This window comes from Pseudomonas sp. FH4 (assembly GCF_000510915.2).
GTDB classification, from domain to species: domain Bacteria; phylum Pseudomonadota; class Gammaproteobacteria; order Pseudomonadales; family Pseudomonadaceae; genus Aquipseudomonas; species Aquipseudomonas brenneri.
In genome coordinates this window covers 114,650-228,407 of sequence record NZ_AOHN01000028.1, presented here as the reverse complement: position 1 = coordinate 228,407, position 113,758 = coordinate 114,650, and the positions used below count along the sequence as shown (strand labels likewise).

Annotated in this window: 115 protein-coding genes, 1 tRNA gene and 2 pseudogenes (2 of these 118 cut by a window edge); 64 read left to right on the top strand and 54 right to left on the bottom strand. The window is 60.2% G+C overall.

What is annotated here, in order from left to right; genetic code table 11:
- Positions 1-160, bottom strand: partial view of an MBL fold metallo-hydrolase gene (locus tag H097_RS22755; protein ID WP_032862612.1) — the beginning only. Its footprint begins 896 nt before the window's first position; 160 of the gene's 1,056 nt are visible here — the first part of the coding sequence; it begins with the start codon at positions 158-160; its stop codon lies off the left edge, out of view.
- Positions 161-294: 134 nt separating this feature from the next.
- On the opposite strand from H097_RS22755, the gene H097_RS22750 reads away from it, so the two are divergent.
- From H097_RS22750 to H097_RS29050, 3 genes are all read left to right on the top strand, one after another.
- Positions 295-918 (top strand): TetR/AcrR family transcriptional regulator, encoded by a 624-nt coding sequence (locus H097_RS22750; RefSeq protein WP_032862611.1) that lies wholly within the window; start codon positions 295-297, stop codon positions 916-918.
- A 197-nt stretch (positions 919-1,115) separates the two neighbouring features.
- Positions 1,116-2,174: a diguanylate cyclase gene (locus H097_RS22745; RefSeq protein WP_032862610.1), complete on the top strand. Its 1,059-nt coding sequence runs from the start codon at positions 1,116-1,118 to the stop codon at positions 2,172-2,174.
- A 298-nt stretch (positions 2,175-2,472) separates the two neighbouring features.
- The gene (locus tag H097_RS29050) at positions 2,473-3,792 is read left to right on the top strand and encodes a PAS domain-containing methyl-accepting chemotaxis protein (protein ID WP_032862608.1); all 1,320 of its coding nucleotides are present in this window, start codon (positions 2,473-2,475) and stop codon (positions 3,790-3,792) included.
- 18 nt (positions 3,793-3,810) lie between these two features.
- Here the strand turns inward: H097_RS29050 and H097_RS22735 are convergent, their stop codons facing one another.
- Entirely contained in the window at positions 3,811-4,698 is an 888-nt protein-coding gene (locus H097_RS22735; RefSeq protein WP_032862607.1) for a LysR family transcriptional regulator, read from the bottom strand.
- Positions 4,699-4,778: 80 nt separating this feature from the next.
- Here H097_RS22735 and H097_RS22730 point away from each other — a divergent pair, with 80 nt between their 5' ends.
- Positions 4,779-5,486: a CTP synthase gene (locus tag H097_RS22730; RefSeq protein WP_032862606.1), complete on the top strand. Its 708-nt coding sequence runs from the start codon at positions 4,779-4,781 to the stop codon at positions 5,484-5,486.
- A complete protein-coding gene (locus tag H097_RS22725) occupies positions 5,483-5,809 on the top strand; it encodes an antibiotic biosynthesis monooxygenase (RefSeq protein WP_032862605.1) in 327 nt (108 codons plus the stop codon). Before H097_RS22730 ends, H097_RS22725 begins: the two co-directional genes overlap by 4 nt.
- 29 nt (positions 5,810-5,838) lie before the next feature.
- On the opposite strand, the gene H097_RS22720 is transcribed toward H097_RS22725, so the two are convergent.
- Positions 5,839-6,162 carry a DUF2025 family protein gene (locus tag H097_RS22720; RefSeq protein ID WP_032862604.1) on the bottom strand — a complete coding sequence of 108 codons (324 nt, stop codon included), beginning with the start codon at positions 6,160-6,162 and terminating at the stop codon, positions 5,839-5,841.
- A 246-nt stretch (positions 6,163-6,408) separates the two neighbouring features.
- Between H097_RS22720 and H097_RS22715 the strand changes: the two genes are divergently transcribed.
- Entirely contained in the window at positions 6,409-7,536 is a 1,128-nt protein-coding gene (locus H097_RS22715) for a glycerophosphodiester phosphodiesterase (protein WP_032862603.1), read from the top strand.
- Positions 7,537-8,217, top strand: a complete 681-nt coding sequence (locus tag H097_RS22710; protein WP_032862602.1) for an AraC family transcriptional regulator — start codon at positions 7,537-7,539, stop codon at positions 8,215-8,217.
- A gap of 57 nt (positions 8,218-8,274) precedes the next feature.
- Here the strand turns inward: H097_RS22710 and H097_RS22705 are convergent, their stop codons facing one another.
- Positions 8,275-9,156 (bottom strand): sterol desaturase family protein, encoded by an 882-nt coding sequence (locus tag H097_RS22705; protein ID WP_032862601.1) that lies wholly within the window; start codon positions 9,154-9,156, stop codon positions 8,275-8,277.
- 151 nt (positions 9,157-9,307) lie between these two features.
- On the opposite strand from H097_RS22705, the gene H097_RS22700 reads away from it, so the two are divergent.
- From H097_RS22700 to H097_RS22690, 3 genes are all read left to right on the top strand, one after another.
- Positions 9,308-9,613, top strand: a complete 306-nt coding sequence (locus tag H097_RS22700) for a PepSY domain-containing protein (RefSeq protein WP_032862600.1) — start codon at positions 9,308-9,310, stop codon at positions 9,611-9,613.
- 152 nt (positions 9,614-9,765) lie between these two features.
- Positions 9,766-10,788 carry a transporter gene (locus H097_RS22695; RefSeq protein ID WP_032862599.1) on the top strand — a complete coding sequence of 341 codons (1,023 nt, stop codon included), beginning with the start codon at positions 9,766-9,768 and terminating at the stop codon, positions 10,786-10,788.
- A gap of 146 nt (positions 10,789-10,934) precedes the next feature.
- Complete coding sequence (locus H097_RS22690) at positions 10,935-12,551, top strand: inorganic phosphate transporter (RefSeq protein ID WP_032862598.1); 1,617 nt, start codon at positions 10,935-10,937, stop codon at positions 12,549-12,551.
- Between the two features lie 125 nt (positions 12,552-12,676).
- Here H097_RS22690 and H097_RS22685 read toward each other — a convergent pair whose 3' ends face one another.
- From H097_RS22685 to H097_RS22675, 3 genes are all read right to left on the bottom strand, one after another.
- Complete coding sequence (locus H097_RS22685) at positions 12,677-13,651, bottom strand: biotin-dependent carboxyltransferase family protein (RefSeq protein ID WP_032862597.1); 975 nt, start codon at positions 13,649-13,651, stop codon at positions 12,677-12,679.
- A complete protein-coding gene (locus H097_RS22680; protein WP_032862596.1) occupies positions 13,648-14,526 on the bottom strand; it encodes an allophanate hydrolase subunit 1 in 879 nt (292 codons plus the stop codon). The genes H097_RS22685 and H097_RS22680 overlap by 4 nt, the downstream gene beginning before the upstream one ends.
- A 75-nt stretch (positions 14,527-14,601) precedes the next feature.
- Entirely contained in the window at positions 14,602-15,360 is a 759-nt protein-coding gene (locus H097_RS22675) for a 5-oxoprolinase subunit PxpA (protein ID WP_032862595.1), read from the bottom strand.
- Between the two features lie 119 nt (positions 15,361-15,479).
- Here H097_RS22675 and H097_RS22670 point away from each other — a divergent pair, with 119 nt between their 5' ends.
- Entirely contained in the window at positions 15,480-16,397 is a 918-nt protein-coding gene (locus H097_RS22670) for a LysR family transcriptional regulator (RefSeq protein WP_032862594.1), read from the top strand.
- Here the strand turns inward: H097_RS22670 and H097_RS22665 are convergent.
- Positions 16,394-17,290, bottom strand: a complete 897-nt coding sequence (locus H097_RS22665) for a LysR family transcriptional regulator (RefSeq protein WP_032862593.1) — start codon at positions 17,288-17,290, stop codon at positions 16,394-16,396. The two genes, H097_RS22670 and H097_RS22665, sit on opposite strands and share 4 nt — an antisense overlap.
- Before the next feature lie 123 nt (positions 17,291-17,413).
- Between H097_RS22665 and H097_RS22660 the strand changes: the two genes are divergently transcribed.
- On the top strand, positions 17,414-18,172 hold the full coding sequence (locus H097_RS22660) for an SDR family oxidoreductase (RefSeq protein WP_032862592.1): 759 nt from the start codon (positions 17,414-17,416) through the stop codon (positions 18,170-18,172).
- Between the two features lie 79 nt (positions 18,173-18,251).
- Here the strand turns inward: H097_RS22660 and H097_RS22655 are convergent, their stop codons facing one another.
- A complete protein-coding gene (locus tag H097_RS22655) occupies positions 18,252-18,698 on the bottom strand; it encodes a multidrug/biocide efflux PACE transporter (protein WP_032862591.1) in 447 nt (148 codons plus the stop codon).
- 90 nt (positions 18,699-18,788) lie between these two features.
- Here H097_RS22655 and H097_RS22650 point away from each other — a divergent pair, with 90 nt between their 5' ends.
- Positions 18,789-19,643: a LysR family transcriptional regulator gene (locus H097_RS22650; RefSeq protein WP_032862590.1), complete on the top strand. Its 855-nt coding sequence runs from the start codon at positions 18,789-18,791 to the stop codon at positions 19,641-19,643.
- Between the two features lie 119 nt (positions 19,644-19,762).
- On the opposite strand, the gene H097_RS22645 is transcribed toward H097_RS22650, so the two are convergent.
- The 4 genes from H097_RS22645 to H097_RS22630 form a co-directional block, all read right to left on the bottom strand.
- Positions 19,763-20,983, bottom strand: coding sequence for an RNA polymerase sigma factor (locus tag H097_RS22645; protein ID WP_032862589.1), 1,221 nt, complete (start codon positions 20,981-20,983; stop codon positions 19,763-19,765).
- On the bottom strand, positions 20,980-21,456 hold the full coding sequence (locus H097_RS22640) for an SRPBCC family protein (protein ID WP_032862588.1): 477 nt from the start codon (positions 21,454-21,456) through the stop codon (positions 20,980-20,982). Before H097_RS22640 ends, H097_RS22645 begins: the two co-directional genes overlap by 4 nt.
- Before the next feature lie 34 nt (positions 21,457-21,490).
- Entirely contained in the window at positions 21,491-21,835 is a 345-nt protein-coding gene (locus H097_RS22635) for a YciI family protein (RefSeq protein WP_032862587.1), read from the bottom strand.
- Between the two features lie 66 nt (positions 21,836-21,901).
- On the bottom strand, positions 21,902-22,321 hold the full coding sequence (locus tag H097_RS22630; protein WP_090293194.1) for a nuclear transport factor 2 family protein: 420 nt from the start codon (positions 22,319-22,321) through the stop codon (positions 21,902-21,904).
- A 160-nt stretch (positions 22,322-22,481) separates the two neighbouring features.
- Here H097_RS22630 and H097_RS22625 point away from each other — a divergent pair, with 160 nt between their 5' ends.
- The 4 genes from H097_RS22625 to H097_RS22610 all read left to right on the top strand — a co-directional run bounded on the left by H097_RS22625 (position 22,482) and on the right by H097_RS22610 (position 25,124).
- Positions 22,482-22,970: a GNAT family N-acetyltransferase gene (locus H097_RS22625; protein WP_032862585.1), complete on the top strand. Its 489-nt coding sequence runs from the start codon at positions 22,482-22,484 to the stop codon at positions 22,968-22,970.
- A 70-nt stretch (positions 22,971-23,040) separates the two neighbouring features.
- A complete protein-coding gene (locus H097_RS22620) occupies positions 23,041-23,295 on the top strand; it encodes a helix-turn-helix domain-containing protein (protein ID WP_032862584.1) in 255 nt (84 codons plus the stop codon).
- Entirely contained in the window at positions 23,288-24,487 is a 1,200-nt protein-coding gene (locus H097_RS22615) for a type II toxin-antitoxin system HipA family toxin (RefSeq protein ID WP_032862583.1), read from the top strand. The genes H097_RS22620 and H097_RS22615 overlap by 8 nt, the downstream gene beginning before the upstream one ends.
- A 31-nt stretch (positions 24,488-24,518) precedes the next feature.
- On the top strand, positions 24,519-25,124 hold the full coding sequence (locus H097_RS22610) for a pyridoxamine 5'-phosphate oxidase family protein (RefSeq protein WP_032862582.1): 606 nt from the start codon (positions 24,519-24,521) through the stop codon (positions 25,122-25,124).
- A gap of 60 nt (positions 25,125-25,184) precedes the next feature.
- On the opposite strand, the gene H097_RS22605 is transcribed toward H097_RS22610, so the two are convergent.
- Positions 25,185-25,667, bottom strand: coding sequence for a GyrI-like domain-containing protein (locus H097_RS22605; protein ID WP_032862581.1), 483 nt, complete (start codon positions 25,665-25,667; stop codon positions 25,185-25,187).
- A 195-nt stretch (positions 25,668-25,862) separates the two neighbouring features.
- Between H097_RS22605 and alaC the strand changes: the two genes are divergently transcribed.
- Positions 25,863-27,074, top strand: coding sequence for an alanine transaminase (gene alaC, locus H097_RS22600; protein WP_032862580.1), 1,212 nt, complete (start codon positions 25,863-25,865; stop codon positions 27,072-27,074).
- Positions 27,075-27,120: 46 nt separating this feature from the next.
- Here alaC and H097_RS22595 read toward each other — a convergent pair whose 3' ends face one another.
- On the bottom strand, positions 27,121-28,473 hold the full coding sequence (locus H097_RS22595) for a GntP family permease (RefSeq protein ID WP_032862579.1): 1,353 nt from the start codon (positions 28,471-28,473) through the stop codon (positions 27,121-27,123).
- Between the two features lie 82 nt (positions 28,474-28,555).
- Complete coding sequence (locus H097_RS22590; protein WP_032862578.1) at positions 28,556-29,089, bottom strand: gluconokinase; 534 nt, start codon at positions 29,087-29,089, stop codon at positions 28,556-28,558.
- Positions 29,090-29,301: 212 nt separating this feature from the next.
- On the opposite strand from H097_RS22590, the gene H097_RS22585 reads away from it, so the two are divergent.
- The 5 genes and pseudogenes from H097_RS22585 to H097_RS28910 all read left to right on the top strand — a co-directional run.
- Positions 29,302-30,333: a LacI family DNA-binding transcriptional regulator gene (locus H097_RS22585; RefSeq protein ID WP_162237656.1), complete on the top strand. Its 1,032-nt coding sequence runs from the start codon at positions 29,302-29,304 to the stop codon at positions 30,331-30,333.
- A 105-nt stretch (positions 30,334-30,438) separates the two neighbouring features.
- Complete coding sequence (locus H097_RS22580; protein ID WP_032862577.1) at positions 30,439-31,071, top strand: glutathione S-transferase; 633 nt, start codon at positions 30,439-30,441, stop codon at positions 31,069-31,071.
- A gap of 10 nt (positions 31,072-31,081) precedes the next feature.
- On the top strand, positions 31,082-31,819 hold the full coding sequence (locus H097_RS22575) for an NAD(P)-dependent oxidoreductase (RefSeq protein WP_032862576.1): 738 nt from the start codon (positions 31,082-31,084) through the stop codon (positions 31,817-31,819).
- Positions 31,820-31,968: 149 nt separating this feature from the next.
- The gene (locus tag H097_RS22570; RefSeq protein WP_032862575.1) at positions 31,969-32,469 is read left to right on the top strand and encodes a hypothetical protein; all 501 of its coding nucleotides are present in this window, start codon (positions 31,969-31,971) and stop codon (positions 32,467-32,469) included.
- A 30-nt stretch (positions 32,470-32,499) separates the two neighbouring features.
- Positions 32,500-32,586 (top strand): annotated as a pseudogene (locus H097_RS28910) (outer membrane lipoprotein carrier protein LolA); the annotation flags it as partial.
- 8 nt (positions 32,587-32,594) lie between these two features.
- On the opposite strand, the gene H097_RS22565 reads toward H097_RS28910, so the two are convergent.
- A complete protein-coding gene (locus tag H097_RS22565; RefSeq protein ID WP_032862574.1) occupies positions 32,595-33,914 on the bottom strand; it encodes a PAS domain-containing methyl-accepting chemotaxis protein in 1,320 nt (439 codons plus the stop codon).
- Between the two features lie 805 nt (positions 33,915-34,719).
- Between H097_RS22565 and H097_RS22560 the strand changes: the two genes are divergently transcribed.
- Complete coding sequence (locus H097_RS22560; RefSeq protein ID WP_032862573.1) at positions 34,720-35,136, top strand: GNAT family N-acetyltransferase; 417 nt, start codon at positions 34,720-34,722, stop codon at positions 35,134-35,136.
- Here H097_RS22560 and def read toward each other — a convergent pair.
- The 3 genes from def to H097_RS22545 form a co-directional block, all read right to left on the bottom strand.
- Positions 35,133-35,672 (bottom strand): peptide deformylase, encoded by a 540-nt coding sequence (gene def / locus H097_RS22555; protein WP_032862572.1) that lies wholly within the window; start codon positions 35,670-35,672, stop codon positions 35,133-35,135. The genes H097_RS22560 and def overlap by 4 nt on opposite strands.
- 3 nt (positions 35,673-35,675) lie before the next feature.
- Positions 35,676-36,629, bottom strand: a complete 954-nt coding sequence (locus H097_RS22550; protein WP_032862571.1) for a YihY/virulence factor BrkB family protein — start codon at positions 36,627-36,629, stop codon at positions 35,676-35,678.
- A 175-nt stretch (positions 36,630-36,804) separates the two neighbouring features.
- Positions 36,805-36,996 (bottom strand): CsbD family protein, encoded by a 192-nt coding sequence (locus H097_RS22545; protein ID WP_032862570.1) that lies wholly within the window; start codon positions 36,994-36,996, stop codon positions 36,805-36,807.
- Positions 36,997-37,195: 199 nt separating this feature from the next.
- On the opposite strand from H097_RS22545, the gene H097_RS22540 reads away from it, so the two are divergent.
- A complete protein-coding gene (locus tag H097_RS22540; protein WP_032862569.1) occupies positions 37,196-37,573 on the top strand; it encodes a hypothetical protein in 378 nt (125 codons plus the stop codon).
- Positions 37,574-37,635: 62 nt separating this feature from the next.
- Here the strand turns inward: H097_RS22540 and fadD1 are convergent, their stop codons facing one another.
- Together fadD1 and fadD2 are read right to left on the bottom strand one after the other, a co-directional pair.
- Positions 37,636-39,327 (bottom strand): long-chain-fatty-acid--CoA ligase FadD1, encoded by a 1,692-nt coding sequence (gene fadD1, locus H097_RS22535; RefSeq protein ID WP_032862568.1) that lies wholly within the window; start codon positions 39,325-39,327, stop codon positions 37,636-37,638.
- A gap of 380 nt (positions 39,328-39,707) precedes the next feature.
- Positions 39,708-41,396, bottom strand: a complete 1,689-nt coding sequence (gene fadD2, locus H097_RS22530) for a long-chain-fatty-acid--CoA ligase FadD2 (RefSeq protein ID WP_032862567.1) — start codon at positions 41,394-41,396, stop codon at positions 39,708-39,710.
- Positions 41,397-41,606: 210 nt separating this feature from the next.
- Between fadD2 and H097_RS22525 the strand changes: the two genes are divergently transcribed.
- Together H097_RS22525 and H097_RS22520 are read left to right on the top strand one after the other, a co-directional pair.
- Positions 41,607-42,551 (top strand): alpha/beta hydrolase, encoded by a 945-nt coding sequence (locus H097_RS22525; protein WP_032862566.1) that lies wholly within the window; start codon positions 41,607-41,609, stop codon positions 42,549-42,551.
- A gap of 68 nt (positions 42,552-42,619) precedes the next feature.
- Positions 42,620-43,090, top strand: coding sequence for a MaoC family dehydratase (locus H097_RS22520; RefSeq protein ID WP_032862565.1), 471 nt, complete (start codon positions 42,620-42,622; stop codon positions 43,088-43,090).
- 146 nt (positions 43,091-43,236) lie between these two features.
- Here H097_RS22520 and H097_RS22515 read toward each other — a convergent pair whose 3' ends face one another.
- Positions 43,237-43,704 carry a PA2169 family four-helix-bundle protein gene (locus tag H097_RS22515; RefSeq protein WP_032862564.1) on the bottom strand — a complete coding sequence of 156 codons (468 nt, stop codon included), beginning with the start codon at positions 43,702-43,704 and terminating at the stop codon, positions 43,237-43,239.
- A gap of 206 nt (positions 43,705-43,910) precedes the next feature.
- Here H097_RS22515 and H097_RS22510 point away from each other — a divergent pair, with 206 nt between their 5' ends.
- Together H097_RS22510 and H097_RS22505 are read left to right on the top strand one after the other, a co-directional pair.
- Entirely contained in the window at positions 43,911-44,147 is a 237-nt protein-coding gene (locus H097_RS22510) for a DUF3820 family protein (RefSeq protein WP_003213031.1), read from the top strand.
- Between the two features lie 12 nt (positions 44,148-44,159).
- Positions 44,160-45,332: an aminotransferase class V-fold PLP-dependent enzyme gene (locus H097_RS22505; RefSeq protein WP_032862563.1), complete on the top strand. Its 1,173-nt coding sequence runs from the start codon at positions 44,160-44,162 to the stop codon at positions 45,330-45,332.
- A gap of 203 nt (positions 45,333-45,535) precedes the next feature.
- On the opposite strand, the gene H097_RS22500 is transcribed toward H097_RS22505, so the two are convergent.
- Genes H097_RS22500 through zwf form a run of 3 tightly spaced genes read right to left on the bottom strand, consistent with a single transcriptional unit; the run spans position 45,536 to position 48,385 of the window.
- Positions 45,536-46,201, bottom strand: a complete 666-nt coding sequence (locus H097_RS22500) for a bifunctional 4-hydroxy-2-oxoglutarate aldolase/2-dehydro-3-deoxy-phosphogluconate aldolase (RefSeq protein ID WP_032862562.1) — start codon at positions 46,199-46,201, stop codon at positions 45,536-45,538.
- 17 nt (positions 46,202-46,218) lie between these two features.
- Positions 46,219-46,932, bottom strand: a complete 714-nt coding sequence (gene pgl / locus H097_RS22495; protein ID WP_032862561.1) for a 6-phosphogluconolactonase — start codon at positions 46,930-46,932, stop codon at positions 46,219-46,221.
- A complete protein-coding gene (zwf, locus tag H097_RS22490) occupies positions 46,919-48,385 on the bottom strand; it encodes a glucose-6-phosphate dehydrogenase (RefSeq protein ID WP_032862560.1) in 1,467 nt (488 codons plus the stop codon). Before zwf ends, pgl begins: the two co-directional genes overlap by 14 nt.
- A gap of 219 nt (positions 48,386-48,604) precedes the next feature.
- Here zwf and H097_RS22485 point away from each other — a divergent pair, with 219 nt between their 5' ends.
- A complete protein-coding gene (locus H097_RS22485; protein WP_169850571.1) occupies positions 48,605-49,465 on the top strand; it encodes a MurR/RpiR family transcriptional regulator in 861 nt (286 codons plus the stop codon).
- Between the two features lie 123 nt (positions 49,466-49,588).
- Here the strand turns inward: H097_RS22485 and H097_RS22480 are convergent, their stop codons facing one another.
- Both H097_RS22480 and H097_RS22475 read right to left on the bottom strand, forming a co-directional pair.
- Positions 49,589-50,434: a D-hexose-6-phosphate mutarotase gene (locus tag H097_RS22480; RefSeq protein WP_032862559.1), complete on the bottom strand. Its 846-nt coding sequence runs from the start codon at positions 50,432-50,434 to the stop codon at positions 49,589-49,591.
- Positions 50,435-50,647: 213 nt separating this feature from the next.
- Positions 50,648-51,994, bottom strand: coding sequence for a carbohydrate porin (locus H097_RS22475; RefSeq protein ID WP_032862557.1), 1,347 nt, complete (start codon positions 51,992-51,994; stop codon positions 50,648-50,650).
- A gap of 76 nt (positions 51,995-52,070) precedes the next feature.
- Between H097_RS22475 and H097_RS28905 the strand changes: the two are divergent.
- A pseudogene (locus tag H097_RS28905) lies at positions 52,071-52,178 on the top strand (outer membrane lipoprotein carrier protein LolA); the annotation flags it as partial.
- Between the two features lie 8 nt (positions 52,179-52,186).
- Here H097_RS28905 and H097_RS22470 read toward each other — a convergent pair.
- The 8 genes from H097_RS22470 to H097_RS22435 form a co-directional block, all read right to left on the bottom strand.
- Positions 52,187-53,344, bottom strand: a complete 1,158-nt coding sequence (locus H097_RS22470; protein WP_032862556.1) for an ABC transporter ATP-binding protein — start codon at positions 53,342-53,344, stop codon at positions 52,187-52,189.
- 2 nt (positions 53,345-53,346) lie between these two features.
- On the bottom strand, positions 53,347-54,189 hold the full coding sequence (locus H097_RS22465) for a carbohydrate ABC transporter permease (protein WP_029296393.1): 843 nt from the start codon (positions 54,187-54,189) through the stop codon (positions 53,347-53,349).
- Positions 54,182-55,090, bottom strand: a complete 909-nt coding sequence (locus tag H097_RS22460) for a sugar ABC transporter permease (protein WP_029296391.1) — start codon at positions 55,088-55,090, stop codon at positions 54,182-54,184. Before H097_RS22460 ends, H097_RS22465 begins: the two co-directional genes overlap by 8 nt.
- Positions 55,091-55,246: 156 nt before the next feature.
- Positions 55,247-56,533 carry an ABC transporter substrate-binding protein gene (locus H097_RS22455; protein WP_032862555.1) on the bottom strand — a complete coding sequence of 429 codons (1,287 nt, stop codon included), beginning with the start codon at positions 56,531-56,533 and terminating at the stop codon, positions 55,247-55,249.
- A 106-nt stretch (positions 56,534-56,639) separates the two neighbouring features.
- Complete coding sequence (locus tag H097_RS22450; RefSeq protein WP_032862554.1) at positions 56,640-57,899, bottom strand: AGE family epimerase/isomerase; 1,260 nt, start codon at positions 57,897-57,899, stop codon at positions 56,640-56,642.
- 141 nt (positions 57,900-58,040) lie between these two features.
- Positions 58,041-58,883: an ATPase gene (locus tag H097_RS22445; RefSeq protein WP_032862553.1), complete on the bottom strand. Its 843-nt coding sequence runs from the start codon at positions 58,881-58,883 to the stop codon at positions 58,041-58,043.
- Positions 58,884-58,995: 112 nt separating this feature from the next.
- Positions 58,996-59,994 carry an NAD(P)-dependent oxidoreductase gene (locus H097_RS22440; protein WP_032862552.1) on the bottom strand — a complete coding sequence of 333 codons (999 nt, stop codon included), beginning with the start codon at positions 59,992-59,994 and terminating at the stop codon, positions 58,996-58,998.
- A 52-nt stretch (positions 59,995-60,046) separates the two neighbouring features.
- Complete coding sequence (locus H097_RS22435; RefSeq protein ID WP_032862551.1) at positions 60,047-60,940, bottom strand: LysR family transcriptional regulator ArgP; 894 nt, start codon at positions 60,938-60,940, stop codon at positions 60,047-60,049.
- A gap of 102 nt (positions 60,941-61,042) precedes the next feature.
- Between H097_RS22435 and H097_RS22430 the strand changes: the two genes are divergently transcribed.
- The 7 genes from H097_RS22430 to H097_RS22400 all read left to right on the top strand — a co-directional run bounded on the left by H097_RS22430 (position 61,043) and on the right by H097_RS22400 (position 68,641).
- Positions 61,043-61,441, top strand: coding sequence for an ACT domain-containing protein (locus H097_RS22430; RefSeq protein WP_032862550.1), 399 nt, complete (start codon positions 61,043-61,045; stop codon positions 61,439-61,441).
- 5 nt (positions 61,442-61,446) lie between these two features.
- Entirely contained in the window at positions 61,447-62,046 is a 600-nt protein-coding gene (locus H097_RS22425) for a LysE/ArgO family amino acid transporter (RefSeq protein WP_032862549.1), read from the top strand.
- Positions 62,047-62,224: 178 nt separating this feature from the next.
- Entirely contained in the window at positions 62,225-62,821 is a 597-nt protein-coding gene (locus H097_RS22420) for a Fe-Mn family superoxide dismutase (protein WP_032862548.1), read from the top strand.
- A gap of 146 nt (positions 62,822-62,967) precedes the next feature.
- Positions 62,968-63,147: a hypothetical protein gene (locus H097_RS22415; protein ID WP_032862547.1), complete on the top strand. Its 180-nt coding sequence runs from the start codon at positions 62,968-62,970 to the stop codon at positions 63,145-63,147.
- A gap of 300 nt (positions 63,148-63,447) precedes the next feature.
- A complete protein-coding gene (locus H097_RS22410; protein ID WP_032862546.1) occupies positions 63,448-65,499 on the top strand; it encodes a GGDEF domain-containing phosphodiesterase in 2,052 nt (683 codons plus the stop codon).
- A 162-nt stretch (positions 65,500-65,661) separates the two neighbouring features.
- Positions 65,662-67,005 carry an imelysin family protein gene (locus H097_RS22405; protein ID WP_032862545.1) on the top strand — a complete coding sequence of 448 codons (1,344 nt, stop codon included), beginning with the start codon at positions 65,662-65,664 and terminating at the stop codon, positions 67,003-67,005.
- A gap of 181 nt (positions 67,006-67,186) precedes the next feature.
- Positions 67,187-68,641: a TrkH family potassium uptake protein gene (locus H097_RS22400; RefSeq protein ID WP_032862544.1), complete on the top strand. Its 1,455-nt coding sequence runs from the start codon at positions 67,187-67,189 to the stop codon at positions 68,639-68,641.
- Here the strand turns inward: H097_RS22400 and H097_RS22395 are convergent.
- Positions 68,598-69,659 carry an AraC family transcriptional regulator gene (locus H097_RS22395; protein WP_082445657.1) on the bottom strand — a complete coding sequence of 354 codons (1,062 nt, stop codon included), beginning with the start codon at positions 69,657-69,659 and terminating at the stop codon, positions 68,598-68,600. The two genes, H097_RS22400 and H097_RS22395, sit on opposite strands and share 44 nt — an antisense overlap.
- A gap of 172 nt (positions 69,660-69,831) precedes the next feature.
- On the opposite strand from H097_RS22395, the gene H097_RS22390 reads away from it, so the two are divergent.
- From H097_RS22390 to H097_RS22375, 5 genes are all read left to right on the top strand, one after another.
- Entirely contained in the window at positions 69,832-70,143 is a 312-nt protein-coding gene (locus tag H097_RS22390) for a DUF962 domain-containing protein (protein WP_032862542.1), read from the top strand.
- A 29-nt stretch (positions 70,144-70,172) separates the two neighbouring features.
- A complete protein-coding gene (locus H097_RS22385; protein ID WP_032862541.1) occupies positions 70,173-70,763 on the top strand; it encodes a phosphohydrolase in 591 nt (196 codons plus the stop codon).
- 151 nt (positions 70,764-70,914) lie between these two features.
- A complete protein-coding gene (locus H097_RS29045; RefSeq protein WP_262975313.1) occupies positions 70,915-71,043 on the top strand; it encodes a hypothetical protein in 129 nt (42 codons plus the stop codon).
- A gap of 74 nt (positions 71,044-71,117) precedes the next feature.
- A complete protein-coding gene (locus H097_RS22380; protein WP_032862540.1) occupies positions 71,118-71,297 on the top strand; it encodes a hypothetical protein in 180 nt (59 codons plus the stop codon).
- A 106-nt stretch (positions 71,298-71,403) separates the two neighbouring features.
- Positions 71,404-72,603: an MFS transporter gene (locus tag H097_RS22375; RefSeq protein ID WP_032862539.1), complete on the top strand. Its 1,200-nt coding sequence runs from the start codon at positions 71,404-71,406 to the stop codon at positions 72,601-72,603.
- Here H097_RS22375 and arfB read toward each other — a convergent pair.
- The 8 genes from arfB to H097_RS22335 all read right to left on the bottom strand — a co-directional run bounded on the left by arfB (position 72,600) and on the right by H097_RS22335 (position 80,056).
- On the bottom strand, positions 72,600-73,013 hold the full coding sequence (arfB, locus tag H097_RS22370) for an alternative ribosome rescue aminoacyl-tRNA hydrolase ArfB (protein ID WP_032862538.1): 414 nt from the start codon (positions 73,011-73,013) through the stop codon (positions 72,600-72,602). The two genes, H097_RS22375 and arfB, sit on opposite strands and share 4 nt — an antisense overlap.
- A gap of 57 nt (positions 73,014-73,070) precedes the next feature.
- On the bottom strand, positions 73,071-74,492 hold the full coding sequence (locus tag H097_RS22365) for an amino acid permease (protein ID WP_032862537.1): 1,422 nt from the start codon (positions 74,490-74,492) through the stop codon (positions 73,071-73,073).
- 598 nt (positions 74,493-75,090) lie between these two features.
- On the bottom strand, positions 75,091-76,329 hold the full coding sequence (gene rluB / locus H097_RS22360; protein WP_029296351.1) for a 23S rRNA pseudouridine(2605) synthase RluB: 1,239 nt from the start codon (positions 76,327-76,329) through the stop codon (positions 75,091-75,093).
- A gap of 144 nt (positions 76,330-76,473) precedes the next feature.
- Positions 76,474-76,665, bottom strand: a complete 192-nt coding sequence (locus H097_RS22355; protein ID WP_032862536.1) for a DUF1289 domain-containing protein — start codon at positions 76,663-76,665, stop codon at positions 76,474-76,476.
- Between the two features lie 126 nt (positions 76,666-76,791).
- Positions 76,792-77,718, bottom strand: coding sequence for an SMC-Scp complex subunit ScpB (scpB, locus tag H097_RS22350; protein ID WP_032862535.1), 927 nt, complete (start codon positions 77,716-77,718; stop codon positions 76,792-76,794).
- A 12-nt stretch (positions 77,719-77,730) separates the two neighbouring features.
- The gene (locus H097_RS22345) at positions 77,731-78,429 is read right to left on the bottom strand and encodes a ScpA family protein (protein ID WP_169851199.1); all 699 of its coding nucleotides are present in this window, start codon (positions 78,427-78,429) and stop codon (positions 77,731-77,733) included.
- A 120-nt stretch (positions 78,430-78,549) separates the two neighbouring features.
- On the bottom strand, positions 78,550-79,179 hold the full coding sequence (locus tag H097_RS22340) for an L-threonylcarbamoyladenylate synthase (protein ID WP_032862533.1): 630 nt from the start codon (positions 79,177-79,179) through the stop codon (positions 78,550-78,552).
- A gap of 13 nt (positions 79,180-79,192) precedes the next feature.
- The gene (locus H097_RS22335) at positions 79,193-80,056 is read right to left on the bottom strand and encodes a PHP domain-containing protein (protein ID WP_032862532.1); all 864 of its coding nucleotides are present in this window, start codon (positions 80,054-80,056) and stop codon (positions 79,193-79,195) included.
- 87 nt (positions 80,057-80,143) lie between these two features.
- Here H097_RS22335 and H097_RS22330 point away from each other — a divergent pair, with 87 nt between their 5' ends.
- The 7 genes from H097_RS22330 (at position 80,144) to H097_RS22300 (ending at position 85,662) form a co-directional block, all read left to right on the top strand.
- The gene (locus H097_RS22330) at positions 80,144-80,740 is read left to right on the top strand and encodes a septation protein A (RefSeq protein ID WP_032862531.1); all 597 of its coding nucleotides are present in this window, start codon (positions 80,144-80,146) and stop codon (positions 80,738-80,740) included.
- A gap of 1 nt (position 80,741) precedes the next feature.
- Positions 80,742-81,041 carry a YciI family protein gene (locus H097_RS22325; RefSeq protein WP_032862530.1) on the top strand — a complete coding sequence of 100 codons (300 nt, stop codon included), beginning with the start codon at positions 80,742-80,744 and terminating at the stop codon, positions 81,039-81,041.
- A gap of 106 nt (positions 81,042-81,147) precedes the next feature.
- Entirely contained in the window at positions 81,148-81,555 is a 408-nt protein-coding gene (locus H097_RS22320) for a translation initiation factor 2 (protein ID WP_032862529.1), read from the top strand.
- 7 nt (positions 81,556-81,562) lie between these two features.
- A complete protein-coding gene (locus tag H097_RS22315) occupies positions 81,563-82,240 on the top strand; it encodes a response regulator transcription factor (RefSeq protein ID WP_032862528.1) in 678 nt (225 codons plus the stop codon).
- Between the two features lie 162 nt (positions 82,241-82,402).
- On the top strand, positions 82,403-82,864 hold the full coding sequence (locus H097_RS22310; protein ID WP_032862527.1) for an LTXXQ domain protein: 462 nt from the start codon (positions 82,403-82,405) through the stop codon (positions 82,862-82,864).
- Positions 82,865-82,928: 64 nt separating this feature from the next.
- Complete coding sequence (locus tag H097_RS22305; protein WP_032862526.1) at positions 82,929-84,272, top strand: HAMP domain-containing sensor histidine kinase; 1,344 nt, start codon at positions 82,929-82,931, stop codon at positions 84,270-84,272.
- A 40-nt stretch (positions 84,273-84,312) separates the two neighbouring features.
- Positions 84,313-85,662, top strand: coding sequence for a CoA transferase (locus H097_RS22300; RefSeq protein WP_032862525.1), 1,350 nt, complete (start codon positions 84,313-84,315; stop codon positions 85,660-85,662).
- Between the two features lie 69 nt (positions 85,663-85,731).
- Here the strand turns inward: H097_RS22300 and arcD (H097_RS22295) are convergent, their stop codons facing one another.
- Positions 85,732-87,159, bottom strand: a complete 1,428-nt coding sequence (gene arcD / locus H097_RS22295; protein WP_032862524.1) for an arginine-ornithine antiporter — start codon at positions 87,157-87,159, stop codon at positions 85,732-85,734.
- Between the two features lie 449 nt (positions 87,160-87,608).
- On the opposite strand from arcD (H097_RS22295), the gene arcD (H097_RS22290) reads away from it, so the two are divergent.
- The 6 genes from arcD (H097_RS22290) to H097_RS22265 all read left to right on the top strand — a co-directional run bounded on the left by arcD (H097_RS22290) (position 87,609) and on the right by H097_RS22265 (position 94,683).
- Entirely contained in the window at positions 87,609-89,036 is a 1,428-nt protein-coding gene (gene arcD / locus H097_RS22290) for an arginine-ornithine antiporter (RefSeq protein WP_029296320.1), read from the top strand.
- A 35-nt stretch (positions 89,037-89,071) separates the two neighbouring features.
- Complete coding sequence (gene arcA / locus H097_RS22285) at positions 89,072-90,328, top strand: arginine deiminase (protein ID WP_032862523.1); 1,257 nt, start codon at positions 89,072-89,074, stop codon at positions 90,326-90,328.
- Positions 90,329-90,397: 69 nt separating this feature from the next.
- Complete coding sequence (locus tag H097_RS22280; RefSeq protein ID WP_032862522.1) at positions 90,398-91,408, top strand: ornithine carbamoyltransferase; 1,011 nt, start codon at positions 90,398-90,400, stop codon at positions 91,406-91,408.
- A gap of 189 nt (positions 91,409-91,597) precedes the next feature.
- Positions 91,598-92,527, top strand: a complete 930-nt coding sequence (gene arcC / locus H097_RS22275; RefSeq protein WP_032862521.1) for a carbamate kinase — start codon at positions 91,598-91,600, stop codon at positions 92,525-92,527.
- Between the two features lie 61 nt (positions 92,528-92,588).
- Positions 92,589-92,951, top strand: a complete 363-nt coding sequence (locus tag H097_RS22270; protein WP_032862520.1) for a DUF5064 family protein — start codon at positions 92,589-92,591, stop codon at positions 92,949-92,951.
- Positions 92,952-93,174: 223 nt separating this feature from the next.
- The gene (locus H097_RS22265) at positions 93,175-94,683 is read left to right on the top strand and encodes a sigma-54-dependent transcriptional regulator (RefSeq protein ID WP_032862519.1); all 1,509 of its coding nucleotides are present in this window, start codon (positions 93,175-93,177) and stop codon (positions 94,681-94,683) included.
- A gap of 9 nt (positions 94,684-94,692) precedes the next feature.
- Here H097_RS22265 and H097_RS22260 read toward each other — a convergent pair whose 3' ends face one another.
- On the bottom strand, positions 94,693-99,123 hold the full coding sequence (locus tag H097_RS22260; RefSeq protein WP_032862518.1) for a DUF6543 domain-containing protein: 4,431 nt from the start codon (positions 99,121-99,123) through the stop codon (positions 94,693-94,695).
- 634 nt (positions 99,124-99,757) lie between these two features.
- Here H097_RS22260 and gcvH point away from each other — a divergent pair.
- The 6 genes from gcvH to H097_RS22230 all read left to right on the top strand — a co-directional run bounded on the left by gcvH (position 99,758) and on the right by H097_RS22230 (position 106,890).
- Positions 99,758-100,141, top strand: a complete 384-nt coding sequence (gene gcvH / locus H097_RS22255) for a glycine cleavage system protein GcvH (protein ID WP_032862517.1) — start codon at positions 99,758-99,760, stop codon at positions 100,139-100,141.
- A 10-nt stretch (positions 100,142-100,151) separates the two neighbouring features.
- The gene (gene gcvP / locus H097_RS22250) at positions 100,152-103,001 is read left to right on the top strand and encodes an aminomethyl-transferring glycine dehydrogenase (protein ID WP_032862516.1); all 2,850 of its coding nucleotides are present in this window, start codon (positions 100,152-100,154) and stop codon (positions 102,999-103,001) included.
- A gap of 162 nt (positions 103,002-103,163) precedes the next feature.
- Positions 103,164-104,540, top strand: coding sequence for an L-serine ammonia-lyase (locus H097_RS22245; RefSeq protein WP_032862515.1), 1,377 nt, complete (start codon positions 103,164-103,166; stop codon positions 104,538-104,540).
- A gap of 38 nt (positions 104,541-104,578) precedes the next feature.
- The gene (gene gcvT / locus H097_RS22240) at positions 104,579-105,703 is read left to right on the top strand and encodes a glycine cleavage system aminomethyltransferase GcvT (protein ID WP_032862514.1); all 1,125 of its coding nucleotides are present in this window, start codon (positions 104,579-104,581) and stop codon (positions 105,701-105,703) included.
- Positions 105,704-106,092: 389 nt separating this feature from the next.
- Complete coding sequence (locus H097_RS22235) at positions 106,093-106,305, top strand: cold-shock protein (RefSeq protein WP_032862513.1); 213 nt, start codon at positions 106,093-106,095, stop codon at positions 106,303-106,305.
- 96 nt (positions 106,306-106,401) lie between these two features.
- Positions 106,402-106,890, top strand: coding sequence for an RDD family protein (locus tag H097_RS22230; protein ID WP_032862512.1), 489 nt, complete (start codon positions 106,402-106,404; stop codon positions 106,888-106,890).
- A gap of 131 nt (positions 106,891-107,021) precedes the next feature.
- Here the strand turns inward: H097_RS22230 and nadA are convergent, their stop codons facing one another.
- The gene (gene nadA / locus H097_RS22225; protein ID WP_032862511.1) at positions 107,022-108,080 is read right to left on the bottom strand and encodes a quinolinate synthase NadA; all 1,059 of its coding nucleotides are present in this window, start codon (positions 108,078-108,080) and stop codon (positions 107,022-107,024) included.
- A 148-nt stretch (positions 108,081-108,228) separates the two neighbouring features.
- The gene (locus H097_RS22220) at positions 108,229-109,122 is read right to left on the bottom strand and encodes a LysR family transcriptional regulator (protein ID WP_032862510.1); all 894 of its coding nucleotides are present in this window, start codon (positions 109,120-109,122) and stop codon (positions 108,229-108,231) included.
- A 108-nt stretch (positions 109,123-109,230) separates the two neighbouring features.
- Here H097_RS22220 and lldD point away from each other — a divergent pair, with 108 nt between their 5' ends.
- The gene (gene lldD, locus H097_RS22215; RefSeq protein WP_032862625.1) at positions 109,231-110,373 is read left to right on the top strand and encodes an FMN-dependent L-lactate dehydrogenase LldD; all 1,143 of its coding nucleotides are present in this window, start codon (positions 109,231-109,233) and stop codon (positions 110,371-110,373) included.
- A 9-nt stretch (positions 110,374-110,382) separates the two neighbouring features.
- Here lldD and H097_RS22210 read toward each other — a convergent pair whose 3' ends face one another.
- A complete protein-coding gene (locus H097_RS22210; RefSeq protein WP_032862509.1) occupies positions 110,383-111,075 on the bottom strand; it encodes an RES family NAD+ phosphorylase in 693 nt (230 codons plus the stop codon).
- Positions 111,069-111,473: an antitoxin Xre-like helix-turn-helix domain-containing protein gene (locus H097_RS22205; protein WP_032862508.1), complete on the bottom strand. Its 405-nt coding sequence runs from the start codon at positions 111,471-111,473 to the stop codon at positions 111,069-111,071. The genes H097_RS22210 and H097_RS22205 overlap by 7 nt, the downstream gene beginning before the upstream one ends.
- A gap of 147 nt (positions 111,474-111,620) precedes the next feature.
- Between H097_RS22205 and H097_RS22200 the strand changes: the two genes are divergently transcribed.
- Positions 111,621-112,496 carry a hypothetical protein gene (locus H097_RS22200; RefSeq protein ID WP_157695990.1) on the top strand — a complete coding sequence of 292 codons (876 nt, stop codon included), beginning with the start codon at positions 111,621-111,623 and terminating at the stop codon, positions 112,494-112,496.
- 147 nt (positions 112,497-112,643) lie between these two features.
- On the opposite strand, the gene H097_RS22195 is transcribed toward H097_RS22200, so the two are convergent.
- The 3 genes from H097_RS22195 to queE all read right to left on the bottom strand — a co-directional run.
- Positions 112,644-112,719, bottom strand: a tRNA-Lys gene (locus tag H097_RS22195).
- 63 nt (positions 112,720-112,782) lie between these two features.
- Positions 112,783-113,472 (bottom strand): 7-cyano-7-deazaguanine synthase QueC, encoded by a 690-nt coding sequence (gene queC / locus H097_RS22190; protein WP_032862506.1) that lies wholly within the window; start codon positions 113,470-113,472, stop codon positions 112,783-112,785.
- 1 nt (position 113,473) lies between these two features.
- Positions 113,474-113,758 carry the 3' portion of a 7-carboxy-7-deazaguanine synthase QueE gene (gene queE / locus H097_RS22185; protein WP_032862505.1) on the bottom strand. It continues 363 nt past the right edge of the window, so the window shows 285 of its 648 coding nt (coding positions 364-648); its start codon lies beyond the right edge, outside the window; the stop codon is at positions 113,474-113,476.

Below are 113,758 nucleotides of genomic sequence, written 5' to 3'. Positions count from 1 at the left end.
TACTGCGAGGCTTGTGAAAAAGCATCTTCCAGAAAATCTGCAGGGTTTTGCCAAAGCCTGCGCGGTTGACCGCGGCATGGTTACTGAAGTGACCTTGCTGCTGCTCGGACGACTTGAGTGCGGGAGATGAGGTGTCGAGACGGGTAGAGATCGTGGCCATTACAAAGTGACTCCGGTACGTTCTGCTGATGCAGATCAACAACTACACTGCACAGTGTAGTTTCAAGATTGCAACAAAACCCGGACCAAGTAAACTACCGAGTGTAATTTTCTTCCCAGAGCCGAAAAGCCCCCATGACTGCACCTCAACGCCTCACCGACCGCAAACGCGAAGCCATCGTGGCAGCAGCCATCAGCGAGTTTCGCGACAACGGTTTCGAGGTCACCAGCATGGACAAGATCGCCGCCACCGCTGGCGTCTCCAAGCGTACGGTGTACAACCACTTTCCCAGCAAAGAGGAGTTGTTCACCGAAATCCTGCATCAGTTGTGGGCCAGCAGCGTGGCGCAACTGGATGTCAGCTACAGCCGCGAACATCCCCTGCGCGATCAGTTGCGCGTGTTGCTGCAAGCGAAGATGAAAATGATGTCGGACGCCAACTTTCTCGACCTGGCCCGAGTCGCGATTGCCGCGACCATCCACTCCCCGGAGCGCGCCCAGGACATCGTCAATCGCCTGAGCGAGCGCGAAGAGGGTTTTACCTTATGGGTGCGCGCAGCGCAGGAAGACGGACGACTCAAACCCGTCGACCCATGCTTTGCCGCCCACCAGGTACAAAGCCTGCTCAAGGCATTCGCTTTCTGGCCACAAATCACCCTGGGCCAGCCCACCCTCGACGCGCCCACCCAGGCCAACGTGATCGAGTCGGCAATGGATCTGTTCCTGGCCGGCTACGAGATTGCCGCCGCCCCGCGGTAACCCCCTCTGTCGTCAATAAGACACTGACAGGTCGTTTTTGCCTTAAACCCTCGCAATAGCCGCGCAAATGGCCTGGAAGGACACTGATTATTCCTGCGTAAATCCCTGACAATAATCGCCTGTCATCTGGCGTAAATGGCCTTTGGATAAGGTACGCCTTCGCCACCTAAAAAAAGAAGAACCTGACGCAGGGATCTATGGAAAACCTTCGAGGCAAAGGGCTGTCGTTTGCCCGGCGCATTTATCGGCCGCGCATGATCGGGTTGGGTATTGGCAGCCTGTGCGTGTTCGCAGCCCTGTATCCGCTGGCGATGCCAGGCTGGATCTGGGGCTTGTGGCTGTTCAACGCCTTTATCTGGCCGCACCTGGCGTACCAGCTGTCGAGCCATGCAGCGTTCCCCTACCAGGCCGAGCGCCGCAACCTGCTCTATGACTCCCTGTCCGGTGGGTTCTGGGCCGCAGCCACGCAATTCACGCCGCTGACCGCCGTGACTATCCTCGCGATGATGACCATGCACAACGTCGCGGCGGGCGGCAAACAGCTGATGATCCAGGGCCTGCTCGCACAACTGGCAGGTGTTGCACTGGCCTGGCTGGTGTTTGGCCCTTCGTTCAACCCCAATGTCGGCCTGATCCAGGTGTATGCCTGCCTGCCGATGTTGATCCTCTACCCCGTTGCCATCGGCATGGCCAGTTATCGCCTGGCTATCAAGCTCTCGGAACACAAGCGCGCCCTGAGTGCCTTGAGCCGTACCGACAGCCTGACCGGCCTGCTCAATCACGGCTCCTGGAAGGACCTGCTGCAACTGAAGTTCCACACGTGCCAGCAGCAACAGTCCCAGGCCACCATTGCGCTGATCGATATCGACCACTTCAAGCAGATCAACGACGCTTATGGCCATATCGTCGGCGATCGGGTCTTGCGGCAACTGAGCAAGGAATTGCTGCGCAACGTGCGGGAAAATGACTTGGCTGGCCGCTACGGCGGCGACGAATTCTGTGTGATCCTCCCGGACGTACCGCTGGAACAGGCCAGCTATGTGATGGAGCGCCTGCGGGAAATGTTCAACCGCTACCGCGACCCACAGGTTCCTGAGCTGCGGGTCAGCCTGAGCATTGGCCTGGCGGCCTACCAGGTGCACTTCACCCAGGCGCATATGTGGCTCAATGCTGCGGACCAGGCGCTGTATGCCGCCAAGGGGACCGGGCGCAATCGCGTGACGGTCGCCGAATCGCGGATCGCACGTTCCGCTTGAATGGGCTAATTATCCAGGCCGTGTCTTCGTCCATCTTGTGGAAGCCAGCTTGGCGCCCGTTGCAGACCGGCCGGCACCTACAAAAAATCAAAATGCCACCACTTATCGGATCATGTGAGTTTCGCCGTTTTTTGCGCGAACTTCCGTCACCGCCCATGACTCTCAGCTCTCAGTTCCACCGCCTGTCGGTATAAAGGAAGCCGGCAATGAGCAAGTCTACCGTGGGCCATGAAGCCTCACGGCGTACAAGCGCACCCAGGGATAACGCCTCGCACTTTGCTTGCCCGAGTCCGCGACCATGCTATTTAGCGCCCATAAAAAAACCATTACTGCCCTGCAAGACACTGTCAGCCAACAAGCCAGCCTGCTCGATGCAATTGAACGCTCGATGGCGGTCATTGAATTCGACCTGCAAGGCAACGTCCTGCGTGCCAATACCAACTTTCTGCAGACCATGGGCTACCGCGAAGATCAGGTGGTGGGGCAATCCCATCGCCTGTTCTGCCCCAGCGCGTTTGCCCGTAGCGCCGAGTACAGCCAGTTATGGACGCAATTGGCTAACGGCCGATTCCAGTCCGGGACCTTCGAGCGCGTGACCGCCGATGGTCATTCGGTGTGGCTGGAAGCCAGCTACAACCCGGTGTGCGACCCATCCGGCCGCGTGGTGAAAGTAGTCAAGTACGCCTTGGACGTGAGCGCCAGAATGCAGGCCGAAAGCGAAACCAACGCCAAGCTTGAAGCGATTGACCGAGCCATGGCCGTGATCGAATTCAACCTCGACGGCAGCATCATTACCGCCAACCAGAACTTCCTCCAGCGCATGGGCTATAGCCTGGCAGAGCTGCAGGGCAAGCATCATCGCCTGTTCTGCAAACCGGAACTTGCCAACAGCAGTGAGTACAGTGAGTTCTGGCACCGGCTGAACCAGGGTCAGTTGTTCAGCGGCCAGTTCGAGCGCCTCACCCGCAGCGGCCAGACGCTGTGGCTGGAAGCCAACTACAACCCGGTGTACGACGCCAGCGGCCGCTTGTGCAAGATTGTGAAGTTCGCGTCCGACGTCACGGCTATGGTGCAAAAGCACGCCGAAGATGCCCAGAGTGCAACCCAGGCGTATCACATTTCCCTGCAAACCCGGGATATCGCCGAAAAAGGCGCCGAGGTCATTGAGCAAACCGCCAGCGGCATCCATGACATAGCCGCCGACATTGAAAGCTCATCCCGACTGATCGCCAAGCTGGGCGAGCGTTCGCAGCAGATTACCGCCATCGTCAACACCATTCGCGCGATTGCCGACCAGACCAACTTATTGGCCTTGAATGCAGCCATTGAAGCCGCACGCGCAGGTGACCAGGGCCGCGGGTTTGCGGTGGTCGCCGATGAAGTCCGGCAACTGGCCGCACGCACCAGCGGCTCCACGGCACAGATTTCGAGCATGATCGAGATGATCCAGAGCGAAACCCGCCAGGCTATCGACAGCATGGACAACACCCGCGACCGCGCCGCCCAAGGCGTAGAACTGGCCAATCAGGCCGGCACGGTGATCCTGCAAATTCGCGAAGGCACCAGCGATGCCGTACGCGCGGTGAGTGTGTTTGCCAATGAACGGGCCGGGTTGTAGAGACCGGCTTGCCGGCGCCTACGAGGGCTGGCGCAAGTGCCGGCCCAGTTCATCGAACAACGTCACCACTGATCGCAGTGCCCGGCAGTCCGGGCGCGTGAGCAACCACAGGGCCGTATCATGCCCCGCGAGTGCCGGCCCCAATGGCTGCAACCCATGGCCTTCCCCCAACAGAAAATCCGGCAGCGCCGCCACGCCCAGGCCGGCACGTACCAACTCGGTCGCGGATAACATGCTGTTGCACCGGTAGCTGGGCCTGACGCCAGGCAAGTGCTGGCGACGCCAAGCCACGGTGGGATGGTCGGGCAGGAAGTCATCCGGGGCGATCCAGGCCAAGGTGGCCAGGTCCTGAGTGTCGTGCTGCTGTGCATAGCCGGGACTGGCGCAGACGCGATAGGACACCGTCCCCAAGCACCGTCCCACCAAGTGCTCCGGGGGTGTGCGGGTCAGGCGCAGGGCAATGTCGGCATCGCGTCGGCTGAGGTTGGCAAAGTCGTTGGACGTGCTCAGTTCCAGAGTCAGCGCCGGATAGCCCGGCATGAACCGGGCCAGGGCCGGCAGTAACAGGCCCTGCAACACCGAGTCGGTGCAGGTCAGGCGCACGGTGCCGCTGATGACCTCGCCGCCCTGCTCCACCCCTACCCGCGCCGCTTCCAGCGCCTGCTCGGCACGTTCCGCCTGCTGGGCGAGTGTCGTGGCCAGGCTGGTCGGCAGGTAACCGGCACGGCTCTTTTCGAACAGCACCTGGCCCAGTGACGATTCCAGGCGCCGCACAGCCCGAAACACCGTGGACACATCTACCCGCAGCAAAGCCGCCGCCCGGGCCAGGGTGCCACCACGCACCAGGGCAAGGACCAGTGCCAGGTCGGGATAGTCGAGCTGATAGTGCGTGGCTGCATTGAGCATATGGAGTAACGCCAATATTGATTGCGTGAACGCCAATCTATAGTGCGCTCCAGGACTCGACAAGCCATTGGACGCCAGCTATGAACCCCACTGCCCTGCACCTCGCCCTGATTGGCGATTACGATCCGCAAGTGACAGCACACCAAGCCATCCCGCTTGCATTGCAACAGGCCAGCGCACAACTGGGCCTGACGATCCATGCTCAGTGGCTGGCCACTGACGCCCTCATCGACGCCCAAGCCTTGCAGCCCTTCGACGGGTTCTGGTGCGTACCTGCCAGCCCCTATCGCGATATCGACGGTGCCTTGCGGGCGATCCGTTTTGCCCGCGAACAGCGGCGTCCTTTCCTCGGCACCTGCGGCGGCTTTCAACATGCTGTGCTGGAATATGCGCGCAATGTGCTGGGCTGGGCCGATGCCGAACATGGCGAACTGGCACCCGATGCGCCACGTGCGGTGATCACCCCCTTGGCGTGCGCCTTGGTCGAGACGATCGCCCCGGTGCGCCTGATGGCGTTCACACGGATTGCCGAGGCTTATGGCACCCTTGAAATCCAGGAGGGTTATCGTTGCCGCTATGGCGTCAATCACGACTTCGAACAGGCGTTGCTGGAGGACAATCTGATTGGCAGCGCCCATGACTCAGCGGGCGAGGTACGGGCCTTGGAACTGCTGGACCATCCGTTTTTTGTCGCCACCCTGTTCCAGCCAGAGCGCGCGGCACTCAAGGGAGCCAGCGTGCCGCTGGTCACGGCATGGCTCATGGCCTGTCAGGCGTGTTCGGCATGATCGCCAAGACACCCGCCCCGCCCTATTACGCAGTGATCTTCACCTCCCTGCGCACCGACACCGATCCAGGCTACGCACAGGCCGCCGAACGCATGCTCGAACTGGCCCGCGAGCAACCGGGGTTTCTCGGCGTAGAGTCGGCCCGGGGCGAAGATGGCTTGGGGATTACCGTGTCCTACTGGGCCTGCGAGGCGGCCATCCTGGCCTGGAAACAACACGCCGAGCACCGTGAAGTGCGCGAACAGGGCCGGGCCACCTGGTACTCAGCCTTTCAGACACGGGTATGCAAGGTCGAGCGGGCTTATGCGTTCAGCGCCCTGTAGAGGCAGCGCCTACAAGGGATCAACCGTGATCAATTGACCAGGCTGCGCACCGCGCTGATCTGCGGGATCTCTACCCGGCGCATGTACACCCGCAGCGGCTCAGTGATGTTGATACGGTCGTCGATGTTCTGGTCCAGCAACAGTTGGATGTGCTCGCGGGACAGGGTCATGGCCTGGTCAGCCGCGGGCTGCCAGACAAACTCGCTGGTGGGGATGATGCCGTCGTCGGCGACGTCCATGCCGAACGAGTCTTCGCTGAAACGTACGATGTATTGACCGGTCTTGCGGTTCAGGCCAACAAAGCCGTTGAGTTGGTCGGCGGCCTGGCAGATGAGTTCTGATGTGATGCGCATGCTAAACCTCACTGAAAAATCCCACAGGGGAAGTGAACGATGGTTTACACGCGAGGCAGAAAAATAAGGCAATACAGGTTTCCCTCTGGCGGGGAAGCTCGGACCAAGAGTACTGCATAGCACGGCACAAAAGCGCAGAAAAATAGCGCATGCGCACGTTAATGTCGGTTTGGTGATAGCGCGATTTGCATGCAATTGTTAAAAAGGGAGCCTTCTTGAAGTTACCTCCACGAAAGGACCTCGCACATGCCTGCTACGTTTACCAAGAGTGCCCTGCTGCTCGCCCTGATGATGGGCCTTGGCCACGCACAGGCTGCAAACCCTGTCAGCCCGGTTGAACTGGCGACGAAAGACGGCATTCCCCACCCCGCCGTGATCGCCCACCGAGGTGCGTCCTTCGATGCCCCGGAATCCACCGCCGCAGCCTACAAGGTCGCCCGCGACCTGGGCGCCGACTACCTGGAACTGGATCTGCAACGCAGCAAGGATGGCGTGCTGTTCGCCCTGCATGACAACAACCTGCAACGCACCACCGATGTCGCCACCAAATTCCCGGAGCGCAAGGACAGCCCGGCCAACGAATTCACCTGGAAAGAGCTGCAAACCCTCGATGCCGGCAGTTGGTTCAACGCCGCCTACCCAGACCGTGCGCGCCCGGGCTTTGTCGGTTTGAAAATCCTCAGCCTGGACGACATCATCAAGATCGCCGAAGGCAACCCCCAGCACAAACCCGGCCTGTACATCGAAACCAAAGAGCCCAAGCAGTTTCCCGGCATCGAAGCCGACCTCAAAGACAAGCTGCAGGACAAGGGCTGGCTGAGTGCTGCCGGCTCCAAACTGGGCAAGAGCAACACCGGTGTAGGCCAGGGCAAAGGCCGCGTCATCCTGCAAACCTTCGAGGTTGCCAGCCTCAAAGAGCTACAAAAGGAAATGCCCAACACCCCGAAAATCCTGTTGCTGTGGGTGGGTGAAGGCAGCATCGAGCCCAAGTCCAAGGTGACCTTCGCCGAGTCCGGCGAACCGACCAAGGCGGCCTACTATGCCAAGCAGGAACCCAAGGACGCTGCCGAATTCGAGAAGTGGGTCGATGAAGCCAAGAGCCTCGGCGCCATCGGTACTGGTCCATCGGCCCAATTGACCGACCTGGGTGACCAGAGCTATTCGGACCTGGTGAAACCCGAGATGAACCAGTTGACCCACGACAAAGGCCTGCTGGTACACGTCTATACCGTCGATGAACCGGTGGACTTCAAGAAGGTCATGGACGCTGGCGTCGATGGCATCTTCACCAACCGTGCCGCCGAACTGCTGAAGTTCTACAAGCGCTGGCCGTCTTCCAGCGTGCAGGATCTGCTGCAGGACAACGGTTACTGAGTGACAGACGAGTGGTCGGGCCAACTGTGGCTGGGCCGTGATTACGGCCTGATCCTCGGTGAGACGGGGCGCACTGCGCCCCATGCCCATTACGCCCATCAATTTATCCTGTCCTCGGATAGCCCCGTCACGGTCAGCCTTGATGGGCATCTGCACACGGCTTGTCGCCTGTTCATCCCCTCCCGTCAAAGCCATGCCATCGTCCAGACCCAGGGCAACGTGTTGATGGCATATGTGGAACCCGGCGCGTTTGACGCCCAGGTATTGCAACACGCCCTGGACGCAGCCGACTTCGGCCTTGAAAGCTTCGAACAGACTCTGCGGCGACTGCCACGTCGCCGCGCTGACGATGCGCGGGTGCAACGCGCCCTGCTCACCCTCGATCAACAATTGAGCGGCAAGGTCTCGGCGCAGTCACTGGCACAGGCGGCGCATCTGTCCTTGAGCCAGTTGGAGCGTCTGTTCGTCAGCCAGCTCGGCGTGCCGGTGCGGCGCCTGGTGATGTGGCGACGCTTGCGCATGGCCCTGGACCTGGCCCTGAACGGCCACACGTTGACCGAAGCCGCCCATGGCGCGGGTTTTGCCGACTCGGCGCACTTTTCCCGCACCATGAAGCAACTGTTTGGCGTGACCGCCGGGGCCTCGTTGCGCCATCTCCAGGTACACCTGCTCCCCCTGTAGGAGCGAGCTTGTTCGCGAAGAACTCGAGAGCACCGCATCAAACCAGACAGCTCACGCCTACATTTGGAGAGTGCTTGGGACAGGCGGCTCTTTACTCAACTGGATGGCCGTAAAGGGGTCACGCAACTGCCCAAGATAATCCACCGGGAAATCCGGACGGCTGCCGATGCCCAGGTCGCCCTCACCCATTCGATAGTCCTCGGTGTAAAACGCAGTCCCCAACAGCCAATCCCACAGGTTGAAAAACAAACCGAAATTCACATCTCCCGCCCGGCCGTATTTCATATGGTGAAAGCGGTGCACCGGCGCCCAGGCAAATACCCAGCGCAACGGCCCCAGGCGCATAGCGACATTGGAATGTTGCAACAACAGTTGGATCGCAATGGCCAATGCCAACAACATCGCCACGTCCACGGGAATCCCCAGCAGGATCAGCGGCAGCAGGCCCGCCGTTGCTTCCAGCATCTGGTGCAACGGGTGCTTCATCAAGCCATTGAAACCATAGAGCCGCTGCACGCTGTGATGCACGGCATGCAAACGCCAGAGAGCGGCGATGCGATGACTGGCGTAATGCATCAGCGTGATGCCCGCATCGGCAATCACGATCGCCAACAGCAACTGCGCCCACAGCGGCCAGGTGCGTGGCCAGGCTCCATCAATCGCCAGCCACGCCGTCAGCAGCGGCAGCACCAACAAGCCCAGGGTATTCAGGCTTTCGTTGACCAACGCATGGAAGATATCCCGGCGTCGGTCCCCCAAGGGGCGATTCCATTGCGGCTCGTAAGGCAGCCACAGCTCTGCAATAAACGACACGCCGATGGCCACGGCAAACACCGCCAGCAACCAGTGGGGCTCTCCCTTCGCGACCAGCCAAAGCCCCCCGCCAATAAATCCCGCCCAGAACACGGGTGCATACAGCCAAGCCATTATCTGTTTCATGTGTGCCTCCTGAAGTTGAGACACCAGCATGAAATTTCCCGACGCGGGCCGATTGAACAAACAACGCAAACGTCCTACACAATTAAGGGTGAATTAAGTTGCGCGGGTTAACCTGATCCCACTTAAACAGCTCACCCCAAAGGACTCCACCATGAAAAACCTGACCGCTCTGTTCGCTGCTGCTGCCCTGACCCTGACTGCTGGTTTGGCCCAGGCTGATGTTCGCCCGGACCAGATTCCAAGCCTGCTGCAATCGGGCGCGGTGAAGCCTTTCGAACAGCTCAACGCTGCCGCCGTAGCCCTGCACGCCGGCGCTGCCATCAATGACACCGAACTGGATAACGAAGCCGGCCGCCTGGTCTACGAAGTTGACCTGACCGACACTACCGGCAAGAAGTGGGACGTGAAGCTCGACGCCAAGACCGGCGCAGTGCTGGAAAACAAGCAAGACACTTGAGTCGTTCGATGAACAAAGCCGCGCCGCCTTCGGGCCGCGCGGCTTTTTTGTGCCCGTTGCCAAACCGTCACAAAACTGTCAAACCGCCTTGCAATGATTGCGCGATGCGAACCTGTGAAACGTCCTACAGGCGCTTTCCTCTGCGAGCCACCATGAACCACAGCATCGACCACGGCCACCAGGACTCCGACCTGTTTGGCCTGCTTTATGGTTTCCGCTTCAAACCCGGTGAAAAAGCCGAACAAATCGACTCGGCGACCGCGCTCAAGGCTTTGCAAGATCCTGGCGCCCCCGATGAATTCCTGTGGCTGCATCTGAACCTGGCCCACGCGGCCTGCCAACGCTGGATGCAGGCCCACCTGGAACTGCCGGAAGAATTCTTCGAGGCGCTGCACGAAGGCTCGCGCTCGACCCGCATCGAACATGTGGACTCGGCCTTGCTGGCGGTGGTCAACGACGTGGTGTTCAACTTCAGCAGCATGGTCTCGTCGGATATTTCCACCTTGTGGGTCTGCGCCCGCAGCCGCCTGTTGGTCAGCGCGCGCCTGCAACCGCTGCACTCGGTGGACAAGCTGCGTTCTTCGGTGAAAGCCGGCGAACACTTTCGCTCGCCTCTGGAGTTGCTCGTGCATCTGTTGCGCGATCAAGGCGAGGTGCTGACGCAGATCGTGCGCAAGACCAGCCAGAGCGTGGACCAGATCGAAGACCAGTTGCTGTCCTCGCGCCTGTCCACCAACCGCGCCGAACTGGGTGCTATGCGCCGGGTGCTGGTGCGCCTGCAACGCCTGCTGGCACTGGAGCCGGGCTCGCTGCTGCGCCTGCTCAACCGCCCGCCGCAGTGGCTGCAAAAGGAAGACGTGAAAGAGTTGCGCAAGTCCACCGAGGAGTTTGCGCTGATCATCAACGACCTCACGGCCCTGGGCGAACGGATCAAGTTGTTGCAGGAGGAAATCGCCGCCAACCTCAACGAACAAAGCAACCGCACGCTGTTTACCCTGACGGTGGTGACGGTGCTGGCACTGCCGATCAATATCATCGCCGGTTTTTTTGGCATGAACGTCGGGGGGGTGCCGCTCTCCCAGGATCCCGAGGGGTTCTGGATCCTGGTGGCGTTGGTGGCGACGTTTACTGTGATTGCCGGCAGATGGGCGTTTCGCAAGCGCCGGGATTACTAAGCCTGAAATGCGATCAACCTGTGGGAGCGGCGGTGTTTTTTGGACCGGCGGCGAGCCGAATACGCCAAACACTGATTTGACGCAGCATCTCTGTAACATTCTGCAACGATCATGGGAAACATCCTCCTCACACTGGATGCTCCGGCATGGCCACCCCTTCCCTGACTGCCTCTCCCCAGGCTGACGCCACTGACGCAAAACCGCAATTGGACAAAAAACCCGGCCTACTCACGGTGATCGTGTTCTTCGCCGTGCTCGCCATGGGCCTGTTGTTCACCGCCTACAGCCTGATGCACGACATGCATGAACTGGGCACGGTGGTCACCACCTGGACACCGTTCCTGCTGCTGGGCGTGGCGTTGCTGATTGCCTTGGGTTTCGAGTTCGTCAACGGCTTCCACGACACCGCCAACGCGGTGGCGACGGTGATCTACACCAACTCGCTACCGCCGCATTTCGCCGTGGTCTGGTCGGGGTTCTTCAACTTCCTCGGGGTGCTGCTGTCCAGTGGCGCGGTGGCCTTTGCCATCATCGCCTTGCTGCCGGTGGAGTTGATCCTGCAGGTCGGCTCATCCGCCGGTTTTGCAATGATCTTCGCCCTGCTGATTGCGGCGATTCTGTGGAACCTGGGCACGTGGTGGCTGGGGTTGCCGGCGTCGTCTTCCCATACGCTGATCGGGTCGATCATCGGGGTTGGCGTGGCCAATGCCCTGATGCATGGCCGTGACGGCACCAGTGGCGTGGACTGGGCCCAGGCGATCAAGATCGGCTATGCGCTGCTGCTGTCGCCACTGATCGGCTTCGGCTTTGCGGCCCTGTTGTTGCTGGCGCTGCGGGCCTTTGTGAAAAACCGTTCGCTGTACAAGGCGCCCGTAGGCAACACGCCGCCGCCCTGGTGGATTCGCGGCATGTTGATCGTGACCTGCACTGGTGTGTCGTTTGCCCACGGTTCCAATGACGGCCAGAAGGGCATGGGCCTGATCATGCTGATCCTGGTCGGTACCTTGCCGATGGCCTATGCCTTGAACCGCACCATGCCGGCCGACCAGTCATTGCAGTTCGCCGCGGTGGCCGAAGTCACCCAGCAAGCCCTGGTGAAAAGCGCACCGCAGCCAGCCCCTGCCGACCCGCGCCCCGTGTTGTCGACGTATGTGCGCACCAAAGAAACCACCCCGGAGTTGATCCCCGCCCTCGCCGCCCTGACCGGGCACATCGGTGAACAAGTGAAGGGCTACGGTTCACTGGCCAAGGTGCCCGCCGAGGCCATGGGCAACGTGCGTAATGACATGTACCTGACCAGCGAAACCATTCGCCTGATGGACAAGGGCAAGGTCGGCAACTTCGACGCCGACACCCTGGGCAAGCTGCAACTGTTCAAGCAACAGATCGACAATGCGACGCGCTTTATCCCGCTGTGGGTGAAGATCGCCGTGGCCATCGCCCTGGGCCTGGGCACCATGGTCGGTTGGAAGCGCATTGTGGTGACCGTCGGCGAGAAAATCGGCAAGACCCACCTGACCTACGCCCAGGGCGCCTCGGCCGAAACCGTGGCCATGCTGACCATTGGCGCCGCCGATATGTTCGGGTTGCCGGTATCCACCACCCACGTGCTGTCGTCAGGCGTGGCCGGGACCATGGTTGCCAATGGGGGTGGCTTGCAGATGAAGACCATCCGCAACTTGCTGATGGCCTGGGTGCTGACGTTACCGGCGGCGATTGTGTTGTCAGGTAGCTTGTACTGGCTGTTCACTCAACTCTTCTAAAGCACCGCAAAACAAAAATGTGGGAGCGGGCTTGCTCGCGAAAGCGGTGGATCAGTCGACTTATCTATAACTGACACACTGCTATCGCGAGCAAGCCCGCTCCCACATTTGGATGGTGCGATGGCTTAACTGGCAAACAACCCGGCCATCGCCTTGAGCCGCTTCTTGTACACCCGCCGCGCCTCCAGCGCTTCTTCCAATGTCACCGCGACAAACCCCGCGCGCTGGTTGGGCTGCATCTGCCCGATCAGGTCCAGGTCGGCGCTGATCACCGTGCCGATCATCGCGTAGCCACCGCCCGATACGGCATCGCGGTGCAGCACAATCGGTTCCAGGCCAGCCGGCACCTGGATCGAGCCGATGGGGTAGCAACTGTCGACGATGTTCGACGGATCGGAGCCCGCGCCAAACGGTTGCTCCCGGGGCTGGAAGCTCAAGGCACTGCCGCCCTTGAAGCGGTAGCCGATCCGGTCGGCTTCGGAACCGACCGTCCAGGGCTCGGCAAAAAAACTGCTTTTGGCAGCGGCCGTCAGCCGCTCGTAATACAGCCCCGGCACCACCCGCAGCGTCACATCACCGCCCACCGAACGGCGCAGGGCCATCGGCAAACTATTACCGGCACGGCCCTCGCCGCGAGTCTCACCGATGGGCAACACATCGCCTTCCTGCAAGCGCCGCCCGTGAAAACCGCCCAGCGCACCCAGGGTATAAGTGGAGCGACTGCCCAGCACCAGCGGCACGTCGATCCCACCGGCCACCGCCAGGTAAGTCCGCGCACCGGCCACGGGAAACTCAAAACGCAGCACCTGCCCAGCGCGCACCTGGAACGCCGTGTCCTGGTGCACCACCTCGCCGTCCAGGCGCGGTGACATCAGCGCACCGCTCAGCGCCACCAACGCATCCTGTTGAAATTCCAGCTGCGGGCCGATCAGCGTGCATTCCAACCCCGCCGCGCCCGCCGGGTTGCCCACCAGGTGGTTGGCCGCACTCAGGGCGTACTGGTCCAGGGCGCCGGACGGCGGGATTCCCAAGTGGTAATACCCTTCGCGCCCCAGGTCCTGCACAGAGGTCGCCAGGCCAGGCTTGAGCACCTTGATCATACGAGCGCCTCCTGCAGGGTTTTCGGGTAACCGACCGGGTCGGCAAAAAAGGCGTCCAGGGAAAATTCCACCGGGCGAATGCGCAAATCGAAACGCCCGGCCTCGACCTCGGCCACCGCCAGGTCGTAGGCATCACGGTCAATGGGTTTGAACTGCACGATATCGCCGGGGCGGAAGAACACCATGTGCTCCTTGAGGTAAGCCAACTGCTGCTGCGGATCGTAGATCGGCGCCGGGGTCACGCCAAACATCTGGTACCCCCCGGCGCCGCGTACCGAATAAATGCAGCCGAAACAGCCGCCATGGCCGAGGGTCAGCTTCGGCGTGTCGGTGCGCGGGCGCAGGTATTTGGGCACCTGCAGCTGTCGCTCACGCTCGACCATCTGGAACATGAACGGCAGGCCAGCGACAAAGCCGACCATCGACACAAACCACGGCGCGCCACTGTGGGCGGCGATAAACGCCTCGACATCCGCCAGGCCGTTGACCCGCGCGGCGTACTCCAGGTCAGTGCCGGTCGGGTCCTGGTGACGGTCGCGAAAACGCATCAGGGTTTCATGGGTCCAGGGATCGTTATACAACACCGGGATCTCAATGATCCGGGTGTGCAAGGTACGTTCGGCCACCGCCTGGACCTCGGCGCTTTGTACCGCGTCGAGCAGCACATGCGGGGCAATCAGGTCCGGGTCGAAGCGGATCTGGAACGAGGCGTTGGCCAGGCAGATATCCAGCACGCCGGGCAGCTCCAGGCGTTGCACCGCACGGGTAACGGCCATGCCCTTGAAGAACGCCTCCAGGGACATGCTTTCACTGACTTCGGCGAACAAATGCTCATCGGCGCCAAAGCTGTAGCGAATCGGGGATGTTTCAGCCATGTCTGTTCCTCTTGGAATCATTGTAGAAAGGCAGGCAAAAATCATGCAGGTCCGGTGTCTGGGCACCGGTGTCGTTTAACGGGGTTTGCGCACAGCGATCCCCGCCTGGTCCAACGCGTTGCGAGTGGCCTCCACCAGGTCGAGGGCGCCCGGTGTGTCGCTGTGCAGGCAGATGGAATCGAATTCGATAAACAGGTCTTCGCCTTCGACGGTGCGCACCAGGCCGGTCTGGCAGGCCCGCAAGACACGCGCCGCCACCGTCGCCGGGTCCAGGGCCCGTACATGACGGGTAAACACGATGGAGCCGGACAGATCGTACTCACGGTCGGCGTAAAACTCGCGTACCACCGGTTGCCCCAGTTCCTGGGCGATACGCCAGATCACCGAGTTGGGCATGCAGTACAACAACAGTTCAGGTTCCAGGCGCTGCAGGTTTTCCACCAGCAGGCGCGCGGCTTCTTCATCCCGCGCCAGGTGCATGTACAGCGCGCCGTGGGGCTTGATGTGCTGCAAGGTCACGCCCTGCACCCGCGCCAATTCGCGCAAGGCGCCGAGTTGGTAGAGCATGTCATCCACCAGTTCCTGGGCCGGGGCGTTGATGTGGCGACGGCCGAAACCCACCAGGTCGCGAAAGCCCGGGTGAGCGCCGATAGCCACGCCCAACTGCTTGGCGCGCTCGATGGTGCGGCGCATGGTGCCGGGGTCGCCGGCATGGAAACCGGTGGCCACGTTGGCCGAGCTGATAAACGCCATCAGCTCGTTATCCACACCGTCGCCGATGGTCCAGGGGCCGAAGCTTTCACCCATGTCCGAATTGAAATCCACTGTCTGCATCGGGGCCTGCTCCGCAAGAGTTCGTGCCAGCGAAAATAGGCTGGCCCTTGACCCCTTGGGAAGATCTATTATCAGATAGTCTTTCTTCTGAAAATCAGATACCCCTACGAGAAAACTGCATGTCGCTGACCCTGCGCCAGGTTCGCTACTTTGTCGCCACCGCCGAAATCGGCCAGATTTCCCAGGCGGCGATTCACCTGAACATCTCCCAGTCGGCGGTGACCACCGCGATCAAGGAGCTGGAAGCCATGCTCGGTGCCCAGCTGTTTGTGCGCTCGGCCCAGGGCATGAGCCTGACCGATGCCGGTCGACACTTTCTCAACCGCGCCTATGTGATCGTGCGCAGTGTCGACGATGCATTGAACAGTCCGCTGCCGGACTACCGTGCCAGCGGCGTGCTGCGGGTCGCGGCCAGTTACACGGTGCTCGGTTACTTCCTGCCGCACCACCTGCAACGCATGGAGCACTGGCACCCGGATGTGAACATCGAGGTCTTCGAGCAGGAGCGCCAGGCCATCGAACAAGGGCTGTTGGATGGCCAGTTCGATATGGCGGTGGTGCTTACCGCCAACCTCACCCACCCGGATATCGTTTCGCAGATCCTGTTCAATTCCGAACGGCGCCTGTGGCTGCCCAGCCACCACCCGCTGTGTGAGCGGCGTGCGGTAAGCCTGGCCGATGTGGCTCGCGAGCCGTATATCCTGTTGACCGTGGATGAGGCCGAGCAAAGTGCCATGCGCTACTGGGAACAGGCCGGGCAGATGCCCAAGGTGCGGCTGCGCACCAGTTCGGTGGAGGCGGTGCGCAGCATGGTGGCCAATGGCAGCGGCGTAGCGATCCTGTCTGATCTGGTGCACCGCCCCTGGTCCCTGGAAGGCAAGCGCATCGAGACCCTGAGCGTGACTGACAAAGTCGCGCCCATGAGTGTCGGCCTGGCCTGGCACCGCGAGCGCGCCTTCACCCCGGCGATGCAGGCGTTTCGCGACTACTTCCACGACGCCTTCCTCGCCCCGCAACAGCTATCGACACGTCGTTAAAGCTGAGACTTCAGGGTGGCCGCCAACCAGTCCATCAGCACCCGTACCCGTAGCGGCAGGTGACGCTGGCCGGCATACAGCATCGACACGTCCAGCGCGGGCGCGGGATAGTCGGGGAGCACGGCCACCAACTCGCCCCTGTCGAGCAATTCGCGCATGCCCAGCCCCGGCACCTGAATGATCCCGAAACCGGCGAGGCACGCCGACTGGTATGCGTCCGTGCTGTTGACCGTGACCCGCCCGGCCATGGCAATGCGCTGCACCTTGTTGCCCTGTTCATACTCAAAGCCCGACGAACGCGCGCCCAGCGGGCGCACGTAGTGCACCAACTGATGCGCGGCCAGGTCGGCCAGGGTCTTGGGCTCGCCGTAGCGTTGCAGGTAACCGGGGCTGACGCAGTTGATCATCGGCATGCTGCACAACAGCCGCGCCACCACCGACTGGTCCGGCTGCGCACCCACGCGCAAGACACAATCGAAGCCTTCGGCCAGCAGGTCGACCTGACGGTCGGAGCCGCTGATTTCCAGCTCGATCAACGGGTGCCGATCCATGAACTCCGGCAGGCGCGGCACGATCACTTTGCGTGCCATGGCATTGGGCATGTCGATACGAATCCGCCCATTCAATTGCGCCTCATCCTGGCGAAACAACCCTTCCAACTCTTCCATATTGGCCAGCAGATCCTTGCTGCGTTCATACAGCACCCGCCCATCCTGGGTGGCCTGGACCTTGCGCGTGGTGCGCTGCAACAAGCGCGTGCCCAGCAGGTCTTCCAGGGCGCGCACCTGCTCGGACACTGTGGAGCGCGGCAGCCCCAGGCTATCGCCGGCCTGGGTGAAACTCGACAGTTCGGTAACGCGGACAAAGGTGCGCAACAGGTCCAGCTTGTTCATGGTGGGGGTCCGTGATTGTTCGACTGATCCGACCAGTGATTCCGGATCAACCCTGTTTATCACGTAATGGCCGCACAAATACACTCAGCCCCACGTTCACTCACTTGCTCCGAGGACTTGACCATGACCCGTAAAATCGCACTGATCACTGGCGCCAGCCGCGGCCTGGGCAAAAGCACCGCCCTGTACCTGGCCGCGCAAGGCATCGACATCATCGGCACCTACTACAGCAAGGCTGACGAAGCCCTGGCAGTGGTCGCACAGATTGAACAACTGGGTGGCCGCGCCGCCATGCTGCAACTGGATGTGAGCAAAAGCGCGACCTTCGACGGTTTCATCGGCGAAGTCGGCCGCACGCTGAAGGACGTTTTCGCACAGGAGCAGTTCGACTTCCTGATCAACAATGCCGGTGTCGGCACCCATGCAAGCTTTGTCGAAACCAGCGAAGAACAGTTCGACCAAATGGTCGCGATCCACCTCAAGGGCCCGTTCTTCCTGACCCAGAAGCTGCTGCCACTGATCGTCGATGGCGGGCGCATCATCAATATCTCCAGCGGCCTGGCGCGTTTCAGCCTGCCAGGTTATGCCGCCTACGCCTCAATGAAAGGCGCGGTGGAAGTGCTGACCCGCTACCAGGCCAAGGAATTGGGCGCCCGTGGGATCAGCGTCAACACCCTGGCCCCTGGCGCCATCGAGACTGACTTCGGCGGCGGTGCCGTGCGCGACAACGCCGACATCAATGCCTTTGTCGCCGGCAACACAGCCCTGGGTCGGGTCGGCTTGCCGGACGACATTGGCGGGGCGATCTCCACACTGCTGGCCGACGGCAGCAAATGGATCAACGGGCAACGTATCGAGGCATCAGGCGGGATGTTCGTCTAACGTCAGCCCCCTTGTAGGAGCGAGCTTGCTCGCGAAAAACCCAAGGACACCGCGTTCATTCAGACGGCCCACGTCATCGTTAACGTCCTTCGCGAGCCAGCTCACTCCTACACAGGAATTTGTCCCGCAGCACGTCGTAGCCCCAGTGGTACACGTAGGTGTACGGCAGGAAAAACAGCAGCACACCGATATCAAGGATAAACGCCTGCATCAGGCTGATATTCAGCCACGCGGCAATCAGCGGCACGGCAAACAGAATCAGCCCGCCCTCAAACAGCAAGGCGTGCAGCACGCGGGTCTTGCCGCTATTGGCCAGTTGCAGGCGCGCCTTGAGGCGGTCAAACAGGCTGTTGAAGATGATGTTCCAGGTCAGCGCCAGCAGGCTGATGGCCAGGGTTACCGCGCCCATTTCCAGGGCTGGCCGGCCAGTGATCCAGACCAGCAACGGGGTACAGATCAACAAGGCCAGGCCCTCAAAACCGATGGCCTGGAAAACGCGTTCAGTGATGGATTTGGTGATGGTCATGACTCGTGCTCTGTGGGTGTCGAGGGTTGCCATAATCCCTCACCGACCCGATACTTCATAATCAATAACCATCGATCAAGGCGATAGATGATGGCATCTCATGAAGTGTTGCAAGCGTTTGTCCAGGCGGCGACCCAAGGCTCGTTTTCGGCGGCGGCACGCAAGCTGGGCAAGAGCCAATCCACCATCAGCGCGGCGGTGGCCAGCCTTGAGATTGACCTGGACGTGGTGCTGTTCGACCGCAGCAGCCGCAAGCCGAGCCTGACGCCGGCCGGGCATGTATTGCTGCAACGGGCCGAGCAGGTGCTGGAAGCCAGCAGCCGCCTGGAGCTTGCCGCCAGCCAGTTGTCCCAGGGGCTGGAGCCCAAGCTCAGTATCGCCATGTCCGACACTTATCAGTCAGGACGCTTTGAAACGGTGCTCAGCGCCCTTGAGCAACGTTATCCGGACCTGGAGCTGGAATGGTTGATTGCCGAGTGTGAAGACCTCATGGCCCTGGTACAAAGCGGGCGGGCGCAGCTCGCGTTTATCGAGGCGCAGGAGGTTTACCCGCCGGACCTGACCCACGCCACCGTCGAAGAGCGCGCGCAACTGGCACTGTTTGTTTCGCCGCTGCATGCACTGGCCAACCTCGATGGCATCGACCGGCAAACCCTGCAACAACACCGGGAACTGCGCCTGGCAAGCATCATCAACCCCAATGAAAACCGGCTGACGGGCCGGGTCTGGTCCGCTCCCAGCTTTTTGATGTTGATGGAAATGGCCATCCTCGGTTTTGGTTGGGCGCCGTTGCCGCGCTGGCTGGTGGAGCGTTTTGCCAATGGTCAGTTGGTGGAGCTCAAGGCTCGCGGCTGGCCGCGCTCGGTGGCGGTGGATGCATTGTGGTCGAGGCAACATCCGCCGGGGCCAGCGGGGAGCTGGCTGCTGGAAAGGATGCTCGAATAACGACAACCCAGGCTGGCATTCATGTAGGAGCGAGCTTGCTCGCGAAAAACTTGAGCACGCCGCGTTTACCCTGCAAACACGGCTTATCGTTGACGCCAGACGCGAGCACGCTCCGGTTTTTATCCTGAAAGTTCTGCCAGGCGACGTTCGATAAAGCGTTTTTCCGGGGCCTGCTGGGTCAGGCCCAGGGCTTTTTCATAGGCTTGGCGTGCCTCTTTCATACGACCCAGTTGCCGACAAAACTCCCCGCGCGCCGAATGCGCCAGGTGGTAATCCAGCAACTCGCCCCGTGCCAGAATCCCCTCCACTTGCTGCAACCCAGCCAACGGTCCATCACGCATGGCCAGGGCGACCGCACGATTGAGTTCGATCACAGGCGAAGGCACAAGTCTTTGCAACACATCGTAAAGCCCGACAATCTGCACCCAGTCGGTATCGGCAGCAGTCGTCGCTTCGGCATGTACCGCGGCAATCGCCGCTTGCAGGCAATACGGGCCAAAACGCCGCGTGGCCAGGGCCTGTTCCACCAGGGCACAGCCTTCGGCTATCAAGGCCGCGCCCCACAATGCACGGTCCTGCTCAGCCAACAGCACCAATTCACCGGCTGGCGAGGTGCGAGCCGGGCGTCGTGATTCATGGAGCAGCATCAACGCCAGCAGGCCCATGACCTCCGGCTCCGGCAGCAATTCCAGCAACAGGCGGCCCAGGCGGATGGCTTCGCGGGTCAATTCTTCACGGGTCAGATCGGCGCCCATGGACGCTGAATATCCTTCGTTGAACACCAGGTAAATCACACGTAAAACGCTGTCCAGACGTTCGGGCAATTCCGCCAGCGATGGCACCTGATAGGGGATCTTCGCTTCGCGGATCTTGCCCTTGGCCCGCACGATGCGCTGGGCAATGGTGGCCGGTGTGGCAAGAAACGCCCGGGCGATTTCCTCGGTGGTCAGGTCACAGATCTCACGCAAGGTCAGCGGTACCTGCGCATCCGCCGCCAGGGCCGGGTGGCAGCAGGTGAAAATCAGGCGCAGGCGGTCGTCTTCCACGTCTTCGTCACTCCACTCAACCGCTTCCAGCGCCTCGGCCTGCTCCTGCAACAACGGGGTGAACCGGGCCTGGCGGCGCAAACGGTCGATGGCCTTGAAGCGCCCAGTCGACACCAGCCATGCCCGGGGATTATCCGGCACACCGTCCTGCTGCCAGCGCTCGACCGCGACGAAGAACGCCTCATGCAGGGCTTCTTCGGCGAGGTCGAAGTCCCCCAGCAGGCGAATCAGGGTCGCCAGGATGCGCCGCGACTCGCTGCGGTAGACCGCCTCGACCTGGGCCTTGACGGTCAATCGGGCATGCCCTGAGTCACCAGGGTCACCAGCCGGTCCAGGCTTTCGCCCCAGCCCTGATGAAAACCCATGGCTTCGTGGGCCTGCTTGTCGGCTTCGCTCCAGTGCATGGCGCGGGCGGTGTAGCGGGTCTTGCCGCCAACGTCCTCGAAGGTCACCTCGGCGCTCATGAACGGCTTGCCCGAGGGAATCCAGCCAGGCAGGAACGCATCGGTAAACACCAGGCGACGCGGTGCGTCGATCTCCAGGAAGACGCCCTGGGTCGGGTACTCGCTGCCGTCCGGCGCACGCATCAGGGTGCGAAACAGACCACCGACCCACAGGTTCATTTCGCACACAGGCGTGGTCATGCCGTGTGGGCCCCACCATTGTTGCAACAGCGCAGGTTCGGTCCAGGCACGGAATACCCGGCTGGGTGGCGCGTCGATTACGCGGCTGATGGACAGTTCGAATTGCGCGGGTTGAGTGTTCATGGATCAACCTCCTTGAGTCTTATGATTGTTGGGTTCAGAGATTCAATTCACGCACGGGGCGTACTTCCACACTGCCGACCCGTGCCGCCGGAATGCCACCGGCCACTTGCAGCGCCTCATTCAAGTCCTTGGCGTCGATCAGGTAGAAACCGGCAAGCTGCTCCTTGGTTTCGGCAAACGGCCCGTCGGTAATCGACAGCTTGCCGTTGCGCACCCGCACCGTGGTGGCGCTCCTCACCGGCTCCAGCGCCTGGGCGGCGAGCATCCGGCCACTGGCCTGCACCGCTTCGGCGTAGGTATGGCATTCAGTGTCCTTGGGGCTGTCAGGCTGGCTGTGCAACAGACGTTCGTCGCTGTAGACCAGGCATAGGTATTTCATGGGATTCTCCGTTTTCGGACTATCAACTATGGCTGCAGATTGGCGCTTTGCAGGTTTTCCCGACGATCAGGGTTGCAGGTCGAACAAGGCCGTCCCGCTTTGCATGTCGAAGGGGGCCGACCAATGCTCATGCACCACTTGCCATTGACCGTTGATCCGTTGATAACCGGCAGTGACCCGCATCCAGCAGACCTTCTCCACACCATCGGGCCCAGTGCCGCCACAGCGGGCCAGCCAGTGGGCGAAGGCACTGTCGGCAGCCGCGACGATATTCATTTGGTGAAACTCGAAAATACCTCCACCGGGGCACATCTCCATGCAGGCCTGCCAGTGCGCCTTGTAGGCCTTGCGGCCCTTGAATTGCAGGGCTGTCACCGCGTCAAAGGCAACAATGTCCTGCGCATAAAAACTGACAATTTTGTCGACATCCTTGGTGGTCACGGCTTGTTTCCACTGTTCGATCAAGGTGCTGATTTCGCTGTTCACTTGGGTATTCATGCCAATGCTCCTTTCAGGGAAAAATCACGGAATACGCCTTTAGTCGGTTGGGCATCCCGTCAATCGACAAGCCTAGGAAAAAAATTTGCGACTGGGGCAAAACCGCTAGAATTTGCGACTTCCCTGTAAGACTTTGGATATCTGTTCGATGGAAACCCGCCTCGTGCCCTATGAGACGTTGACTGCTGCGCAACAACAGCAACTCAGCGCCCTCGAAGTCCATCCCGAGCAACTGCCCTGGTGCGGCGATATCTATTGCGCGCTGAACAGTCTGCTGGTCAATCCCAGCCCCGGCATCAAGGGCTTTGCCCTGCTGGCTGACGAGATTCCCGTGGCCTTCCTGCTGCTCAAGCGCCCGCCTTGCCTGCCCCACTGGGCCGATGAACACAGTGCCACGCTGCATGCGCTGCAAGTCGATCACCGCCATCAGGGCCTGGGGCTGGGCAAGGCCTGCCTGCAGGCGCTGCCCATTGCGGCACGCCTGGTGTGGCCGCAGATCAAGGCGTTGGAGCTGTCGGTGGACAGCGCAAATGTCACGGCGATGGGGTTATACCTGCATGCGGGTTGGGTTGATCGCGGAGAAGCGTATAAAAGCACCACGGCCTATGAACGACGATTGGCGTTAGCACTCGGCTAATGTCGGCATTGACAGCTTTTAAATGTAACGTATACATAACTAGTCAAGTTTAATGTAACGGTATCACGACATGGACTCATCACTTCTTGGTCAAAGAATCGGCCTCCAAATCCGCTCGATGCGCCTCAATCGTGGCCACACGCAGGCAGAGCTGGCGCAACTGGCAGGCACTACCCGACAGAAACTGATCGAAATCGAGCAAGGCAGCCTGTCAGTCTCAATGAATGCCTATGCACGGGTTTTTGCAGCACTGGGCACTGAAGTGAAACTGGTCCCTGTTTCCATGCCGACGCTGGATGACGTGGAGGACTTGTTCAATGAGTAATCACCGACTGCAAGTCCATACACCGCAAGGTGCCAGCGGCAGCGTATTCGTGGGTGCTGACGACTACCATTTTCGCTATGGCGATGATGCGCCGGAGCACAGCGCGATCAGCCTGCTGATGCCCGTTCGTGCAGAGGATTATCGTCGCCGTGATTTACACCCGATCTTCCAGATGAACCTGCCGGAAGGCTATGTGCTGGAACAGCTTAAAAACAGGCTGGCAAAGACCGTCAAAGTCGACCCGATGCTGTTGTTGGCACTGTCAGGCAGCAGCGCACCTATCGGCCGGGTCTTTGTCTCATCGCCTCAAGTAAACCAGTTGATTGAGCACAACAGCCCTCCCTCCCGTGGCGAGAACCTGGATGAAATCCTCGCGTGGGATGGCACTGAGGATTTGTTCACCTGCTTGGTCGACCGTTACATTCTTCGCGCGGGAATTTCCGGAGTACAGCCCAAGGTGCTGGTGCCGGAAGCTGCGGAACACAAATTCACCTCGAAAACCAATGATCTGATTATCAAGAGCGGACGCGACGAGTTTCCGGGATTGGCCATCAACGAGTACCTGTGCATGTCAGTCGCCAAGGACGCAGGCATACCGGTTCCACCGTTCTACTTGTCACAGAACCACAAGCTTTTCATCATGCGGCGTTTCGACCGAGACGAGTATCTCAACCCGCTGGGCTTTGAAGACATGGCCACACTCATGGGCCTGTCCGCCGAGCAGAAATACAGCAAGAGCTACGCCATGATTGCCAAGGCCGTGCGCCTTTATTGTGCAATCGAACATCAACGCAGCTCCCTGGAGCAATTGTTCGATAGCGTTGCATTGAGCTGTATCGTTGGCAACGGTGATGCCCATCTGAAAAACTTTGGCTTGCTCTACAGCGATCCCATCAGGCACGACGCTCGCCTTGCGCCGGCTTATGACATTGCCAATACCACCGCCTATATTCCCGAAGATGCCTTGGCCCTGGACTTGGCTGGCAACCGCTCATTTTTTGCGTCACGCCTGGGCATTCTTGAGTTTGCCAGGACCTGCGAGATAGAAAAGCCCGAGGAACGCATCCAGGCCCTGCTCCAGACGCTGGAGAGTGTGCTCAAGCGTGAGGACGACTATTGTCGACAAGCGCCCAACGTTGCTCAAGCCATCCGAAAATCGGCGCAGGATTACCAACGTAGCTTTGGCGGATAACTGCCAGCCTTTCATGGACAAGGAGCCTCCCATGCTGACCACTCTCGAACAACTCGACACCCTCTACGGCAAACCCCACGAACGCGCCGTGCACAAGGAAATCGCGTTTCTCAATGAGGATTACCAGGCAATGGTGAAAGCCTCACCGCTGGTGATTGTCAGCTCCTCAGGCGCCGATGGCCTCGACGGCTCGCCTCGCGGCGATGTGCCGGGGTTTGTGCGGATCATTGATGAGCGCACCTTGGCGATCCCGGACCGACCGGGCAACAATCGGCTCGACACCCTGCGCAACCTGGTGCTGGATCCACGGATTGCGCTGCTGTTCATCATTCCGGGAATCGGAGAAACGCTACGGGTCAACGGGCGGGCGCAGATTTCCATCGATCCTGAATTGCTGGAGAGCTTTGCGGTACATGGCAAACCGGCGCGGTCGGTGATTCTGGTGCAGGTAGAAGCCGCGTATTTCCACTGCTCGAAAGCCTTTGTGCGCTCCGATTGCTGGAACCCGGACAAGCATCTGGAGCGCTCGGCGCTGCCGTCCGCGGGGGCTATTCACAAGCGGTTGAATGATGGGCAATTTGATGCCGAGGCGTATGACCGGGAAATGCCGGAGCGGGTCAAGGCCACGTTGTATTGATGCCCTTGCCGGCGATGGCGTCCTTCAGATCGCCATCGCCGGCAAACCGGCTCCTACAGGTTATGCAGACTTTTCTATAGGCAGCCAGACTTCCACGGTGCCGGTGCCCTTATCCACATCAAAGTCGGCGCTGTATCGTTCGATATCCGGCCCTGCGACCTTGTACCCCGAAGTCGGCAGCCACTCGTACATGATCCGCTCATAGGTCTGAGTCAGCGCATACACCGGCCCGTAGTGCGCAAACACCGCATAACGACTGGCCGGCACTTCAATGCATTCAAAGTTGCCCGGCACATCGCTCTTGGCCGGCACTTCAACCCCGGCGATGTAATCAAACTCTTCCTGCGTGGCGTTGTAGCAAACGCCGTAGGTCACGCCGCCAATGCGCTTTTTGATGTCCTTGATGCAGGTGTCGAACAACTCCCACAGATTCGGGATATCCCCCAGCGTCGCCTTGCCGTAATGACCGCCGACCCCTGCGATCACCATGGCCTTGCCCTCTTCCATGCGGGGCTCCAAGGGTAGCGTTGCCTGTTGGTTCATCTGCACAATCTCCATGGGTGAGTGACCAAAACCATACCGAGTATAGGGGCATACGCGCGTCATACTCCAGACAGAAAATTTTCCGACAGTATCTGGACAATTGCCCTTCACCCGCCGTATTGTCCGCCCCGCAGGCCACCGCAGTGGCCGACGTCGCTCGGACGGTTCCGGGCGCTTACGTACTCCGAGGCAACAATGGCAGACCAAGGTTCGCCGCGCCGCTTTGCGCGCATAGATCGACTCCCCCCTTACGTGTTCAATATCACTGCCGAGCTGAAGATGGCTGCGCGTCGGCGCGGCGAAGACATCATCGACTTGAGCATGGGTAACCCTGACGGCCCGACTCCACCGCATATCGTGGAGAAACTGGTGACCGTCGCCCAGCGCGAAGACACCCACGGCTACTCCACCTCCAAAGGCATCCCACGTCTGCGCCGCGCTATTTCGCGCTGGTACAAGGACCGCTATGAGGTGGATATCGACCCGGAAACCGAAGCCATCGTGACCATCGGTTCCAAGGAAGGCCTGGCACACCTGATGCTGGCCACCCTGGACCAGGGCGACACCGTGCTGGTGCCCAACCCCAGCTACCCGATTCACATCTACGGTGCCGTGATTGCCGGCGCCCAGGTGCGCTCGGTGCCGCTGATTCCCGGCGTGGACTTCTTCGCCGAGTTGGAGCGGGCGATTCGCGGCTCGATCCCCAAGCCGAAGATGATGATCCTCGGCTTTCCGTCCAACCCCACCGCACAGTGCGTGGAGCTGGATTTCTTCGAACGGGTGATTGCCCTGGCCAAGCAGTACGACGTACTGGTGATCCACGACCTGGCCTACGCCGATATCGTCTACGACGGCTGGAAAGCCCCGTCGATCATGCAAGTACCGGGCGCCAAGGACATTGCGGTGGAGTTCTTCACCCTGTCCAAGAGCTACAACATGGCCGGCTGGCGTATTGGCTTCATGGTCGGCAACCCGGAACTGGTCAACGCCCTGGCACGCATCAAGAGTTACCACGACTACGGCACCTTCACCCCGCTGCAAGTGGCGGCCATTGCCGCGCTGGAAGGCGACCAGCAATGTGTGAAGGACATCGCCGAGCAATACCGCCAGCGCCGTAACGTGCTGGTCAAGGGCCTGCATGAATTGGGCTGGATGGTGGAGAACCCGAAGGCATCGATGTATGTCTGGGCGAAGATCCCCGAGGCGTATGCCGCCATGGGCTCGCTGGAGTTTGCCAAGAAATTGCTGCTGGAAGCCAAGGTGTGTGTGTCGCCGGGGATTGGCTTTGGCGAGTATGGCGATGACCATGTGCGCTTTGCCCTGATCGAGAACCAGGACCGGATTCGCCAGGCGGTGCGCGGGATTCGGGGCATGTTCCGGGCTGATGGCCTGGTCACCAAAGCCTGATAACAACTGTGGGAGCGGGCAAGCCCGCTCCCACTTCTTGATGGGGTTACACCACCAACGACAGCAACATGATGAAGCCCAGTGCCACGATGGACAGGATGGTCTCCATCGCCGTCCACGTCTTGAACGTCTCGGCCACGGTCATGTTGAAGTACTGCTTCACCAGCCAGAACCCTGCGTCGTTAACGTGGGACAGAATCAACGACCCCGCCCCCGTCGCCAGCACCAGCAACTCCAGGTTGACCCCCGGCATCATCCCCACCACCGGCACCACAATGCCCGCGCCCGTAATGGTGGCCACGGTTGCCGAACCGGTGGCGATACGAATCACCGCCGCCACCAGCCAGGCCAGCAGGAGCGGGTTGATCTGCGCCGTCACCGCCATATGGCCGATCACGTCACCCACACCGCTGGTCACCAGCATCTGCTTGAAACCACCGCCGGCACCGATGATCAGGATGATCGCGGCGGTAGGCGCAAGGCTGGCGTCGAGCAGCTTGAGGATCTGTTTGGAGTGGATGCCCTGGCGATGGCCAAAGGTGTACAGCGACAACAGCAAGGCCAGGAGCAAGGCACTGATCGGGTGGCCGATCATGTCCATCCAGTTGCGCACCGCATTGCCTTCGGCAAAGGCGATGTCAGCAAAGGTTTTGAGCAACATCAGGAACACCGGCAGCAGCACGGTAATCAGGGTGATGCTGAAGCTCGGCAGGTTTTTCGAGTCGGTCTCGCGGGCCAGTTGGTCCACCAACTCCTGGGACGGGTTGCCAGGGATGTGCTTGGCAATGAACGTACCGAAGATCGGCCCGGCAATGATGGCGGTCGGCAAGGCGACGATCAGACCGTAGAGAATGGTCTTGCCAATGTCTGCGCCAAACACACCAATGGCCAGCAACGGCCCCGGGTGCGGCGGCACCAGGCCGTGGACCGCCGACAGGCCGGCGAGCAGCGGGATGCCGATCTTGATCAGCGACACGCCAGTGCGGCGCGCGACGATAAACACCAGCGGGATCAGCAGCACAAAGCCAATCTCGAAGAACAGCGGAATGCCCACCAGGAAGGCGGCGAACATCATCGCCCACTGCACCTTGTCCTTGCCAAAGGCACGGATCAGGGTTTGTGCGATCTGATCGGCACCGCCGGATTCGGCCATCATCTTACCGAGCATCGTACCCAGCGCCAGGATAATCCCGACAAACCCGAGCACACCGCCGAAGCCGTCCTGGAACGCCTTGATGATCTTTTCCACGGGCATGCCCGAGGTCAGGCCGAGAAAGCCTGCGGCGATGATCAGCGCAATAAACGGGTGAACCTTGAACCGGGTGATCAACACGATCAACCCGATGATGGTGACTACTGCATCGAGCAGCAGGTAGGACTCGTGGGACATTCCAAACATGGGGTCTCTCCTGTTTGTTGTTGTTATTAAAGCGGGTGTTGAGTTTTGTGCCGTCGGACAGCGCTATCTTTCGGGCAAAAAATCATCGGGAAGGCTCAAAGCCATGGGTCAGCCACCAGGCATGGGTCTGCTCGGCCAAGGCCTCGATGCTGTCTTCACTGGCATTGAGGGCCAGGGTCAGCGGTTCGCCGATGGGCGATTCGAGGGTGGCGAACTGGCTGTCGATCAGGCTGGCCGGCATGAAATGGCCAGGGCGATGGGACACGCGGTCGGCGGCCACCTCACGGGTCAGTTCCAGGAAGACAAACCCCAGGCCCGGCGCGGCTTCGCGCAGGTGATCGCGGTATTTTTTCTTCAGCGCCGAACAGGTCAGCACGGGATGCTCGCCGGCCTTGAGCGCACGACGCAGCTCATCGCAGAGGATATCGAGCCAGCCGGCACGGTCGTCGTCGTTGAGAGGATGGCCAGCACTCATCTTTTCGATGTTGGCGGCCGGGTGAAAGCTGTCGCCTTCAATGGCGGTGGCGCCGTTCAACAGGCACAGGGCCTCGCTGACACTGGACTTGCCACAGCCGGAAACACCCATGATGACCAGGGCAGTAACAGGTTGACTCATGAAACACCTCAGGACGCAGACAGCGCTACCTTTGCACGCCTAAGGCTAGTGCAAAAACAGGCTTTTCCCGCGCCTAATTGTCATTTTTATGGAGTGACGCGTGCATCCGCTCCAACCGTTTGAGCAAGGATCAGGCAACCCTGTGCGCAAGTATTTGCAGGCCTTTGGAGACAGCGCTACCTTAGTGCCTCGATTTTTGTTTGGCAAGCCGCCTGATGACCTCCAAGAACGATAAAAATACCCGCACGACGGGTCGCCCTACCTTGAACGAAGTTGCCCGCCTGGCGGGCGTCAGTCCGATCACGGCCTCCCGGGCCTTGCGCGGCATCAGCACCGTGGCCCCCGACCTGGTGGAAAAGGTGCAGAAAGCCGCCGCCGAGCTGAGCTACGTGGTCAACCCTGCCGCCCGCGCCCTGGCCTCTGCACAGAGCCAGTCGGTAGTGGTGCTGGTGCCCTCACTGTCCAACTTGCTGTTTATTGAAACCCTGGAAGCCATTCATCAGGTTTTGCGGCCCAAGGGCTTCGAAGTGTTGATCGGCAACACTCACTATTCCCGGGACGAAGAAGAAAACCTGTTGCGCAACTACATGGCCTATCAGCCGCGGGGTTTGCTGCTGACCGGCTTTGACCGCACCGAAAGCGCCCGGCGCCTGGTGGAGTCGAGCAATGTGCCGTGCGTGTACATGATGGATCTGGACCCGGCGGCCGGCCTCAATTGTGTCGGGTTCTCGCAGACCAGTGCCGGCGAAACTGCTGCCGCGCACCTGATCTCCCGGGGGCGCAAGCGCCTGGCCTATGTGGGTGCACAACTGGACCAGCGCACCTTGTTGCGCGGTGAAGGTTTCCGTCGCGGGCTGCAACAGGCTGGGCTGTATGACCCGGCGCTGGAGTTACTGACACCGCGCCCTTCTTCAGTCGGCCTGGGTGGCGAGTTGTTCCTGCAACTGCTGGCCAGTCATCCGGATGTGGACGCGATCTTCTTCGGCAACGACGACCTGGCCCATGGCGCCTTGCTCGAAGCCTTGCGCCATGGGATCAAGGTTCCGCAGCAAGTGGCGGTCCTGGGCTTCAACGACCTGCCCGCCTCCAGCTTCATGGTGCCGCGCCTGAGCAGCATCAGCACCCCGCGCGAAGCCATTGGCCGACGCGCGGCGGAACATTTGCTGACGGTGATGGCAGGCAACAAGATCGCCAGGCCGGTGGTGGATATGGGGTTTGAGTTGAAGGTGCGCGAGAGTACCTAGGCCGATCAACTGAAGGGATTCAAGCCCGCTCCCACACTTAACCCTATCGCTGTCCTTGCGCGTCCCTGCTAAATTGCCCAACTCACATTTTGCCAGGGAAGCACCATGGGACACGCGCTGAAGATCTTGGGTCGCACTTCGTCCATCAACGTACGAAAAGTCCTGTGGACCTGCCAGGAACTAGGCATCGCCTACGACCGGGAAGACTGGGGCATCGGCTTCACCCCCACCCAATCACCCGAGTTCCTGGCCTTGAACCCCAACGCCCAGGTGCCAGTAATCGTCGACGACAACGGCGTACTGTGGGAATCCAACACCATCTGCCGCTATCTGGTGGGCCTGCACCGACGCCACGACCTGCTGCCAGCCGAACCTTGGCCTCGGGCCAAAGTGGAACAATGGATGGATTGGCAAGCCACCGAACTCAATCCCTCCTGGGGCTATGCCTTCCACGCTCTGGTGCGCAAGAACCCGGACTTCCAGGACCCGCAGCGCATTGCCGCCGGCGTGCGCGGCTGGAACGACAAGATGGGATTGCTGGAGCAACGGTTGATCGACACCGGCGCCTATGTGGCCGGTGACGACTTCACACTCGCAGACATCCTGATTGGCCTGTCGGTACACCGCTGGCGGATGACGCCCATGGAGCGCCCTTCCTACCCGGCTGTCGATGCGTACTACGCGCGACTCAGCCAGCGCCCTGGTTTCAAGGCGTTTGCCCTCGACGGTCACAACTAAGGATTACCCGATGAAAGGATTCAACGTACTGCTCACCGGTGCCTGCGGCAGAATCGGCAAGACGTTTTTCGAAGCCTCGAAAGAGCGCTACCGCTTTACCCTAACCGACCGCGTCGAACCGGACTTCGCCCTCGGCGACCATCGTTTCGTACAGGCCGACTTGAGCGACAAAACGACCTTGGCAGCGTTGCTCGCCGGCATCGATGTGATCGTGCACCTGTCGGGCATCCCCCATGCCAGCGCCACCTTCGACGAACTGCTACCCAACAATATCCTCGCCACTACTTATCTGTTCGAAGCTGCCGTGGCTGCCAACGTAAAGCGCCTGGTCTTTGCCAGCAGTGCCCAGACCATCGAAGGCTACCCGGTGGACCGGCAAATCACCCCAGGCATGCCGGTGCTGCCGGCCAACCTGTATGGCGTGAGCAAATGCTACGGTGAAGCACTGTGCGGGTACTACGCGGCAAAAACCCCGCTCTCCACCATCGCCTTGCGTATTGGCGCCTTTGAGTTTGCGCAAACCCATGACCTGAACAACGCTCGCGACCTCAGCGCCTGGCTCAGCCCTCGGGATGCCGTCCAGTTGTTGCAGCGTTCGGTGGAAACCCCGGGGGTCAAGCACCTGGTCGCCCATGGCATTTCCAATAACCGCTTCAAGCGCCTGGATTTGAGCGAGACCACGCGGGTCCTGGGTTATGAACCGCAGGATGATGCCTTCCAAACATTCGATATTCCCATTACCTACTGAAGGCAATGTCCGCCGACGGCAACTATTGGCCGCCAGCCGCACATCGCTTGCCTCGACAAAGCCCTGACAACCAGTGATTGCGGGGCTTTAGCTCCCGGCACAGTAATTGCTAAACCCTGTGGACCGTTCAACACCACAGGTACCCGATCATGTTGGTCAATACCCAAGTCTCTTCCGTGATCCAACAGTCCAAGCGCCCCGACCTGGACCCGGCCAACGCCGCCGCCAGTGCGCTGTACAGCGGCGTCATGCAAAACGTGCAGAACGCCGCAGCCGCGCCCCAGGTGCAGGCCACGCAAAAGGCCACCGACACCACGGCCAGCAATGTGGATGCCGCTTTTGCCAAGACCCGCCTGCAACTGCAAGCAACGCCGCCGGCCAGCGCTACACCGAAAACCGAAGCCAATACCCAGGCGCGCGCCGACTTCAACGACTACATGAGCAAGACGCCGGCCGAGCGCATTCGCGATCAGATCCTCAAGGAAAAGGGCCTGACCGAAGAAGATGTGAAAGCGATGCCTATCGAACAGCAGAATGCCATTGCCCAGGAAGTCACTGATCGCCTGAAGATGCAGGCTGCGCAGCAGTATGCCGAGAAGACTGCCGACCCGCAGATCAAGGCCGTGAAAGACACCCTGGCGGCCATCTGACACAACACAACGCCCCTTGTAGGAGCGAGCTTGCTCGCGAAAAGCCTCAACGATAAGGCGGGGTATCTGGTTCCCCGTGGCGATCTCAGGTTTTTCGCGAGCAAGCTCGCTCCTACAAAGAGGCACTATTGCAGTTGTAGGGTGGAGTTGAACTGGCCAATGGCATCGACCACATGCCGCGAGCCTTCCTGGATCTCCAGGATCACCTGCCCCGCTTCATTGGCCAACTCCACTCCCAACCCGGTGCGGCTCAGGCTCGACTGCATGCTCGACACCGCACTCAACGACAAGTCGTGGTTCTTGCGCACCACCTCGACAATCTCCAGCGTCGCCTGGCTGGTGCGTGCCGCCAGGCTGCGTACCTCGTCCGCCACCACGGCAAAGCCGCGGCCATGCTCACCTGCACGCGCAGCTTCAATGGCCGCGTTCAGCGCCAGCAAGTTGGTTTGATCGGCAATCCCGCGAATGGTCTGGACGATGGTGCCGATGATGTCCGACTGCTTGCTCACCGCGTCGATGCTCACCGCCGCTTGATTGAGGTCGCGGGAAATTTCTTCGATGATCTGCACCGTCTGTTGCACCACCTCCGAGCCCTTGCGGGCACAGGCGTCGTTCTGCACCGAGGTGGCGTGGGCCGAATCGGCAGCAGTACGCAACGTGGTGACCTGGTCGGTGATATCACTGGCGAACTTCACCACTTTGTACAGACGCCCGCTGGCATCGAAGATAGGGTTGTAGGAGGCTTCCAGAAACAGCGTCTGACCATGCTTGTTGCGCCGCTCAAAACGATGGGAGTGGAATTCACCCCGGTTAAGTGACGCCCAGAACGCTTTGTAAGCCGGTGATTCCACCTCGGCGCGATGGCAGAACATGCTGTGGTGCTGGCCAACGATTTCGCCGAGGGAATACTGCACCGTCTTCAGGAAGTTCTGGTTGGCATTGAGGATCTGCCCCTGGGGCGTGAACTCGATGACCGCCATGGAGCGGCCAATGGCATCGATCAGGCTTTGGTTTTCATGTTCGTGGTGAACCCGTTCGGAAATATCCGACGCCACCTTGATCACGCTCTGCACCTGTTTATCCGGGCCATACACCGGCATGTAGCTGGCCTCCAGCCACACTTCCTGGCCACTTTTGGTCAAGCGCATGAACGTGCCACTGATGGGCTCACCCTGAGCCAGGTCCCGCCACAATTTGGCGTAGGCATCGCTACGGTAATAGGCCTCCTCACAGAAGATTCGGTGGTGTTTGCCACGTACTTCCTCGGCGCTATAACCCATGGCCCTACAAAAGTTTTCGTTGGCATCCAGTACCACGCCGTCGCGATCGAACTCAATCATCGCCATGGAGCGACTGATGGCCGCGAGCTTAGCCTGGGCCTGGGTCAGCGCACAGGAAAAACGCTCGATTTCCCGCAGGTCGGATTTGTGGTGGAGGTTAAACATGATCGGATCACCTTCAGCGCTGTCTTTGAATGACGGTTAGTTCTTGGATTTGACCCAGTACAACTTTCCACAAAACAGGCAAACGCATCCGTCCAGAGACAGGACAAGTGTCAGGCGATAGATAAATGATGGCTAATCGGAGAGTCCATGAGGCAACACTCGTTTCAAGGCATCCTTTTCTTGATGACCCCGTCTGGGGCCCGCTTTAACCGACACACGTAAATCCATTTAACCTGAAGCTCCTTTTTCCCGGCGCTTTGACATACGCACTTATCCATTCACAGTTTGTATAGTGCTCATCAACCACTATGCAAGCAGCCACCCAAAACGCTTCATATGGCAAGCGACATACAGGGTTATGGATGAGCATAGACAGGGCTTGGCACTATGCAAGGCCATTAATCAGCCAGCATTGATAAACAGGTGTTGGAGGGGATGTGCAGGGGCAGGATGTATCGATGCCGCTGTAGGAGCGAGCTTGCTCGCGAAAAGCTTGAGAGCGCCGCGCTTTACCTGCAAACACGCGTTTTCGTTAGCGCTCTTCGCGAGCAAGCTCGCTCCTACAGTGAAGTCCTCAGTGACCAAACAGACCTGTCTCGGTCTTCTTGGCTTTTTTGTCCGCGCGTTTTTCATCGGCGGTCTTTGCCGGTTTTTTCTTCGCGGCTTTCTTTGAATCCATACCTTTGGCCATGATGCATGCTCCACTAACAGAGGAAGTAACAAGGGGTATAACACCTATTGCCCAACAGAAGGCGCTTTGCCCGACTTATAATCCCCGCCCCTTGATCACGCCTGTCAAACCACCATGCCCGAGTTGCACTTTGATCGACTGGCAGAGCCCCTGTGGCCGCTGCTGAACAAGTTCTACCGTAGCCACAACTCTTCGATGAAAGCCCTCAAGGGCGGCCAATTGTGGGTGGCGCGCAACAGCGAGATCGTCGCCGGGCTGTGCCTGAGCCCCGTGGTCGGCGGCCAGTGGTTGACTGGGCTGTTTGTCGATCCGGCCTTACGCGGGCAAGGGCTGGCGACGCGGCTGATCGCACACGCGATCGCACCCGCCGAAGGGACGGTGTGGCTGTTGTGCCACCCGGATCTGGAAGGGTTTTATACAGCCCAGGGCTTCAGCCAGCAGACCGTGTTGCCGCAGTCGCTGGCCGAGCGCCTGGTGCGCTATAAACGCAACAAACCGATGATTGCCATGGGCGTGTGCCGCCAGGGTTAATCGTCAGCGGCAGGGTCCATGTCCGGGAACATCACCTCGATAAACCCGAACTTGCTGAAATCAGTGATCCGCGACGGGTACAACCGACCGATCAGGTGGTCGCATTCATGCTGCACCACCCGCGCATGGAAACCGTCGGCAATCCGCACAATCGGCTCGCCCTTGGGGTCAAACCCCTCGTAGCGAATCTGCTGGTAACGATCCACCGCACCACGCAGCCCTGGCACCGACAGGCAGCCTTCATAGCCCTCCTCCAACACCGGACTCAGCGGGGTAATCAGCGGGTTGATCAGAATGGTCTGGGGCACCGCCGGGGCATCCGGGTAGCGCTCGCTGCTCTCGAAGCCGAAAATCACCAACTGCAGGTCGACACCGACCTGCGGCGCGGCCAGGCCGACACCGCCCACGTGTTCCATGGTCTGGAACATATCGTCGATCAGTTGCCACAACTCGGGGCTGTCGAACATTTCCGGTGGCACCGGTGGCGCGATGCGCAGCAGGCGCTCGTCGCCCATTTTCAGGATTTCACGAATCATCGGTCAGGTTTCATCAGTGGTGGGCTTGGGAAGCGAATGGTCCCGGCCGAGGCCCGAGACATGCTGTTTTTCATCGTGGTGGTGTTCGCCAAAGTCCTTTTCCCCCGGATCCTTGCCTTCGGCGGACATATGCTCGATCACCGCGTTCATCTCCGCCCCCAGCAGCAGGACGGCGGCAGAAATGTAAAAGTACAGCAGCAGGACGATAATCGCGCCGATGCTGCCATACATGGCGTTGTAGTCGGCGAAGGTCTTGACGTAATAGCCAAAGCCCAGCGATGCAACGATCCAGACCACTACCGCCAGCACCGAGCCTGGCGTGATAAAGCGAAATTTCTGCTTCACGTCCGGCATCACGTAGTACATCAAGGCCACGGCAAACATCAGCAGGATCACGATCAAGGGCCAGCGCAGGATAGTCCACAGGGTGACCACGAATTCCTGCATACCAATCTGCCCAGCCAGCCACTCCATCACTTGCGGCCCCAGGACCATCAGCGCGGCGGCGGCCAGCAACATCCCGGCGATGCCCACGGTGTAGAAAATCGACAGCGGGAAGCGTTTCCAGATCGGCCGGCCTTCCACCACATCGTAGGCGGCGTTCATTGCACTCATCATCAGGCGCACACCTGCTGAGGCGGTCCACAGCGCGATGACGATACCCACCGACAACAGCCCGCCCTTGGATTGCTGTAACTGGTCGATCACCGGGTTGACCTGCTCAAGAGCCTGGGGCGGCAACACCAGTTCCGATTGCAGGCGCAACCAGCTGAAGAAATCCGGCAGATGCAGGAAACCGATCAGGGCAATCAGGAACAGCAGGAAGGGGAACAGCGAAAACAGCATCTGGTAGGCCAGTGCCGAAGCGTAGGTAGACATCTCGTCATCGACGAACTCTTTGACGGTGCGCATCAGCACGCGGTGCAGCGGCAGGCCTTTTAATACCGGAAAAATCATAGCGTCTCCTTTCGCCGCAAAAGGTTGAGGTCGTGGGCGACTCAGGGGCCGTTTTCTACATCAAGGTAGCCTATTTGGCGACCTTGAAACAATTTCGAAACGTTAGTCAGCAGATGTGACATAAAAACGGCCATCCGTGGATGACCGTTATGCTACGTGTTGGCCGTCGGGTTAATCAGGCTTTGTCGACCGTATTCTTTACCGCGTCCTTGACCTTGCCAACCGCTTGCTGGGCTTCGCCCTTCTTCTCTTGAATCTTGCCTTCGGCCTCAAGCTTGGTGTTGTCTGTGGCTTTGCCGATGCCTTGCTTGATATTGCCGATAGCTTCGTTCGCTAAACCTTTTGCCTTATCCGCTGTGCTGCCCATGGTATTTCTCCGTAAGAACAATCAAGGGTTTGGGTCATTACGTAAGGGTTGACCCTGGGCCTTTGCGCAGAGTTTCAATTATTTGCGTAAGGCATTTCATCACCCAATACAGGTTTGGCTTTATGTTTTGCGGCCAACCCCCGAGAATGCCCGGCAGATTCAGGCTCAATCGCTGAATAACAGATCCCGTAGGAAGGTTATGAAACTCAATAAATCACAGGCCATCGCCCGCAGAAACCTGGAACTGGGCGGTGCCGTGCTCGGTGTCAACAACTGCCATTTCACCGACCTGGACCGCAAGCGCAATATCTGGTGGTTCGACCTGCCAGTGGCGCGCATTGCCATCGGCCAATACGAGTGGATTCACTTGTTGATGCACAACGCCGAGACCGACCAGTTGCTGCACCTGAAAGTACCGACCGCGTTCCTGCGTGAAAAGCTTGAAGGGTTGGTGGTGCGCAATGCGGGCAAGCGCAAGCCGGAGATTACCCTGGAGCTGAGCGCGGACAAAGATTCGTTCCTCAAGGATGTGCGCCCGGCGGGTGCGGGCGTGGGCTTCGCGCAGTTCGCCCTGTAAACATTTGGATTGCACTCCAATCAGCGCCCAATAAAAAGCCCCGCATTTGCGGGGCTTTTTGTTTACTTCTTCAGGCCCAGCTTCTTCAGCTCTTCGTCACGCAGCTCACGACGCAGGATCTTGCCCACGTTGGTGGTCGGCAGCGCTTCGCGGAATTCAACAGCCTTTGGCACTTTGTAGCCGGTGACATTGGCGCGCATATGCTCCATCACCTGCTCCTTGGTCAGGGTTGCGCCCGGCTTGACCACGATGAACAGCTTGATGTGCTCGCCCGACTTCTCGTCCGGCACACCAATGGCCGCGCATTGCAGCACGCCTGGCAGGCCCGCCAGCACGTCTTCCAGCTCGTTGGGGTAGACGTTGAAGCCCGAGACCAGAATCATGTCCTTCTTGCGGTCGACGATGCGCATGTAGCCGTCTGGCTGGATGATCGCGATGTCACCGGTCTTCAACCAGCCTTCGCTGTCGAGGATCTCGGTCGTGGCATCTTCGCGCTGCCAGTAGCCTTTCATCACTTGCGGGCCCTTGACGCACAGCTCGCCGATTTCGCCCAGGGGCAACTCGACACCTTCGTCGGAGATGACTTTGCACAGGGTCGAGGGCACCGGAATGCCGATGGTGCCGATCTGGATATGCTGGATCGGGTTGACCGTGGCCACCGGGCTGGTTTCGGTCATGCCGTAACCTTCACAGATGTTGCAGCCGGTCACGGCCTTCCAACGCTCGGCCGCCGCCAGTTGCAGGGCCATGCCGCCCGACAGGGTGACCTTGAGCGCCGAGAAATCCAGCTTGCGGAAGCCTTCGTTGTTGCACAGGGCTACGAACAGGGTGTTCAGGCCGACAAAGCCGCTGAACTTCCACTTCGACAACTCCTTGACCATCGCCGGCAGGTCGCGCGGGTTGCTGATCAGGATGTTGTGGTTGCCGATCAGCATCATCGCCATGCAATGAAAGGTGAAGGCATAGATGTGGTAGAGCGGCAGCGGTGTGATCAGGATCTCGCAGCCTTCGTTGAGGTTGGAGCCCATCAGCGCCTTGCACTGCAGCATGTTGGCCACCAGGTTGCGATGGGTCAGCATCGCGCCCTTGGCCACGCCGGTGGTGCCGCCGGTGTATTGCAGCACGGCCACGTCTTCGCTGGCGGGGCTGACTTCATTGACCGGCTGGCCATGGCCCTTGGCCAGGACGTCGTTGAACTTGATCGCCTGGGGCAAGTGATAGGCCGGGACCATTTTTTTCACGTACTTGATGACGCTGTTGATCAGCAGCCGCTTGAGCGGCGGCAACAGGTCAGCCACTTCGGTGACGATCACGTACTTGACGGCAGTCTTGGGTACGACTTTTTCTGCCAGGTGCGCCATGTTGGCCAGGCAGATCAGGGCTTTGGCCCCGGAGTCGTTGAACTGGTGTTCCATTTCCCGCGCGGTGTACAGCGGGTTGGTATTGACCACGATCAGGCCGGCACGGATAGCCCCGAACACGGCGACCGGGTATTGCAGGAGGTTGGGTAATTGCACGGCGATTCGATCACCGGGCTGCAAGTCGGTATGCTGTTGCAGGTACGCGGCAAAGGCACCGGACAATTCGTACAACTCACCGTAGGTGATTGTCTTGCCCAGGTTGCTGAAAGCCGGTTTGTCGGCGAAGCGCTGGCAGGACTGTTTCAGTACCGCCTGAATATTTTGATACTCGTCTGGATTGATGTCTGCAGCAATCCCGGCGGGGTACTTATCCTTCCAAAAGTCTTCGATCATGGAAGCCCACTCCTCAGCGACGCGAATTCATTCACCGCATTTGATGCGATTATTATTTGTGTGTGTTTTTTTAGGTGATTCTGGCTGTTTCAAGCAGGCCGAGAGGTCACAAAGCGCGCCGAGAGTAGCAGCTTTGCAAAGGGCCGCCTAGAGCCAAAAGAGGGCCCTACAGTCATAAACATGACTCAAGAATATGCAGTAGTCATTTTTAGAGCAAAAATTCTATAAGCCCCAAAACAGCTCTACTTAAAGGGTGTACACAGTAAATGTGGGAGCTGGCTTGCCTGCGATGGCGGCGGGCCAGTCGATACATCCTTCGACTGATACACCGCCATCGCAGGCAAGCCAGCTCCTACATTGGGATCGCATTTCAGTTCAGGTCAGGCGATGTCGCGCAGCTCCCGGCGCAGGATCTTGCCTACCGGCGTCATCGGCAACGAGTCCCGCAACACAATGTGCTTGGGCACCTTGTAGCCGGTGAAGTTGGCCTTGCAGTAGGTCTTCAGTTCCTCAAGGCTGACGCCCTGGGCGCGCGCCACGACGAACAGCTTCACCGCTTCGCCAGTACGCTCGTCCGGCACGCCGATCACCGCGCAGCTGGCCACGCTCGGATGGGCCATCACCACGTCTTCGATCTCGTTGGGGTACACATTGAAGCCCGAGACGATGATCAAGTCCTTCTTGCGGTCGACAATGCGCACAAATCCATCCGGGTCGATCACCGCAATGTCGCCGGTCTTGAGCCAGCCTTCGGCGTCCAGGGTCTCGGCAGTGGCCGCCGGTTGCTGCCAATAGCCCTTCATGACCTGCGGGCCCTTGATACACAACTCGCCGCGCTCGCCCAACGGCAACTCCACGCCGGCGTCATCGATGACTTTCATCGCCGTACCCGGCACCGGAATACCCACCGTGCCCAGGCGTGATTTATCGCCGTACGGGTTGGTGCTGGCCACCGGCGACGTTTCCGTCAGGCCGTAGCCTTCGCCGATGGAACAACCGGTGATCTGCTTCCAGCGCTCGGCAGTGGCCTTGACCAGGGCTGTGCCGCCAGAGTTGGTGATTTTCAGGTGGGAGAAATCCAGGGTCTTGAAATCCGGGTGTTCCATCAGCGCGACAAACAGCGTGTTGAGCCCCAGCAGCCCGGTAAAACGCCACTTTTTCAACTCCTTGATAAAGCCGCCGATGTCCCGTGGGTTGGTGATCAGCACGTTGTGGTTGCCGGTGACCATCATGCACATGCAGTTCGCGGTGAAGGCATAGATGTGGTACAGCGGCAGCGGCGCGACCATCACCTCCTGCCCTTCCTTGACCAGCGGATGCCCGTCTTCGCGTAGCTGTGACATGCACGCCCGCACCTGCTGCATATTCGCCACCAGGTTGCCGTGGGTCAGCATCGCGCCCTTGGCCAGGCCAGTGGTGCCACCGGTGTATTGCAACACCGCGATGTCATCCAGGGCTACCGGATGGCGGGTCACGGCCAGGCCTGCGCCCATGCGCAAGGCACGCTTGAACGAAACCGCCCGGGGCAGGCTGTACGCCGGGACCATCTTCTTCACCTTGTCGACCACGGTGTTGATCAGCCAGCCTTTGGCAGCGGGCATGAAATCGCCCATTTTCGCTTCGATCAGGTATTCGATCTCGGTATCGGCCGTCACTTCCTGGACCCTGGAACCGAACAGGTTGAGGTAGACCAGGGCACGAATGCCCGCGTCCTTGAACTGATGACGCATTTCCCGCGGGGTGTACAAAGGGTTGGTGTTGACCACGACCAACCCGGCGCGCAAGGCGCCGAATACGGCAATCGGGTAATGCAGGACGTTGGGCATCTGCACCGCAATACGATCGCCCGGCTTGAGGTCGGTGTGGTGTTGCAGGTAGCCGGCGAACGCCGCGCTCTGGCGCGCAAGATCCGCGTAGGTCAGGGTGATCCCCATGTTGCTGAATGCCGGACGGTCGGCAAAGGCCTTGCAGGAACGCTCGAAGACTTCGATCACTGACTTGTACGCCGACAGGTCAAGCTCGTTGGGAACGCCTGCTGCGCGTTTGTCATTCCAGAAATCAGGTTGCATTATTCTTGTCCTCTACCTGAGTGTGCCCGACCGCATTCCAAATGCTGATGGGAAGCGGAGCTTCGGGGACGTTAGCAGTTATGGCCAAACAGGCAAATACACAAAAACGTGTCATTGATTGTATGAATCTTGCCCCTGAGGCCAGGGCTGATCAGACGCCACCCCACGGATGAGCTATACACTGCAACGACCCTGAGCAAAGGAAGCGCCATGAACCACACCACTTTCTGGCTGAGCGCGAACGATCGCAGCCGCCTGTACGTCAACCAGTGGCTACCGGACGAGCCACCCAAGGCGTTGATCATGCTGGCCCATGGCATGGCCGAGCACAGCGGCCGCTATGCACGCCTGGCCCAGGCCCTGTGTGATGCCGGCTACGGCGTATATGCCCTGGACCTGCGCGGCCATGGCCGTACCGCCGATGAAGGCACCCTGGGCCTGTTTGCCGAGCGCGATGGCTGGAGCAAAGTGGTGGGCGACCTGGCCGCGCTCAACCAGCACATCGGCCAGCAGGCGCCTGGCGTGCCGATCATTTTGCTCGGCCACAGCATGGGCAGTTACATCGCCCAGGCTTATCTGCTGCATCACAGCGCCAGCCTGCACGGGGCGATTCTCAGTGGCTCGAATTTCCAGCCGGTGGCCCTGTACCGCGCCGCCCGCCTGATCGCCCGGGCCGAGCGGCTGCGCCAGGGCCTGCGGGGGCGCAGTGCGCTGATCGAGTTCCTGTCGTTTGGCTCGTTCAACAAGGCCTTCAAACCCAACCGTACGGCATTCGACTGGCTGAGCCGCGACCCGGACGAAGTGGACAAGTACATCAACGACCCCCTGTGCGGCTTTCGTTGCACCAACCAACTGTGGGTCGACCTGCTCGGTGGCTTGCAGCAAATCAGCAAAGCGTCCAATCTCAAACAGATTGATCCGGGCCTGCCAATCCTGGTGATGGGCGGCGAATGTGATCCGGTCAGTGAGGGCAAGCGTCTCACCAGCCTGGCCAATGCCCTGCGCGATGCCGGCTGCCAGAACCTGCAGTTGAATATCTACCCGCAAGCGCGCCACGAACTCTTCAATGAAACCAACCGCGACGCGGTCACCGCCGATGTACTGGCGTGGATAGCCCAGGCCGTGAACCACCGCCGACCGGCGCGCTGCGAATGAACCGAAATATATTTTCGTTTAAAATCAACGAATTAAGATTATCGATTAGCCACAGGATGCACGATTAGATGACCCAGGTTACCAACACGCCTTACGAAGCCCTCGAAGTCGGCCAGAAAGCCACCTACAGCAAAACCGTGGAAGAGCGCGATATCCAGCTGTTCGCAGCCATGTCCGGCGACCATAACCCGGTTCACCTGGATGCCGAGTTCGCCAAAGCGACCATGTTCAAGGAGCGTATCGCCCATGGCATGTTCAGCGGCGCCTTGATCAGCGCGGCAGTCGCCTGTGAGCTGCCTGGGCCGGGCACCATCTATATCGGCCAGCAGATGAGCTTCCAGAAACCAGTGAAAATCGGCGACACCCTGACCGTACGTCTGGAAATTCTCGAAAAACTGCCCAAGTTCCGCGTGCGGATTGCCACCCAGGTGTTCAACCAGCGCGATGAGTTGGTGGTGGATGGCGAAGCGGAGATCCTGGCGCCACGCAAGCAACAGGTGGTGACCTTGACCGAGTTGCCGGCCATCAGCATCGGCTGATTAAACACCGCTATCTCAGGCCATGTAAAAAATAAAATGTGGGAGCGGGCTTGCCCGCGATAGCGGTGGATCAGTCAATCAAGATGTCGACTGACACACTGCCATCGCGAGCAAGCCCGCTCCCACATTGGTTACTGCGGCGCGGCTCAGGACTGGGCGCGAGCCTGGTTACGCAGGGCTTTCACCTGGTCATGGTTGCGCTGCGCACCATGGTACTGACGCTCAACCAGGTCACGAATGCCTACCAGGTTGTGCTTGTTGATCTTCTCGATGGCTTCTTTGTAAGCCTTCAATGCGTGGTCTTCACCGCGCTCGGCCTCGTTAAGCACCGCTTCTTCATCCTTGCCAGTCACCAGCGACTTCACGTCGACCCAGCCACGGTGCAATGCACCGGCCACGCTGCCAGACTCTTGCGGGTCACCACCCAAGGCACGCACGGCCGTCTGCAGTTCGGCAGCCGCCGAGGCGCAGTCAGCTGAACGCTTGGTGAACAGCGCCTTGAGCTCTGGATGCTTGATATCTTCTGCGCAGGTCTTGAAGCCTTCCTGGCCGTCTTTACTGGTCTCGATCAGGTCATTGAGTACAGAGATCGATTCTTTGTTGATATCAGTCATTTTTCAATTCCTTCACGGGTTTAGAAATGTATTGAGGTAGCTGCAGCGCCCGTGCCAGGTCTTTAATAAAGATTTAATCTTTATTTTTCATCAAGTTATAAATAACCCAAAAATCTGTATCCGCTTTATTTGCATGATCTGTCATTTGGCCTTCATGCAGATTGCCTGTATTTTCCAAGGCTTCTTCCTGAGTGTCTGAAGCCCGCATGAACCCTGAAAAACTCGAACTGCTGATCACCCGCGAAATGCCGTTCGGCAAATACAAGGGCCGGATCATTGCCGACCTGCCCGGCCCTTACCTGAACTGGTTTGCCCGTGAAGGTTTCCCCCACGGCGAGTTGGGCGGCCTGCTGGCATTGATGCAGGAAATCGACCACAACGGCCTGTCCGAACTGCTGGAACCGCTGCGCGCCAAACACGGAAAACCCGCCCCGCGCCACTAATCGAGCCCGACCATGCCCAACACCCGCGACGAAGCCTATTGGCAGGCCATTGCCCAGCGCTATGACCTGGAGCCCGGCCCCATCAACCTGGAAAACGGCTACTTCGGGCGTATGAGCCGGGCCGTGCTGGCGCAGTATCAGGAGCACGTTGCGTTTATCAATCGCAGCAACTCTGTGCATGTACGCCAGCGCTTCGAGCAAGGGGAGAATGAGCAGATTCGCAGGCAACTGGCCGAACTCATCCACACGGATCCTGAAGCCGTTGCCTTCACCCGTAATGCCACCGAAGCCTTGCAATCGCTGATCCGCAACTACAACCGCCTGCAACCGGGTGATCAGGTGCTGATCAGCGACCTGGAGTACGACACAGTCAAAGGCGCCATGCGCTGGCTCGCCGGCTACCGGGGTGTGGAGGTGATAGAAGTGTCCCACGCCCACCCGGCCAGTTTCGACAGCCTGGTGCAGGCCTATCGCGACACCTTCAGCCGCTACCCACGCCTGAAACTGATGGCGCTGACCTATGTCACCCACCGTACCGGCCTGGTGATGCCGGTCGAGGCCATCGCCCAGGCTGCACAGGAACATGGCGTAGAGGTGATCCTCGATGGCGCCCATGCGCTTGGCCAGATCGACTTCGACCTGGCGCAGCTAGGCATTTCGTTCGCCGGTTTTAACCTGCACAAGTGGATCGGTGCGCCGCTGACCCTGGGCTTTCTCTATATTGCCCCGCAGCGTCTGGCGGATATTGATCCGGATATGGGCGAGTTTCATTACCCGGCCACCGACGTCCGTGCTCGCACGTCCTACAGCACACCGAACTTTCCAGCGCTGATGACCTTGCCGCTGGTGTTCGAAGAACATCGGGCCCTGGGTGGTGCGTCGGCCAAGGGCGCACGGGTCAAGTACCTGCGGGATCTGTGGGTCAGCCAGGTACGGCCATTGCCGGGGGTCGAGGTGCTGACGTCGGATGATCCACGGCTGTATTGCGCGATTACGGCGTTCAAGTTCAGCGGGCGTGACCAGCAGGTGATGGCGGATCGATTGCTCGATGAGTACAACCTGTTTACCACCCTGCGCAGTGGGGCGGCGTTTGGTACCTGCATACGGGTGACGCCGGGGTTGGTGACCTCGGCGGCGGACATTGGCGTGCTGGTCAACGCGATTACCAAACTGAACACCGATTAAAATGTGGGAGCGGGCTTGCTCGCGAATGGGGTGTGTCATTCAACACATTCAGTGACTGTTACCGCGCATTCGCGAGCAAGCCCGCTCCCACAGTTCGATTGCCGTGATTTCAAGGTTTTCTACAGGCAAAAAAAAGCGGCGCACCGACCAAGTGCACCGCAAAAATGCCGTGAAGCACAGCAACAACGATTCGGTAAATCCAATCAGTCCAGCAGTGCCAGCGCCTGGGCGGTGACTTCCTGGATGCGGGCCCAGTCGCCGTTCTTGATCCACTCCGGATCAAGCATCCAGCTACCGCCCACGCACATCACGTTTTTCAACGCCATGTAGTGTTTGATGTTGGTCGGGCCAACGCCGCCAGTCGGGCAGAATTTCACTTCGCCAAACGGGCCGCCCAGGGCCTTGATCGCCGCTACACCGCCGCTGACTTCCGCCGGGAACAGCTTGAAGCGGCGATAACCCAGGCCATAGCCTTCCATGATGCCGGAAGCATTGCTGATGCCGGGCAGCAGCGGGATCGGGCTGTCGACACTGGCTTGGAGCAGGTCGCGGGTAATGCCTGGGGTGACGATAAATTGCGAGCCCGCCGCTTCGGCAGCCGCCAGCATCGTGCGATCGAGCACCGTGCCCGCACCGGTGACCAACTCCGGGCGCTGCTCACGCAGGACCTGGATGGCCTTGAGACCGAACTGCGAACGCAGGGTCACTTCCAGCGCGGTCAGGCCACCTGCCGCGAGGGCATCGGCCAGGGGCAGAATGTCCTGCTCGCGGGCAATGGTGATCACCGGCAGGATCCGCGCCTTGGCACAGAGGCTGTCGATCAGGGCAACTTTATCCGCCATGGACACGGTCGGGTGAGGGCTTTTCATAGCGGCTGATCCTTGGCTCATGGGCACCAGTAAATCTCTAGAGTGGGTTGCAAAAACGCGCGAATCGGCATGCCGGCGACATCGTCACTGGCCAGCGCTTCGCTCAGGGTGTTGAGTTTCGAATCGCCGGCAATCGACAACACGGTGTAGTTGGCAGTGGCCAGCAGGGCGCGACTCATGGTCAGGCGCTGACGGGGCACGCTGGGCGCCAGCATCGGCCAGCAACGGCGGGTGCCATCCGGCTTCAGGGCGTCGGCCAGGTTCGGGCTGTTGGGGAACAGCGAGGCGGTATGCCCGTCATCGCCCATGCCCAGCACCAGCACATCGATCGCCGGCAGTTCAGCCAGCAGGCGATCGGCCTGTTCGGCAGCCGCGTCCAGGTTCGCGGCGGCACTGTAGAGGCTCAAGAACCGGGCCTTGGCCGCCGGGCCTTGCAGCAGATATTTCTTCAACAGGCCAGCGTTGCTGTCGGCATGCTCCACCGGCACCCAGCGCTCGTCGGCCAGGGTGATGGTGACCTTGGACCAGTCCAGGCCCTGTCGTGCCAGGTTCTGGAAAAACGCCACCGGGCTACGGCCACCGGACACCACCAGCGTCGCCTCGCCACGGGCACTGATGGCCGCGCGCAGTTGTTCGGCCACGTCATTGGCCAAACCTTCGGCCAGCAGTACCGGCGTGCGGTACTCATGGGGTGTTACGCCCTGCGGCAGTTTCAAATCAGATATCGCCATACCACGACCTCCCATCCCGCGTGATCAGTGCAATGGAGCTCATCGGCCCCCAGGAACCCGCCGCGTACGGCTTGGGTGCATCACCGGACTTCTTCCACCCGGCGATCAACTGGTCACACCATTTCCACGCGGCTTCGATTTCATCTTTACGGACAAACAGGTTCTGATTGCCGCGCATCACTTCCAATAGCAACCGCTCGTAGGCATCGGGAATCCGCGCACTACGGTAGGTGTCGGAAAAATTCAGTTGCAGTGGCCCGCTGCGCAGTTGCATGCCTTTATCCAGGCCCTGCTCCTTGGTCATCACGCGCAAGGAAATGCCTTCGTCCGGCTGCAGGCGGATGATCAATTTGTTACTGATCTGCAAGCGCTGCTCGGGGGCGAAGATATAGTGGGACGGTTCCTTGAAGTGGATCACGATCTGCGACAGTTTTTGCGGCATACGCTTGCCGGTGCGCAGGTAGAACGGCACCCCGGCCCAACGCCAGTTGCGGATATCGGCACGCAAGGCAACAAAGGTCTCGGTATCGCTCTGGGTATTGGAGTTCTCTTCTTCCAGGTAACCCGGCACCGGCTTGCCAGCGCTGTAGCCAGCGATGTACTGGCCGCGCACCACTTGGGTCGTCAGGCCTTCCGGGCTGATCGGCGCCAGGGCCTTGAGCACCTTGACCTTCTCGTCGCGGATGCTGTCGGCGGACAGGTCGGCCGGCGGGTCCATGGCGATCAGGCACAGCAGCTGCAGCAGGTGATTCTGGATCATGTCGCGCAGTTGCCCGGCCTTGTCGAAATAGCCCCAGCGCCCCTCGATACCGACCTGCTCGGCCACGGTGATTTCCACGTGGGAGATGTAGTTCTGGTTCCACTGGGTTTCAAACAGGCTGTTGGCAAAACGCAGGGCGATCAGGTTCTGGACGGTCTCTTTGCCCAGGTAGTGGTCGATGCGGTAGGTGCGGTTTTCCGGGAAAAACTGCGCGACGGCGTCGTTGACCTTGCGCGAGGACTCCAGGTCAGAGCCGATGGGTTTTTCCAGGACGACCCGGGTATTTTCCGCCAGGCCGACCTTGGACAGGTTCTCGCAGATCGCGCCATACACCGCCGCCGGGGTGGCGAAGTAGGCAATCAGGCGTTGTTCGGTACCGGCCTTGTCTGCCAGGGCCACGTAGTCATCGGCCTTCATGAAGTCGACGTGTACATAGGACAGGCGCGCCAGGAAGCGCGCGGCCACGGCTTCGTCCAGCTCCTGGCCGACGTATTTGCGCAGTTCGTGCTCGATGTGGTCCAGGTGCTGCTGCTCGGAACCGGCCTCACGGGCCAGGCCCAGGATGCGCGTGTCGGCGTGCAGGAGCCCGGCGCCATCGAGTTGATAGAGGGCAGGAAATAACTTGCGCAGCGCCAGATCACCCAAGGCGCCAAACAGGGCAAAGGTGCAGGGTTCTACGGTTATCGAAGGCATGATGTTTGTTCTTTTATCAAGTTAAGCTACAAATACCTTTTTTCAAGGCATCACTCAAGGGAAAATGTAGTAATAACCACAACATTTTACCGAAATACGCATTGCGAGTGGTGGTGTTCAACTACCCTCAGTAGGATAGGCCACCGCCAAGGGTCGCTCTGCGACCCATTACAGGCCCTTATTTGCATCGTCGCCCGAAGGAAAGACTGAATGGACCGCGTGCGAAATCTTCTGGAACAGATCCGGAACCGCCTCGAAGAATTGAACAAGGCCGAGAAAAAAGTCGCCGAGGTCATCCTGCTCAATCCGCAGCAGGCGACCCGCTTCTCGATCGCTGCCCTCGCCCAAGCCGCCTCGGTCAGTGAACCGACGGTCAACCGCTTTTGCCGCTCGTTCGGTGTCAGTGGCTACCCTGAACTGAAATTGCAATTGGCGCAAAGCCTGGCCAGTGGCGCCGCCTATGTCAGCCGCGCCGTGGAAGCCGATGATGACCCCGAGGCCTACACCCAGAAGATCTTTGGCAGCGCCATCGCCTCCTTGGACAGCGCCTGCCAGGCCCTGGACCCAAACCTGATCAGCAAGGCCGTGGACCTGCTGATCCAGGCGCGGCAGATCCACTTTTTCGGCCTTGGCGCCTCAGCACCGGTGGCCATGGATGCCCTGCACAAGTTTTTCCGCTTCAACCTGTCGGTCACAGCCCATGCCGATGTGCTGATGCAGCGGATGATTGCCTCGGTGGCGCATACCGGCGAGCTGTTTGTGATCATTTCCTACACCGGCCGTACCCGCGAACTGGTGGAAGTGGCGCGCATCGCCCGGGAAAACGGCGCCTCGGTGCTGGGCGTGACCGCCGAGAATTCGCCCCTGGCCAAGGTCAGTACGGTCAGCCTGAATATTCCGTTGCCGGAAGACACCGACATCTATATGCCGATGACCTCGCGGATCATTCAGTTGACGGTGCTGGATGTGCTGGCCACTGGCATGACCTTGCGCCGCGGCGTAGATTTCCAGCCGCATTTGCGCAAGATCAAGGAGAGCTTGAATGACAGCCGGTATCCGGTGGGGGATGAGTTCAACTAAAGCTGGAATCTCCTCCAGCAGGGCCGGCCCTATCGCGAGCAAGTCCGCCCCCACATTCGAATGTGTTCACAAATCAAAAATGTGGGAGCGGGCTTGCTCGCGAAGAGGGCATCAGCAACACCACTAAACCCCAGCCCTGGCCTGCAAACTCAAATGCGCCCTCTCCCCCGGCGCCAGGCTGGCCCCGGCCATCGCCGACTCCACACACACAAACCCCGACGCCTCGTTAAAGCTCACCCCCAGCAGCGGCCGGCTGCCCGGATGCCAGACCACGGTGTTGGCACTGTCGCCGGTATCGATGCACAACTCGCGCTGCCACGCATGGTCCTTGATCTGCAGTTCGCCCTCATGCTGGAACACCCGCTGGCAGCCGCCATCGACGCGCAACTCACCTTCCTGCTGGCAGGCCTGACGGCTCAACTGGTCGTAACCCTGCGCCCCGTCTAGTCCAGACAGCGCTATCTCATCAACGTGACCAATACGCCAGTAAGCGTGCAAAGCGTGGCTCAATTGGCACGGCAGCTCATCCTGATGCTCGGTGCTCAGGCGCAGTTCCAGGCTTTCGCCCAGGTGCGCGTGCAGGTCGACCTGCCAGTCGCACAGTTGCAGTTGCCAGTGCAGGCGCACGCCGTCGTCATCGCTGCTGCTGTCGAGCAGTTTCCAGTCGATCAGGCGCGCCCAACCGTGGGACGGCCAGGCATTTTCGCTGGGATGACGGCCATACCACGGCCAGCACACCGGCACGCCACCGCGAATCGCCCCGACTTGCGGCCACTTGGCCGCGCACCACAGCCAGGGTTTCTGGCCTGTGGGCTGGAAATGCAGCAACTGTGCGCCCTGGCGACTGAACACCGCCTGGCACAACGGGTGGTCGATCACCAACACGTCGCGCATCTGAAAGCGCTCCCAGGCAAACACCGGTTGCTCGCGCAGGGATTTGAAAAAGCGTTGCAGCGGTTGCTCATGCATGTGCCACAGTCCTGATAATCATGTCGCGCAAATGTGTACATACCTGTAGGAGCGAGCCGGCTCGCGAAGGTTTTCAACGATGACGCAGGCATCCAGAGTGAACGTGGTGCCCTTGAATTTTTCGCGAGCAAGCTCGCTCCTACAGCAAAAAAAAGCGGATAGCCATGGCTACCCGCAAATGCGCACAGAGAGAAGGAGCTTATCGCAACAGCGTTAGAACACCGACTGAATTTTCAGGCCGGCCACCAGCGCGTTATCGACTTTATCCACGCCGCCCGGTTGGACAACGTATTGCAGGTTGGGACGCACGGTCAGCCAGTTGGTGACGTGGAAGCCGTAGTTGATTTCGAAGTTGTACTCGGTTTCGCGCAGAGGCGAGAACCGCGCATTGTCGTAGTCACTCACACCGTTGGAAATGTTGCGCAGCTCGGCGTTTTTCTTCACATCTTCGTTGACGTGCAGACGTGCGGCGCCAATACCTACGTCATCTTTTGGACGCGCGTCAAATGGGCCTTTGTACACCAGCATGATCGACTGGTAGTTATCGACGGTGTTGGTTTCTTTGTCGTGGAACGTGGCGTTGGCCGCGATATTCAGACCACGAGACGCGTCGCCGTTATGGGTGGTGAGTTGCTGTTGCGCAACGAACCAGTAGCCTTTCTTGCTGCTGCGGGTGCGGTAGTCAGCGCCAGTGGTGGCGGCATCATTGCCGTTGACGTCCTCACGCACATCAGGTGCATCCGCGGCGCTCTTGTAGTAACCCACACGGTATTCGCCCGGCAGGTTATTGACCTTCGGCGACCAGACCAACTCCACCGGGATCACGGTGCCTTTGGTGCCACTGCCGCTGAGTTTGAAGCCGTTGCCGTGCTCCAACTGCGATGGGTTTTGGTTGTACGCACCGATCTGCGCATACAGTTCAGGGGTGATGTGGTACTTCACGCGGATAGCGGCCTGGCTGACCGGCCAGTTGTACCAGGTGTTGACGTAGTTACCGACCTGGGAGCCGCAGAACGACAGGTTCTGGAACTCGCACGGGAAGGTGTTGAAGTCTTCGCCTTCACCGAAGTAACCGAGCTTCACGTCCAGTTTTTTGTCGAACATCTGGTGCTGGATCCAGAACTGGGTCAGACGCACCATGTGGCCACGGCCATACACTTCTTGCGACGAACTCAAGGTGCCGGCACGCGGATCGCCAATACGGTCATTGGAGATGTTGCGGCCATTACGGCTGGTCATCTGGATCTTGGCCTGGGTGTTGTCCCAGCCCCAGAGTTTTTGCAGGTCCAGCGCGACCCCAAGGCCAAACTGGTCAGCGTAACGCCCGGTTTTGTCATCGTTGTAGCCGCCGCGCGCGTTGTAGCCCGCCTCCCCAACGTAGTCAGCCTTGATGTCGATACCTTGCTCGATCAGCTTGGTACGCTCACCGCCCCAATCGCCGGTCATCCACTTGGAGTCGGCACTGAAGGCATCGTCCGCCATCGCATTGGCAGACAAGACCAGGGCTGCTGCCGCTGACAGTTGGCAGATCAGCCGGGTGTTGTTGTGTTGCTTTTTCATCCCTACATCCTCGTCTTTATTGTTATTAACTGTTTTTATCTAACGCGGTTTACATCTATTTTTATCTGAAACAAGCATCCCTGTAGGAGCGAGCTTGCTCGCGAAGATCGTTAACCCTGACGCGGGCATCTTGGATGAACGCGGCGCTCTCACGTTTTTCGCGAGCAAGCTCGCTCCTACAGTTATTGATCTTCAGCGGCCCTTGAATTGGGTGACGTTGTCGGCGTGTTGCAGCGGTTGCGAGGCGGCAGTGCCCAGGCGCTCGCCGGTCTTGGCGTCAAACAGCAGCACCTTGGCCGGATCGAACTGCAAGGTCAGGCTCTCGCCCACTTGCGGTGCCACATCCGGCGCCAGGCGGCAGCAGACCTTGGTGTCATTGAGCTGGACGAACACCAGGGTGTCCGGGCCGGTGGGCTCAGTGACCTGGACCTCGGCACGAATGCTCGGCAAACCATTGCCTTCACCGGCGGCCAAAACAATCTGTTCCGGGCGCAGGCCGAGGATCACGTCACGCTCTTCAAGACCCGCATCGCTCATGCCCAGCGGCAACTCGCAACGCGCCTGGCCGCTGTCGAGCAGGGCCAGCAGGCGGCCTTCCTTGCGCTGCAAACGCAGGGGAATGAAGTTCATCGGCGGCGAGCCAATGAAGCTGGCGACAAACAGGTTGGCCGGATCGTTGTAGATCTCTTTCGGCGTGCCGAATTGCTGGATGATGCCGTCCTTCATCACCGCCACTTTGTCGCCCAGGGTCATGGCTTCGATCTGGTCGTGGGTCACGTAGACCGTGGTGGTTTTTAGGCGCTGGTGCATCAGTTTCATTTCGGTGCGCATCTCGACGCGCAGCTTGGCATCGAGGTTGGACAGCGGTTCGTCGAACAAGTAGATCTTCGGCCGCCGCGCCAAGGCCCGGCCCATGGCCACCCGCTGCTGCTGGCCACCCGAGAGCTGGCCTGGCTTGCGATTGAGCAGGTGCTCGATCTGCAGCAGCTTGGCCACCCGCGCCACTTCCTCATCGATGGCCGGCTGGCTCATCTTGCGGATTTTCAGGCCGAATTCGATGTTCTCGCGCACGCTCATGGTCGGGTACAGCGCGTAGGACTGGAACACCATGGCGATGTCCCGGTCCTTGGGGCTCATGCCGCTGACGTCCTGGTCACCGATCATGATCGCGCCGCCGCTGATGTTTTCCAGGCCGGCGATGCAGTTCATCAGGGTGGATTTACCGCAGCCCGAGGGCCCGACGAGGATCAGGAATTCGCCGTCCTTGATCGACAGTTCAATGTTCTTCAGAGTGTCCGGCAGGCCGGCACCATAGGTCTTGTTTACGTTGCGAAGTTCGAGCGTAGCCATGATTACCCCTTGACCGCGCCGGCCGTGAGACCGCGCACGAAATACTTGCCTGCGACCACATAGACCAGCAGGGTCGGCAGCCCGGCGATCATCGCCGCCGCCATATCAACGTTATATTCCTTGGCCCCGGTGCTGGTGTTGACCAGGTTGTTCAGCGCCACCGTGATCGGCTGCGAATCACCACTGGAGAACACCACGCCAAACAGGAAGTCGTTCCAGATCTGGGTGAACTGCCAAATCAGGCAGACCATGATGATCGGGGTCGACATCGGCAGAATGATCCGACGGAAAATGGTGAAAAATCCTGCGCCATCCAGGCGTGCCGCCTTGACCAGCGCATCCGGAATGCTCACGTAGTAGTTACGGAAGAACAGCGTGGTGAACGCCAGGCCGTAGACCACATGCACAAACACCAGGCCGGTGGTGGTGCTGGCCAGGCCCATCTTGCCGAGGGTGAACGAGGCTGGCAGCAAGACGGTCTGGAACGGCAGGAAGCAGCCGAACAGCAACAGGCCGAAGAACAACTGCGAGCCACGGAAACGCCACATCGCCAGCACATAGCCGTTCAATGCACCGATGGTGGTGGAGATCAACACCGCCGGGACGGTGATCAGGAACGAGTTCCAGAAGTAACCGTTCACCGTGGCCCAGGCCTTGACCCAGCCGATACCGGTAATCACCGTCGGCCAGCTCAGCAGGTTGCCGGTGCTGATGTCTTCCGGGGTCTTGAAACTGGTCAGCAGCATGACCACCAGCGGCACCAGGTACAGCACCACGGCCAGGATCAACACCGCATGGATCGCGACACGGCTGAAGCTGATGGAAGGTTTGGCGAGACTAGTCATGGCGCTTGGTCCTCAGCTCGGAGTACAGGTAAGGCACAATGATCGCGAGGATCGCACCGAGCATCAGGATCGCACTGGCCGATCCCATGCCCATCTGGCCACGACTGAAGGTGAAGGAGTACATGAACATCGCCGGCAGGTCGGACGAATAACCTGGGCCACCGGCCGTCATAGCAGCCACCAGGTCGAAGCTCTTGATCGCGATGTGCGCGAGGATCATCACCGCACTGAAGAACACCGGACGCAGGCTGGGTAGCACCACGCTCCAGTAGATGCGCGGCAGGCTCGCACCGTCGATCTGCGCGGCACGGATGATCGATTGGTCAACCCCACGCAAGCCGGCGAGGAACATTGCCATGATAAAGCCCGAGGCTTGCCATACCGCCGCAATCACCAGGCAATACACCACGCGGTCCGGGTCGATCAGCCAGTCCAGGCGAAAGCCTTCCCAGCCCCAGTCGCGCAGCAGTTTGTCCAGGCCCATGCCGGGGTTGAGCAGCCATTTCCAGGCGGTACCGGTGACGATCATCGAGAGCGCCATCGGGTACAGGTAAATAGTGCGAATGAAACCTTCGCGACGGATGCGCTGGTCGAGAAATACCGCCAGCAGCACGCCGATCACCAGGGTGATGCCGATAAACATGCCGCCAAACAGCGCCAGGTTTTTGCTCGCCACCCACCAGCGATCGTTGTCGAACAAACGCGCATATTGCGCCAGGCCTACCCACTTATAGGTCGGCAGGAACGTCGAGTTAGTGAACGACAGCACGAACGTCCACAGGATGTAGCCATAGAAGCCCACCAGAACGATGAACATGCTCGGCGCCAGCACCAGTTTAGGGAGCCAGCGCTGCAATGCATCGAACGGCGAGGCCTTGCTGAACACAGCAACAGAACTCATGGGAAAATCCAGGGCAAGGAATAAGGGACTAGTGGGGGCCGGCTTTAGGTGGGAGCTGGCTTGCCTGCGATGGCATCACCTGGGTGTCATTGATACACCGAGGCGCCTGCATCGCGGGCAAGCCCGCTCCCACACTCAAGCCCAGCCTTCCAAGGGTTACTTGGCAGACTTGACCGCTGCGCCAAGCTTCTTGGCAGTGTCGGCCGGGTCGGCTTTCGGGTCGTTGATGAAGTTGGTCACCACATCAAAGAACGCACCCTGTACCGCCAGAGTGGTCGCCATGTTGTGCGCCATGCTTGGCTGCAAGCCACCGGACTTGGCATCCGCCAGGAAGTCCTTGGCAGCGGTCTGGGCACAGGCGTCGAAACCGTACTTGCCCATATCGCTGAGCATGTCGTTGCGCACCGGGATCGAGCCTTTGTTGATGCTGAAGACCTTCTGGAAGTTCTCGCCCAGCACCACTTTGGCAATGTCCTGCTGACCGGCCGAGGTGCCGGCATCTTTCTGCTTGAACACCGCCAGGGAGTCGATGTTGTAGGTGAAGGCCTTTTCGGTGCCAGGGAAGGCTACGCACTCGTAATCCTTGCCGGCGACTTTGTTGGCCGCTGTCCACTCGCTCTTGGCCCAGTCACCCATGATCTGCATGCCGGCCTTGCCGTTGATGACCTTGGCGGCTTCCAGGTTCCAGTCCTGGCCCTTGCCGTCGGCATCCATATAGGTCGCGACTTTCTTCAGTTCAGTCAGCGACTTGACCATGTCCGGGCCGGTCAGGGCTGCGTTGTCGAGGTCGACCAGGGCTTTCTTGTAGCCATCGACACCCATGACCGACAGCACCACGGCTTCGAACACCGTGCTGTCCTGCCAAGGCTGGCCACCGTGGGCGAGCGGGATGAAGCCTGCGGCCTTGAGCTTGTCGCCGGCGGCGTAGAATTCTTCGAGGGTCGTAGGGTTTTTGGTGATGCCGGCTTTCTTGAAGACTTGCGGGTTGATCCACAGCCAGTTGACGCGGTGGATATTCACCGGCACGGCCACGTAATCGCCTTCGTATTTCACGGTATCGGAGACTTTTTTGTCGAGCAGGCCATCCCACTTCTCGGCCTTGGCCACGTCCTTGAGGACGTCGGTATCGAGCAGCCCGGTGGACGCCCATTCCTGGATGTCCGGGCCCTTGATCTGGGCAACGCCTGGCGGGTTGCCGGCGACCGCGCGGCTTTTCAGCACGGTCATGGCGGTGGCGCCGCCGCCACCTGCAACAGCCCCGTCTTTCCAGGTGAAGCCGTCTTTCTCAACTTGGGCCTTCAGGACATCCACCGCCGCCTTCTCACCGCCCGAGGTCCACCAATGCACAACTTCAACCGTCCCTTTCGAGTCGGCGGCAAAAGCACTGAGGGGAAACAACGAGGCAATGGAAATAGCAACGGCGAGGCGATTAATCGCGTTCATCTGAGTACCTTTTTCTTGTTGTTATGCATGCAAGTCTGGAGCTTGCGCTGCATAGGATTCTAAACAGGGTTTTTTGCCAGGCACGTAACAAAGGGACGGGCAAATGTCACCACTTGGTGACATAACGACCGGCCCCCAGCGCACTGGCCATGCTTGGCGATAACGGCAGCCCAGGCAGCAACACCGCCTGCCAGGCATGGTACAGGTCCGGCTTGCCGCCCCAGATCTTGCTGGCGGGCATGTTTTGCGGATCGAGTTCGTGATGCCAACTGCCATGGACACGGTCGATAAACCGGGTTTCACAGAACTCCCAGAACCGCCGGTACCAAACCTCGTAATGCCACTCGCCCGTGCGTTTGAGCAACGCCTGGGCAGCCGCGCTGGCTTCGGCGTGGGTCCAATGCAGGCGCTCGCGCACCACCGGGCGAGAGTGCCAGTCCAGGGTGTAGACCAGGCCCGGGGCACCGTCCACCGACCAGCCATGTTCGCAGGCGCTGGCGAACAGGCCTTTGGCAGCGTCCAGCAGCCAGCCGGGCGTGACCAGCCCCGCCTGCTGGCGCGCAGCTTCAAGGTGCAGCACCAGGCGCGCCCATTCGAACCCATGGCCGGGGGTGATGCCGTAGGGGCGAAAGCCATCGGCCGGGTTGTCTTCGTTGTAACGGTGCAGGGGCTGCCAGTAGCGGTCGAAATGTTCGATCACCATAAATTCATTGGCGCCAGCGTGCTGGTGGATCACTCGCTCAACGATGCGCAACGCCCGGCCCAGCCAGAGGTTATCGCCGGTCACGTCAGCCAGGGCAAGGAAGGCTTCGGTGGCGTGCATGTTGCTGTTGGCGCCGCGATAGGCTTCCTCGCCGCTCCAATCCTGGGCGAAGGATTCGAGCATGGCGCCCTCCTCCTCGCACCAGAAATGCTGGTTGATGATGTGGATGGCATCCGCCAACAAGGCTTGCGCTCCGGGAGCATCGGCCACCACCGCAGAACTGGCGGCCAGGGCGACAAAGGCGTGCAGGTAGGCGGCCTTGCCCGTATTGCCATCTGCTGCACCGGAAACGGCAAACCAGCCGCCATGCACGGCATCACGCAACGGGCCGCCGAGGCTGGCAACCCCGTGTTCCACAAGCTCGGCATACCCCGGCAGCCCCTGGGCGTGGGCCATGGCGAAGCTGTGGGTCATTCGGGCGGTGTTCATGGTTTCGGCACGGGCATCGATGGGCAGGCGGCCCTGGTCGTCAAGGTTGCCGAAGCCGTCAGGCAGCCGGGAAGCCTTGGCAAACGCCAGCAGGCGCTGGCCTTCGGCGGCAAGCCAGGCGTGATGGGCTGGTGCGTTCAGCCAACTGCTGGCAGGCAGTGGTTGGATGGTCATGGGTCGCCCTTTTTGTTTTTGTGGGATGACCGCAGTCTAAACAAGGGCCGAGAAGGGACATGTAACGAAAGGGATGGGAAATGTCACCGAACAGTGACATTTGTAGGCACCGGCAAGCCGGCGCCTACAAAAATAATGGGGTTACTGGCCCAGGGGCGTGAACTTGACCGGTGCGCTCATTTCCCGTTGCAGGTTCTGCATCTGGGTCTGCAAGGTGGTGATGTTGCGGGTGGTCTGGATGCGGAACACGTCAAACTCTTTATTCGACGGCCCTTCGGTGGCCGCACGATTGTCCAGTTCGCTCTTGATCACCAACAGGTCCTGTTCCAGGCGGGCAATGGCCGTGGCCGGATTACCCTGCTTCTTCAAGGCCGCCACATCCGTGGTCAGTTCCTTGACTTCGGCATTCAACTTGCCAGCTTCAACCTGTGCAGCCTTGAGGGCCGTCAGTTCGCTCGCCAGGGTTTGCACCTGGGCCTGCAACTGGGTATTGGCGGTGGTCAGTTCCGTGGTGCTGGCACTCATCTGCGCCAGGCGCTGGTCCAGGTCAGTGGCCTGGCCCGCCACGCCCAACTGCTGCTTGCCCTGTTCCAGCAATTGGCTTTCCAACTGCTTGATTTGCAGCTTCAGCGCTTCACTGCCGGTATTGACGCTGGCTTCGCTGGCCACCACCTTGCCGGAAATATCCTGCAAACGGCCAGCGGCCTCTTCGCTGATGCGTGCAAAGCTCTCCTGGGTCGCCACCAGTTGCTGCCCCATCAGGGAAATCTGCTGGAAGCTCCACCACGCCAGGCCTGCAAAGGCGAACAACAACGCGCCGACCAGGGCCCACAACGGCCCGGTACTGGCGCTCTTGACCTTGACCACTGGGGCCGGGCGCGAACGCATGGACGTGGCAGCAGTTGGCACAAAATCATCGTCGTCGCCAACGTCGGCACGCAGGCTCGGCACATTGTCGAAGTCGTCTTTAGTATCGTTACGCATGAATCAACCTTGAAATAACCCCACAAAAAAAACAAGCGGCGCGAGTATAAACCCCTGACCCGTCACCTTGGTCGAGCCGCAACCGAAAAATCGGTTCCCGGTGTTGCCGGTTCTACCTGGACCCCGGTTCCTGGACTTTCCACCAGTGACAAAACTCATCGAGGGCAGTCCACAGGCTGACCTTGGGCTGATAGTCGAGGTAGTGCCGCGCACGGCTGATATCGAGGCTGAAATCCTTGTTCATCACCTGCATCCCCAGGCGTGACAGGGAGGGCTCCGGGCGCCCCGGCCACATCGCGCAAAAGGCTTCATTGAGCGCCGCGACGCTGTAGGACAAACCGTAGGAGCGGTAACGGGTGACCTGGGGCATTTCCATCTGACGCATCACATAGTTGACCACGTCCCACACCGGCACCGGCGCACCATTACTGATGTTGTAGGCTTTGCCCAGCGCCGAACCCGTGGCCAGCAGGCTGCTGAGCAGGGCCTCGTTGAGGTTGTGCACACTGGTGAAGTCGACCTTGTTCAGGCCGTCGCCGACGATGGCCAGGCGGTTCTTGCGCTGCATTTTCAACAGGCGCGGGAAGATGCTCATATCACCGGCACCGGTGACAAAGCGCGGGCGCAGGGCCAGCACTTCAAGACCGAATTCCTGGGCGCCAAAGACTTTTTGCTCGGCCAGGTACTTGGTGGCCGCATAGGGGTGTTTGAAGCGCTTGGGCACTTGCTCTTCAGTCAGCCCCAGGTGATCGCGGCCATCAAAATAGATCGAGGGTGACGACAGGTGCACCAGGCGCCCGACCCGTTGTTTCAGGCAGGCTTCGACCACGTTTTCAGTGACCTGCACATTGCCCTGATAGAAATCCTGATAACGCCCCCACACTCCCACGGCGCCGGCACAATGGACCACAGCCTCGACATCGCGGCACAGGTCGCGTACCAGATCCGCATCATTCAAATCACCCTGGATAAACTCGGCGCCGCGCCGTACCAGGTGCTCGACACCTTCGGCCCGTCGCCCGTTGACCCGCACGTCCAGGCCCTGCTCCAAGGCAAAACGCGCAAAACGTCCGCCAATGAAGCCGCTTGCGCCGGTGACCAGAATTTTCATGTGTTACTCCGTGCTCTTTCATTTTTCATCGCCGTTGCGTTGACGCCGACAGTCACTCCAACGGCACCAACAATTGACCAGTCGCCCGTGCCAGATGCTCGGTCAACAAGCCAAGCAATTGCCCACCACTGCGCCAATGATGCCAGTACAACGGCACATCGATGGGTTTATCTGGCAGTAGCTCCACCAGCACGCCTCGCTGCAACTGGTCACGCACCTGCAACTCCGGCACCAGCCCCCAGCCCAGGCCGGCCTCGGTCAGGCGGATAAAGCCTTCGGAGGACGGGCATAAATGGTGCTCGAAACCGCCGTCCACGCCCAGCGATGCCAGGTAGCGATGTTGCAAAAAATCATCCGGGCCAAACACCAGCGCCGGGGTGCGTGCCAATTGCTCCGCTCGCACTCCGCCGGGAAAGTGCCGGGCGATAAACGCCGGGCTGGCCAGCGCCCGATAGCGCATGGCTCCCAACAGCAGGCTGCGGGCACCGGCCACCGGGCGCTCGCTGGCGCAGACGCAGGCCGCCACTTCGCCGGCGCGCATGCGTTTAAGGCCGACGGTCTGGTCCTCCACCACCAGGTCCAGCAACACATGCTGCTCGGCGCAAAAGTCGCCCACCGCCTGGGCCCACCAGGTCGCCAGGCTGTCGGCGTTGAGGGCTATGCGCAGGCGCTCGGGCATGCCCTCTTCATCCAGCGCTGGCACCTGGCTTTGCAGGTCGCGCTCCAGCAGGCGCACCTGCTGCACATGGTTGAGCAGGCGCCGGCCGATTTCCGTGGGCGTTGGCGGGCTCGCCCGCACCAGTACCGGTTGGCCGATGCGCGCTTCAAGCAATTTGATGCGCTGGGAGATCGCCGATTGCGACACCCCGAGTACCTGGGCGCCGCGCTCGAAACCGGCCTGTTCCACCACCGCCGCCAGGGCAGAAAGCAATTTATAGTCGAACATCAGTTTTCCTAATGAGCGATGAGCAATATTTGTTTTTCTTATACAGCGCCAGACCGGAGAATGACCAGCATCCCGTGTCTATCTTCTTTCAAGGATTTCTCAATGGCTGGCGAAACCGCCCTGGCAACCCTGCTGCGCAGCATGAGCCCACAACTCAACGCGGGCGACTATGTGTTCTGCACCCTGGCCGACAACCGCCTGCCCGACTGCGAGGTGATCGGCAGCTTTCGCGAACAGGAAGGGTTGACGGTGATTGTCGAGCGCCAACAGGCCGAGCAGGCCGGCCTCGCCTTCGAGTACGTGGCGGCGTGGATTACCTTGAATGTGCATTCGGCCCTGGAAGCCGTCGGCTTGACCGCCGCCTTCGCCAGCGCCCTGGGGCGTGCCGGGATCAGTTGCAATGTGATCGCAGGCTTTTACCACGATCATCTGTTTGTGGGCCGCGACGATGCCGAGCGGGCGATGGCTGTGTTGCAACAACTGGCAGCGAACGCGGAGTAAACCCTATGTGGCAAAGCTATGTGAACGGCCTGCTGGTCGCCTTGGGGCTGATCATGGCCATCGGTACACAAAACGCGTTTGTCCTGGCCCAGAGCCTGCGTCGCGAACATCACCTGCCCGTGGCGGCCTTGTGCGTGGTGTGTGATGCACTGCTGGTGGCCGCCGGGGTGTTTGGCCTGGCGACGGTCCTGGCGCATAACCCGTTGTTGCTGGCCGTTGCACGCTGGGGCGGTGCGGCGTTCCTGCTGTGGTACGGCGCCCTGGCCCTGCGCCGCGCCTGCTCTAAACAAAGCCTGGGCCAAGGCGAAGGCCACAAGGTGCGCTCATTACGCGCGGTGATGCTCAGTGCCCTGGCCGTGACCTTGCTCAACCCGCACGTGTACCTGGACACCGTTTTGCTGATCGGCTCCCTCGGCGCCCAGCAAACCGAACCGGGCGCCTATGTGGCAGGCGCCGCCAGCGCTTCGTTCCTGTGGTTTTCCGCCCTGGCCCTCGGCGCCGCATGGCTGGCCCCGTGGTTGGCGCGCCCGGCAACCTGGCGCCTGCTGGACCTGCTGGTGGCGGTGATGATGTTCAGCGTGGCCTATCAATTGATCAGCACCTGAGGATTATTCCAAAACGCTCTGGAACCTCTATTCCACACAGTTGTTGCGTGGTTTTGCCGCACCCCCGGTGCTATGATCCAGACCCTGCGCCGCAAAGAGTACAAACTCCCCGGCGCTTGTTTGGCCGCCCGTGATCGGCCTTGCGCTCACCGCAACTGACCTGATTAGGAGAATTATCATGGCTTTCGAATTGCCGCCGCTGCCGTACGCACACGATGCCCTGCAGCCGCACATCTCCAAGGAAACCCTGGAGTTCCACCACGACAAGCACCACAACACCTATGTCGTGAACCTGAACAACCTGGTGCCTGGCACCGAGTTCGAAGGCAAAACCCTGGAAGAGATCGTCAAGTCCTCTTCGGGTGGCATCTTCAACAACGCCGCCCAGGTCTGGAACCACACCTTCTACTGGAACTGCCTGGCGCCAAACGCCGGCGGCCAACCCACTGGCGCACTGGCCGAGGCGATCAACACCGCGTTCGGTTCGTTCGACAAGTTCAAGGAAGAGTTCACCAAGACATCCGTCGGCACCTTCGGTTCCGGTTGGGGCTGGCTGGTGAAAAAGGCTGACGGTTCCCTGGCCCTGGCCAGCACCATCGGCGCCGGCAACCCGCTGACCAGCGGCGACACCCCGCTGCTGACCTGCGACGTCTGGGAACACGCCTACTACATTGACTACCGCAACGTGCGTCCAAAGTATGTGGAAGCGTTCTGGAACCTGGTCAACTGGAAGTTCGTTGCCGAGCAGTTCGAAGGCAAGACCTTCACTGCGTAAGTGACACTGACAGTACAAAAAGCCCGGCGATTGCCGGGCTTTTTTGTAGGCGCTAAAGACGGAAAAGTGGAACTCAATGACGGGAAGTTGCCACCTATGCAGTGAGAGGAATATCCCTCTCATACCATTCTGGAGAACTTACAATCATGGGCGGAATAGGCGAAGCAGTAGGCGGTATGATCGGTGGAGCAATGAAAGGGATCATGGATGCGATGGGTGGCGGGTCCAAGAGCCAGGGCCAAGGCCAGGGTGAAGATCAACCGGACCTGTCTGCAATGCTGGCGCAGGCTGGAGACAATAACCCCGTGAAAATCGGCGGTGAATAAGTAACGCCACGCGCCTCCCCACGCTCCTTCCCAGAGGCCTGGAACACGCGCCCTACGGTGCAACAAGCCAAGCGGCGTAAGAGGAGGCGGATGTAACACGCCTCCTGTTCTACCAAAGGTTCAGCGCAATAACCGCCGTAACCCCTTCCATGCGGCGCCCACCTCTATGTAGCGCCTGTCAAAAGCTCTCCTGCCAAAGTCCAAAGCACCTTGCGCTTCAATGTTCCTTTGACTGCCACCACGGGATTGCCAATACTCATGGCATATTGAGGCTACCCGCAAGGAACAAGGAATGACCCTTTGAAGCTGGAACTCAAAAACAGCTTGTCAGTGAAGTTGCTCCGGGTGGTGCTGTTGTCGGCACTGATAGTGGGCGTTGCACTGAGCGTGGCGCAGATCGTCTTTGATGCCTACAAGACGCGCCAGGCTGTGGCAGGCGATGCCCAGCGCATCCTCGACATGTTTCGCGATCCCTCGACCCAGGCCGTCTACAGCCTGGACCGTGAGATGGGCATGCAGGTGATAGAAGGCCTGTTCCAGGATGATGCGGTGCGCATGGCCTCCATTGGCCATCCCAACGAGCCCATGCTCGCCGAAAAGAGCCGGGACCTGCAGCACTCCCCCAGCCGCTGGCTGACGGACGTGATTCTTGGCCAGGAACGCACCTTCAGCATCCCACTGGTGGGGCGCGGGCCTTACAGTGAGTATTACGGTGACCTGAGCATCACCCTCGACACCGCCACCTATGGCCAGGGTTTTATCGTCAATTCGGTGATCATCTTCATCTCCGGGGTGCTACGCGCCCTGGCCATGGGGCTGGTGCTGTACCTGGTCTATCACTGGCTGCTGACCAAGCCACTGTCGCGGATCATCGGCCACCTGAGCTCGATCAACCCCGACCGGCCCAGCGAGCACAAGATCCCGCAGCTCAAGGGCCACGAAAAGAATGAACTGGGGCTGTGGATCAACACCGCCAACCAGTTGCTGGCGTCGATCGAGCGCAATACCCACCTGCGTCACGAGGCGGAAAACAGCCTGCAACGCATGGCCCAGTACGACTTTCTCACCGGCCTGCCCAACCGCCAGAAACTGCAAGAACAGTTGGACAAGATCCTGATCGACGCCGGGCGCCGGCAACGCCGGGTCGCCGTGTTATGCGTGGGGCTGGATGACTTCAAGAGCGTCAACGAGCAGTACACCTACCAGGCCGGCGACCAATTGCTGCTAGCCCTGGCCGACCGCCTGCGGGCCCACAGTGGTCGGCTCGGCGCCCTCGCCCGCCTGGGTGGCGACCAGTTTGCCCTGGTGCAGGCCGATATCGAGCAACCCTACGAAGCCGCCGAACTGGCACAAAGCATCCTCGATGACCTGGAAGCCGAATTCGCCCTCGATCACGAACAGATCCGCCTGCGCGCCACCATCGGTATCACCTTGTTCCCCGAGGACGGTGACAGCACCGAAAAGCTGCTGCAAAAGGCCGAGCAGACCATGACCCTGGCCAAGAGCCGCTCGCGCAATCGCTACCAGTTCTATATCGCCAGTGTCGACAGCGAGATGCGTCGTCGTCGCGAACTGGAGAAAGACTTGCGCGAGGCCTTGGGCCGCGACCAGTTTCACTTGGTGTACCAACCGCAGATCAGCTATGTCGATCATCGCGTGGTCGGCGTCGAGGCGCTGATTCGCTGGCAGCACCCGGAACACGGCCTGGTGCCACCCGACCTGTTTATCCCACTGGCGGAACAGAACGGCACTATCATTGCCATTGGCGAATGGGTGCTGGACCAGGCCTGCCGGCAACTGCGCGAATGGCATGACCTGGGGTTCACCGAGCTGCGCATGGCGGTCAACCTGTCCACGGTGCAACTGCACCACGCCGAGCTGCCACGGGTGGTCAATAATCTGCTGCAGATCTATCGCCTGCCCCCGCGCAGCCTGGAGCTGGAAGTCACCGAAACCGGCCTGATGGACGACATCAGCACCGCCGCCCAACACTTGCTGAGCCTGCGCCGCTCCGGTGCGCTGATTGCCATCGACGACTTCGGCACCGGCTATTCCTCCCTCAGTTACCTGAAAAGCCTGCCCCTGGACAAAATCAAGATCGACAAGAGCTTCGTCCAGGACCTGCTGGATGACGACGACGATGCCACCATCGTGCGGGCGATCATCCAACTGGGCAAAAGCCTGGGCATGCAGGTCATCGCCGAAGGCGTGGAAACTCCCGAGCAGGAAGCCTACGTCATCAACGAAGGCTGCCACGAAGGCCAGGGCTATCACTACAGCAAGCCCCTGCCGGCCCGGGAATTGGTGGCCTACCTCAAGCAAGCCGAGCGCAATAACGCCGCTATCCTGTAAAGCCATGATGGCCACCCGAGGCACCGCCTTGGGTGGCTGGCAGTGGAATGTTAATTTTTTACTGCGTTAACTCTTTACAGAAAATGCAAATCTTTCGCATTATGTCGCAGTTTTGCGCGCCGCACTGCGCCCCCGATCAACTCCCGAAGCAGGATGTTCGCCATGATTCGTATGCCCCTGGCCACCGCCAGTCTGCTGGCCATCGCCATTTCTCTCGCCGGTTGCGGCGAGGGTAAAGACAAGGCCGCCGCTCCTCAGGCGCCTACGCCTGCTGTCAGCACTACCGCTCCAGCGGCTGCCGCTACCGCCGGCCAGGTTGACGAGGCTGCCGCCAAGGCGGTCGTCGCGCACTACGCAGACATCGTGTTCGCGGTGTACAGCGACTCTGAATCCACGGCAAAAACCCTGCAGACCGCGATCGACACCTTCCTCGCCAACCCCAACGACGAGACCCTGAAGGCCGCCCGCACCGCCTGGATCGCCGCGCGCGTTCCGTACCTGCAGAGCGAAGTGTTCCGTTTCGGCAATACCATCATTGATGATTGGGAAGGTCAGGTGAACGCCTGGCCGCTGGACGAAGGCTTGATCGACTATGTCGACAAATCCTACGAACACGCCCTCGGCAACCCGGGCGCCACCGCCAACATCATTGCCAACACCGAGATCCAGGTCGGCGAAGACAAGATCGACGTCAAGGAAATCACCCCGGAGAAACTCGCCAGCCTCAATGAGCTGGGCGGCTCCGAAGCCAACGTCGCCACCGGCTACCACGCCATCGAATTCCTGCTGTGGGGCCAGGACCTGAACGGCACCGGCCCTGGCGCCGGCAACCGTCCTGCGTCGGACTACCTGCAAGGCGACGGCGCCACCGGCGGTCATAACGAGCGTCGCCGCACTTATCTGCGCGCCGTGACCCAACTGCTGGTCAGCGACCTCGAAGAAATGGTCGGCAACTGGAAGCCCAACGTCGAAGACAACTACCGCGCCACCCTGGAAGCAGAACCTGGCACCGACGGCCTGCGCAAGATGCTGTTCGGCATGGGCAGCCTGTCCCTGGGTGAACTGGCGGGCGAGCGCATGAAGGTGTCCCTGGAGGCCAATTCGCCGGAAGACGAGCACGACTGCTTCAGCGACAACACCCACAACTCGCAGTTCTACGATGCCAAGGGCATCCGTAACGTTTACCTGGGCGAATACACCCGCACCGATGGCACCAAGCTGACCGGCGCCAGCCTGTCGTCGCTGGTGGCCAAGGTTGACCCGGCCGCCGATGAAGCCCTCAAGGCTGACCTGGCGGCTACCGAAGCGAAGATCCAGGTCATGGTTGACCACGCCAACAAGGGTGAGCACTACGACCAGTTGATCGCCGCCGGCAATACCGCAGGCAACCAGATCGTGCGCGACGCCATCGCCGCCCTGGTCAAGCAGACCGGCTCCATCGAACAGGCTGCCGGCAAGCTGGGGATCGGCGACCTGAACCCGGACAACGCTGATCACGAGTTCTGATCCGCGCTGTTTGAATGAGGCGACCTTCGGGTCGCCTTTTTTATGCCTGGCTATTACCACAAGCCTGCTCCCACATTAAGCCCAGTCCTACATGGGATCGGCGCAGGCTTTGCAGCCCCCGGTTTACAAGCCCTGCACCGTAGGTAGAATGGCGCCTCCAACTGTCACCCGAGCGCAATTCATGGCAATGCCGACCCTGCGGATCATTGGTTTCATCATCGGCATCTTCCTGATTACCCTCGCGGTCGCCATGGTCGTGCCCATGGCCACCCTGGTGTTTTTCGAGCGCACCAGCGACCTGCCGTCCTTTCTCTGGGCCAGCATGATCACCTTTATCGCAGGCCTGGCCCTGGTGATTCCCGGGCGCCCGGAGCAGGTCCAACTACGCCCCCGGGACATGTACCTGCTGACCGTCAGCAGTTGGGTGGTGGTATGTATCTTTGCCGCGCTGCCGTTTTTGCTGACCCAGCACATCAGCTATACCGACTCGTTCTTTGAAAGCATGTCTGGCATCACCGCCACTGGCGCCACCGTGCTCAGTGGCCTGGACACCATGTCGCCGGGGATCCTGATGTGGCGCTCGATGCTGCACTGGCTCGGCGGCATCGGTTTTATCGGCATGGCGGTAGCGATCCTGCCGCTGCTGCGCATCGGTGGCATGCGCCTGTTCCAGACCGAATCCTCGGACCGCTCCGAAAAAGTCATGCCCCGCTCGCATATGGTGGCGCGGCTGATCGTGGCGGCCTATGTCGGTATCACCATCCTCGGCAGCCTGGGGTTCTGGTGGGCCGGCATGGGCCTGTTCGACGCGATCAACCACGCGATGTCGGCCATTTCCACGGGCGGCTTCTCCACCTCCGATGAGTCCCTGGCCCACTGGAAACAACCGGCGGTGCACTGGGTGGCGGTGGTGGTGATGATCCTGGGCAGCCTGCCGTTTGCCTTGTATGTCGCCACGTTGCGCGGCAACCGCAAGGCACTGATCAGGGACCAACAGGTGCAGGGCCTGCTCGCAATGCTACTGGTGACCTGGATCGTGCTCGGCACCTGGTACTGGTGGACCACCGACCTGCATTGGCTGGACGCCTTGCGCCATGTGGCACTGAACGTCACGTCCGTGGTCACCACCACCGGCTTCGCCCTCGGCGACTACAGCCTGTGGGGCAATTTCTCACTGATGCTGTTCTTCTACCTGGGTTTTGTCGGCGGTTGCTCGGGCTCCACTGCGGGCGGGATCAAGATCTTCCGCTTCCAGGTCGCCTATATCCTGCTCAAGGCCAACTTGAATCAGTTAATTCACCCACGGGCGGTGATCAAGCAGAAATACAACGGCCATCGCCTGGACGAAGAGATCGTGCGGTCGATCCTGACGTTCTCGTTCTTCTTTGCCATTACCATCTGCATGATCGCCCTGGCCCTGTCCCTGCTGGGCGTGGACTGGATGACCGCCTTGACCGGCGCCGCCAGTACCGTATCCGGCGTGGGCCCGGGGCTGGGCGAGACCATCGGCCCGGCCGGTAACTTCGCCACCCTGCCGGATGCCGCCAAGTGGATCCTGTCCCTGGGCATGCTGCTGGGTCGGTTGGAGATCATCACGGTGTTTGTGCTGTGTATTCCGGCGTTCTGGCGGCACTGACACTCGCCGACGTCTCCAGCAACCGCGCCCGGTACTCGCCGGGCGTGGCATCGAACCAGCGACGAAAGGCGCGGAAGAAGTTGCTCGGGTCGGCAAACCCCAGCAAATAGGCAATTTCCAGCAGGGTCATGCTCGGCTGCGCCAAATACTGTTCAGCCAGTTCGCGACGGGTGTCGTCGAGCAAGGCCTGGAAGCTGGTGCCCTCCTCCTGCAAGCGTCGCTGCAGCGTGCGCTGGGACAGGTGCAACGTCTGCGCCACCACCTCACGCTTGGGTTCGCCCTGGGGCAACAGCCGGCACAATACCTGGCGGGCCTTGTGGGTCACCCGGCTCTCGGAAAACCGCGCCAGGTATTCCCCGGCAAACCGATCATGCAGCAGCGCCATCGCCTCATTGGCCGTGGGCAACGGCGCTTCCATATCCGCTCGCTCGAAGATCAGCGCGTCATACGGCGCGTTGAACACCAGTGGCGCATGAAAGGCCTGTTTATAAGGTTCCAGATCCACTGGCTGATCGCCCTGCACCAACACCTTGCGCGGCTGCAACGTGCGCCCGGTCAGCCAGCCACATAACGCCAGGGCACATGCCAGCGAAGCCTCGGCGCTTTGCCGGGTGGGTGGCAGGTGATCGCCGTGTACCGTGAGGATCAACGCATAGCCTTCGGGCAACAGGCGAAAGCTCAAGTCAGCGCTTTCGGCAATGATCCGCTGGTAGCGCACCAGCCGGGCGAACCCTTCGGCCAGGGTGCTGCTGGACATCAAGGCATAACCCGCCACATGAAACGATGCCGGGCGCACCACCTTGCCCATATTCAGGCCGATGGCCGGATTGCCCGACACCTCCACCGCCCGCTGCCAGAGCCGGGTCATGGAGTCCTGGGGGAAACGCGCATCGGGGTCATCCAGGGCGCTGTAATCCAGGCCCAGCTGTTTGAACAGGCTGCGGCAATCCAGGCCTTCGAGCTCCAGCGCCTTGACTATCCCCATCGCCCAACTTGCAGAAGTCGTTCGTTCGTTCATGGCGTTTTCTTGCACGCGTTGTATGAAGGGACGGCTAAAACGGCAGCCAGGAACCCAAGGATACTAAAGTGGCGTCTATTGTCACTGGCCCTTGCCAGTGATGACTCTAGACTCAAATAAGCTCCCCGCCGAACATCCGTCGGGTACAACAAAAACCAGAGGGCCGGCTACCGTGGAAAATATCAGACAATTCAATAGCTTCGCCGAGTTCTACCCGTATTACCTGAGCGAGCACGGCAACAGTACCTGCCGGCGCCTGCATTTTATCGGCACCAGCCTGGTGATTTTTATTCTCGCGTTCGCCATCGGCAAGGGCGCCTGGTGGCTGCTGTGGGTACTGCCGGTGGCCGGCTACAGCTTTGCCTGGGTCGGGCACTTCTTCTTTGAGAAGAACCGTCCGGCAACTTTCCAGCATCCGTTCTACAGCCTGCTGGGGGATTTCGTCATGTACCGCGACATGATTCTGGGCAAGGTACCGTTCTAACTCCCCCAAAAACAATAAGAGACACGCCGATGAACCAGCAGGCCCGCTTCACTCATATGCAGGACGGCACCCAGGAAGACTGGGCAATCATCGCCGCCGATTTCAGTGCCTACGCCCGACAACTGCCCGGGCGCATCCTGGCGCACCTGCGGCTTTTGGAGGGCGACTTCGGCGGTTTCCCGGTGGACCGCCTGACCCATTCCCTGCAAACCGCCAGCCGCGCCTGGCACGATGGCCGCGACGAAGAATATGTGGTCTGCGCACTGCTCCATGACATTGGTGACACCCTGGGCTCCTACAATCACCCGGACATTGCCGCCGCGATCCTCAAACCGTTCGTCAGCCCACAGAACCTGTGGATGGTGGAAAAGCACGGGATTTTCCAGGGGTACTATTTCTTTCATCACCTGGGCATGGATCGCCATCTGCGCGAACAATTTGGCGAACACCCGCAGTATGAGCAAACCATCGAGTTCTGCGCCCTGTATGACGCAGCTGCCTTCGACCCGGCCTATGACACCCTGCCCCTGAGCTTTTTCGAACCGATGCTGGCCCGGGTCTTTGCCCAGCCCAGGAACTCGATCTACAAGGCCGCCATGGCGCGCCAGGCCAGCGTGTGACCTCTTGTCACTTGTGTGTTGCAGAGGAAGGTTGGTGGATTTGGCGAGATAAAAGTCTTTTTGTCATTTGCAGTGCTGTATCCTGCCCAGGCTTTGTAAAAAGCGTGGCACATCTGCAATCCCACAACAGACCTTGCGAGGAGCGACGACGATGCACGAGATTCCCAATCTCCCCTTCCCAAGCCTGCACGAGACCGAGCAGCCAACCCCACAACAGGCCGGCAGCGATAAACAAGCGCCAGCACAAGCAGCACCGGTCGACAGCGATAGCGAAGACTGACCGCAGCACCCAGACCGTGTGGAAAGCGTGACATTGCGCGCTTTCCACACCGCCTGAATCAAGAGACACGCAACATGCCTGACACCCCCAAGCACTCCCCCGATGAAGCAATACTCGGCGCCGCCCTGCAAATGGTCGATGTATGGAGCCGCCTCAGCCCGGAAAAACAGGCGCTGCTGCTCAAGCGCTTTGGCACCCAGGAAAACGCCCTGGCAGCCCTGGTGACCACCCGGATGCTCAACCCCGAAACATAACGGCTACAGAGTTTGTGCGGGGGTTGTGTTTTGCCTCCCTGCGCAGCGCAAAGCACCGGTATCATAAGCAGCCTATCTTTTCCTGCCGCGACGGTGGATCTTTCCCATGCCAGATACCCAGCGCCCCATGGCGGTCACGCTGCAAGTCGTCTCCATCGTGCTGTTCACCTTTATCGGCTACCTGAATATCGGCATTCCCCTGGCCGTACTGCCAGGCTATGTCCACAGCGACCTGGGCTTTGGCGCCGTGATCGCGGGCCTGGTGATCAGCGTGCAGTACCTGGCCACCCTGTTGAGCCGCCCGTATGCCGGACGCATCATCGATAACCGTGGCAGCAAGCGTGCAGTGATGTACGGCCTGGCCGGCTGCGGCTTGAGCGGGGTATTCATGCTGGTATCCGCCGCATTGACCCATCTGCCGGCCTTGAGCCTGACCAGCCTGTTGATTGGCCGTCTGGTCCTGGGCAGTGCCGAAAGCCTGGTGGGCTCGGGCTCCATTGGCTGGGGCATCGGCCGGGTCGGTGCGGCGAATACCGCCAAGGTCATCTCCTGGAACGGTATCGCCAGCTACGGTGCCCTGGCGATTGGCGCACCGCTGGGGGTGCTGCTGGTCAGCCGGCTTGGGCTGTGGAGCATGGGCGCCAGCATCATTGTACTGGCGGTGCTGGGCCTGCTGCTGGCCTGGCCGAAAGTCGCGGCGCCCATCGTGGTGGGCGAACGCCTGCCCTTCATGCATGTGCTGGGCCGCGTACTGCCCCACGGCTGCGGGTTGGCCCTGGGCTCCATCGGCTTTGGCACCATCGCCACCTTTATCACCCTGTATTACGCGACCCAGAACTGGGACAACGCCGTGCTGTGCCTGAGCCTGTTCGGCGCCAGCTTTATCGGCGCGCGCTTGCTGTTTGGTAATTTGATCAACCGGATTGGTGGCTTTCGCGTGGCAATTGCCTGCCTGTCGGTGGAAACCCTCGGCCTGCTGCTGTTGTGGCTGGCACCGAATGCCGAGCTGGCCCTGGCGGGCGCGGCCTTGAGCGGTTTCGGGTTTTCCCTGGTGTTTCCGGCGCTGGGGGTCGAAGCGGTCAACCTGGTACCCGCCTCCAGCCGTGGCGCGGCGGTGGGTGCCTACTCGCTGTTTATCGACTTGTCCCTAGGCATCACCGGGCCACTGGCCGGGGCGATTGCGGCGGGTTTCGGCTTTGCCTCGATCTTTTTGTTTGCCGCGCTGGCCGCCTTCGCCGGGCTGCTGTTGAGCCTGTACCTGTATCGCCAGGCCCCCAAATACCGCGACGAACGTAACGCCGGCTAAAAATCCACCTTGCCGCGCCCGGCCTTGATGCTGCCGCGCTTGGTCTTGGATTCCAGGCGACGCTTTTTCGAGCCCAGGGTGGGTTTGGTCGGGCGGCGTTTTTTCTCGACCTTGGTCGCGCTGAGGATCAACTCCACCAGGCGCTCCAGGGCATCGGCACGATTCTGTTCCTGGGTCCGGTATTGCTGGGCCTTGAGGATCAGCACGCCTTCGCTGGTGATACGGCTGTCGCGCAGCGCCAGCAGCCGCTCCTTGTAGAACGGCGGCAGTGACGAGGCCGGAATATCGAAGCGCAAATGCACTGCGCTGGAGACCTTGTTGACGTTCTGCCCGCCAGCGCCCTGGGCACGGATGGCCGTCAACTCGATTTCGGCATCGGGCAGGTGCACATTATTGGAGATCACCAACATGGAAAGCAGGTCCGTTGACACCTGCAGGAGCCGGCTTACCGGCTCCTGCAGGGTGGGCTAGTTGTTGAGCGAGGATACCGCACTCAGGTTTTCCCGAGCCTTGCGCTTATTCTTGAAAAAATAGCAGACCCACATGAACGCCAGCCATACCGGGATCGCATACACCGACTTCTGAATCCCCGGCGTCATCAGCATGATCGCCAGGATAAACACCACGAACGCCAGGCACACATAGTTGCCGTAGGGATACCACAGCGCCTTGAACAAGGGCACCTGGCCCGTGCGGTTCATGTGCTGGCGGAACTTGAAGTGCGAGAAGCTGATCATCGCCCAGTTGATCACCAGCGTGGCCACCACCAGGGACATCAGCAGTTGCAGTGCGTGTTGCGGCATCCAGTAGTTCATCAGCACCGCCACCAGGGTGACTGCTGCCGAGGCCAGGATCGAGCGCACAGGTACGCCGCGCTTGTCGATCTTCGCCAATGCCGCCGGCGCATCGCCCTGCTCGGCCATGCCCAGCAGCATGCGGCTGTTGCAGTAAGTACCGCTGTTGTACACCGACAGCGCCGCCGTCAACACCACAAAGTTGAGGATATGCGCGGCGGTGTTGCTGCCCAGCATCGAGAACACCTGGACGAACGGGCTACCGCTGTAGGCATCGCCGGACGCGTTGAGTGTCGCCAGGAGGCTGTCCCACGGGGTCAGCGACAACAGCACCACCAGGGCGCCGATGTAGAAAATCAGGATGCGGTAGATCACCTGATTGATCGCCTTGGGAATCACAGTGCGTGGCTGGTCTGCTTCAGCGGCGGTGAAACCGAGCATCTCCAGGCCACCGAAGGAGAACATGATGATCGCCATGGCCATCACCAGCCCACCGACGCCATGGGGGAAGAACCCGCCGTGTTCCCACAGGTTGCTCACCGAAGCCTGTGGCCCGCCGCTGCCGCTGACCAGCAGATAGCTGCCCAGGGCGATCATGCCGACAATCGCCACCACCTTGATAATCGCAAACCAGAACTCAGCCTCGCCAAACACTTTGACGTTGGCCAGGTTGATCACATTGATCAGCACGAAAAATGCCGCCGCCGAGACCCAGGTCGGAATCTCCGGCCACCAGTAATGCACGTATTTGCCGACAGCCGTCAGCTCCGACATGCCCACCAGGATATAGAGGATCCAGCAGTTCCAGCCCGACAGGAAACCGGCGAAACCGCCCCAGTACTTGTGGGCAAAATGGCTGAAGGATCCGGCCACCGGCTCTTCGACGATCATTTCGCCCAGTTGGCGCATGATCATGAAGGCGATAAAGCCGCAGATGGCATAGCCCAGGATCATCGACGGGCCGGCTGACTTCAGCACCCCCGCCGAGCCCAGGAACAGGCCGGTACCGATCGCGCCACCGAGGGCGATCAATTGAATATGACGATTTTTCAGGCCGCGCTTCAGTTCACCTGAAGGCGAGTTGGTTGCACTCATGAAAAGGGTCTCACGCAAGGTTTGATGATGTTGATTGCACGATGCTGCTTTGAAACCTGCTCAAGCAGCGCCGATCAAACCCCAGCGCAGGCACCAGGAGTTCAGCGTCTTTCTTACGGTCATGCGTCACCTGTTTGTTTTTATCTGTGACGAAATCGAACCCGTCCGGCTTATGGCCAGGCGGAGTTAACAAGGCGGGTCAGCCTTGAGGTTGGCCTTTTGCGTGGGTACGCAAGGGGGGTCACAGTAAAACGCGGCGCATTGTACACCGCTCGATTGGTTAGGGAGCCTTGCCGGGGAGATTGTTGACCGATCGGAAAGTTTTCTTTACAGATAAAAACCCACGAGACCAAGACAGGCATAGGCTCAGGCCCTCCGTAAAATAATTGTTACAGCGCGGAAGGCATTCATGACGACCGGGCTTGCCATCATCTGTAGGAGCGAGCTTGCTCGCGAGAAACGCCCAGGCACTGCATTCATTCTGGATAACCACGACAGCTCTGATTTTTCGCGAGCAAGCTCGCGCCTACACAAAATCCGGCGCAAAAAAAACGCCAACCCGAAGGTTGGCGCTTTTTCTTACAGCTTGCCGCAGCCCTTAAGGCTTCTTGCGACCAAAGCCCGGACGCTGCCCGGAACCTGCCGGCGCACCACGGCGCTTGCCCGACGGCTCGTCAGCCACCAGTTTGAGCCCTGGACGCTTTTTCGGCGCTGGCTTGGCTGGGCGCTTGGCGCCTTCGGCTGGACGATCGGTCTGCGGCGCCCCACGGCCTGCATCGCCACGGTTGCTGCGACCGCCCGTTGGCGCTTCGCCACGGCCGGCTGGACGCGGAGTACGCGGCGCACGCTCGCCATCCTGGCGAGCCGGAGCCGATGGACGACGATCGCCCTCGATCTGCGGCTGACGGGAAATGCGACCGCCAGTAGCCGGTGCATCCAGGGCCGGGCGCAAGGTACGGGCAACGCGTTCGGTGCGTGCCACTGGGCGCGACGATTTACGCTGCATACGCTCCAGCTTGTCCTTGCTCTTGGCATTCATCTGCGGCATGGCCACAGGCGTCAGGCCCACTTCGGCACTGAGGATGTCGACTTCGTACTGGCTCATTTCGCGCCAGCGACCCATCGGCAGGTCAGAGTTGAGGAACACCGGGCCGAAACGCACGCGCTTCAGACGGCTGACCACCAGACCCTGGGATTCCCACAGGCGACGTACTTCACGGTTACGCCCTTCCATCACCACGCAGTGGTACCAGTGGTTGAAACCTTCGCCACCAGGCGCCTGCTTGATGTCGGTGAACTTGGCCGGGCCGTCTTCCAGCACGACGCCGGCCTTGAGGCGCTCGATCATCTCGTCATCGACTTCACCACGTACACGCACGGCGTATTCACGGTCCATCTCGTAGGACGGGTGCATCAGGCGGTTGGCCAGTTCACCGTCGGTGGTAAACATCAGCAAGCCGGTGGTGTTGATGTCCAGGCGGCCGATATTGATCCAACGGCCTTCTTTAGGCTTGGGCATCTTGTCGAACACGGTTGGACGGCCTTCCGGGTCGTCACGGGTGCAGATCTCGCCGTCGGGCTTGTTGTACATGATCACGCGGCGCACTGATTCGGCGGCCTCTTCACGCTTGATGACCTTGCCATCAATGGTGATCGCGTCATGCAGGTCGACGCGCTGGCCAAGGGTGGCCTCGACGCCGTTGACCTTGATGCGCTTCTGGGTGATCCAGGCTTCCACGTCGCGGCGCGAGCCGACGCCGATACGGGCGAGGACTTTTTGCAGTTTCTCGCCTGCTGGGCCGATTTCCTGGCTGTCGTTCTGGTCTTGGTCTTTCATCTTAAGCACCTCCCGGTGTGTCGATTCAGGCGTGGCCTGAAGAGTATTCAAATCTGGGTCTTGGGCGAACGCATCGCCAAAGGGTCGCGAATCATACGCTCATGGCGCGCATTGCGCATCAGAGACTAGCCGATATGTGCCCAGTCATTTGCTTTTCCGCCGACCGGTGGCGCCGAGGGCAATCAGCCGTAGCTGGGATTCGGCCAATACCGCGCGCTTGTCGACTTTGTCGAGCTTCTTCCAGGCCCGGATCTCGCGCTTGCTGCGCCCGCAGCCGACGCAGATATCGTCGCTGAATTTACAGATGTTGATGCAGGGGTCTTTGGTGGAGCTCATCACTACCTCACTGCACAGGGCTTTTCTGTGGGAGCTGGCTTGCCTGCGATAGCATCAGCATGGTCTGCCTGAAGTACCGAGTTGCCTGTATCGCAGGCAAGCCAGCTCCTACAAGGGTGGGACAGGTCAGTCTTCGAATTCGCGACGTTCGTTTTCGATGGCTTCGGCCAGTGCCCGGGCTTCGGCCTCTTCATCGCTCAACTCGGGCTGTTCCAGGGCGGCGACGGCTGCCAGCAGTTTTTCGCGGGCGGCCGCAACGCCGAGGATGTCTTCCTCAGGCTCAGGCTCGACCTCAGGCGCCGTTTCAACGTTCACCGGCGTCTCAGGCTCTGCTGCCCCATCGCGCAGCAAGTCATCAAAGTCGGTCTTGATCCCCTGCTCCATATCATCCAGCTCCAACAGCAGCGTATGGAAACTGGTCTCGTCCTTCGGCTCTTGCGGCTCGGCGCTGGCATCAGCCAGTTCCTGCAAGCCAGCCGGCACCGGCGCGTCGTCGAAGTCGAGCACCGGCTCAGCCTCGATCTCGCGCAGTTCGGCCAGCGGCGGCAGGTCGTCGAGGTTCTTCAGGTTGAAATGATCGAGAAACACCTTGGTGGTGGCAAACATCGCCGGTTTGCCGGGCACGTCGCGGTAGCCGACGATGCGGATCCACTCGCGCTCCAACAGCGTCTTGACGATATGGCTGTTGACCGCCACGCCGCGCACGTCTTCGATCTCGCCACGGGTGATGGGTTGGCGGTAGGCAATCAGCGCCATGGTCTCCAGCATCGCCCGGGAGTAACGTTGCGGGCGCTCTTCCCACAGGCGCCCGACCCACGGCGAAAACTTTTCGCGGATTTGTAGGCGGTAGCCCGAGGCGACCTCGCGCAATTCAAAGGCACGGCCTTCGCAGGATTTGCGCAGGATTTCCAGGGCCTTCTTGAACACCGGCGGTTCCGGGCGCTCAGCCTCTTCAAACAGTTCGAACAGGCGTTCCAACGATTGCGGCTTGCCCGAGGCCAAGAGGAAGGCTTCCAACAAAGGCGCCAGTTCGCGGGGTTCAGTCAGATTCATCGATTCAGCTCGTTATTCGGCTCGCGCCCGCACGTGGATAGCCGCAAAAGGCTCATTCTGTACCAACTCGACCAAGGACTCCTTGACCAGTTCAAGGATCGCCATAAAGGTCACCACCACCCCCAGGCGCCCTTCTTCGGCGGTGAACAGCTCGACAAACGGCACAAAACCGCCGCCCTTGAGGCGTTCCAGCACATCACTCATGCGCTCGCGTGTGGACAAGGCTTCGCGGCTGACCTGGTGGCTTTCAAACATATCGCCACGGCGCAGCACCTCGGCCATGGACATCAGCAGCTCTTCCAGACTCACATCCGGTAACAACTTGCGCGCCCGGGCTTCCGGGGCATCGAGCTTGGGCACCACCACGTCACGACCGACACGGCTCAAGCCGTCAATGCCTTCGGCGGCGGCCTTGAAGCGCTCGTATTCCTGCAGGCGGCGGATCAGTTCGGCGCGCGGGTCGTCTTCTTCTGCTTCGATCGTCTCCGAACGCGGCAGCAGCATGCGCGACTTGATCTCCGCCAACATCGCGGCCATCACCAGATACTCGGCAGCCAGTTCCAGACGCACCGACTGCATCAACTCGACATACCCCATGTACTGGCGAGTGATTTCCGCCACCGGGATATCGAGGATATTGATGTTTTGTTTGCGGATCAGGTACAGCAGCAAGTCCAGCGGGCCTTCGAAGGCTTCAAGGAACACTTCCAGGGCATCCGGCGGGATGTACAAATCCAGGGGCATTTCCATGACCGCCTGGCCATAGACCATGGCAAATGGCAGTTCTTGCTGGGCGCCGGCCTGGCTGTCGACGGTTTCCACAGACGACATTCAGGCCTCGACCATAAACGGTGTGGGGTCGCCACAACCGACGCGCACCACCTCAGGCTCGCCGTCGGCCAGGTTGATCACGGTAGACGCCTTGTTGCCGCCATAGCCGCCGTCGATGATCAGGTCGACGTGTTTTTCCAGGAGTTGGCGCATTTCGTAGGGGTCGTACAGCGGCTCGGATTCACCGGGCATAATCAGCGAAACACTCATCAATGGCTCACCCAGTTCCGCCAGCAGTGCCAGGGCAATCGGGTGTTCCGGCACACGCAGGCCGATGGTGCGCTTCTTGGGGTGCAGCAGCAGGCGCGGCACCTCGCGGGTGGCATTGAGGATAAAGGTGTAGGGCCCCGGCGTATGGGCCTTGAGCAGGCGGAAAGTGCCCGTGTCGACCTTGGCGAACAGCCCCAGTTGCGACAGATCGCTGCAAATCAGCGCGAAGTTGTGGTTCTTGTCGAGCTCGCGCAGGCGTCTTACGCGCTCCACGGCATTTTTGTCGCCGATCTGACAACCGATCGCGTAGGAGGAATCCGTTGGGTAGATCACCACACCACCGGCGCGAATGATCTCCACAGCCTGTTTGATCAGCCGCGCTTGCGGGTTTTCCGGGTGAATCTGGAAAAATTGACTCACGTTTTCTACCTGTTCAGACGGTGGCGGTAATGGGGTCATGCTTGAATCGCCCCCACAGGAGCGGCAAGTCTTCCGGGACCGGGCGGTATTCGCCAATCTCCGACCAGCCGCCTGGGCCATGGAAATCACTGCCGGCACTGACCAGCAGACCAAACTCACGGGCAAGAATCGCCAGGCTGCCAACCTGTTCGGCGGGTTGATGCCCATTGACCACTTCGATGGCGTGGCCACCCGCTTGAATATAGTCGCCTATCAGCTTGCGGCGTTTACTGCGGGTGAAATCGTAGTGCCAGGGATGTGCCAGGCTGACCCAGGCTCCTGAAGCGCGCAGGGTGGCCACGGTGTCTTCGAGAGTCGGCCAGTGCAGCTTGACGTCCCCCAGCTTGCCGGCGCCCAGCCATTTGCGAAACGCTTCGGCACGATCCTTGACGAAACCTTCGCGCACCATCCAGTCGGCAAAATGCGGGCGGGCCGGGGCGTTGCCGCTGTCGCCCAGTTCCTGCTGGATCGCACGGGCGCCTTCAAGGGCGTTGGGCATGCCCTTGAGCGCCAGTTTGCGGCTTATTTCTTCGGACCGCAGCCAGCGGCCATCGTGCAACCGGGCAATGGCCTCCACCAGCGGCGGGGCCGTGACGTCGAACCCATAGCCCAACACATGAATGGTCGCACCACCCCAGGTGCAGGACAATTCGACGCCATTGACCAGTTGCATCCCCAGCGCTGTGGCGGCACTACGGGCCTCATCCAGGCCTTCAAGGGTGTCGTGGTCGGTCAACGACAAGACTCGCACGCCTTTTTCAAACGCACGCGCAACCAGTACCGCGGGCGCCAGGGCGCCGTCGGAGGCCGTGCTGTGGCAGTGCAAATCAACATTCACGGAAGTGTGTAACCTCAAGTCAGCTGGCGCTTTCGCTACCAAGGATGTTTGTTATTATGCCGCCACATCCAGCTTCTGGCTCTTACTGTGAAACAATTCATCGACTTCATCCCGCTGTTGCTGTTCTTCATCGTTTTCAAAACTGATCCACGGGTCATCGATATCGGCGGCCATGAGCTGTCGTTCGGCGGCATCTACAGCGCCACGGCGGTACTGATCATCAGCTCCCTGGTGGTCTACGGCGCGATCTTCATCTCCCAGCGCAAGCTGGAAAAAAGCCAATGGCTGACCCTCATCGCCTGCCTGGTCTTCGGCGGCCTGACCCTGGCCTTCCACAGCGAAACCTTCCTTAAATGGAAAGCCCCGGTGGTCAACTGGCTGTTCGCCCTGGCCTTTATCGGCAGCCATTTCATTGGCGACCGCCTGCTGATCAAGCGGATCATGGGCCACGCCTTGAGCTTGCCGGAGCCGATCTGGACCCGCCTGAACATCGCCTGGATCCTGTTTTTCCTGTTCTGCGGCGCGGCCAACCTGTTCGTGGCCTTTACCTTCCAGAGCTACTGGGTCGACTTCAAGGTGTTTGGCAGCCTGGGCATGACCGTGGTGTTCCTGGTTGCCCAGGGCATCTACCTGTCGCGCCACCTGCATGACACCGACCCTACCACGCCAAAAACCGAGGACTGACATGCTCTACGCCATCATTGCCACCGACGTCGCCAACTCCCTGGAAAAACGCCTGGCCGCGCGCCCGGCACACGTGGAACGCCTCAAGGCGCTGCAAGCCGAAGGGCGCATCGTGCTCGCCGGTCCGCACCCGGCGCTCGACAGCAATGATCCGGGCGACGCTGGTTTCACGGGCAGCCTGATCGTCGCCGAGTTCGCCTCCCTGGCCGACGCCCAGGCCTGGGCCAAGGCCGACCCGTATGTGGCGGCCGGCGTGTATGCCGATGTCGTGATCAAGCCGTTCAAACAAGTCCTGCCTTGATCGATGTAGCGCTGAACCTATTGGGTTCGGCGTACTCCTAATCGCTCATTATTCTCGGTAACCTGCCGACAACGTTCTGAATATTCGTGTGGAATCAGGAGTTCCGATGCGCTTAAGTCAGTTGTGTCTGTTGGCAGTGTTAACGATCGGGGCTACGGCCCATGCTGAAGAAACCTCGAACACCGGCAGTTCAACGCCCCTGTCCTTGAGTGCCGGCAGCCAGGTCACCGAGTTGCAGCAACGCTTGAAAGAAAGCGAACGCCTGCGCGAAGAACTGAACAAACAATTGCAAACTGCCGATGCCACCCGCGAGAGTGCGCAGTTGAGCCGGCTGCGCCAGGACAATCAACGCCTGGCCCAGCAACTCAAGGAAGCGCAAGGCGGTGCCCTGCCACGCTGGCTTACCGATCAGCAGCAGTGGTTCGTGATTGGCGCAGGAGTTGCGCTGGTTGCCCTGCTGTGCGGTATCTTCGCCAGTGGCGGGCATCGGCGCCGTCGACAATGGCTAAATTGAGTGAGTCATGAGCGAGCTGTTACTGATAGATGATGACCAGGAGCTCTGTGAGCTGCTGACCAGTTGGTTGAGCCAGGAAGGGTTCCAGGTACGCGCTTGCCATGACGGCGTGAGCGCACGCCAGGCCCTGGCCGAGGCCGCTCCGGCGGCCGTGGTGCTGGACGTGATGCTGCCCGATGGCAGCGGCCTGGAGTTGCTCAAGCAACTGCGCGCCGACCACCCGGAATTGCCGGTGCTGATGCTCTCGGCCCGGGGCGAGCCCCTGGACCGGATCCTCGGCCTGGAACTGGGCGCCGATGATTACCTGGCCAAGCCATGCGATCCACGCGAACTGACCGCCCGCTTGCGCGCAGTCCTGCGCCGCAGTCACCCGACTGCGGTGTCGAGCCAACTGGAACTGGGCGACCTGTGCTTCAGCCCGGTACGGGGTGTCGTCACCATCGACCATCAGGAACTGACCCTCACCCTGTCCGAAAGCCGTCTGTTGGAAGCCTTGCTGCGCCAGCCAGGCGAGCCGCTGGACAAGCAGGAACTGGCGCAGATTGCCCTGGGCCGCAAGCTGACCCTGTATGACCGCAGCCTGGACATGCACGTCAGCAACCTGCGCAAGAAAATCGGCCCGCATGCCGACGGCCGCCCGCGGATCGTCGCACTGCGCAGCCGTGGCTACTACTACAGTCTTTAAGAGCAGCGACAAGTGAAAAGCTCTTAGCTTGCCGCTTGTAGCTCGTAACTTGTAGCTGCCCCTTCCTTACTTAAACTTTACCCTGCGCTGACGGCGGCTGACCTTGATCTTTGTAATCTACTCACATCCGGACTCACCGGAACCGAGACAAGGAGAAACACCATGCGCAAGACCCTTATCGCTTTGATGTTCGCTGCCGCCCTGCCTACCGTCGCCATGGCCATGCCAGAAGGCCAAGGCCCGATGGGCGGTCCAGAAGGCCATATGATGGGCGGCCCGGGCCACGGCGGTGAACACGGCATGCGCGGCAAAGGCGGCCCTTTCAGCCAACTGGACCTGACCCGCGAACAGCGCCAGCAGATCGGCAAATTGATGGGCGAGCAACGCGAAGGTCGCCAGCAACTGGTCAAGAAATACCTGGATAAACTGCCGGCCGCCGAGCAGAAAGCCATGAACGACGAGATGGCCGCCGCCAAACAGAAAACCCAGGCCGACATCCGCGCCCTGCTCAAGCCCGACCAGCAGAAGAAGTTCGACGAAATGGCGAAGAAACGCGCCGAGCGCAAGGCCGAATGGCAGCAGTTCCAGGCCTGGAAAGCGCAACAACCGCAAAAAGCGCAATAATGCGTTAGCTACCTCCCAGCCCAGTGGCCCGCGCCACTGGGCTTTTCCTGTTTGAGGGTTTCCTGTGCGTTCACTCTTCTGGCGCATCCTTGCCAGTTTCTGGCTGGCCATCGCCCTGGTTGCCGGGCTGTCGATCCTGCTTGGGCATATGCTCAACCAGGACGCCTGGATTCTCAGCCGTCACCCAGGCCTCAATAACCTGGCCGAAGAATGGACCCGGGTCTATGAAACCCAAGGCGAGGACGCCGCCCAGGACTTGCTGCAACAACGCAGGCGCCAGTACCACGTCGATGTACAGGTGCTCAACGAAAGCGGTGACCCGGTGGTGCGCGGCACCTTCCCGCGCCGCTCCGCTGCCTTCGAAGCCCGCCAACATGACAGCCATGACAGCCGCCTGCCCTGGCGGCGCCTGACGGCCGAGTACACCAGTGAACGAACCGGCGACACCTACCTGCTGATCTACCGCATCGCCTTGCCGGAACTGGACGCCTGGCACCGCAGCAGCCTGCTCTGGCCCTTTAGTGCGCTGGCGATCGCGCTGGTGGTACTGACCCTGTTCAGCCTGCTGGTGACCCTGTCGATCACCCGCCCCCTCAGCCGCCTGCGCGGCGCGGTCCACGATCTGGGCCAGACCACGTACCAGCAAAACAGCCTGGCGCGCCTGGCCAACCGGCGCGATGAATTTGGGGTGCTGGCCACCGACTTCAACCGCATGGGCGCGCGTCTGCAAAGCCTGATCGGCAGCCAGCGCCAATTGCTGCGCGATGTATCCCACGAACTGCGCTCGCCCCTGGCGCGCCTGCGGATCGCCCTGGCCCTGGCCGAACGGGCCACCCCTGAGGCGCGGGAAAAACTCTGGCCGCGCCTGACCCTCGAATGCGATCGCCTGGAGGCCTTGATCAGCGAGATTCTGGTGCTGGCCCGCGTCGATGCCGACAACGCCAGCCCTGAAGACGTTGACCTCAACCCGCTGCTCAATACCCTGCAAAAAGATGCCCAGCTCAGCGCACCGGAACAACTCGTGCAGTTGCATGCCGACCCCGTGCTGACACTCAAAGGCTGGCCGCACATGCTCGAACGTGCGCTGGACAACCTGTTGCGCAATGCCCAGCGCTTCAACCCGCCTACCCAGCCGATTGAAATACAGGCCCGCAGCATAGCCGAACAGATTGTGATCAGTGTGCGCGACCATGGCCCCGGCGCCGATGCCGAACACTTGAAGCAATTGGGCGAGCCGTTTTACCGCGCCCCCGGGCAAACGGCCCCCGGCCATGGCCTGGGCCTGGCGATTGCGCGGCGGGCCGCCGAACGTCACGGCGGTAGCCTGACCCTGGCCAACCACCCCGACGGCGGATTCATCGCCACTCTGGAATTGCCACTGACGCCAGGGGTTGCAGCACTCCCCTGAAGATCTTCTATGATGGCCCTTCTTGTAAGGAGGGCCGTTGATGACTGATCTGCTCACATCCATCGAGGTTGCACTCGATCTGCCACCCACCGCGCTGACCATCACCGAGGCCGGCGCCCTGCCTTCAACCTTCGCCGTCACTGAACTGGCCTGTGCCAGTATCGGTGCAGCAGGCCAGGCCGTCGCCCGGCTGCTGGAGCAACAGACCGGACGCCTACCCACTGTCAACGTGGACCGGCGCCTGGCCTCATTCTGGTTCTCCAGCTCACTGCGTCCGCTCGGTTGGAGCGTACCGCCGCTGTGGGACCCGATTGCCGGCGACTACGCCTGCGCCGACGGCTGGATTCGCCTGCACACCAACGCCCCCCATCATCGCGCGGCCGCCGAACGCGTGCTGGGCCACGTCGCGGATCGAGCGGCGATGGCGCTCAAGGTAGCCCCCTGGAACGCGGCCAAGCTGGAACACGCGATTGTCGATGAAGGTGGTTGCGCCGCGCAGATGCGCGCATGGCCGGACTGGCAGGCCCACCCCCAGGGGTTGGCGGTCAACCAGGAGCCCCTGGTTGCACGCCAGCACTTCGAGGCAGCCAGCAACATCCCCTGGCGCGGCAGCGTGGCGCGCCCGTTAGCGGGGATCAAGGTGCTGGACCTGACCCGCGTGCTGGCCGGCCCCGTGGCCAGTCGCTTTCTCGCCGGCCTTGGCGCCAACGTATTGCGTATCGACGCCCCCACCTGGAACGAACCCGGGGTCGTGCCGGAAATGACCCTGGGCAAGCGCTGCGCGCGCCTTGACCTTAAGACCTCCAACGACCGGCAATTATTCGAGCACTTGCTCAAGGATGCCGACATTCTGTTCCACGGCTACCGGGCCGATGCCCTGGAGCAGTTGGGTTACAACACCGCCGCACTGCAGCAGATTGCCCCCGGCCTGATCGACGTCAGCCTGAACGCCTACGGCTGGAGCGGCCCATGGCGCAATCGCCGAGGCTTCGACAGCCTGGTGCAGATGAGCAGCGGGATTGCCCACGCCGGCATGCAGTGGAAACAGGCGAACAAACCCGTGCCGCTGCCAGTGCAGGCGCTGGATCATGCAACCGGCTACCTGATGGCCGCCAGTGCCATACAGGCGTTGGCCGAACGCCTGCGCAGTGGGCGTGGCGGTTCGTCACGTCTGTCGCTGGCGCGCACGGCGAAGCTGTTGGTCGAGTCGGGAAACCGTGTGGAACAACCCGCGTTGCGTGAAGAAGATCCGAGCGATCAAGGCCTGGTGGTGGAACAGACGGCCTGGGGCCCGGCTCATCGGCTGCTGGCGCCGCTGACAATTACGGGGACACCGCTGCAGTGGGACTTGCCGGCAGGGGAACTGGGCGCGCATCGGGCCCAGTGGTGACCTTGCAATTGTCATCGCGGGCTTGCCCGCGATGAGGCCCTCACCCGCACAATCATTCAACCGTCATGCTCACAAGCTCAGCACGCCACTGTACAACCCATACGCCGCCAGGCTCGCCCCGGCGATCACACAGCTGAAAATGCCTTTTTCCAACAAGGTAAACAGGGGCTGGCCCTGCTCGCGCTTGGCCTGGGCAAACAGGATCACCCCCGGCGCATACAACAGCGCCGACAGCAGCAGGTATTTCAGGCCACCGGCATACAGCAGCCACACCGCATAACCCAGTGCAATCACCCCAATCAGCAGGTCCTTGAGGCGCGCGCGGTGGGCATTTTCATAGGTTTCACCACGCCCGCACAGCAGCACGGCATAGGCCGCCGACCACAAATACGGCACCAGGATCATCGACGACGCCAGGTAGATCAGCGTGGTGTAGGTACTGGCGGAAAACAGGGTGATCACCAGGAAAATCTGGATCATCACATTGGTCAACCACAGGGCATTGACCGGCACACGGTTGGCATTTTCCTTTTTCAGGAAGGCCGGCATGGTCTTGTCGTGGGCGGTGGCGTAGAGAATTTCGGCACACAACAACGCCCATGACAGCAACGCACCGAGCAACGACACGGCCAGGCCGATGCTGATCAACATCGCGCCCCAGGGGCCGACAATATGCTCCAGCACGCCCGCCAGGGACGGGTTCTGCAAGTTGGCCAACTCCGGCTGGCTCATGATCCCCAGGGACAACACGTTGACCAGCACCAGCAGCGCCAGCACCCCGATAAAACCGATCACCGTGGCGCGCCCCACATCCGAGCGTTTTTCCGCCCGGGCCGAGTACACGCTGGCACCTTCGATACCGATAAACACAAACACGGTGACCAACATCATGTTGCGCACCTGGTCCATCACCCCACCGAACTCCGGGTTGCCCAGGCCCCAGATATCGCGGGTGAAAATATCCGCCTTGAACGCCACGGCAGCGATGACGATAAACATCAGCAGCGGCACGATCTTCGCCACGGTGGTGACCTGATTGATAAACGCCGCCTCCTTGATGCCGCGCAGCACCAGGAAATGCACAGCCCACAGCAGCAACGAGGCACAGCCAATGGCCACCGGCGTATTGCCCTGGCCAAACACTGGGAAAAAATAGCCGAGGGTGCTGAACAGCAACACGAAATAGCCGACGTTGCCCATCCAGGCACTGATCCAGTAACCCCAGGCCGAAGAAAACCCCATGTAGTCGCCAAACCCGGCCTTGGCATAGGCGTACACCCCTGAATCCAGGTTGGGTTTACGGTTGGCCAACGTCTGGAACACAAAGGCCAGGGTCAGCATGCCGATGGCGGTGATACCCCAACCGATCAGGATCGCCCCCACCTCTGCCCGTGCGGCAATGTTTTGCGGCAACGAGAAGATCCCGCCGCCAATCATCGAGCCCACCACCAGCGCAATCAGGGCGCCGAGTCGAAGCTTTTGTGCCGGTTGCGACATAGAAACCCCTGCAAATCAAACCGTCATTGAGCCAACAACTGTGCACTCGGATAATTTATCTAACGTATTCAGCGTTTATTAGCTATAGCGAATAAAGCGGATCGCCTCATAACTTAATGGCATGTCAGTTAATAGAGTTTAGGCCTATTTAGAATTTAAATATGACTTGTCTTCCCATCACATGGCGTATTTGGCAAAGCCTATTGAAAAAGTTTGCACATCTGGGAATACGGGCTAGCGTCAACCCTTCATGCCCTACATAAAAATGATTAACCGTAACGGATAGAGGCTCTGGAACGCACTTATCCGAACAATTATACGCCTGTAACAACTCAACCATAAGTCATTAATTCGCAATGGAATGTGCCAATGAAGTGATCTGAGTCAGCTGTTTGAATAGCGCACAGTTTTATTCTGTGGTCTCTCTTCTCCTGCATTGGAGTCACGCAATGTCTGAATCTCCCGGAAAACTTCGATTAGGCGCCCTTGTTGCTCTTGTTGTGGGCTCAATGATTGGCGGCGGGATCTTCTCGTTGCCGCAAAACATGGCCGCCAGCGCCGATGTCGGTGCGGTATTGATTGGTTGGGTTATTACTGCCGTGGGGATGTTGACCCTGGCCTTTGTATTCCAGACCCTGGCCAACCGCAAACCTGACCTGGACGGCGGTGTATACGCCTACGCCAAGGCCGGTTTTGGCGACTACATGGGTTTCTCGTCGGCCTGGGGCTACTGGATCAGCGCCTGGCTGGGCAACGTCGGTTACTTCGTGCTGCTGTTCAGCACCCTCGGTTACTTCTTCCCCATCTTCGGCGAAGGCAACACCCCGGCGGCGGTGATTGGCGCGTCGGTGCTGTTGTGGGCCGTGCATTTCCTGGTCCTGCGCGGGATCAAGGAAGCAGCGTTCATCAACCTGGTGACCACGGTCGCCAAGGTCGTGCCGCTGGTGCTGTTTGTGTTGATCGCACTGTTCGCGTTCAAGCTGGACATTTTCACCGCTGATATCTGGGGCGTGAAAAACCCCGACCTGGGCAGCGTGATGAACCAGGTGCGCAATATGATGCTGGTCACCGTCTGGGTGTTCATCGGCATCGAAGGCGCGAGCATCTTCTCGTCCCGTGCCGAAAAACGTTCGGACGTGGGCAAGGCCACTGTCATCGGCTTTATCACCGTGCTGCTGTTCCTGATGCTGGTGAACGTGCTGTCCCTGGGCATCATGACTCAACCGGAACTGGCCAAGCTGCAGAACCCGTCGATGGCCGCAGTGCTGGAACATGTGGTCGGCCACTGGGGCGCGGTACTGATCAGCGTCGGCTTGATCATCTCGCTGCTGGGGGCGCTGCTGTCATGGGTGCTGCTGTGCGCCGAGATCATGTTCGCCGCCGCCAAAGACCACACCATGCCGGAGTTCCTGCGTAAGGAAAACGCCAACCATGTGCCGGTCAACGCCCTGTGGCTGACCAATGCCATGGTGCAGATCTTCCTGGTGATCACGCTGTTTTCCGCCAGTACCTACCTGTCGCTGATCTACCTCGCCACCTCGATGATCCTGGTGCCGTACCTGTGGTCGGCGGCCTACGCGCTGTTGCTGGCGGTACGCGGCGAGACCTACGAGGCGGCCCTGGCCGAGCGCAAGAAAGACCTGTTCATCGGCGCCATCGCCCTGATCTACGCGGTCTGGCTGCTGTATGCCGGTGGCACCAAGTACCTGCTGTTGTCCGCCCTGCTCTACGCCCCTGGCGCGATCCTGTTCGCCAAGGCCAAGCGTGAACTGGGCAAACCGATTTTCACCAACGTCGAGAAGCTGATTTTCGCCGCAGTGGTCATTGGCGCCCTGGTGGCGGCCTATGGGCTCTACGACGGCTTCCTGACCCTGTAACACCCTCACTGTTTATGTTCACTGGAGGATCTGTAATGACCACGGAAAAAGTTAAGTACGGCGTACATTCCGAAGCCGGCAAACTGCGCAAAGTCATGGTGTGTTCCCCAGGTTTGGCCCACCAGCGGCTGACCCCCAATAACTGCGACGAGCTGTTGTTCGATGACGTGCTCTGGGTTGCCCAGGCCAAGCGGGACCATTTCGACTTCGTCACCAAGATGCGTGAGCGGGACATCGATGTGCTGGAAATGCACAACCTGCTGACTGACATTGTCGCCATCCCCGAAGCGCTGGACTGGATCCTGGAGCGCAAGATCACCGCCAACACCGTTGGTCTGGGCCTGGTCGATGAAGTCGGCTCGTGGCTGCGCAGCCTGGAGCCACGCAAGATCGCCGAGTTCCTGATCGGTGGCGTATCGGCCGATGACCTGCCAAGCAGCTTCGGTGGCAAGACCATCGAGATGTTCCGCGACTTCCTCGGCCACTCAAGCTTCATCCTGCCGCCGCTGCCCAACACCCAGTTCACCCGTGACACCACGTGCTGGATCTACGGCGGCGTGACGCTCAACCCGATGTACTGGCCGGCGCGACGTCAGGAAACCCTGCTGACCACCGCCATCTATAAATTCCACCCTGAGTTCACCAACGCCGATTTCCAGATCTGGTACGGCGACCCTGACCTGGAACACGGGGCCTCCACGCTGGAAGGCGGCGACGTGATGCCGATTGGCAACGGTGTGGTCTTGATCGGCATGGGCGAACGCACGTCTCACCAGGCCATCGGCCAACTGGCGCGCAACCTGTTCAAGAACAAGGCGGTGGAACGGGTGATCGTTGCCGGCCTGCCGAAATCCCGCGCGGCGATGCACCTGGACACCGTGTTCAGTTTCTGCGACCGCGACCTGGTAACCATCTTCCCTGAAGTGGTCAACCAGATCGTTGCCTTCACTTTGCGCCCTGACGAAAGCAAGCCCCACGGCATCGATATCCAACGCGAGAAAACCAACTTCCTCGACACCGTGGCCGCCGCCCTTGGCCTCAAGGCCCTGCGTGTAGTGGAAACCGGCGGCAACAGCTTCGCCGCCGAACGCGAGCAGTGGGACGACGGCAACAACGTGGTGGCCGTGGAGCCTGGCGTGGTGATCGGCTACGACCGCAACACCTACACCAACACCCTGCTGCGCAAGGCCGGCGTGGAAGTGATCACCATCAGCGCCGGTGAGCTCGGCCGCGGCCGTGGCGGTGGCCACTGCATGACCTGCCCGATCATCCGCGACCCTATCGACTACTAAACGACCATCTACCCGGCGGCGCTTACCGAGTGCCGACCGGGCCGATTACCGAATCCAAGGAGAATCATCATGGCGTTCAACATCCACAACCGTAACCTGCTGAGCCTGGAACACCACACCCCGCGCGAACTGCGCTACCTGCTGGACCTGTCCCGCGACCTCAAGCGCGCCAAGTACACCGGCACCGAGCAGCAACACCTCAAAGGCAACAACATCGCGCTGATCTTCGAGAAAACCTCGACCCGCACCCGATGTGCCTTCGAAGTGGCGGCCTATGACCAGGGCGCCAACGTCACCTACATCGACCCGAACTCGTCGCAGATCGGCCACAAAGAGAGCATGAAGGACACCGCTCGCGTACTCGGGCGCATGTACGACGCCATCGAGTACCGTGGCTTCAAGCAGGAAATCGTCGAAGAACTGGCAAAGTTCGCCGGCGTGCCCGTGTTCAACGGCCTGACCGACGAATACCACCCAACCCAGATGATCGCCGACGTGCTGACCATGCGTGAACACGCCGACAAGCCGATCCACGACATCAGCTACGCCTACCTGGGCGACGCCCGAAACAACATGGGCAACTCGCTGCTGCTGGTCGGTGCCAAGCTGGGCATGGACGTGCGCATCTGCGCGCCAAAAGCCCTGTGGCCACACGATGACCTGGTGGGTCGCTGCAAAAAATACGCAGAAGAAAGCGGCGCACGCATCACCCTCACCGAAGACCCGAAAGCGGCGGTCAAGGGCGTGGACTTCATCCACACCGACGTTTGGGTGTCCATGGGCGAGCCAGTAGAAGCCTGGGCCGAGCGCATCGAGCAACTGCTGCCGTACCAGGTCAACAGCCAACTGATGAAAGCCACCGGTAACCCACGCACCAAGTTCATGCACTGCCTGCCGGCGTTCCATAACAGCGATACCAAGATCGGCAAGCAGATTGCCGAGCAGTATCCGCACCTGGCCAACGGCATCGAAGTGACCGACGACGTGTTCGAGTCCCCGGCCTGCATCGCCTTCGAGCAAGCGGAAAACCGCATGCACACCATCAAGGCGATCCTGGTGTCGACGTTGGCTGATTTGTAATCCAACGCAGCTCCCACTGACTCAGTGGGAGCGGGCTTTATGTAGGAGCCGGCTTGCCTGCGATGGCATCACCTCAATATGTCTGGCAGACCGAGGTGACTGCATCGCGGGCAAGCCCGGCTCCTACATAAAGCCGGCTCCCACACTTGGTCCAGTGTTCACAAGACAGAATTCTAGAAGGATTGCATTATGCGTATCGTCGTTGCACTGGGCGGTAACGCCCTGCTCCGCCGTGGTGAACCCATGACTGCGGACAACCAACGCGCCAATATCCGGATCGCCACCGAACAGATTGCCAAGATCCATCCGGGCAACGAGTTGGTGATCGCTCACGGCAATGGCCCGCAAGTCGGCCTGCTGTCGCTGCAAGCCGCCGCCTACACCCAGGTTTCACCGTATCCGCTGGACGTGCTGGGCGCCGAAACCGAAGGCATGATCGGCTATATCATCGAACAGGAACTGGGCAACCTGCTGGACTTTGAGGTGCCGTTCGCCACGCTGCTGACCCAGGTGGAAGTGGACGCCAAGGACCCGGCTTTCCAGAACCCGACCAAGCCGATCGGCCCGGTCTACTCCAAGGCCGAAGCGGAAAAACTGGCGGCCGAAAAAGGCTGGGCGATTGCTCCCGACGGCGACAAATACCGCCGGGTGGTGGCCAGCCCGCGTCCCAAACGCATCTTTGAGATTCGCCCGATCAAGTGGCTGCTGGAAAAAAGCAGCATCGTGATTTGCGCCGGTGGCGGCGGGATCCCGACCATGTATGGCGAAGATGGCAAGCTCAAGGGCATTGAGGCGGTGATCGATAAAGACCTGTGCTCGTCACTGCTGGCCTCGCAACTGGAAGCCGACTTGCTGGTGATCGCCACTGACGTGAATGCAGCGTTTATTGACTTTGGCAAGCCAACGCAAAAAGCCATCGGCCAGGCGCACCCGGACGAAATGGAAAAACTCGGCTTCGCCGCCGGCTCCATGGGTCCCAAGGTCCAGGCCGCCTGTGAGTTCGCCCGCCAGACTGGCAAAACCGCAGTGATCGGTTCACTCTCGGACATCGAAGCGATTGTCCAGGGCACCGCCGGCACTCGTATCAGCACGGCAAAGCCTGGTATCACCTACTTATAACGACACACCGGGCGGCGCTTGCTGCCGCCCTTCTCCAATGCCTTGTAAAGGAGAGACGCCTATGGCCATTTTTGAACCCGGTCACTTGCATATCGAACGCCATGCGCTGAACAAAGACGATGTCAGCTACGACCTGTGCCTCGACTACGAGGTCGTCACGGATGCACGCGAAGGGAAAGGCATGCAGTTCACGCTGCATGGCAACATTCAGGGTAAAGACATGAAGGAAACGTTCTTCCTGCCCAAGGATCAGGCTTACAACTTTGCCAGCAACGTGACCAAGATTGCCGAAAAGTACGGAATCCCCAAGACACACAGCAGCATCGGCTCGCAACACAAGCATTACGATCTGATGTTCGCGGATGTCAGGCAGCAGTTGGGCATGAAATCGGGTGACCCGGTCAAACCCGAACACCTGGAATAACCCCGGCCCCAGCAACGCCACACACCCAATGTGGGAGCGGCGGTGCGACGATTCGACTTGCTCGCGAATGCAGAGTGTCAGTCACTGAATATGTAGCTGATACACCACATTCGCGAGCAAGCCCGCTCCCACATTTTGATCAGTGTCATCTGTCAGATTTCACCTCGGCCCTGCTCCAAGGCATACTGGCCGCCTCTCGCTCCCCAGAACTGTCAGCAGCCCCATGCGTATCCACGTCAGCTTCATCGACCGCGTCGGCATTACCCAGGAAGTCCTGGCCTTGCTCGGCGGGCGCAATCTCAACCTGGATGCGGTGGAGATGGTGCCGCCCAACGTCTATATAGACGCCCCGACCCTCAGCGCCGAAGTACTGGAAGAATTGCGCGACGCGTTGTTCAGCGTCCACGGCGTGCAAGCGGTGACGGTGGTCGACATCCTTCCAGGCCAACGCCGCCACCTGCAACTCGACGCCCTGCTGGCGGCCATGACCGATCCGGTGCTGGCCCTGGACAGCGCCGGCAAGGTGTTGCTGGCCAATCCGGCACTGATTACCCTCTATGGTCGCGAACCCGCAGGGGAAAGCATCGCCGAACTATTTGACAGCCCAACGCTGCTGGACTCCCTGCTCGAACACGGCTTTCGCCTGCCCCTGCGGGAGATCAGCGTCAACGGCCAGACCCTGCTGCTGGACGCCACGCCGATTACCGATGCTGGCGCGCTGTTGACCTTGTATCAACCCAACCGCATCGGCGAACGGTTGTCGGCGCTGCACCATGACCATGCCGAAGGTTTCGATGCATTGCTGGGCGAATCCCCGGCGATCCGCACCCTCAAGACCCGTGCATTACGGGTGGCGGCCCTCGATGCCCCGCTGTTGATCCAGGGCGAGACCGGCACCGGCAAGGAACTGGTGGCCCGCGCGTGCCATGCCATCAGTGCGCGCCACAGCTCACCCTTCCTGGCGCTGAACTGTGCGGCCCTGCCGGAAAACCTCGCCGAGAGCGAGTTGTTCGGCTACGCCCCCGGCGCCTTTACCGGCGCCCAGCGCGGCGGCAAGCCGGGATTGATGGAGCTGGCCAACCAGGGCACCGTGTTCCTCGATGAGATTGGCGAGATGTCGCCGTACCTGCAGGCCAAGCTGCTGCGCTTTCTCAACGACGGCAGCTTTCGCCGGGTCGGAGGCGACCGTGAGATCAAGGTCAACGTACGCATCCTCAGTGCTACCCACCGCGACCTGGAGAAAATGGTCAGCGAAGGCACCTTCCGTGAAGACCTGTTCTACCGCCTCAACGTGCTGAATGTCGAAGTCCCACCCCTGCGCGAGCGCGACCAGGACATCCTGCTGCTGGCCCGCTACTTCATGCAGCAGGCCTGCGCGCAGATCCAGCGCCCGGTCTGTCGCCTGGCACCGGGCACCTACCCGGCGCTGCTGGGCAACCGCTGGCCGGGTAACGTGCGCCAGTTGCAGAACGTGATCTTCCGCGCCGCCGCCATTTGCGAAAGCAACCTGGTGGACATTGGCGACCTGGATATCGCCGGCACCTCGGTCGCCCGCCAGAGCGACGGAGAAGTCGATAGCCTGGAGCAGGCGGTGGAGGATTTTGAGCGTTCGTTGCTGGAAAAACTGTATGCCAGCTACCCATCGACGCGACAACTGGCCAGCCGCTTGCAGACCTCCCATACCGCCATCGCCCATCGGCTACGCAAGTACGGGATTCCCGGTAAAAATTGAGCATGATGCTTACCAGAATACCCGCCGCCCGCGCTGTACCATTACACCCCTGGTGCTGAAAAACAGGCGCTGGGCCATGGCCGGGCTGATCCGCGAATAGTAGATCGCGATCACATCGGCGTCAGTCTTTTCGCCAAGGCTGCGATAACTCATAAAACGCTGTTCGGGCCGCTTCAGATGGCCAGCGCTGTAGCCTGCATTGGGTGTCGTCCGTGCCCGATAATGAAAATGCGCATACGCCAAAACCTTGCCCTGCCTGTCCTTGATCACATACTCCTGTAGAAAATCATCCAGCCGCTTGAGCTGCACACGGTCTTTTACCAGCACAATTTCAACTTCATTCTGCTGCTTGAGATAGGCAATGCCTTCTTCGTCAGGGGGCAGGTGCTTGACCATCTCGATACGTATCAGCCGCCCCTGCTCCACAAGGCGGCTGGAGGCCTGAGCCAGCTCATCGAGCAAAGGAATGGAAACAACTGCTGACGTGCCCTTGTCTTTTTCCGGCTCGCGGGCCAGCGCCTTGCGGATTTTCTGTGCAACGCCTTTCATGGCCTCGGCCTGGCGTGCCAGGCGGGCCTCGACGCTGTCGGGCATGCTGGAGATGTGGGTCTCATTGCGGGCCTGCTCAACCACCAGCGGCTCTCTGTCAAGCAGCCTGCGTGCATCGCCCTTGAGCTTTTCCAGCGAGCGTACCGGTCGCGACACAGACGCAGCCGCTTCGGTAACCGGCTCAAAGTCATCTGAGCTTGGGCTGCGACGAAAGCTCGCCTGTACGCTCTTATCGATTGGACTGAGGATATCAACGATCTCATCCTCCGATTCAGGCGTGCGGGCCCTTACTTGCCCGAGTTGGTAGCGCTTTTTGCGATCGAGGAACAAACGCTTGTCGGCGCTGGGTACCGACACAGGTTGGGCCGCAGGGCGCGCCTCCTGTTCGCGAAGCAGCATCGACAAGGACTGTTCTGCTTCCCGGCCCAACTCTTTGAGCAGATGCCCCAATTGTTCGATAACACGCTTGTCAACCAACTCCACGGCCATATCGCCGTATTCCCGAATCCCTGCCTGGGACCTTCGATACTCCCTGGCAATCGCTTCATACCCAGTGATTCGCTGCTCCATACTCAACAAGTCGGGCTCGCGCAGGGTTTTCTGCGACTGGATCGATTGGATCGCCTCACCGAACAATTCATGGAGCTGATCGAAATCCTCATACTCTCCAGAGGATGGCAACCGACGCAACATCGCGCCATACAACGCCTTTAACTGCATGGACTTCCAGTCCAGAGGCGTGCCCGTCTCTGGCGCGGCCATTAACAGGGCATGCGGCTCATACCCGGGCACGCCCATCAATCGCTCATGGGCATTCTGCTCCAGAGTGCTCAAGTCGATCAGTTGAGCGTTGTACTCTGCGATCGTCAGCGCGGATTGAACAACAATACGATGAGCTGCCTGGGCAATCGCTTCGTCGCCGCCATCCATTTGTGCCTCCAACTCGCTCAAACGCTCATCGGAAAGAATCACCCCCGCACGGGTGTTGATCACCACGGTCATCTGGTCGCGCAAGTTCTCAACGATGGCCTCCAACTGCTTCATCTTCTCTCGCTCGAAGCCACTCACCGGTTTGTGGGTGTTTTTTGCAGTCAACGCATTAATCCTGTCGAGTTGCAGCCGGTATTCCTCTTCCAGCACCCTCAAATAGTCGGTGCTGCTGTCATGCCGTTGTTGATCCGTGAACGCATCAGAGTCCGAAGCATGCACCTCTCTGTAGCGTTTCTGGGCCGCCCGCACCCGTTCCAAAACTTCATCCAGCCGAGCCGTTGCGCCACGGTAGTCACGCTCCAGTCGCAGGTTTTCATTCTGGATGCGTATACGCCGTTCTGCCGCCGTGACTTTTTTGGGCTGCCCACCGAGCAATTGCAGGCCCAGGTCAACTTTCCAGACACCTTTCGAGTCCTGCCTGAGCCATGGGCCTGAACGTTCGTTGTGACTCAAGTCGACGATCCGCCAGCGACCGCCAACGGGCTTGACGCCATACAGCTTGCTGTCTATCAGCGTGTAGTCCTGATGGTTGCCATGCACCACCACTCGACCGCGTATGGGGCTGTCTGTCGAGATCACCGTAGGGTTTGCCGGCCATGTTTCCCCTGGCCCCGGCGCCCATTGGAAGGTTTCGAGCTGTGCTCGCTGGGTCGAATTGGGCCTGAGCCGTGAAGTGGCCCAAGAGAAGTCCATGGCCGTGATATCTGCCATTGAACGCTGCCAGGCAAATGCTGCCACGGGTTGATGAATATGAGGCCCGCCTGTGAACGCCACACGCCCACCCCTGCCCCCTGTGATCGGCCAGGTCTCGCGCAAACGCAAACGCTCATCCAGGGGAACGACATGGCTCAATAGCAGGCCAGCCGAACTGCCGATCAGCTCGATCAGCGCACTGGCAGAGTCCTCCTGGCTGGCCCCGGGCGGCAACGCCAGCAGCGTGCGAAAACTGTCAAACATCTGAGACAGCCAGCCTGCCACCGCTACCGGCCCCCTGAGCATCGGCAGCAGGATGTTGAATACTTGCCAGAGATCATTCTTGAACAAGCTCCAGCGCAGTGCCTCGTTGGAGACCGCCTGCTTCTTGGCAAGCTGCCACAGGCTGGTCGCGCTTTCATCGAATACTGCCTCAAGAAACACCCCCGGCACCTGCTCATCACTGAGCAGCGCCGCACCGGAAACAGGCAGTGTGCTGTACTCATCCCCTTGCAGGAAACGCTGGACATGGGGGTGCAAAAAACCACCCCGGGCAAACACTGCCTGGTCGTTTTCGCTCATGCGTTCAAGCACGACGGCCTGTAAATCGCTGCCCATACGGGCCACCTCATCGAGCAAGGCCTGGCGACTGGCAAACTGCTGAAGCATCGCCTCGTGCTGATCCGGCCGATAAAGAATATGCGGCAGGTCACTGTTATCACGTGGGCCGATGACAAACAGATTGCGGGCTTTATGGGCAACGCCACCGGCATGGGTCAAAAACGCCAGCGGCCGGGCGACAATCACCTGAGTATCAAGCCGCCCCTCGTCCTGCAGTATCGCTTGCACGACTGACACCCCAGACTGGGTGAAACCATTGCGTTGACGAAGGCTGTTCTCCAGCGCATGCAGAGGCAGTTGGATCGCCATCTGATCGACAAACAGCCGCCGCCGCCGCGCAGACTCTACCGGGTCCGACAGCAACAGACGGTTGAGAAGCGCCGGGTAATGCTTGCCGACATCGACGGTTTCAATCAATTGCTTGAGATAAGCCGGCTTGATCCACCAATCAGGCACATACCCCGGCTGCGCCTGGTTGCTGATTTGCACGCGGGCATAGGCAGAGGCGAAGGGGTTTTCCAGCGCCCACTCGGTCAAGGTCCTGGTGGCGCGCTGCGTCCAGCCGACGGTGCCACCTTGAGTGCGCTCGAATGTCAGCAGGTAATCGTCCGGATTGATGATCACCTCCTGCGGGTGATCCAGGCGCATCTGGCGTTGCAGCGCCTTGCGGGCGTACACATCAATCGGTTCAAGCCCGTCCAGAAACGAAGCCCCCGCGGTGCATTGCTGCAGGTGCGCCAGGCGCGCAAGCCATTGACCATAGGCTTGGCGATCAGCGCCGCCGGCAGTCTGCAACCAGATCGGCAATTGCTCTTCATGGGGTTGCTGGACGTAATCGGGGTTAAACCAGGCCAGGGGCGAGGTCAGTTTGATCAATAGCCTTTCATAGCTGCCAACAGTGGCCAACACAGACCAGTCGATCCGCCTCACGCTTCTGAGTTGTCGTTCCAATAAACTCTGGGCCAGGGCATCGAATACGTCGGTATGGGGTTCCTTGAGCACCCAACTGAGCGGTAGGCCTGGGGTGTATGTGCTCATGTAACGAGGCAACAGGCTGCCCAACTGGTCCAGCGTGTCGAGTTTGAGCAGCGCCATCACCGGCAGGTAGACCAGGCTTACCAGGCCCTCATTGAGCTGGCGCTGCAAGACCAGCAGCGGGAGCCATTCACCCGGCAGCCCTGCCTGTGCGGCATATACCTGATAAATCCGCAGTGGGTTCGGTGCGCCCAGTGCCTGCCGATCCTCCTGGTAAGCCCAGAGCACCTGCACATCGCTCCCCTCGCCAAGCAACATCTTGAGCTCCTGCAAACTGAGCGGCGGATTTTGTCGAGCCGTGAGCAGGCAGGCACGCAATTGCTTGCTCACGGCCTCCCAGCGACTGTGCGAGGCTTGTCCCTCGATCCGGGCATTCCAGTACGCCACCAGCCGCACGCAAAAACCCTCCAGCAGCTGCGGGGCAAGGGCGTTAAGCATGCGTTCTACATCTTCGACAGAAATAGCTGCGCCCACCGGTTGGAAACCCTCTGCGGGCAGTTGGCGCAGCAGTTGATGATGACCTGATGTGTAGTTCAGCAAGGTGGCGCTCATGCACCGCGCGATCAATGCGTCACTTAAGGTCGTAAGCTGTCCGTAAGCCACACTGCCGGTTTTCGTTCGCTGTATGACCCCAATCCAACTGTTGTCGGCCTGCAGACTAGAACCTGCAAACGTGTCGGTTATCCACTCCTGGATCATGGACTGCGCCACCTGAGTCAACGTCAGACGTTGCGCAAACACTTTGGAAAGGTAATTGCGGGAGGCTTGTGCCTGCGAAATCTCCCGAAGTGTTCCTGTTGGATTACTCATGTAAAGCGTCCTGATCGATAGAAACCGACAGGGTGAGCCGCCTTCTGGTGCCTTGTGCGGTAGATAGATCACCTGCCAGGGCATCTCTAGCCATGGCCACTCGTACTGAAATCGCTACAGTGGAATGATTTCAATACGGGCGCAGTGAGCCTTCACCATGCAAGGCTTTGATCCACATAGGCTTTTTTTGCGCCACCAAAGCGTATCGATTTCGCTACAACGGATAACGGCAACCCTCCGACCATAAACGCCAACCAATTGATTTTAAACGATAAAAATTATTGGCCGCATTCTTGCTATGGCTTTACCCATCCAGCTCGGCAGACACGAGCATTCAATCCCGTCCACCAGACGATTCTGGCCCTGAGGAGTTTCCATGAGCGAATTGCGTTTTACTGAAGATCACGAATGGCTGCGCGCCGAAGCCGACGGTAGCGTCACCGTGGGTATCACCGCATTCGCGCAAAACGCGCTGGGTGATGTGGTTTTCGTACAACTGCCTGAGCTGCAGGCCTACGACAAGGGCGCTGAAGCGTCCACCGTGGAGTCGGTAAAAGCTGCCAGTGGCGTGTACATGCCGTTGGACGGTGACGTCCTGGAAGTGAACCCCGCGCTGGAAGACAGCCCGGAGCTGGTCAACGAAGACCCGATGGGCGCAGGCTGGTTCTTCCGCTTTAAACCGGCTGACGCTGACGCAGTGGCTAAGCTGTTGGATCAGGATGCGTACGACCGCCTGATCAAAGCCAACGCCCAAGCTTGAGGAGCGCGCCATGACTGTTAATTTGAGCACCGCCAACGAATTTATCGCCCGTCACATCGGCCCGCGCCAGGACGATGAGCAGCAGATGCTCGCGACCCTGGGCTTCGATTCCCTCGAAGCCTTGAGCGCCAGCGTGATCCCGGAAAGCATCAAGGGCACTGCGGTACTGGGCCTGAGCGACGGCTTGAGCGAAGCGGATGCCCTGGCCAAGATCAAGGCCATCGCCGGCAAGAATCAACTGTTCAAGACCTATATCGGCCAGGGCTACTACAACTGCCACACGCCATCGCCGATCCTGCGCAACCTCCTGGAAAACCCGGCCTGGTACACCGCCTACACCCCGTACCAGCCAGAAATCTCCCAGGGCCGCCTGGAAGCGCTGCTCAATTTCCAGACCCTGATCAGCGACCTCACCGGCCTGCCAATCGCCAACGCATCCTTGCTCGACGAAGCCACCGCCGCCGCCGAAGCCATGACCTTCTGCAAGCGCCTGAGCAAGAACAAGAGCAGCAATGCTTTCTTCGCCTCGATCCACAGCCACCCGCAAACCCTCGACGTGCTGCGCACCCGTGCCGAGCCACTGGGTATCGATGTGGTGGTGGGCGATGAACGCAAACTGACCGACGTCAGCCCGTTCTTTGGCGCCCTGCTGCAATACCCGGCCAGCAACGGTGATGTCTTTGACTACCGCGAACTGACCGAGCGCTTCCATGCCGCCAATGCCCTGGTGGCCGTGGCCGCCGACCTGCTGGCCCTGACCCTGCTGACCCCACCGGGTGAGTTCGGTGCCGACGTGGCCATTGGCAGTGCCCAACGCTTCGGCGTACCGCTGGGCTTTGGTGGCCCGCATGCGGCGTACTTCTCCACCAAGGATGCGTTCAAGCGCGATATGCCGGGCCGTCTGGTCGGTGTATCGGTGGACCGTTTCGGCAAGCCGGCCCTGCGCCTGGCCATGCAGACCCGCGAGCAGCATATCCGCCGCGAGAAGGCCACCAGCAACATCTGCACCGCCCAAGTGCTGCTGGCCAACATCGCCAGCATGTACGCCGTGTACCACGGCCCTAAAGGCTTGACCCAGATCGCCCAGCGCGTGCACCAGTTGACCGCGATCCTGGCCAACGGCCTGACTACCTTGGGTCTTAAGGTCGAGCAGGAAAACTTCTTCGACACCCTCACCCTCAACACCGGCGCCAACACCGTAGCCCTGCACGACAAGGCCCGCGCCGTGCGCATTAACCTGCGTGTTGTGGATACCGATCGCCTGGGCCTGTCGGTGGACGAAACCACTACCCAAGCCGACATTGAAACCCTGTGGAGCGTGTTTGCCAGCGGTAAAGCCCTGCCGGACTTCGCCGCCCTAGCCGCCAGCGTCGACAGCACCCTGCCCGCCGCACTGCTGCGCCAGTCGCCAATCCTCAGCCACCCGGTGTTCAACCGTTATCACTCGGAAACCGAGCTGATGCGCTACCTGCGCAAGCTGGCCGACAAGGACCTGGCACTGGATCGCACCATGATCCCGCTGGGCTCGTGCACCATGAAGCTCAACGCCGCCAGCGAAATGATCCCGGTGACCTGGGCCGAGTTCGGCGCCCTGCACCCGTTCGCCCCGGCGGAACAAAGCGCCGGCTACCTGCAACTGACCAGCGAGCTGGAAGCCATGCTCTGCGCGGCCACCGGCTACGACGCGATCTCCCTGCAACCGAACGCCGGTTCCCAGGGTGAGTACGCAGGCCTCCTGGCGATACGTGCCTATCACCAGAGCCGTGGCGAAGAACGTCGCGACATCTGCCTGATCCCATCGTCGGCCCACGGTACCAACCCGGCCACCGCCAACATGGCCGGCATGCGCGTGGTCGTCACCGCGTGCGATGCCCGTGGCAACGTGGACATCGAAGACCTGCGGGCCAAGGCCATCGAGCACCGCGAACACCTCGCCGCGCTGATGATCACTTACCCATCGACCCACGGCGTGTTCGAGGAAGGCATCCGCGAAATCTGCGGGATCATCCACGACAACGGCGGCCAGGTGTACATCGACGGCGCCAACATGAACGCCATGGTCGGCCTGTGCGCACCGGGCAAGTTCGGCGGCGACGTGTCCCACCTGAACCTGCACAAGACCTTCTGCATCCCCCACGGTGGTGGTGGCCCGGGTGTTGGCCCGATTGGCGTCAAGTCGCACCTCACGCCGTTCCTGCCCGGCCATGCGGCCATGGAGCGCAAGGAAGGCGCGGTGTGCGCGGCGCCATTCGGCAGCGCGAGCATTTTGCCGATCACCTGGATGTACATCAGCATGATGGGCGGCGCGGGCCTCAAGCGCGCGTCGCAGTTGGCGATCCTCAATGCCAACTACATTTCCCGTCGCCTGGAAGAGCACTACCCCGTGCTGTACACCGGCAGCAACGGCCTGGTGGCACACGAATGCATCCTCGACCTGCGCCCGCTCAAGGACAGCAGCGGCATTAGCGTGGATGACGTGGCCAAGCGCCTGATCGACTTTGGGTTCCATGCGCCGACCATGTCGTTCCCGGTCGCCGGCACCTTGATGATCGAGCCGACCGAAAGCGAATCCAAGGAGGAACTGGACCGTTTCTGCGACGCCATGATCGCGATCCGTGAAGAAATACGCGCAGTGGAAAACGGCACGTTGGACAAGGACGACAACCCACTGAAGAACGCACCGCACACGGCAGCTGAAATCGTCGGCGAATGGAGCCACCCGTACAGCCGCGAACAGGCGGTGTACCCAGTAGCGTCGTTGATCGAAGGCAAGTACTGGCCGCCGGTTGGCCGGGTCGACAACGTGTTTGGCGATCGCAACCTGGTGTGCGCGTGCCCGTCGATCGAGAGCTACGCATAACCTGAGGAGGTACTCGATCAAAAAATGTGGGAGCGGGCTTGCTCGCGAATGCGGTGGTTCAGTCACCTAATGTATCAACTGACAGACCGCTTTCGCGAGCAAGCCCGCTCCCACAGTTTCACCGAGTACACCTGACACATAATAAGAAACCGGAGAACAACCATGTCTTTAAGCGTGTTCGACCTGTTCAAGATTGGCATCGGTCCCTCAAGCTCTCACACCGTTGGCCCGATGCGTGCCGCAGCCCGATTCGCCGAGGGCCTCAAGCGTGACGACCTGCTGCACACCACCACCTGCGTCAAGGTGGAGCTCTACGGCTCACTCGGCGCCACCGGCAAAGGCCACGGCAGCGACAAGGCTGTGTTGCTGGGCCTGGAGGGCGAACACCCGGACACCGTCGACACCGAAACCGTGCCCACGCGCCTGCAACAGATTCGCGCGGATGCACGTTTGAACCTGCTCGGAGAACACAGCATTGCGTTCAACGAGAAAGAACATCTGGCGATGATTCGCAAACCCCTGGCCTTTCACCCTAACGGTATGATCTTCCGCGCCTTTGACGCCGCCGGCCTGCAGATTCGCAGCCGCGAGTACTACTCGGTGGGCGGCGGCTTTGTGGTGGATGAAGATGCCGCCGGGGCTGACCGGATTGTCGAAGACGCCACGCCCCTGACTTTCCCGTTCAAAAGTGCCAAGGACTTGCTCGGGCATTGCGCTACCTACGGCCTGTCCATCAGCCAGGTGATGCTGACCAACGAAAGCGCCTGGCGCCCGGAAGCCGAGACCCGCAGCGGCCTGCTGAAGATCTGGCAGGTGATGCAAGATTGCGTAGGTGCAGGCTGTCGCAACGAAGGGATTTTGCCGGGGGGCTTGAAGGTCAAGCGCCGCGCTGCTGCGCTGCATCGCCAACTGTGCAAGAACCCGGAATCCGCCCTACGCGATCCTCTATCGGTGCTGGACTGGGTCAACCTGTATGCCCTGGCGGTCAATGAAGAAAACGCCAACGGCGGGCGCGTAGTCACGGCACCTACCAATGGTGCAGCCGGGATCGTCCCGGCAGTGCTGCACTACTACATGCGTTTTATCCCCGGGGCCAATGAAGACGGCGTGGTGCGTTTCCTACTCACCGCCGCGGCCATCGGCATCCTCTACAAAGAAAATGCCTCGATCTCCGGGGCTGAGGTCGGTTGCCAGGGTGAAGTCGGCGTGGCCTGCTCCATGGCCGCCGGAGCCTTGTGCGAAGTGCTGGGCGGTACGGTTTCCCAGGTGGAGAACGCCGCCGAGATCGGCATGGAACATAACCTCGGCCTGACCTGCGACCCGATTGGCGGCTTGGTGCAGGTGCCCTGCATCGAGCGCAACGCCATGGGCTCGGTGAAGGCAATCAATGCGGTGCGCATGGCCTTGCGCGGCGATGGACAGCACTTCGTGTCCCTCGACAAGGTGATCCGCACCATGCGCCAGACCGGCGCCGACATGAAAAGCAAATACAAGGAAACCGCCCGTGGCGGTTTGGCCGTCAACATTATCGAGTGCTGACGCTTATAACGCGCCAGCACGTTTTTCAGGAGCTGAATATGTCCACCGAAACCCTGTTGAAAACCCCGCTGCATGCCCTGCACCTCGAACTGGGTGCGCGCATGGTGCCGTTCGCCGGCTATGACATGCCGGTGCAATACCCGCTGGGCGTGATGAAGGAACACCTGCACACCCGTGACCAGGCCGGGTTGTTCGATGTGTCGCACATGGGCCAGATCCGCCTGACCGGGGCCAATGCCGCCAAGGCCCTGGAAACCCTGGTGCCGGTGGATATCATCGACCTGCCCGTGGGCATGCAGCGCTACGCCATGTTCACCAACGAACAGGGCGGCATCCTCGATGACTTGATGGTTGCCAACCTGGGTAACGACGAACTGTTCCTGGTGGTCAACGCCGCCTGCAAGGATCAGGACCTGGCCCACCTGCGCCAGCATATCGGCGAGCTATGCCAGATCGAACCGCTGTTTGAGGAACGTGCCCTGCTGGCCCTGCAAGGCCCGGCAGCGGTGAAGGTCTTGGCGCGCCTGGCCCCGGAAGTCATCAAGATGACCTTTATGCAGTTCGCGCCCCTGCGCCTGCTGGGGGTGGAATGCTATGTCAGCCGTTCCGGCTATACCGGCGAAGACGGTTTCGAAATCTCGGTGCCCGCGGCCAGTGCCGAAAGCCTGGCCCGCAGCCTGCTGGCCGAAACCGAAGTCGAAGCCATTGGCCTGGGCGCCCGCGACTCCCTGCGCCTGGAAGCCGGCCTGTGCCTCTATGGCCACGATATGAACACCGAGACCACACCGATTGAGGCCAGTCTGTTGTGGGCCATTTCCAAGGTCCGCCGCGCTGATGGCGCGCGTGCCGGCGGTTTCCCGGGCGCCGATCGGATCTTCACCCAGCAGCAGACCGGTGTCAGCCGCAAGCGCGTTGGTCTGCTGCCACAGGAACGCACGCCGGTACGCGAAGGTGCAGAGATTGTCGATGAGCACGACACCGTGATCGGCACCGTCTGCAGCGGTGGCTTTGGCCCAAGCCTTGGCGGCCCGCTCGCCATGGGCTACCTCGACATGGCCTTTACCGCGCTGGATAGCGAAGTCTCTGCGTTGGTGCGTGGGAAAAAGGTGCCACTTCGTGTAAGTAAAATGCCATTCGTGCCACAACGTTACTATCGTGGCTGATTGATTGTTCCTATAAGTAACGCGGTTGTGTTCACTTGCACTAATGTGTAACACAACCGCCATAAAACAGCGCACTGACGATAGTCAATGTTATGTCGATTAACCTATAACAAGTGACTCACACTATCGAATAAGACACTTCGGCAATAGTGACCGAATTGTCATCATGACCAGTAAATACAGGGCTTTTAGAGGGCTTGTTTTTTCTGCCTTAGTTGTCGTAGAGTTTGCCCACTGTGTTTGCATGGGTCGCTTTGAACCTGGACCTGGGCAGTAGCCAAAGTTAGCTACAACCCGTTCGATGTCTCTTACTTTCCTGCAACCCAGCCCAGTACTCTTTCGTGTGAAAGGGACTGTCATCAATTTTTAGCGTCAAAGGAAAGAAGAAAATGGCTGAACGTCAGAGCGGTACCGTCAAGTGGTTTAACGACGAGAAAGGTTTTGGTTTTATCACCCCTGAAAGCGGTCCGGATCTGTTCGTGCACTTCCGCGCTATTCAGGGCAACGGCTTCAAGACCCTGAAAGAAGGCCAGAAAGTGACCTTCCTCGCAGTGCAAGGCCAGAAAGGCATGCAGGCTGACGAAGTACAAGCAGAAGGCTGATCCCTACTGCGACAAAAAGCCCCTGATGCTGACATCAGGGGCTTTTTTGTATGCGTTTGACCGTAAAATGGCTTTTTTCCTCCAGAGAGCCGAGCCATGTCGAAACACCTGCTGAGCCCCCAAGGCGAATTCCCCGCCGTTGGCCTGGGCCGTCGTCTGGCAGCGATGTTCTATGACTTCCTGTTGTGTACCGCCCTGTTGATCGTCACCGCCTTGCTCTACAAGCTGGTGTGGATCGCCTTTGTGGGGGAGGCGAAGATGCGCACGCTCTCGGAGTCCGGGGCCCTGGACGGTGATCCGTTGTTGTCGACGATTCTGTTTTTTGTGCTGTTTGGCTTCTTCGCCAAGTTCTGGACCCATTCCGGGCAGACCCTGGGCATGCAGGTATGGGGCGTGCGCGTGCAGAACACGGATGGCTCACGTATCAGCCTGTGGCAGGCGCTGTTGCGTTTTGTGGTGTCGATTGCGTCGTGGTTGTGTGCGGGGCTGGGGTTTATCTGGTCGCTGGTGGACAAGAAAAAACGCGCCTGGCATGACATCTATTCGGACACGCAATTGGTGCGGATCCCGAAGAAAAAGAAATAGCGCCCAAACGATGCAAATCAAATGTGGGAGCTGGCTTGCCTGCGATGCAGGCGCCTCGGTGTATCAGTCAGACCGAGGTGATGCTATCGCAGGCAAGCCAGCTCCTACAGTTTGATCGTGGCAGGCATGGATCAGGCGTTGCCGGCCAACTTCAGACGGGCCGCCTGGGTAAAGTCCAGCATGCGCTTGAGCGGGCGTACCGCATGGGGAATCAGCGAAGGCTCGACGAAGATCTCGTTGCTGCCTTCACGCAGGCATTGCAGCGTGCGCTCCAGGGTATTCATCGCCATCCACGGGCAGTGCGCGCAACTGCGGCATGCCGCGCCGTTACCGGCGGTTGGCGCCTCGACAAAGACCTTGTCCGGGCACAGCTGCTGCATCTTGTAGAAAATGCCGCGGTCAGTGGCGACGATGAACGTCTTGTTCGGCAAACGCTGCGCCGCCGCAATCAACTGGCTGGTGGAGCCCACGGCATCGGCCAACTCGATCACCGAGGTCGGTGATTCCGGGTGCACCAGGATCGCTGCATCCGGGTACAACGCCTTCATGTCTTCCAATTGCTTGGACTTGAACTCTTCGTGGACGATGCAGGCACCGTCCCACAGCAGCATGTCGGCACCGGTCTGACGCTGGATATAGGTACCCAGGTGCTTGTCCGGGCCCCAGATGATGGTTTCGCCGTTATCCATCAGGCTTTCGACGATTTCCAGGGCGCAACTGGAAGTCACCACCCAATCCGCGCGCGCTTTGACCGCCGCCGAAGTGTTGGCGTAGACCACCACGGTGCGCTCCGGATGCTGGTCGCAGAACGCCGAAAACTCTTCCACCGGGCAACCCAGGTCCAGGGAGCACGTGGCTTCCAGGGTTGGCATCAGGATACGTTTTTCGGGGGTGAGGATTTTCGCCGTCTCGCCCATGAAGCGCACACCGGCGACCAGCACGGTCTTGGCCGGGTATGCGGCGCCGAAGCGGGCCATTTCCAGGGAGTCGGAAACACAGCCACCGGTTTCTTCGGCCAGGGCCTGAATCACCGGGTCGCAGTAGAAATGCGCCACCAGCACCGCATCTTGAGCCTTGAGCTCGGCAGCGATGGCAGAACGTAAGCTTGCCTCTTCCTCGGCACTGAGCACCTTGGGTTGCTTGGCATCGAGGTGGGCTTGGACCAGAAGGCGTTCGGAAATTTGCGTCATGTTCGCAAGACCTGCAGGCGCAGTTGCGCGAAAGTCGAGTATACCACCGGCTCTGGAGCCCTTCGGGCGCCGCCGGACGAAGTGATTGTGTTCATCAAGCACGGGTGAAGCTGCGCAAGGCTACAGAATATCGATTGGATTCAAAAGCCTAAAATGGCGCAGGGACATTACCCATTTCCCTGGCCAGGTCCAACCAGGCCCGCGCGGCTGGTGGCAAGTGAGCATTACGCCGCCAGGTCAGGGCAATATGCCAGTCAGTCTGGGGCTCATCCAACGCAATCAACGCAATGCCGGGATGCAGGTGCTTGTAAGCCAGCATGCGCGGCAGGAAGGCGACACCCAGGCCCGCGCCGACCAGGTCGACGATAAAGTCGATCTGGGCGCTGCGCACCGAAACCTTCGGCGAGACGCCCCGACGCTCGCAGGCGCAAAGAATGATGCGGTTCAGGGCAAACCCGGCCTCGAACAGTATGAAGGGTGAGTCGGACAAGTCGGAAAAATCCACACTCTTGCGTCCCGCCAATGGATGGCTGCTGGGCAGGACAACCATCAACGGCTCGACCCGCACGTCCTGATACTCAAACTCGCCCTCCACCGGCACCAGCAGGGCAGCCACGTCCACCTCCCCCGCTTGCAGGCACTCGCCCAGCTTCTTGCTGCCATGCTCGATCAGCTCGATCTCGATCTGTGGGTAACGCTGGCGATACACCGCAAACATCGCGGCAAATAACTCACCACTGCCCACCGGCGGCAAGCCGATGCGCAACACGCCACGCTTGAGCCCCAACAGGTCATTGATCTCGGCCACCAAGTCGTTGCGCTCGGCGAGCAACACCAGGGCGCGGCGGTAGGCAATCTCACCGGCGGCTGTCAGTTCGCTCTTATGGCCGATACGGCTGAACAACGGCGTGCCCAACTCCTCCTCCAGCGTCTTGACCGCTTTGCTGACACTCGATTGCGTGAGCGAAACCATCTCGGCCGCTTGTGAGAAACTGCCTTGGCGCACCACTTCGACAAAGGCTCGCAGCGTTCGCAGGTTCATGACTATTCCATTTTCGACTTGAATGAAGTTGTAAAAGTTGTTTTTACCATGAAAAGCCTTTGGCTATCCTCCACCCACCGTTTTCTTTATTCCGGGGCCTCACTGTTCATGATCATTTCGTCCGCATCGGATTACCGCGAAGCCGCACGCCGCAAACTGCCGCGCTTCCTGTTCGACTACATTGACGGTGGCGCGTACGCCGAGCACACCCTCAAGGCCAACAGTTCGGACTTGGCAGACATCAGCCTGCGCCAGCGTGTGCTGCGTAACGTCGAGAGCCTGAGCCTGGAAACCACCTTGTTCGACCAACCGCTGGCGATGCCGGTGGTCATGAGTCCGGTGGGCCTGACCGGCATGTTTGCCCGACGCGGGGAAGTCCAGGTGGCCAACGCCGCGACCAATAAAGGTGTGCCTTTTTGCCTGTCGACCGTTTCCGTTTGCCCGATCGAGGAAGTTGCGTCGCAGACCGCGCAATCGATCTGGTTTCAACTCTATGTGTTGAAAGACCGCGGCTTCATGAAAAACGCCCTGGAGCGCGCGCAAGCCGCCGGAGTGAAAACCCTGGTCTTCACCGTCGACATGCCAACCCCCGGCGCCCGCTACCGTGATGCCCACTCCGGGATGTCCGGCCCGTACGCCGCCCAGCGACGCATGTTGCAGGCCGTGACCAAGCCGGCCTGGGCGTTTGATGTGGGGCTGATGGGCCGCCCTCATGACTTGGGCAACATCTCCAAATACCTGGGCAAACCGACCCACCTTGAAGATTACATCGGCTGGCTGGCCACCAACTTCGACCCCTCCATCAGTTGGAAAGACCTGGAGTGGATCCGTGAGTTCTGGAAGGGCCCAATGATCATCAAGGGCATCCTCGACCCACAGGACGCCAAGGATGCCGTGAGCTTCGGCGCTGACGGCATCGTCGTGTCCAACCACGGCGGCCGCCAGCTTGATGGCGTGCTGTCCACCGCCAAGGCACTGCCTGAGATCGCCCAGGCGGTTGGCAGTGATCTCACGGTGCTGGTGGACTCGGGGGTTCGTTCCGGGCTGGACGTGGTACGCATGCTCGCCCTCGGCGCCCGTGGCGTGTTACTGGGGCGCGCGCCCGCCTACGCCCTGGCCGCTGATGGGCAGCGTGGCGTGGAAAACCTGCTGGATATCTTTGCCAAGGAAATGCGCGTGGCCATGACCCTCACCGGGGTTACCTCGATTGCGCAGATCGATGAGTCGATCCTGGTGCGCGGGCAGATCTGACCCTGTGCATCAGGCTTCGCTGATCTTGCTGACACTGGTGATCTGCCCATTCCAGACCATCTCGTAATGAGAGGCCTGGACAATCGACGACACCGGCCTAGGTGTCAGCAACGCCCAGCAGTGGTTGCCCTCTGCACGCACTGACAGATAACGAAGGCCCGGGCAGCCGGCCTTCTTCAGTGCGCTGCCCAAACGATGGGAGTCGTTGTAGTCGTCGGGATCGTAGATCGGGTCGCTGATCGGCACCGACGTCGCATCCTTCATCGAATCACCGGCAAAGGTGCACGACAGCCCGCGAAAGACAAAACGCTCATAGTTCAGGCCATGGACCCCGGACCAATACTGGTTCTGGTGATGACGCACCTCTGCCAGTGCCGTTTCTATCGTCGCAGCCAGGTACAGGACGCCAAAATCACCAGCGCTGAAACGCGACCCGGCAGGATTGACGTGGGTGAACGGCGCAATTGCGTAGGAACATCCCACAATCCCGAACGGGATTTCCCTACGGGGTATCAGCTCAATCCGGCCGACCTCATTGCCCAATCGCGGGTTGGTCAGGGCCTGGATCTGATAGAGCGCCTCAAACTCGTCGGCATCCGCCACATCGTCAAACAATGCAATCGGCGGGAATTTTGAATTGACCAGGCGATAGGCCTGCAACTGGCCCCCCGGCAACTCACCCAGCTGGTTCAGCGTCACCATTGCGCGCCACGCAGCACATCGATGCGGCGGAAGGTTTCGTACAGCGAAATCATATCGCCCTGAGCCATGATCTCCAGGGGCGAGCGCCCGTTGAAAAAGCTGTTGTCGTTGGCCATTGCGGGGAAGCCATACACGTTCTCGGGGTTATCGAACACCATGCGCAGCGTGGCGTGGATATTGAGCACGAAGCTGATGCGCTGCATCTGATCGAAGTCCAGGCTGACGGACCATGCGGCATCACGCTGCCGGGCGCGGGTGTAGGTACTGCGCGAGATACGCAGGATGCGGCAGGCCTGGTCGCTGCTGGCCTGCCACTTTTCCAGGATGCCCACGGCCGCCCGTAGTCCGGCGACACATTGTTCCCGAGTGAAGGGTTGCGCTTGGAGGGCTAGGCTCATAGTTGCCACCTCATAATGAATCTATAGACTCAAATATAGACAAAGAAGATCTATAGATCAAACATAGGCAGAATCAACCGTCAGTCGTTACAACCAAACACTCCAGCGCCACGGTTTTTGTTATTTCGAATCGCACTTTAGCGCTTGATGGGTGAGAATGGTTCCCGTCTACATTTCCCCAGTCTATTTGTGTACGAGCCCCAAGAAATGGAATTCAACACGTCTTCTTCGTCCCGCTGGCTTCTGGCATTGTTCGGTGCAAGCCTACTTTCACTGTCCGGCTGCCAGAGTCACACGCCCGAACAGGCAGCGGCCTTGGCGGCAGCACAAATGCAACAAAAGGATGAAAAATTCGTCACCACTTTCCAAATGATACTGCGCAGCTATGCCCTAGCTGCCAATGAGCAAGAACTGACAGGCGTGATGAATATGATCATGACCGTCGACGCGCAGAACCATGTAGTGGATTGCTCGACCAAACGCGGAACCCTGCTACCCAACCAAGACCTGAACAACCTGCGCCAGGCCAAGCTGGGCAAACTGGTGACTGACCTGTGTTGGACCACCCTGTTTCCCGAGGTCTCACCCAAGGTCTTCGCCGATGCCAAGGACACTCAGGTGATTGTCGCGCCCATGGTATTCACCCCTCTGCTCGGCATGTCGGAGGAGGAGCAACAAAAGCATACGGCCCGCATCGATTTCTATAAGCAGATCCGCTTCTTCCGTGAGCAACTGTTTGCCGGACATGCCATCGACAGTATCGGCGTAGCCAGCTTCCACTTCATCGCCGATGCACAAGGCAAAGTCAGTGAGTGCATGGTCAACCTGAATCAAAGCCCGTATCGACTACAAGGCTTCAAGGTGGATAGCGCGCTGCAGCAACGTCTCGTCACGCAGTGCAAACTGCTGGACCTGCGACAAATGCCGGGGTTTGACAGCCACCCTCAGGGCCTGCCGACAGGCTATGTGTTTGTGGACTACAGCCCGTGGATGAATGGGCACGCCAAGGCTGAGCAACAATAGAACTCAGAGGCTTGCAGAGGGCTCAGCCGAGGAAACTGAGCCAGGGGCCTGAATCGATGAACGCCTGGCTTGTCTTGGCACAAGGCAAAAAAAAACCCGGAAATCCTCACTTGCGTGGGCCTTCCGGATTTTCTAAACCGCCAAAAATGGTGGGTCGTGTGGGATTCGAACCTACGACCAATTGGTTAAAAGCCAACTGCTCTACCAACTGAGCTAACGACCCGCTGTGTGGTGGCGCGTATAATACTGATTTCTAAGGATTATTCAACACCTTATTTTAAATAAATCAGAAATAACGCGTTGGGTCAGTAATTCCGGCCGCTTGGAAGCCTTCTGCACGCAGGCGGCAGCTGTCACATTTCCTACAAGCACGACCGTCATTGTCTGCCTGGTAGCAGGACACAGTCAGCGAGTAATCGACACCAAGCCTTACACCCGCCTTGACGATATCGGCCTTGCTCAGGTTTTGCAGGGGCGCCTGGATACGGAAGCCACGCCCTTCTACGCCGGCCTTGGTCGCCAGGTTGGCCATGCGCTCGAACGACTCGACGAACTCTGGGCGACAGTCCGGGTAGCCGGAGTAGTCCACGGCGTTGACGCCGATAAAGATGTCGCGGGCGTCGAGCACCTCTGCCCAGCCCAGGGCCAGCGAGAGGAACACGGTGTTACGGGCCGGCACATAAGTGACCGGGATGCCCTCAGTCGGCGCCTCAGGCACGTCGATGGTGCTGTCGGTCAAGGCCGAGCCGCCAATGCCATTGAGGTTCAGGCCGATCACCTTGTGCTCCACCACACCGAGGTCGCGGGCAACACGGGCGGCGGCGTCCAGCTCGGCATGGGAGCGCTGGCCGTAATCGAAGCTCATGGTGTAGCAGCTGTAACCCTCGGCGCGGGCCATGGCGACCACGGTGGCGGAGTCGAGGCCGCCAGACAGCAGGATTACGGCACGTTTTTGATCAGTGGTTTGTTCAGTCATTTCAGCGTCCTGGCTCGTCGTTCCAAAGGTATTTATGCAGCTGCAATTGCAGGCGCACCGGCAGGTTGTCGGCGACCACCCAATCAGCGAGGTCGCGAGCGTTCAAGTCATGGTGGCTGGGGGAAAACAGCACCTCGCCGGCGCGCCGGTCCAGGCCGTATTGGATCAGCTTGGAGTTGGCCCAGTCATAGTCGTCCCGCGAGCAAATGACAAACTTGACCTGATCGTTGGCGGTCAGCAGGTCGATGTTTTCATAACGGTTGCGATGCGCTTCCTTGGAGTCCGG

Coding starts and splice junctions, on each gene's coding strand:
- H097_RS22575 (WP_032862576.1), top strand. CDS start 31,082: ATGAAAGGATTCAACGTACTGCTCACCGGTGCCTGCGGCAGAATCGGC.
- H097_RS22300 (WP_032862525.1), top strand. CDS start 84,313: ATGACTGATCTGCTCACATCCATCGAGGTTGCACTCGATCTGCCACCC.
- H097_RS22540 (WP_032862569.1), top strand. CDS start 37,196: ATGAAACTCAATAAATCACAGGCCATCGCCCGCAGAAACCTGGAACTG.
- H097_RS29050 (WP_032862608.1), top strand. CDS start 2,473: ATGCTATTTAGCGCCCATAAAAAAACCATTACTGCCCTGCAAGACACT.
- H097_RS22465 (WP_029296393.1), bottom strand. CDS start 54,189: ATGACTAGTCTCGCCAAACCTTCCATCAGCTTCAGCCGTGTCGCGATC.
- H097_RS22595 (WP_032862579.1), bottom strand. CDS start 28,473: ATGTTTGGAATGTCCCACGAGTCCTACCTGCTGCTCGATGCAGTAGTC.
- H097_RS22750 (WP_032862611.1), top strand. CDS start 295: ATGACTGCACCTCAACGCCTCACCGACCGCAAACGCGAAGCCATCGTG.
- H097_RS22310 (WP_032862527.1), top strand. CDS start 82,403: ATGCGCAAGACCCTTATCGCTTTGATGTTCGCTGCCGCCCTGCCTACC.
- gcvP (WP_032862516.1), top strand. CDS start 100,152: ATGACTGTTAATTTGAGCACCGCCAACGAATTTATCGCCCGTCACATC.
- H097_RS22475 (WP_032862557.1), bottom strand. CDS start 51,994: ATGAAAAAGCAACACAACAACACCCGGCTGATCTGCCAACTGTCAGCG.
- H097_RS22570 (WP_032862575.1), top strand. CDS start 31,969: ATGTTGGTCAATACCCAAGTCTCTTCCGTGATCCAACAGTCCAAGCGC.
- H097_RS22605 (WP_032862581.1), bottom strand. CDS start 25,667: ATGAACCAACAGGCAACGCTACCCTTGGAGCCCCGCATGGAAGAGGGC.
- H097_RS22365 (WP_032862537.1), bottom strand. CDS start 74,492: ATGAGTGCAACCAACTCGCCTTCAGGTGAACTGAAGCGCGGCCTGAAA.
- H097_RS22450 (WP_032862554.1), bottom strand. CDS start 57,899: ATGACCATCCAACCACTGCCTGCCAGCAGTTGGCTGAACGCACCAGCC.
- H097_RS22220 (WP_032862510.1), bottom strand. CDS start 109,122: ATGAACCTGCGAACGCTGCGAGCCTTTGTCGAAGTGGTGCGCCAAGGC.
- H097_RS22700 (WP_032862600.1), top strand. CDS start 9,308: ATGAAAAACCTGACCGCTCTGTTCGCTGCTGCTGCCCTGACCCTGACT.
- H097_RS22320 (WP_032862529.1), top strand. CDS start 81,148: ATGCGCTTAAGTCAGTTGTGTCTGTTGGCAGTGTTAACGATCGGGGCT.
- H097_RS22515 (WP_032862564.1), bottom strand. CDS start 43,704: ATGACTGATATCAACAAAGAATCGATCTCTGTACTCAATGACCTGATC.
- H097_RS22550 (WP_032862571.1), bottom strand. CDS start 36,629: ATGATTTTTCCGGTATTAAAAGGCCTGCCGCTGCACCGCGTGCTGATG.
- H097_RS22415 (WP_032862547.1), top strand. CDS start 62,968: ATGGGCGGAATAGGCGAAGCAGTAGGCGGTATGATCGGTGGAGCAATG.
- H097_RS22235 (WP_032862513.1), top strand. CDS start 106,093: ATGGCTGAACGTCAGAGCGGTACCGTCAAGTGGTTTAACGACGAGAAA.
- H097_RS22375 (WP_032862539.1), top strand. CDS start 71,404: ATGCCAGATACCCAGCGCCCCATGGCGGTCACGCTGCAAGTCGTCTCC.
- lldD (WP_032862625.1), top strand. CDS start 109,231: ATGATCATTTCGTCCGCATCGGATTACCGCGAAGCCGCACGCCGCAAA.
- H097_RS22565 (WP_032862574.1), bottom strand. CDS start 33,914: ATGTTTAACCTCCACCACAAATCCGACCTGCGGGAAATCGAGCGTTTT.
- H097_RS22725 (WP_032862605.1), top strand. CDS start 5,483: ATGATCGCCAAGACACCCGCCCCGCCCTATTACGCAGTGATCTTCACC.
- H097_RS22730 (WP_032862606.1), top strand. CDS start 4,779: ATGAACCCCACTGCCCTGCACCTCGCCCTGATTGGCGATTACGATCCG.
- H097_RS22640 (WP_032862588.1), bottom strand. CDS start 21,456: ATGAACACTCAACCCGCGCAATTCGAACTGTCCATCAGCCGCGTAATC.
- H097_RS22715 (WP_032862603.1), top strand. CDS start 6,409: ATGCCTGCTACGTTTACCAAGAGTGCCCTGCTGCTCGCCCTGATGATG.
- H097_RS22380 (WP_032862540.1), top strand. CDS start 71,118: ATGCCTGACACCCCCAAGCACTCCCCCGATGAAGCAATACTCGGCGCC.
- arcD (WP_029296320.1), top strand. CDS start 87,609: ATGTCTGAATCTCCCGGAAAACTTCGATTAGGCGCCCTTGTTGCTCTT.
- H097_RS22420 (WP_032862548.1), top strand. CDS start 62,225: ATGGCTTTCGAATTGCCGCCGCTGCCGTACGCACACGATGCCCTGCAG.
- H097_RS22210 (WP_032862509.1), bottom strand. CDS start 111,075: ATGGTGACGCTGAACCAGCTGGGTGAGTTGCCGGGGGGCCAGTTGCAG.
- H097_RS22580 (WP_032862577.1), top strand. CDS start 30,439: ATGGGACACGCGCTGAAGATCTTGGGTCGCACTTCGTCCATCAACGTA.
- H097_RS22680 (WP_032862596.1), bottom strand. CDS start 14,526: ATGGCTGAAACATCCCCGATTCGCTACAGCTTTGGCGCCGATGAGCAT.
- fadD2 (WP_032862567.1), bottom strand. CDS start 41,396: ATGCAACCTGATTTCTGGAATGACAAACGCGCAGCAGGCGTTCCCAAC.
- alaC (WP_032862580.1), top strand. CDS start 25,863: ATGGCAGACCAAGGTTCGCCGCGCCGCTTTGCGCGCATAGATCGACTC.
- H097_RS22315 (WP_032862528.1), top strand. CDS start 81,563: ATGAGCGAGCTGTTACTGATAGATGATGACCAGGAGCTCTGTGAGCTG.
- H097_RS22385 (WP_032862541.1), top strand. CDS start 70,173: ATGAACCAGCAGGCCCGCTTCACTCATATGCAGGACGGCACCCAGGAA.
- rluB (WP_029296351.1), bottom strand. CDS start 76,329: ATGAAAGACCAAGACCAGAACGACAGCCAGGAAATCGGCCCAGCAGGC.
- H097_RS22510 (WP_003213031.1), top strand. CDS start 43,911: ATGAACCCTGAAAAACTCGAACTGCTGATCACCCGCGAAATGCCGTTC.
- H097_RS22635 (WP_032862587.1), bottom strand. CDS start 21,835: ATGAAATACCTATGCCTGGTCTACAGCGACGAACGTCTGTTGCACAGC.
- H097_RS22615 (WP_032862583.1), top strand. CDS start 23,288: ATGAGTAATCACCGACTGCAAGTCCATACACCGCAAGGTGCCAGCGGC.
- H097_RS22560 (WP_032862573.1), top strand. CDS start 34,720: ATGCCCGAGTTGCACTTTGATCGACTGGCAGAGCCCCTGTGGCCGCTG.
- H097_RS22355 (WP_032862536.1), bottom strand. CDS start 76,665: ATGAGCTCCACCAAAGACCCCTGCATCAACATCTGTAAATTCAGCGAC.
- H097_RS22650 (WP_032862590.1), top strand. CDS start 18,789: ATGGCATCTCATGAAGTGTTGCAAGCGTTTGTCCAGGCGGCGACCCAA.
- H097_RS22745 (WP_032862610.1), top strand. CDS start 1,116: ATGGAAAACCTTCGAGGCAAAGGGCTGTCGTTTGCCCGGCGCATTTAT.
- arcA (WP_032862523.1), top strand. CDS start 89,072: ATGACCACGGAAAAAGTTAAGTACGGCGTACATTCCGAAGCCGGCAAA.
- H097_RS22660 (WP_032862592.1), top strand. CDS start 17,414: ATGACCCGTAAAATCGCACTGATCACTGGCGCCAGCCGCGGCCTGGGC.
- H097_RS22425 (WP_032862549.1), top strand. CDS start 61,447: ATGTGGCAAAGCTATGTGAACGGCCTGCTGGTCGCCTTGGGGCTGATC.
- H097_RS22325 (WP_032862530.1), top strand. CDS start 80,742: ATGCTCTACGCCATCATTGCCACCGACGTCGCCAACTCCCTGGAAAAA.
- arcD (WP_032862524.1), bottom strand. CDS start 87,159: ATGTCGCAACCGGCACAAAAGCTTCGACTCGGCGCCCTGATTGCGCTG.
- gcvH (WP_032862517.1), top strand. CDS start 99,758: ATGAGCGAATTGCGTTTTACTGAAGATCACGAATGGCTGCGCGCCGAA.
- H097_RS22435 (WP_032862551.1), bottom strand. CDS start 60,940: ATGTTCGACTATAAATTGCTTTCTGCCCTGGCGGCGGTGGTGGAACAG.
- H097_RS22205 (WP_032862508.1), bottom strand. CDS start 111,473: ATGAGCCTAGCCCTCCAAGCGCAACCCTTCACTCGGGAACAATGTGTC.
- nadA (WP_032862511.1), bottom strand. CDS start 108,080: ATGACGCAAATTTCCGAACGCCTTCTGGTCCAAGCCCACCTCGATGCC.
- H097_RS22610 (WP_032862582.1), top strand. CDS start 24,519: ATGCTGACCACTCTCGAACAACTCGACACCCTCTACGGCAAACCCCAC.
- H097_RS22455 (WP_032862555.1), bottom strand. CDS start 56,533: ATGAACGCGATTAATCGCCTCGCCGTTGCTATTTCCATTGCCTCGTTG.
- H097_RS22260 (WP_032862518.1), bottom strand. CDS start 99,123: ATGAGCGCCACCTTGCTGAACTACACATCAGGTCATCATCAACTGCTG.
- H097_RS29045 (WP_262975313.1), top strand. CDS start 70,915: ATGCACGAGATTCCCAATCTCCCCTTCCCAAGCCTGCACGAGACCGAG.
- H097_RS22590 (WP_032862578.1), bottom strand. CDS start 29,089: ATGAGTCAACCTGTTACTGCCCTGGTCATCATGGGTGTTTCCGGCTGT.
- H097_RS22460 (WP_029296391.1), bottom strand. CDS start 55,090: ATGAGTTCTGTTGCTGTGTTCAGCAAGGCCTCGCCGTTCGATGCATTG.
- fadD1 (WP_032862568.1), bottom strand. CDS start 39,327: ATGATCGAAGACTTTTGGAAGGATAAGTACCCCGCCGGGATTGCTGCA.
- H097_RS22685 (WP_032862597.1), bottom strand. CDS start 13,651: ATGATCAAGGTGCTCAAGCCTGGCCTGGCGACCTCTGTGCAGGACCTG.
- H097_RS22525 (WP_032862566.1), top strand. CDS start 41,607: ATGAACCACACCACTTTCTGGCTGAGCGCGAACGATCGCAGCCGCCTG.
- H097_RS22280 (WP_032862522.1), top strand. CDS start 90,398: ATGGCGTTCAACATCCACAACCGTAACCTGCTGAGCCTGGAACACCAC.
- H097_RS22655 (WP_032862591.1), bottom strand. CDS start 18,698: ATGACCATCACCAAATCCATCACTGAACGCGTTTTCCAGGCCATCGGT.
- H097_RS22545 (WP_032862570.1), bottom strand. CDS start 36,996: ATGGGCAGCACAGCGGATAAGGCAAAAGGTTTAGCGAACGAAGCTATC.
- H097_RS22230 (WP_032862512.1), top strand. CDS start 106,402: ATGTCGAAACACCTGCTGAGCCCCCAAGGCGAATTCCCCGCCGTTGGC.
- H097_RS22520 (WP_032862565.1), top strand. CDS start 42,620: ATGACCCAGGTTACCAACACGCCTTACGAAGCCCTCGAAGTCGGCCAG.
- H097_RS22500 (WP_032862562.1), bottom strand. CDS start 46,201: ATGAAAAGCCCTCACCCGACCGTGTCCATGGCGGATAAAGTTGCCCTG.
- H097_RS22265 (WP_032862519.1), top strand. CDS start 93,175: ATGCGTATCCACGTCAGCTTCATCGACCGCGTCGGCATTACCCAGGAA.
- H097_RS22695 (WP_032862599.1), top strand. CDS start 9,766: ATGAACCACAGCATCGACCACGGCCACCAGGACTCCGACCTGTTTGGC.
- H097_RS22620 (WP_032862584.1), top strand. CDS start 23,041: ATGGACTCATCACTTCTTGGTCAAAGAATCGGCCTCCAAATCCGCTCG.
- H097_RS22480 (WP_032862559.1), bottom strand. CDS start 50,434: ATGCATGAGCAACCGCTGCAACGCTTTTTCAAATCCCTGCGCGAGCAA.
- gcvT (WP_032862514.1), top strand. CDS start 104,579: ATGTCCACCGAAACCCTGTTGAAAACCCCGCTGCATGCCCTGCACCTC.
- H097_RS22200 (WP_157695990.1), top strand. CDS start 111,621: ATGGGTGAGAATGGTTCCCGTCTACATTTCCCCAGTCTATTTGTGTAC.
- arfB (WP_032862538.1), bottom strand. CDS start 73,013: ATGTTGGTGATCTCCAATAATGTGCACCTGCCCGATGCCGAAATCGAG.
- H097_RS22670 (WP_032862594.1), top strand. CDS start 15,480: ATGTCGCTGACCCTGCGCCAGGTTCGCTACTTTGTCGCCACCGCCGAA.
- H097_RS22690 (WP_032862598.1), top strand. CDS start 10,935: ATGGCCACCCCTTCCCTGACTGCCTCTCCCCAGGCTGACGCCACTGAC.
- H097_RS22440 (WP_032862552.1), bottom strand. CDS start 59,994: ATGAAAATTCTGGTCACCGGCGCAAGCGGCTTCATTGGCGGACGTTTT.
- H097_RS22665 (WP_032862593.1), bottom strand. CDS start 17,290: ATGAACAAGCTGGACCTGTTGCGCACCTTTGTCCGCGTTACCGAACTG.
- H097_RS22445 (WP_032862553.1), bottom strand. CDS start 58,883: ATGCGTAACGATACTAAAGACGACTTCGACAATGTGCCGAGCCTGCGT.
- H097_RS22405 (WP_032862545.1), top strand. CDS start 65,662: ATGATTCGTATGCCCCTGGCCACCGCCAGTCTGCTGGCCATCGCCATT.
- def (WP_032862572.1), bottom strand. CDS start 35,672: ATGATTCGTGAAATCCTGAAAATGGGCGACGAGCGCCTGCTGCGCATC.
- scpB (WP_032862535.1), bottom strand. CDS start 77,718: ATGAATCTGACTGAACCCCGCGAACTGGCGCCTTTGTTGGAAGCCTTC.
- pgl (WP_032862561.1), bottom strand. CDS start 46,932: ATGGCGATATCTGATTTGAAACTGCCGCAGGGCGTAACACCCCATGAG.
- H097_RS22400 (WP_032862544.1), top strand. CDS start 67,187: ATGGCAATGCCGACCCTGCGGATCATTGGTTTCATCATCGGCATCTTC.
- H097_RS22705 (WP_032862601.1), bottom strand. CDS start 9,156: ATGAAACAGATAATGGCTTGGCTGTATGCACCCGTGTTCTGGGCGGGA.
- H097_RS22430 (WP_032862550.1), top strand. CDS start 61,043: ATGGCTGGCGAAACCGCCCTGGCAACCCTGCTGCGCAGCATGAGCCCA.
- H097_RS22395 (WP_082445657.1), bottom strand. CDS start 69,659: ATGAACGAACGAACGACTTCTGCAAGTTGGGCGATGGGGATAGTCAAG.
- H097_RS22625 (WP_032862585.1), top strand. CDS start 22,482: ATGGAAACCCGCCTCGTGCCCTATGAGACGTTGACTGCTGCGCAACAA.
- zwf (WP_032862560.1), bottom strand. CDS start 48,385: ATGCCTTCGATAACCGTAGAACCCTGCACCTTTGCCCTGTTTGGCGCC.
- H097_RS22675 (WP_032862595.1), bottom strand. CDS start 15,360: ATGCAGACAGTGGATTTCAATTCGGACATGGGTGAAAGCTTCGGCCCC.
- H097_RS22245 (WP_032862515.1), top strand. CDS start 103,164: ATGTCTTTAAGCGTGTTCGACCTGTTCAAGATTGGCATCGGTCCCTCA.
- H097_RS22470 (WP_032862556.1), bottom strand. CDS start 53,344: ATGGCTACGCTCGAACTTCGCAACGTAAACAAGACCTATGGTGCCGGC.
- H097_RS22505 (WP_032862563.1), top strand. CDS start 44,160: ATGCCCAACACCCGCGACGAAGCCTATTGGCAGGCCATTGCCCAGCGC.
- H097_RS22270 (WP_032862520.1), top strand. CDS start 92,589: ATGGCCATTTTTGAACCCGGTCACTTGCATATCGAACGCCATGCGCTG.
- queC (WP_032862506.1), bottom strand. CDS start 113,472: ATGACTGAACAAACCACTGATCAAAAACGTGCCGTAATCCTGCTGTCT.
- H097_RS22720 (WP_032862604.1), bottom strand. CDS start 6,162: ATGCGCATCACATCAGAACTCATCTGCCAGGCCGCCGACCAACTCAAC.
- H097_RS22735 (WP_032862607.1), bottom strand. CDS start 4,698: ATGCTCAATGCAGCCACGCACTATCAGCTCGACTATCCCGACCTGGCA.
- arcC (WP_032862521.1), top strand. CDS start 91,598: ATGCGTATCGTCGTTGCACTGGGCGGTAACGCCCTGCTCCGCCGTGGT.